Origin of the sequence: Winslowiella arboricola, from assembly GCF_025527015.1 — a bacterium.
Lineage (GTDB): Bacteria > Pseudomonadota > Gammaproteobacteria > Enterobacterales > Enterobacteriaceae > Erwinia > Erwinia arboricola.
Map to the genome: position 1 here is coordinate 226453 of NZ_JAODIM010000039.1, position 115343 is coordinate 341795.

Below are 115343 nucleotides of genomic sequence, written 5' to 3' on the forward strand. Positions count from 1 at the left end.
CAGCTTCCAGCTGCTCCGGGTTAAACGACTGCAACATCGAGGCGATAATCGCGCGGATCCCGGCAATCATGCCGAGCTGGTGAGCCTGCAAGTCGATCAGTGCATCGCGCACTGACTGGCTCGGGGCCATAAAGCCCGGCATACGGCTGCCGTACATCTGCATCAATACTGATTTACCCGACGGCAGCAGCTTAAACGGGTTATTGGCTTCGTCGAGGATCACGGTCATTTCAGCTTTTACGCCGCGCTTCAGAATCGAACGCGAGGAGAGCAGCGCGACCGTACCCTGCGAGAACATGCTCAGCATCTGGCCTAACTGATACATCTGCGCTTTATCAAACTGCGGTACTGGCTGCAGATCGTTGAGGCCCATGCCGTCGATCAGTGACTGCAACAGTTCGCCTTCCAGCGACGTGCCGTTACCCGCTGGAGGTGGCGTGCTGGCCGCGCGTTTTGCCTGCGGCGCGCTGCGATAATCCACCGGATCGATACGTAAACGTCCTTTTGGCGGCGGCACCGGATTACGCGCAACCGCCTGCGGTGTCGGCAGCGTGATACCGCTGTAGACGACGTTAGAGGTTTCACTGATATCCTGGTTAGAAGGCAGCTCAGCAAACAGCGGCGAAGCTTCCAGATCCGCCAGTTCCGGTGATGTCTCTGCGCTGGCGGCTGGTGGCGGCGTCGTTTCCGCTGCATGGCTAACCATCGGTTCCGCATCAGGAATCGGTGACGGTTCCGGGGTATAAATCGTCGAGGGTTCCGGCGCAACCTCAGGTGCTTTCGCGGCAGGCGGGCTGCTTTCCGGCGCGGTTAACGGTTTAGCGCCGCTCATCATCAGACCCAATGGATCATCCTGGCTGATGGCGTTGCTGGCACCTGCTTCATGACCGCCGAATAACGCCAGCGGATCCTGCTGCGGATCGGCTTTATGCTGCTCCGGTTCCGGCATCAGTGGCTGCTTCGCCAGTGTCGACGGCGAGCGGTCATCAAGAATACTTTCACCATCGAACAGTCCGTCGCCGCCAAACAGATCGTTAGGATCGTTGCTTTGTCTGGCTTTCAGCGCGTCATCGCTGGCCAGCAGCTGCGCCAGCGGATCATCCGGATTGCGCTCCGGCGACGGCGAGGCCATCAGCGGATTGATATGATCAATGCTCTCTGGCGCCAGCGGATTTTTGCGCGTGGCGGAGAGGCTGTCGGAAATAGAAAACTCCTGCACCAGGCTGTCCCAGATTTCTGTCGGGATAGCGGCAGGTTTACCTTCAGCGGTGGCGGCTGGCGCGGTGGCCTGCTGCACGGGTGGCTGTGGCTGCGGCTGCGGCTGTGGCTGCACCGGCGGCGCGGTCTGTGGCTGCACCGGCGGCGGCGTCGGGCGTGGCGTAGCGACCGGTTGCGCCGGACGCGGCTGACTACCGATTTCATTGACTACCAGCTGGTAATCATCAATACCCAGCACATCGCCATCCTGTAACTCAACCTGACGGCCGCGCTCCAGCGGAATATCATTCAGGAGTACTAAGGTCACATTACCGCGATTGGTAATACGGCATTCGCCACTGGCGGCAATATGCACAATCGCCTGCAAGCGTGAGATGGTGCGGTTATCATCCGGCAATACCAGATTATTATCCGCTCCACGACCAATGGTGCCGCCTGGCGGTAAAAAATCACAGCTGGTTTGCGGCGGTTGATGGCCAGGTTTGTTCGTTATTATCGTAAATCGCATAACGGGTTCCTGCTTAGGTATATTCGGTGTCTGTATCGCGCGCGTCTTTCTTATATAAGGTATAAGGCGCGCGCGATACAGGCACTGAAAATAAATCATTATTAATAACAGGGGGTGCTGTGGCTAAATACAGTTCGAATTAATAATATAAAATTATATTCACCTGATCATGGCCTTATAATTGCTGAATTTATAAATTAACCATCATACGGAATCTGTTTTAGCTGCGCGGTGCGTTCCTCATCAAGACGAGCAATACAGTTATTAGTGAACACAATATAAGGATTAGAGCCTTTGTCGGCGATATGCGCCTCAAGCTTACATTGATTATCGCGATACTTTAGCCAGCCACGCTGTACCTCAGTAAAAACCGTCATATACTCTTTTTTAACCGTTTCCTCGGCAGAAAAAGCCACTGTGACTCTTTTTCTGGCGTTGAGATACTCGGTATTCAGTTCTTTTTCAGCAGTGACTTTATTGGTTTCGGCACAAATAAATACATCAGGATCACTGGCTTTCTTAGAGCAATCTTCCATCGCATTCACCACACCGCTAAATCCCAGACACAGGGCAACAACAGAGAAACAGGTGATTTTCATAGTAATATTATATTGGCGCTTAAATCTGAGTCGTTAATAAGCTGACGACAATAAAGCTGCTTACTGTCGTCATGCATTGCAGCGTGTTATCACTGATAAGGGATCTGCTTTAACTGCTCAACACGCTGCTGGTTGATCTCGCTGATACAATTGCTGGTCAGTGTGTCGTAAGCAGCGGTGCCCTCTTCGGCGAGGAAAGCCTGCATCTTGCACTGATTGTCACGGTACTTCAGCCAGCCACGCTGCGAATCGAGCAGGTTCTGCTGATAGGTCTTTTGCAGTTTATCATCCGCCTTATAAGCCGTAGTGATACGGCCTTTGGCTTCAGTCCAGGCTTTATTCAACGCCTGCTCTGCCGCTTCTTTGCCCTGCTTTGCACAACTGTCGATTTGCGCGCTGACGTCAGGATTGGAACAATCAGCAGCCCAAAGCGAAGTACTGATACTCATGCCGGCCAGCATTGCGGCAGCGATTAAAATTTTCTTCATAACACGCCCTGTTAACGGTTTTTCTTCAAGTAACCAGCCCGGTTACGACCAGCTTCATAACTCATCATGGTAGCACTGTGCTCTATATAATAAATCAGCGTATCCACATCGTTAGTCATACCTGCTTTCATCGGTGGCTCACCTTTGGTAAACCCCTGATAAACAAAGTCCACCAGAATATCGCGAATCACCGGCTTTAAACTATCCCATTGTGTACGCTCAGGATATTGCCCGGTCCAGTTATCGTAATTGCTGCGGGCGCGCTGAACATAATCCGGGTAGATAAGTTCAAACAGCCGAACCTGCTGCTGGTGGCTGATGGTGCCGGTGCTGTTACGGTTATGGATAACGAACTGGTTGGCCTGTTCGCCTTTTTTGCCTGCGCCTTTGGAGAGCAGTGTGGCCTGATGCGCCGGGATACCGGCCTGCACCAGCTGATTGTAAACACTGGCTTCGCTACGTTCGCCCATATCGTAGCCACGTCCGAGGGTAACGCCAGATTTCGCATTGCCCGGCCAGTGGATATAACGGCTAAAGAAGGCTTTGTTTGGTATATCTTTGCCTTCTGCATCAAAGGTCACTTGCCCGGCGCTGACGGTCAGCGTGCCTGAGGAAGGGTGATTATCGACCGGCGCAGCTGGCGCCGCACTGGCTGGCGGCCGGCCCGGCGCCGTACCACGGAACAGGTGAGTATAAGTTTTGCCATTGACATCTACGATGCCATCAGCGCGCATAAAGCGCCCCTGAAAGTCTTTAATCGCCTGGATAGTTTTCGGGCCGATTCGCCCGTCATCACGAATTTGCGGGAAGCCATTACGCTGTAATAGCTGCTGAACTTTTTTCACATCACCGTATTGGTTTTTACCACCCAACCCCACTGAACCTAAGATACTCATTTTATTTCCTCATTTATTATCAGTATTTTGGTAAATCCTTGTGAAACAGATGCGATTAAATAGCGTTCAGCCCTGGCTTATCTATACCCGAACCTTTACCTGAAGTTATTCGCGCGATTGTGATTCTTTGCGGTTATTTCTTTTAAAAAAAACAACGGCAAAAAAACTGTCCATTCTCCGCAGAGAATGGACAGTGAGTATTACGCTTCTTTGTTGCCTTTGATGTCCCAGCCAGCGCTGGTTTCTGCGCCTTTGCCACCGGAAGCGCTCTGCTCCCAGTACTGCTGTTTCACTTTAGCTGCCTGGAAAGCATAGGTTGTGCCCAGGGTGTCGTCGTGTTCTGAACCAACGAACTGCACAGAAGTCACCAGCACGTCTTCCAGGGTAATGCGGGTATATTCAACCTGCGTACCGCCAGCTTTAGCCACTGAAACTTCAACTTTGGCCACGTGTTTGCCGCTTGCACAGTTTTTCAGAATTGCAGTCACTGCTTTATCGATTTTGGCGTTAACGCTCAGATCGTTAAAGTTTACTTTACCCGCACCGCCGCCGCCGCCGGTTGCCATATTACCTGGCTGTGAAGCACCCCAGGAGAAAGAACTGATATCAATCCATCCGGTGTGATTAGAGTCTTTAGACTCACCAGTAATACCGTCAACCTTCAAATACATATCAATAGCCATAGTTATCTACTCTTGTTTAGTTAACATTGTTGCTTTCGGAGAAAAGCATCCATATGGCAAACAGGAAAGCATGGGGCTAAATAAAACCATCCATATTTTACCTCTGCCTCAACCTGATCATCTTAAATAAGCTAATCAGGATCACTGGCGCGTTAATAAGACCAACCCGCCAGCTTGCCTCAATATCTGAAATATCCAAATCAGATGAGGCGAATAAACACAAGGCCAGTGAATGGCCGGGCTTTATTTGTGAAAATTCGAAACATCTGACGCTACAGGAGACTCAATTGAGGAAAAAGATTACACGGGCGGCGAGAACGCCGCCCCTACATAAGTCTGTATTTTCCAGTAGGGGCGGCGTTCTCGCCGCCCGTACCAGGTATTACACTTCGCTGGATTTCAGCGATGGCAGTTTGGAAACCAGACGCAGGGAAACGGTCAGGCCTTCCAGCTGATAGTGCGGACGCAGGAAGAACTTAGCGGTGTAGTAACCCGGGTTGTCCTCAATCTCTTCGACCTGCACTTCGGCAGCTGCCAGCGGCTTACGCGATTTGGTCTCTTGTGAGGAGTTGGCCGGATCGCCATCGACATAGTTCATCACCCAGTCATTCAGCCAGCGCTCCATCTCATCGCGCTCACGGAAAGAACCGATTTTGTCACGCACAATACACTTCAGGTAATGCGCGAAACGACAACAGGCGAACAGGTATGGCAGACGCGCCGCCAGACGGGCATTGGCCGTCGCATCGGCATCATAGTACTCGGCAGGTTTCTGCAGTGACTGAGCGCCAATAAAGGCGGCAAAGTCAGAGTTTTTACGATGCACCAGCGGCATAAAGCCGTTCTGCGCCAGTTCGGCCTCGCGGCGGTCACTGATAGCGATTTCGGTAGGACATTTCATATCCACACCGCCATCGTCGCTCGGGAAGGTGTGGCATGGCAGGTTCTCTACCGCACCGCCGGATTCAACACCGCGAATCGAAGTACACCAGCCATACTCTTTAAATGAGCGGTTGATGTTGGTTGCCATCGCATAAGCAGCGTTGGTCCAGGTATAGTTGCTATGGTTAGCGCCATCGGTCTCTTCTTCAAAATCAAAGCTGTCGACCGGATTGGTGCGGATACCGTAGGGCAGACGCGACAGGAAACGCGGCATCACCAGCCCCAGATAGCGGGCATCTTCCGATTCGCGCAGACTACGCCATGCAGCATATTCGGAGTTCTGGAAGATTTTGGTCAGATCACGTGGATTAGCCAGCTCCTGCCAGGATTCCATCTGCATTACGCTCGGTGCGGTACCGGCGATAAATGGACAGTGGGCAGCCGCGCCGATGCGCGCCAGCTCGGCCAGCATCTCCACGTCCTGCGGGCTATGGTCGAAGTAGTAATCGCCTACCAGGCAGCCAAACGGTTCGCCACCAAACTGGCCGTACTCTTCTTCATAGATTTTCTTAAACAGCGGGCTCTGGTCCCAGCCGACGCCTTTATAGCGCTTCAGCGTGCGGCCCAGCTCCTGCTTGGAGATGCTCATAAAGCGGATTTTCAGCATCTCGTCAGTTTCAGTGTTATTCACCAGGTGATGCAGACCACGCCATGCACCTTCCAGCTTCTGAAACTCTTCATGGTGAATAATCTGGTTCACCTGTTTTGACAGTTTCTCGTCAATTTCACCGATCAGCGCCTGAATGGTGCGGTAAGCATCATCAGAGACAGTAACGGTATTTTCCAGCGCCTGCTGCGCCAGGGTTTTCACCGCGCTTTCGACCGCAGTACGCGCCTGATCGGTTTTTGGCCGGAACTCTTTATTCAGCAGTGCACTGAATTCATCTTCGGTATAAGCCGGTGCATTCTGTGGTTGCTGCTGTTGAGAAGATTGGCTCATTGCTTACTCCTCGTCAGATTTGGTTGGCTGCTCATCGCCTTTCGGCAGATGGGACAGCGATTTCAGCAGGGTCGGATCCTGCAGAATTTTATTAATCAGCTCTTCCGCGCCGTTTTTACCGTCCATATAGGTCAGCAGGTTAGCCAGCTGGGTACGCGCTTCCAGCAGGTTGCGCAGTGGCTCCACATTGCGGGCAACCGCATCCGGCGAGAAATCTTCAATGCTGTTAAATGTCAGATCGACATTCAGACGGCCTTCCCCGGTCAGGGTATTTTCAGCATTGAACGCCACGCGTGGTTTCAGTGATTTCATTCTTTCGTCGAAATTGTCGATATCAATTTCGAGGAACTTGCGCTCATCCACGGCAGGCTGGTTTTCTACCGGCTTACCGACCAGATCGGCCATCACGCCCATAACAAAAGGAAGCTGAATTTTGCGTTCGGCGCCATAGACTTCGACGTCGTATTCAATCTGCACGCGGGGTGCGCGATTGCGGGCGATAAATTTCTGCCCGCTGCGGGATTTATTTCCTGCCATGGTATTCTCCAGGGGATTACACGGTGAAAAATTAGCTGTGGCGGAATCGCTCCAGACAGCCTGATTTCAGGGATTAGTTGTCACGACGGCCGAAAATAGTTTCCAGTTGATGGACTCCATCCGGGGCCAGATCACGAATTATTTCCATAAAGTCCATTGCAACCATGCGCTGGACACGTTCAATCATCAGCGGCGCCGGATGGCTGGGTTCATGCTGAACAAAGTACTGTTTAACCTTTTCCAGCATCAGCTGGGCATCATCGCGCGAGGCGAGATTTACGCTGCGCCAGTCCTGCTGCGGCTGACGGCTTTTACTGCTGGCAGCCGGAGCGGCACTCGGTTCGGGCTGACTGTCCGCACCTTCTGACAAGGTCGGGAGCAGCGCGGTCACATCGGTGGTCTGACTGACCTGTGTCACCAGTTGCAGGGTGCGCAGTAGCTGCGTCATCTCCGGCACGCCGCTGCCACTCAGTTTTTCTGTCAGGAAGCTGCGCAATGTTTCCAGTGACGCCACAATCTGCGGCACCGCCTCAACGCCAGGCATGCCGCCTTGCGCCAGCTCATCCATCAGCCGGGTACGGCCACCAGGATACTCGCTCAGGCCCGCTTTACTGCCATCCAGCAGCGCCGCGGCATCACGCAGGGTAATGGCATCGGCCGCGCTGCGTAACAGCGCCGACTGGCGTACCGCGGCGGTCAGGCTGGAGTTGTCGCCAAGCTCCGCCAGCGCATTAATGCGGAAAAAGGGGTCGGCTTCACCGTCATACCACAGCTCAGGAAACAGTCCGTCCCAGTAGTTCTGCAACGACTGATTAATCAGGTGCAGGCCGCTGGCGTAACCCGGCAGCCCTTTCAGCTGAGTCCAGGCTCGCGTCAGCGCCAGCATTACGCGTAAATCTTTGGTGCGCGTCAGCAGGCCAGTAGCGAGCTTCTCCACTTTGTTCCAGTCAGCAGGTTCAGCCGGGATAATCGTGTCACCGAATTGCTGTTCCGCTTTGCCCTGACTGGCCTGATCCATCGCCATAAAGTCAGCGTCATATTCCAGATTCTCCCCGCAGGGTGAATCGCTGCTTACCGGCTCCAGTAAGGTATCTGTATTCATCGGATTACCTGTGCATCAGACAATTTAGTTAAACATCGGCGGGTAGAGACCGTTACGACCCGGTCGCGCGCCCCCGGCGGGGTCAAACAGCAGTGAAAACAGCTGGCCGGTAAAGTTGCCGCTATGCACATGGGTGTACAGCGGGTAACCGTCACTCTGATTGGTCCACCAGAAACTGGTGTAGTGCTGCGGCGAGAAGCAGTCTGAAACCTGCTGCCAGCTCAGGGTGCACTGCTGCTCGTCATGACCAATGATATCCAGAATATCTGACGACGTTTCTGCTGCGGGTTCCGCCAGCGGCGGCAGCCCCAACAGCACGCTGTCCAGTTGTTCGGCCGAGTAACCGTTGCGCACGGCATGATGCAGAGTGCCGCCCAGCTGGCGATACCACTCGCCTGACGCGGGTAAAATTTTGTCGGACCAGTGCTGCGGCGAGAAAAAACGTTGCGCGCAGAGAGGATATTGTCGCCCGACGCTGTCGCGCCCTGGCATCAGACAGCCCATCTGCACCAGCTGACTCCCCAGCATCGGCGGCACAACAAAATTCCAGACGGGTGCATGACCGAACGGGCGACTGACTTCCTGCCGCTCCGTCGCGTTCTGCCAGTTAAGCAGTCCTACCTGGAACCAGTGTCCCCATTGATTCTTCAGCACCTCCGGAAAGCGGCGCTGCAAAAAATCGCCGGCACTGGGCAACTTCCCGTACCAGCCAATTGCAGGGTAGTGACTCATCGTGATGTCCTTTAAGGGCAAGAGAACCCGGGAAGCTGAAACGGGTTGCGAATACTGTTGGGAGTAAACTCCAGTGTGACCTGATGGCCATCCAGCGAGAAGGTGGCCTGACGACTCAGGCTACCGCTGCCTGCGGCCTGTCGCGCCTGATCAAACAGGCGGTTCAGCGCCCAGGGACCGTTGGTCACCAGCGTCGAAGTGGTGCCATTCGCCAGTCCCAGTGACAGGCGTACCTGACTGGTGCCGCCACTGCCTGGCCAGCTCATCAGTTGCTGAGCCTGCGGGCCGTGGCTGTAGCGCAGCAACTGACCATCCACATCCAGCGTCATCGACAGAATATCGTTATCCATCCGCACAGTGCGGATGGTGACGCGGAATGACGGCGTGGTGGCGCCATTGGCAAAGAAAGCATCACGAATGCTTTGTGCCTGCTGGAACGGGCGTAACACGCTCTCGCCGCCTGGCAGGGTTTTACCGTCAATGCCCGGCGCAATGCGCCAGCGCGCCTGAGTGGTGTCGACTTTTCCGGCCAGATTGTCACGGAAGAAAGTGTCCATCAGCCCGCTACCCGGCGCAAACATGCGCGCCAGATCGTCTGGCGTGACTTCGGTACGCGCACTGCGCACCAGCGGATAGCGTCCGGCAATCGCCTGGCGGCAGAAACCGCCAACTTCCACATCAACCCGCTTGCGCATATTGTCCAGCTGGCGACGCTGCGTATCGGCGCTGGCGCCCACGGCAAGATTAGAGAACATGCCCTGCAGCGAACCTGGCAGGCGACCCGCGCTGGCCTGCAGACGACTAATCGCTTCGCCGTTTGGCGCAGGCATCCCGCTGTTCGCGGCATCCTGTACGGCGGTCAGGTAACGATAGAGGTCGTCAACCTGTTTAATAAAGTCATCAAACACAATGGCTTTCCCGCCTTCCTGCAACGGCTGCGCCAGTTCCAGCAGCGATGCATAGTGTTGTGTCACCTTCTGTTCCGGCGTTTGCGGTTCAGCAGCGCTGTTGCTGTCGCGCGCACCAAACAGTGAGCGCAGCGTTCGGGTGGCGCTGTTATCGGTGTCAGCTTTTTTGCCCTGATCCTGCGGCACCTCACTCTTTTCCAGCACCAGATAGCGACTGATGCCGGTGACCAGCTGACGCAGCGGTGAGTTGCTGGCGGAGAGCAGACGCGCACTGTTGATACGCTGTGACAAATTGGCAATGTTGTTCAGTTCGAGATCCTGCAACAAACCATCCCACTGGCGGATATAGTCATCCATATACAGCTGACGCACGACATTGTCGGTCTGGGCTTTATCACCATCTCTGGTGGCGCTGCCCAGCACCCAGACATCATCGGCATACAGCGCCGCGGTGACGTTGTCGATCTGCTTGTCAAAACTGTTCCAGTAGCCGTCGGGGGTATATAAACCGGGGATACCTTCACTCAGCGGCTTGCCGCTTTTGCGGGTAAAAACCAGCTCACTCTGCGGCCCTCCCAGCGCCGCCAGAGAAACCGGTTTCAGGTTGTCATCATGCTCCAGCAGACGCTTCAGGCGACCGTAAACCCGGTCGGATAACGGCATGCGGGCAATCAGCGCCTGTTCGCGGGCAATCAGTCCGTCATCTTTCGCATAAGGCGATGACTGGATCTGCGTTTCCAGTAGCTGGGACAGATGCCATTCCAGCTGGCGCAGCTGCTCGCGGGTGACGTTCTGCGGCAGGGTGCGTTGCAGATTCAGCATCACCCAGGTATGGATAAACTTACCGTCATAGTGTTTTGGCTGATACAGCATCTGATAGGCTTTCAGCGCTTCATAACTGAAATCGGCGTCACTGCCGTCATCACTGCGCAACCAGCCAGTAATTTGCTGCGCCACCTGCGGCAACAGCAGTTGCTTCAGCGCTTTCTGATACAGCGCGCTGGTGGCATCACTGACTTCGCCACCGCGATACAGCCCCATACGTCGGGTCAGCGGTGGGTTATTGATATCGAACTGTTCACTTTCCGGCAGATGCAGCAGGCTGTTCAGGTAAGGCAACAACGCAAACAGATCGCTGAGGTTGCCGGCCTGTAATGACTGTCCCTGCTGGTTCACGGTCGGCACTTTGCCGGAGACTTCCTGCAGATAGTTACGGTTATGGTTGTAGCTGATAAACCAGAGGATAGCGGCAATCATCAGCGCCAGGCTCAGCAGCAGATAACCTGACCACAACACCGCGCGGTTCCGCAGTTCCCACCAGCGGTTACTGCCTGCCAGACCCGACTCCGGGAACACCACATTTTCCAGCACATCGCGCAGGAAGAAGCTTTGTCCTTTTACCGGCGGCACCGGCCCACTCTGCTGATGTTGTGGCCCGGCGCCCCACTCAGTGGCTTTATTGCCGCTGTCACTGCTGGGCAGATTCAGCGCACGATTAAGCTCACCCATCACTTTGTCAAACGGCTGGCCCTCCTGAGTACCGCTGGCGAAGTAAATACCGCGCGCGGACAGCGAGGTCTCAAAACCGGAGTGGGCGAAGATTTGCGTCAGATAGTCACTGAGCAGCGGACGCAGCGCAGAGAACTCCTGCGGGAACAGATAGCTTTCGGCACGCGCCTTGCCATCACGCTCCATCAGCATCACATCGGCAAGGCCGGCATCAAGACGCTGCTGCAGTAAGCTATATTCATGCTCAAACGCTACCTGCAGATCGAAATTGCCGCTTTTCAGCTCCGCCCACGGGAAAGTGAATCCCCAGACCTGATCGCGTTTAGCTTTATCGAAGCTGTCGAAATAGGCGGTAAAGCCTTGCAGTAGATCGGTTTTCGTCACCAGCACATACACCGGGAAGCGAATGCCCAGCTGTTCGTGCAGCTCCAGCAAACGCTGACGCAGTGCGCTGGCCTGCTGGCGACGCTGTTCCGCGCTCAGGGTAAGCAGGTCCGAGACGCTGATGGTGATAATCGCGCCGTTAACTGGCTGGCGGGCACGATATTTTTTTAGCAGTGAGACAAACTTGTTCCACTCGCTGGCGTCCTGTTCACGCTGACTTTCCTGGGTGGTGTAACGTCCGGCGGTATCCAGCAGCACCGCTTCATTGGTAAACCACCAGTCACAGTTTCGCGTGCCGCCAATGCCGCGTAACGCGGTCTTGCCAAAGCGATCCGCCAGCGGAAAATGCAGGCCGGAGTTCACCAGTGCGGTGGTTTTACCGGCGCCGGGTGCGCCAATAATCACATACCACGGCAGCTGATAAAGATACTGGCGGCTGAAGCGACGCATCCACGAGGGTTTTTTACGCCCGGAGGTACCGCTGAAGTGGGCTTTTCTCAGCAGCTGCGAGGCTTCGCTGAAACGCTGCGCCAGCGCCTGCTCTTCATCATTCAGCAGCGGCGTATCGCCGTCGGCGCTCTCCTGCTTGCTCAGGCTGCTGACCAGTTTGCGGTTCAGCCAGGCATTGTGCAGGCGCGGGATCACCTGTCCGAAGCCCCAGACCAGATACAGCAACCCGATACTGATCTGACGGTTCATCTCCGGTTCTAACGGGCTGGAGCCATTAATGGCAAATAACGGCCCCACCACCCAGATAATAAATGACAGCGCAGTGATGCCGAGGAAACCCCAAAGCAAACGGCTGGAGAGTATGGAAAAAAGCGTATTCATCATCCTTAATTTCCTTGCTGCAGACCGTTTAGCTGCGCCTGAGTATTAGAGGGCGCAACCAGCAGAGTGATTTCAACGCGACGATTGCGGGCGCGGTTTTCGGCCGAATTATTTGGCGCGATGGCATTTGAGTCGCCCCGCCCTTCAGCCTTAACGCGACCCGGTTGACGCAGATGCTGTTGCAGCAGTTTCTGCACCGATTCTGCGCGCTCCAGTGACAGTTCGTAGTTCGAAGCGAAACGCGCGCTGCGAATCGGCAGGTTATCGGAGTAACCGGCCACCAGGATTTTGCCGCTGACGCCATCCATTGCTTTGGCGATACGCTCGATCACCGGCTGGTAATTACCGCGCACTGTGGTGGAAGCGGACGGGAACAGGCCATCACCTTTCAGTATCACCACGCTCTGATCTGCCTCATCGCGCACCGAGACCAGTCCCTGCTCAATTTCCGGACGCAGGAAGCTTTTCAAATCAAGGATTGCCGGGGGTCGCGGCGCCGGATTCTGGATAGTGACTTCCGGCAGCGAACTCTGGTAAACCGACGCCAGCACCGGCGTAGTGGCCGAGCCTAAGCGCCAGCTAAGGCCGATATAGATCAGGCAGGCCATAAAGCCTACCACGGCGGTCCAGGCCCATAACGGGATCACCGGACGCCACAGTTTCTTCTGTGTCGGCTGGTCGTAAGGATGGGGAGAGAGCGGCGGCGCATAAGCGCCGCGTACCGAATTAATCATCTGCAGCAGGCGCTGACGGATGGTTTCCAGCTGTGAGCGACCGTTATCCAGTACGCGGTAGCGCCCTTCAAACCCCAGCATCAGGCAGAAATAGATCAATTCCAGCAGAAACAGATGATCGCGCGGTTTCTGCGACAGCTTGGCCAGCAGCTGAAAAAACTTCTCGCCGCCCCAGGTTTCATTATGAAAGGTGACCAGCAGACCGCTGCTGGGCCAGACGCTGTTGCCGCCCCAGGGCGTCAGGGCGGCCGCTTCATCCAGCGCCGTACAGAGGCAGTAACGTGCGCCGACGATCGCCTCATAAGGTAAACCCGCGCTCTGGCTGCGCACTTCAAAGCGCTGAATCTCTTCAATTAAACGCTGACGCAGGCCAGCAGGATCAGAATGGCTGACCGAATGGCGAATTTGGGGGATGGCATTCAGCAACGGGTTGGCAGCAGCGACCAGTGCATTATCGCGCCATGACCCCGTCACTCCGGCTTCTCTGCCGCCAGATTGTAATTCCTGCATAATTTTCACTCACCAGTTCAGTCAGACAGAGGCGTCACGAACTGCCCAGAACGCCATATCCAGGCCGGGGAATTCCCCTGCCAGATGCAGGGCAAAGGCACCAGATTTATCCATTTCCTTCCACAGCTCGCCGCCTTTTTCCAGCTGGAAGTAGCTGTAACCCGCATGCCATGGGATTTGCGGCGGTGCGGAAGGCATGGCGCGCAGCACCATACCTGGCAGCTGTAGCTGCACTAAATCACGGATCCGCGTCACCGGTGCCACCTTCATCTGCGCCGGGAAGTGCGTGTTCAGCATCTCACCAGGCACATTGGCTTTTACCGCCAGCACAAAACCAAACTCGCGGATCATATTGGCATCCGGCACCGTCGCCACATTCAGCCCGTGTGAGCGCTCGATCAGCGGCAGCTGAATTGCGTTCTCTTCCATCACGATAGAGAGTCGCTGACGCAGCATCAGCACCAGCTCGTTAAAGCAGCGCGCCAGATCATCATGGTCATACACCGGCAGCCCGCCACCATCGCAGGAGCGCTGCGGTGTGTAGGTACTCAGCTCGGTGGCCAGCGCCAGCCACTGGCTGAACAGCTGTTCCGGATGCAGTTGCGGCAGACTGTGCAGGTGATTGACCACGCCAATATGCTGGTTCATCAGCGCCAGCAGCATAAAGTCGACCATATCGGAGTTATTAAAGCGTCCCGGCTGCTGTAAACGCTGGCCGATTTGCTGGCTACGCTGTTCCAGTAATCCCTGAATGTCATTGATAAAACTAAAAAGCAGCGGATGCGCGATGCTGTTCAGCATTGGCGGGATGTAGGTGTTATCGAGCCGTAACTGGCTGTCGCTGCGCTTCTCTACCACCAGCGCCACGCCAATCGCCGTCCACTCCGCCGTCAGATCGCTTTCCAGCATCAGACGCAAACGCAGCTGACCGAACTGCATCACCGCCGGACCAATCGACATCGCATTGCAATCGTCAGCTTCCGCTTCAAAACTGATATGGCGGGCGAGCGAGTCGGCGGCTTCGCTAAAGATCACCTCTTCACGGCCATCGCGGCGCGCAGGCAGCGCCAGCACCACTTTCTGCCCGGTCTGATTGTCATCAATCGCCAGCGGCGGTGGCGCGAGGCGGCTGTCGCTGAACGCAAACTGGGTGCCATCCGGTAAAATACCGCTGGCGCTGCTCAGGGCAACATTGCCATGGCGCAGCATCGCTTCATCAAACTCAAGATGAAAAAAACCCCACATATAAGGACGCTGTGCGGTTCCCCAGTCTCGCACCTGACTTAACAGGTAGCTTTCAGATTGCTGGAAATGGTGGGGACGCAGGAACATGCCTTCGGTCCACACCACTTTTGCTGCTTTAGTCATAATCGCTTCCGTTTCAGGGCGTTAGTGGTTCTCTTTAACCATCCGAATTCCGCTGACATCCGCAATAATCTCGGCGTTCAGCTGATCGGAGGACCATTGCCACACTTTCCAGGCACTGCTTTCAGAGGGATCAGGTAATGGCAGCGAGAGTCGCCATTTTTTGCCATCCAGCGACTGATACTCCGCCATAATGCCGATATAACGCGCCTCCGCGGTGCTTTGTCCGGCGATCTTTTTGCCAAGCTGACCTGGCATCAGGAAGAACTGCTCGGTATTCAGCAAATTGCCGCCCAGTACCGCCTGAGGATTGTTCTGCAGTGAGTAGAAATCCGCTGACATAAAATCCGCATCCGATTTCAGCAACATTACGCGCACTTTAAGCGGCGCAGAGTCGTTGATTTGCGGATGAGCCTGAAACTGTAAGCCGTAGCGAGAAGGGACGCTGTGTGAAGAGGAGATACAACCTGTCAGCAACACCAGCGCTGACAGGAACAGCGCCCGGAGTGCCGGGCGCTGGAAAAAACGTAAAGTTATCATAGGTTATCCGCCGACGCGGTTTAGTTGATAATCCAGGTGCCACTGCTGCTGTTACGGCAGGCCTGGCCTTCGCCATTGACCGCTACACAGGTTTTTTTGGCAGGCGCGGCACGACGCACACGACGGGCATCCGCCTTGATAGTTTTGTCGTACAACTCACTTTTGACCCCGGCGCGCAGTGGCACATAACCAATCATTTGCTCCTGACCGGTTTCCGCAATGGCGAACCAGTTGTTCTCCACAGAACCCAGTACGGTAAAGGTCTGGCCATTCTCCAGCTGGCGCACCAGCTTGCCGCCGAAGCCTGGGGTGCTCATCACCGAAGCTTTATACAGCGCACGATACTCTTCGTTAGCCGGGGTAAAGCTGGTCGGTGGCGTAATAGCGTGACGATAAGTCAGGGTGACGCCATCGACGGTGCTGGAAACGACGGTGTCATCGGTTACAGGCGGTGGTGGCGCCTTACAGCCTGAAACCATTGCAACTAAAAGCAGGGAGAGCGCGATTTGAATTTTCACCATAATCCTCATGATTTGGCAGTTGATTGAAAATACAGCTTTTTTAGAAAATGTTAATCCGGACGCCATCATGCACAAATTCTGTACCCTCAGGTATCAAACAGATAACTCGGACAAAATGCCCTGAAAAAGCGCAGGGAGTAGGGAAAATCAGGGTTTAAAGGGTATTTAAGGGGGTTAAAGCAGTTTCAGACAATAAATGGGGAGATAGCAGGACCAGCGGAAATAAGATTGAAGAAAACATCCACTTTAAATTATCCAAAATCATCTTATAAAATTGGACAAAACACTGCTATCCGTAGGCCTTTCAGGGGGAAAGTTACCCATTTCCTCATCATAAAAATAATTTGATCAGCGTGGCTAATCTTTAACCACATAACATTACAATCAGATGACGCCAATATGAAATGTAACCGTTCAGTGTTAGTTTTGATAATTAGGTTACAAATCATTGCATTGATCTTAAAATCAGGAACGCTACCGCCCTTGGGAAGCAGATTAATCCCAATAGTGTGAATCAATAACCGGGGTTATTGTTCAATATTGTCGATCAGTTTACTGACTCTTTACACATTTACAACGGCCAGGTAGCAGAGAATCTCAATTAAGAAAAATTTATATTATCTATTAATGCCAAATTTGGCTGTTTTGACCGCTTTTTTTTGAGGATAATCCTAGAAAACTGATTTGAAACCAGTTGTTTTATTTCCCTATGGAATAAAAACGCATTTTTTTGCGCCTAAATTTTATTAAGGTAAATAAACACTCTGTTATGGCTAAAGTGATGGCAGGGGTGATAGCGGAGTTTTGCGAGAGAATTGCGGCGATGATCACAAAATCTGGTCGGGTAATAATCAAATTTGATTTAAAAAAACCAGCTGACGCCAGCCAAAAACTGCAGTAAACAGTGGCTCTGCAACGGTAGTTAAACGTTATGAATGTAAGGTTGCACACCCTTTATTACAGTTAAGGTTGCGGCAAGAGAGATCTGGCACCCTTTTTCCACACTGGCGACTTGCATTTAAAAGCGATGCGTCGCTAATCGCGAGGTAGTAAACCGGGGAAACCCTGTCACACCTTACAGCGCATCGGGCCGCAGAAATAACCGCTGGTCTGATGCGATGACGGATAGGTTTTCTGCGTATATTGCCGCCCTGGCGAAGGGTAATGTCACCGCTTAAGGCGATAATCGTTGTCGCCAGAGAAGCACAACGCCGCTATTTATGCAGGGACAATCCTTTAATCACTTTATCCACGACTTTTTTCGGCGCGCGCATGGCCAGCCCAACCAGATTCATATTTTCGGCATCTTCGGCAAGAAAGACTTCCCGGTTGGCTTCGTCGTGGCCGGTGGAAAACATGGCATGAACATAAGGAATAAGGGTAATTTCACGCTCAATCCCTTTGCGGTGAGCGGCCTGTAAACCGGCAAGATCGGCTGCAAAAATAAGCATCGGCTGACCAGAAATATTACCGTAATGACGCCCTTTCGCATCGATATAGGGCTGCCCCATGATTTCCGGAGCCGCTGCAGCAATGCCGGTTGCCAGAAATGCGACAACGTTCAGCTTCTGCCAGGCAGGCAGGTCATCTCTGATAATAAAAGCGATCTTGGTGTCAAACATCAGTAAAGTCTCTCGTCTGTTGCGATGAAAAGACCATGTTAGATGACTTCAGGGATCGCAGTCTGGAACGTTTGTGCAGCACAGCTTTCGTCGCTAAATACGTTAAACCGCCTGCCCACAAGCCCATGCCGAGCTCCACGCCCACTGGAAGTTATACCCGCCCAGCCAGCCGGTAACGTCGGCCACTTCACCGATAAAGTACAAACCAGGCACATCACGCGCTTCCATGGTTTTTGATGACAGCTGAGTGGTGTCAACGCCGCCCAGCGTCACTTCGGCGGTGCGATAACCTTCAGTGCCGTTTGGCTGCACCCGCCACTGATGCAGCGTGGTCACCAGCTCGCTCTGCTGACGGCTGTTCAGCTGTTTCAGCGTGACATCCGGCACCGTTTGCAGGGTTTGCAGCACTTCGATTAAGCGCTTCGGCAGCACTTTTGCCAGACTGTTTTTCAGGCTGAGATTGGGGTGCTCGCTACGCTCATAATTAATAAAGCTATCAAGATCCTGGCCCGGCGAAAGGTCGACCGTGATAAATTCACCCGGCAGCCAGTAGCTGGAGAGCTGTAATACCGCTGGTCCCGACAGGCCGCGATGGGTAAACAACATCGCTTCTTTAAATACAGTGCCATCTTCAGCGGTCATTACCGTCGGCAGCGACACGCCGGATAGTGTCTGCAAATGGTCCAGTAACGGTTTATGCAGGGTAAAAGGCACCAGTGCGGCGCGGGTCGGGAAGACGCGCAGGCCAAACTGTTCCGCCAGCTTATAGCCGAACGGCGTGGCACCGAGTCCCGGCATCGACAGGCCGCCACTGGCGATCACCAGTTTCTCCGCCTGCACCGCCGCGCCATTCAGTTGCAGGGTATAGCCGCTGTCATCGCGTTCAACGCTGATCACTTCGCTGCGCAAACGCAGCGTCACATTGCCCTGCTCGCACTCTTTCAGCAGCAGCTCAACAATCTGCTGCGCCGAGTCATCACAAAACAGCTGACCCAGGGTTTTTTCGTGCCAGGCGATGCCATGACGATTGACCAGATCGATAAAATCCCACTGGGTATAGCGCGCCAGCGCCGATTTGCAGAAGTGCGGATTGTTCGACAGATAAGCCGCCGGTTCGGTATACAGATTGGTAAAGTTGCAGCGTCCGCCGCCGGACATCAGGATTTTACGCCCGGCCTTTTTGCCGTTATCCAGCAACAGCACGCGGCGACCACGCTGGCCTGCCTGTGCGGCGCAGAACATGCCTGCAGCCCCTGCGCCAATGATGATAACGTCAAACTTTTCCACAACTCACTCCTGCCTGCTGGCAAAAAACGCTGATTGTAGAGAGTTGCTGCCAGTGATGCCAGCGTAACAAAAGTGTAGCGAAAGTAACATAATGTAACTGTTTAATTTACAGGCTTTTTTTAGCCAAAAATCTGGCTTTATTACGCTTTAATATCAAAAAAGTCTATATTTCCCTTTCCCCCGGCGCGGTTTGTCGCTGATAATGCGCCGCGTTCATGTCCTCCAAAATGGCGTAACGCTTATGCTACATCTGTTTGCTGGTCTTGATTACCATACCGGCCTGTTATTAGTACTCGCTCTGATGTTTGTGCTGTTCTATGAAGCCATTAACGGTTTCCATGATACGGCCAATGCAGTGGCGACTGTCATCTATACCCGTGCAATGCGATCGCAGCTAGCGGTAGTTATGGCCGGTGTATTTAACTTCTTTGGTGTGTTACTGGGTGGTTTAAGCGTTGCTTACGCAATTGTCCACTTGCTCCCTACCGACCTGCTGCTCAATGTAGGATCGGCTCACGGGCTGGCTATGGTCTTTTCCATGCTGCTCGCTGCAATTATCTGGAACTTAGGCACCTGGTATTTCGGTCTGCCTGCGTCCAGCTCCCATACCCTGATCGGCGCCATTATTGGTATCGGTCTGACCAACGCGCTGCTGACTGGCACCTCGGTGGTTGATGCGCTTAATATTCCTAAAATGATCGGCATTTTTATGTCGTTAATTTTATCGCCGATTATCGGTCTGATTGTGGCAGGCGGCTTGATTTTCCTGCTGCGTCGTTACTGGAGCGGCACCAAAAAACGTAGTCGTATCCATATGACGCCAGCCGATCGCGAAAAAATTGACGGCAAGAAAAAGCCGCCATTCTGGACGCGTATTGCACTGATCGTTTCTGCTATCGGCGTCAGCTACTCACACGGCGCTAATGATGGTCAGAAAGGCATTGGCCTGATTATGCTGGTGCTGATTGGCGTCGCGCCGGCTGGCTTTGTGGTAAATATGAATTCATCTGGTTACGACATCACGCGGACTCGCGATGCGGTCAACCATCTGGAGCAGTATTACCAGCAGCATAGCGCCACGCTGACGCATATCATTCAGATGACGCCACCGGCGCTGCCGACACCAGAACAGGTGCCGTCTGGCCCGCAGGCATTCCATTGCGACAGCGCACGTGCACTGGGGGCGATTCAACGTGCACAGGGCCTGCTGAACAATCTGCAGAGCTATGATGCACTGAATGTCGACCAGCGCGCACAGATGCGCCGCCTGCTGATGTGTATTTCCGATACTGCGGATAAAGCTGCGAAACTGCCGGAAACCAATGCCGATGACAAACGCTTCCTCAATAAGCTGAAAGGCGATCTGCTGAATACCGTGGAGTACGCGCCAGTCTGGATTATTGTTGCGGTGGCACTGGCGTTGTCACTGGGCACTATGGTCGGCTGGCGTCGTGTGGCAACCACTATCGGTGAAAAAATCGGTAAGAAGGGGATGACCTACGCGCAGGGCATGTCAGCCCAGCTGACGGCGGCGGTATCGATTGGTGTGGCCAGCTATACCGGCATGCCGGTATCCACCACTCATATCCTCTCCTCTTCCGTGGCCGGCACCATGCTGGTTGATGGCGGCGGCGTGCAGAGTCGCACCATTAAGAATATCGCGCTGGCGTGGGTATTAACCCTGCCGATCTCGATACTGCTTTCCGGCGGGTTGTACTGGATTGCCTTGCAATTGATTTAATTCAACTCAGTCTGAACAGGGGCGGCAGCGATGTCGCCCTTTTTTTATTCCCCACCCGCTTCAGTGCCATATCGCTAATGCCAGCAGGCTAATCACCACCAGGCCACAGAGCGCACTGGTCAACATAAATTGCCCACGCACACGCTCACAGCGACGGATAAACTCGTCGTCATGATGATCGCGATAGCGCTGCGCCCAGATATAACGCACCAGGCGAACCTGTTTGCTCGGCTGACCATGAGATGTGAAAAAGCCCGCGCCATCAACATATTGATAAAGCAATGGATCGCACCCGCGAAGCACCACCAGTAATGCGCGCAGAGAAGAGTAATAACGCGCCATATTCACTAAACAAACCACACATAGTGCCCAAAACAGTGCGATGGTGCTGATCATGATCCCCTCCCGGCGATACCACAGGAAAGTTTTCAGCAGGCTGCGCTGAACACACCCAACAGTATCTTGCCAAACCACTATTGAACCGGACCGAATGTTTTTAAACGAGAATGGCGACCACAGATGCATTTGAGACCGTCATAATCCAGTGTAGGAGATCTGTTCAAATATTTTCCAGCGATGTTTTATCTGTCAGGCGAAAGTGGAAAAAAATTCATTTTGATCGGGGTCGCAAAGGGTGCGCCGCTGTACAACATCTGTTAACAATTAACGCTATACTGATGACATAATAAAGTGTCGCAGGCAGCATAACGCGTCACGCCAGTAACAGAATGAAATCTGCGGCGACCATCGCGCGCATTCTTCGCAATGGATTTCAGCAACTTGTGACAGGACAGAAAAGCCCTCTGTCTGGCAGATCGCACATCTAATGGAAGGAGTTTGATTATGGCTTATAAACACATCCTGATTGCAGTAGACCTCTCCCCGGAAAGTAAACTGCTGGTCGAGAAAGCAGTCTCGCTGGCACGCCCGTATGACGCTAAAGTGTCGCTGATTCATGTTGATGTGAACTATTCCGATCTCTACACCGGCCTGATTGACGTTAATCTTGGCGATATGCAGAAACGTATCTCTGAAGAGACACACAATGCGCTGACCGAGCTGTCGCAGAACGCTGGCTATACCGTGAGCGAAACCCTCAGTGGCAGCGGCGATTTAGGTCAGGTGCTGGTTGATGCTATTAAGAAATATGACGTGGATTTGGTGGTTTGCGGCCATCACCAGGACTTCTGGAGCAAGCTGATGTCATCTGCGCGTCAGCTCATCAATACCGTACATATTGATATGCTGATCGTTCCGTTGCGCGATGAGGACGAGGACGAGTAGAAATAGATCTTAGTCGCTGCTACCCATCCCGGCCTTCCCCCACTTAGTGGGGGAAGGAGGGTTAACTGAGCGGTGGGTAGATATCAAAGCGATGACTTTTGGTGGTCACCGCAGACTGCGTGGCCACATCGGCCAGCGGCGGCGCGTAGTCAGGCCGTTTTACCACTACACGCTTCTTCGCCAGCTGCCGCGCTGGTGCCAGCAGACCATCGGCATCATCATCGGCACCGACCAGTGTCTGAAACACCCGCATCTCTTTCTTCACCAGCGCACTTTTCTGCTTATGTGGATACATCGGATCGAGATAGACCACATCCGGGCGCGGCGTAATCTCGCTTAGCGCCGTCAGGCTGGAGACATGCAACAGCGTCAGGCGCTCGCGCAACCAGCCGCCAATCTCCGCATCCTGATAGCCACGTTGCAGACCATCATCCAGCAGCGCGGCAACTACCGGATTACGCTCCAGCATACGCACATGACAGCCGACTGATGCCAGCACAAAGGCATCGCGCCCCAGCCCGGCGGTGGCATCCACCACATCCGGCAGATAGCCGCTCTTGATACCGACCGCTTTCGCCACTGCTTCACCGCGGCCGCCGCCAAATTTGCGGCGATGCGCCATCGCGCCACCGACGAAATCGACAAATATACCGCCGAGCTTTGGCTCGTCGCGCTTACGCAGCTCCAGATGCCCGGGCGTCATCACCAGCGCCATTGGCGCATCGTCATCATGCTCCAGCTGCCAGCGCTGCGCTAAAACAGATAAGGCGCCACTATCGGCGCCTGCTTCATTGAGTAAACAGATCTTCACGCGAAGCGTTATCCTTTAATGCCGTAATGATCCAGCATCGCATCCAGCTGCGGCTCGCGGCCACGGAAGCGGCGGAACAGCTCCATAGGTTCTTCAGAACCACCACGCGTCAGGATGTTATCGAGGAACGACTGACCGGTTTCACGGTTGAAAATGCCCTCTTCTTCAAAGCGCGAGTAAGCATCAGCCGCCAGCACGTCTGCCCACAGATAGCTGTAGTAACCTGCCGCATAGCCGCCGGCAAAGATATGGCTAAACGCATGCGGGAAACGGCCCCATGACGGACTCGGCACCACCGCCACCAGTTGCTTAATCTCCGCCAGCATCTGCAGAATTTGCGCGCCTTTCGCCGGGTCGAATTCAGCATGCAGACGGAAATCAAACAGACCGAACTCCAGCTGACGCAGGATAAATAGCGCCGCCTGGTAGTTTTTCGCCGCCAGCATCTTATCCAGCAATTCCTGCGGCAGCGGTTCGCCGCTTTCGTAATGGCCGGAGATAAACGCCAGCGCTTCCGGCTCCCAGCACCAGTTTTCCATAAACTGGCTTGGCAGCTCGACCGCATCCCATGGCACACCGCTGATACCGGAAACGCCCGGGGTTTCGATGCGCGTCAGCATATGGTGCAGACCATGACCAAATTCATGGAACAGAGTGGTCACTTCATCATGGGTAAACAGCGCCGGTTTACCGCTGACCGGACGGTTAAAGTTACAGGTCAGATAGGCGACCGGCTTTTGCAGTGAACCGTCAGCTTTACGCATCATGCCCACACAATCATCCATCCACGCGCCGCCACGTTTGTGTTCGCGGGCGTAGAGATCAAGATAGAAGCTGCCGCGCAGCTCGCCGCTCTCATCGAACAGATCGAAGAAGCGCACATCGTTATGCCAGACATCGACATCTTTACGCTCTTTCGCGGTGATGCCGTAGATGCGTTTGACCACTTCAAACAGGCCATTTAGCGCGCGCTGTTCCGGGAAGTACGGGCGCAGTTGCTCATCGCTGATGGCATACAGATGCTGTTTCTGCTTCTCACCGTAGTAAGTCAGATCCCATGGCTGCAGCTCGCTGATGCCGTGCTCTTTTTCGGCAAAGGCGCGCAGTTGCGCCAGCTCCTGTTCGGCCTGCGGACGGGCGCGGTGCGCCAGATCGGTCAGGAAGTCGGTAACCTGCGCCGGGTTTTCCGCCATTTTGGTCGCCAGCGATTTATCGGCATACGAGTCAAAGCCCAGCAGCTGAGCCAGTTCATGACGCAGCGCCAGCTCTTCCGCCATGATTTCACTGTTATCCCACTTACCGGCATTCGGTCCCTGATCGGAAGCACGGGTGGCGTAAGCGCGATATATCTCTTCACGCAGCGCCTGGTTATCGCAGTAGGTCATCACCGGCAGATAGCTCGGGATATCCAGCGTCAGCAGCCAGCCCTGCTGCTCTTTGGCTTCCGCCTGGGCTTTTGCCGCGGCCAGCGCGCTTTCCGGCATCCCGGAGAGTTCAGCTTCATCGCTGATTAGCTTGCTCCAGCCCATGGTGGCATCCAGCACATTGTTGCTGTAGGTCGAACCCAGCTCAGAGAGGCGCGCGGCGATTTCGCCATAGCGTTTCTGCTTCTCTTTCGACAGGCCGATACCAGACAGCTCAAAGTCACGCAGGGCATTATCGACAGCTTTTTTCTGCGGCAGACTCAGCGCAGCATAGTTGTCGCCCTCTTTCAGATTGCGATACGCCTGATACAAGCCTTCATGCTGGCCCACCCAGGTGCTGTACTCTGACAGCAGCGGCAGCGTCTGCTCATAGGCTTCGCGCAGCTCCGGGCTATTTTTTACCGAGTTCAAATGGCTGACCGGCGAGAACAGACGACCAAGACGGTCATCCACTTCTGCCAGCGGCTGACACAGGTTATCCCAGCTATAAGGCGCGCCCCGGGCAACGGTTTTCTCTACCGCCGCGCGGCAATCATCAAGGGCGGCCTGCACCGCAGGTACAACGTGTTCTGGTTTAATGGCGGCAAAAGGAGGAAGCGTAAAAGAAGAGAGTAACGGATTGGTCATAGCGCAGTCCTTGTGGTTGTCGGTGGCGCGTGGTCGCGCGCAATCTGAATAACATGAGGTTAAGTGTAGCGAATTTCAATGGCCGCCTGCCGCTTACGGAAAAAAGCCGGTGCGACTGTTCGGCATTTTGTCGCGCTTCCTGGTATACTGTGCTCATACATGCGCCCGCCCCATCTGCGCAGCGACCGCACTTCTCCTGCTTCGTCAGGAACGCACCGGATATCATCAAAGTTATGCTTAGTTATCGCCACAGTTTTCATGCCGGCAACCACGCCGACGTTCTTAAGCACACCGTGCAAAGCCTGATCATCGAAGCGCTAAAAGAGAAAGAGAAACCTTTCCTTTATCTCGACACCCATGCGGGCGCCGGACGCTATCAGCTGAGCGGTGAACATGCAGAGCGCACTGGCGAATATCTGGAAGGCATCGCCCGTATCTGGCAGCAGGATGACTTGCCGGAAGCGTTACTGCCCTATATCAGTGCAGTTAAAGATCTGAATAAGAATGGTAAACTGCGCTTCTATCCTGGCTCGCCGCTGATTGCGCGCCATCTGCTGCGCGAAGATGATAAGTTGCAGATGACGGAACTGCACTCCAGTGATTACCCGATGCTGCGCACGGAGTTTGCCAAAGACAGCCGCGCCCGCACCGAAAAAGCCGATGGGTATCAGCAGCTGAAATCCAAGCTGCCGCCGCATTCGCGCCGTGGCCTGATTCTGATCGATCCGCCTTACGAACTGAAAACGGACTATCAGGATGTGGTAAAAGGCATTCATGAAGGCCACAAACGCTTTGGCACCGGCGTATTTGCGCTGTGGTATCCGGTCGTTTTGCGCCAGCAAATTAAACGTATGTGTAAAGAGCTGGAAGCAACCGGCATCCGTAATATTCTGCAGATTGAGCTGGCGGTGCGCCCGGATAGCGATCAGCGTGGCATGACCGCCTCCGGTATGATTGTAATTAACCCACCGTGGAAGCTGGAACAGCAGATGCGCGACCTGCTGCCGTGGCTGCATAAAATCCTTGTGCCAGCCGGTACCGGTCATACCAGCGTGAATATGATTGTGCCTGAGTAAAATCCTCTAGACGGTAAATACCGCAAAATCCCGCGCCAGTTCTGTCGCGGGAAAGATTTCCCGGCACTCCGCCAGTAATTTTTCGCAGTCGGCATAGCCATAGCGCGCGCTAAAATGGGTGGCAATCAGCCGTCTGGCGCCAGCCTCTCTGGCCGCCGTTGCCGCCTGCACGGTAGTGGAATGGCCGCGGCCATTAGCTTTCTCCGCCATTGCTGCTTCGAGTGTGGTCTCATGCACCATCACATCTACATTGGCCGCCAGTTCGCTGGCCAGCGGCGTTGGCGCGGTATCGCCAAATATTGCCAGCGATTTGCCTTTAATCGAGGGGCCAAGATAGTCGCGGCCGCACACCTCGCGCCCGTCCTGCAACATCACGGTTTCCCCGCGTTTTAACTGCTGAAACCAGCTTCCGGCCGGAATACCATCGGCTTTCAGCCGCTCCGCATCCAGCGGCCCCGGTTTATCGTGCTGCTCGATGCGAAAGCCATAGCACTCAATCACATGCGACATGGGCCACGCGGTAACCCGCATCTGCCCGTCATCACACACCTCACCAGCTGCGATCTCAATAATTTCCAGCGGAAAAGTGACATAAGAGGCGCTCAGCGTCAGGGTGGTTTCAACAAAGGCTTTGATTCCCGGCGGGCCATAGAGAGTTAACGGACTGCTGACACCGCCCATTGAGCGGCTGGTCAGCAGTCCGGGCAGGCCAAAGATATGGTCGCCATGCAGATGGGTGATAAAGATTTTTTCCAGCTTTCCCGGCTTTAGCGGGCTGCGCATCATCTGATGCTGGGTGCCTTCGCCGCAGTCAAACAGCCAGTATCCACCGCTGTTATTATCGCTCAGCGTCAGCGCGATAGCGGTGACATTGCGCTCCCGACTGGGAGCACCGGCACAGGTGCCAAGGAAAAGAAGTTCCATGATGCTTAATTCCAGGTTTTACTTATTACCCTTACCCTATCACAACCATAGACGCAAACTTTGCGGCAATACGCCGAGTGGCGTTACACTCTATGCCAATTTCCTACACAACTTATGGAACAGGTTTAATGACCAGACATTATGACTATCTTGCAATCGGTGGCGGCAGCGGCGGCATCGCATCCATTAACCGCGCAGCCATGTATGGCCAGAAATGTGCGCTGATCGAAGCAAAAGATCTTGGTGGCACCTGTGTCAACGTGGGTTGCGTACCGAAGAAAGTGATGTGGCATGCCGCGCAGATCGCTGAAGCAATCCATCTGTATGGACCGGATTATGGCTTCGATACCACGGTAAACCACTTTAACTGGGATACCCTGATTAAAAACCGTAGCGCCTATATTGATCGCATCCATACCTCATACGACAACGTATTAGGTAAGAATAAAGTCGATGTTATCAAAGGCTACGCGCGCTTTGTTGATGCGCACACCGTGGAAGTTAACGGTGAGAAAATCACTGCCGATCATATACTGATCGCCACCGGTGGACGTCCGAGCCATCCTTCGATCCCTGGCGCGGAGTACGGTATCGACTCCGACGGCTTCTTTGAGCTGGACGCGCTGCCAAAACGTACTGCCGTTATCGGTGCGGGCTATATCGCAGTGGAACTGGCTGGCGTGCTGAATGCACTGGGTTCTGAGACGCATCTGTTTGTACGTAAGCATGCGCCACTGCGTACTTTCGATCCGCTGATCGTGGATACGCTGGTTGAAGTGATGAACACTGAAGGCCCGGCGCTGCATACTGATTCCATCCCGCAGGCGATTGTCAAAAACGCTGACGGCAGCCTGACGCTGAAGCTGGAAAACGGCAAAGAGCAGACCGTCGATTGTCTGGTATGGGCGATTGGCCGTGAACCGGCGACAGATAACCTGAACCTCGAGGTCACTGGCGTCGCGCTGAATGATAAAGGCTACATCAACGTCGATAAGTATCAGAATACCAACGTCAAAGGTATTTTTGCCGTCGGCGATAACACCGGCGCGGTGGAACTGACGCCAGTCGCGGTTGCCGCAGGTCGCCGTCTCTCTGAACGCCTGTTTAACAACAAGCCGGACGAGCATCTGGACTACAGCAATGTACCGACCGTGGTATTCAGCCATCCGCCAATTGGCACTGTGGGTCTGACCGAGCCGCAAGCGCGTGAGCAGTATGGCGACGATGAGGTCAAAGTGTATAAATCGGCGTTTACCGCCATGTATACCGCCGTTACTCAGCATCGTCAGCCTTGCCGTATGAAGCTGGTTTGCGTCGGTAAAGATGAGAAAATCGTCGGCATTCACGGTATCGGCTACGGGATGGATGAGATGTTGCAGGGCTTCGCCGTGGCGCTGAAAATGGGCGCAACCAAGAAAGACTTCGATAATACGGTTGCCATCCATCCGACCGGTGCGGAAGAATTTGTGACCATGCGTTAATCATGGCGCAGAATTCAATTTCACCAGCAAGAAGCCCATAACCGGGCTTCTTTTTTTTATATCCGCAATACAAATGTTAAATGCTAAAACCGGGTATCGATGGCACTGGCACTCTCTTCTCTGTCACTTGCTTCAGAGGGCGGCGGCGATTCCTGATTATAGATAAACTGGAAACTACTGTTTATAACCTCCATCGCCACCTTCAGACTCGCATCGTCTTCACCGTTAATGCCTTCATCCACCACGGTATAAAGTGCGGCAATAACCTGATCACTCACCTCGTTAATTTTTTGCTGCACTGGCGGGGTAATAATGCCCTGATTTACTTTTTCCCGTAGTTCCTGACTAAGGATGCCACGTGCTTTTAAGGCATCGCTGACATACTGGATGGTACTTTTATAATAGTGGCCAAACAGTAATTTTATTATCGGCGGGACGATGACATCCCTGGTGTGCAGGTCTAAGGTCATCGCCTGCATATGGCGGCTATAAAATGCGGTGATTAAATTAACGCCATTTTTGTCGTTATCAAATTTATTGATATCGGGTATTAGCGTCTGATTAAGATCGGCATAGCCCAGGCAAAAACCAAACCACAGGCTACTGTCACGCTCATGGGTTCCGGGCAATGCGCTGTCAATCAGGCCATCCAGAATGGCCGATGTCCCCAGTAAACCGATTAGTGGCCCAATAATTCCGGCCTGATTGTAAGCCTGCGCCAGCAGAATAGCTTTCGCCGGGGCAATGGTGGTTAAATCCTGGATGGCATGTTGTAGCGATCGCCCCAGCGTAGTGGTTTTGTTGGTGGTGCCAACTTCCAGCGCCAGGGTAAGTTGCAGCGGCTTATAGAGCCCGGCGAAAAGAGCCGGTATATCGCATTCAACTCTCGCCAGCTGCTGTCGGTTATAGCTGAAAGAGGCGCTGTTAAAATTATACTCAATGCCAAACTGCTTAACCACCAGTGCGTAACCTTTGGCCCAGGAAGAGCCGATATCGAAGGCCAAACCAACCTCAGTATGAACGGGATAGAACGAGAGTGAATCGGGCAACAATACCAGGGTAGGCGTAAATTTAAGATCAACGTCCCCCACTTTTATCTGCGGACCCAGTTGCAGGATGAACTGATTAAGCCCCCAGCACTGAATAAAGTTGCGAACCGTCACCAGTTTTTTCCAGATCCGCAGACGGAAAGCAGGAATGGATTCGGTAGCGGTGGGGGAATCAATGGTTATCGCTGTTTCTTTCCTTTGCAAGCTGGCGGATTGATTTCCGGTATGGGTAATATTGCCGGTAACCTGAGTTTTAGCACTATTAACAGTTGCTTGCTCAGATATCGAAACGTTATTGACTGTCTGGTTCTGAAAAATCTTCATACATAGTCCTTCTCCATACTACCAGCGATTTATCGGCAGGGAGTATTGGTTTATTGACAATCAATAACTGCAACTCAAATGATTTATTGATCTAATTAATAAATTATCAATATCAGATATTGTAATTATTAGTTAATATATAATTTATAAATCATAAAATAACTATCACGATTAGCTTAAAGTTGAATAAATTCTGATGGCGAGGGGCGAAAAAAAAACCTGTATGTTAACTATTAACCGGAATAGTAGACATACAGGGATCGGGGGATGATATCCGTCAGATATCCATGGTGACGTTGTCAGCGGGCTCAATCAAAAAGTGGCATCCAGTAGACCGATTTTTTTGGCAATGAAATTTGCGGCATATTTTGCAGTCGTTTTAATTTCTTCATCGCTTCCCCTCCCTGCAGGCTGGTTACCGCTTCATAGCAACAACCGACAAAAGCACAGGAATCGCGATAATGCTTTACCTCATGCAGGCAGTCTGTCGCCTTATCCATTTGGTTGGTTCTGGCAAACAAAATAGCCAGCAAGCAATTGATAATAATATCACATGAGCTGTCGCAGCCTTTCATTCCGCTTGCATAGGCGATAGCCGCTGCCGTATCGCCGACCAGAGTCAGGATAACGGCGTGCAAAATTTTTGCGGCGAAAAAATCAGCATTAAGCGACAGGGCAACCCCGGTCATAATTTGCGCCTTGTCGTACTGCTGGTTCTGTACCAGATAACAGGCATAATAGTAGTAAACTTCGGCACTTAACGGAGAAAGGATAATCGCCAGTTGAAAATCAGATTCCTTCTGCCGGGTGTACATATCGCGGCACATTAGCGTCTTCATTGAAATAGCCAGCGCGTTACAAGGCTCATCAACCAGCACTTTATCGGTAATCAGGGTAATAATTTCTTCTGCTTTTTCATACTTCATCAAACCCAGGCTGGCGAGAGAAAAATAGCACCCTGCAAGATGGCATAAGGTGACAGAATCATAATTACCCAGCAGCAACGAGTGCGAATCAATGTTTTTATAATACTCAAAAAGAAAAAAAGAGTAGTTATTATAATGACTTTTTATCTGGCATAACTTGTTGTTTGCAGAAACCAGCGCTTTGGCAAATTCTTTGTTTTCACGGTGCGATATTTTATGCAGCAACAACGAAATGATATTATTAAACCTTACCAGGTTAATTGAATTATCATCAGACAGCACTACCGAATCACGAAAAACCACGGTTAACAGCGTGCTGTCGATAAGCTCAACTTTAATCACAGTATCAGAACCTGTTTTCAGTTCGATACCGGTCAGAAAATAACGTACACCCGTCGCACGCAGATTATTGAAGCTTTCGGTTAAGTTATGGCTGTTCACCGTTAATACTGATGGCAGAAAACGAAAGCCTTTTTCCTCAAAAATCGCGCTATGGTTAATAATAAAATCAAATATCATCATCGACAACGTTTTATCTTGCATGACAAACGGGAAAATGGCCAGCGTGTCCTTTTTATCCAGTTTTTCTTCCCCGGACAATCGCGCAACCCGGGTAACGTTCATGACAAAAAGATAACCTTTGCCATATACCGTATTAATATAACGATATGACGAACTCTCGCCCAGTAATTTTCTCAGCACATATATGCAACGGGAGAGTGACTCGTCAGAAACTTCACCGCCTTTCCACACTTCTCTGATGATATGATCTTTGGTTATCACCTCACCTGCATTTTTTACCAATAACAACAACACCGCCATTTCCTTTGGTGGAACAGTAACAATCCTGTCATTGTGATACAGGACCTGATCACCACAAAGGGTAAAGTCACTGAAACGATAATTTTCCATGTCAATTTATCCATTTATTGTTAAACAAGGCTTTCTAACAAATGTTATCAGCTGCAGCGCCATCTCAAAAACTAAAACATGACAAGCCAGGCAGATGTGCGACTATAAAAAAGATAACATAACGGGGTCAATTTAAATGTGAAATCATACGATAATTATCGATTTATAAGCGCCTTACCAGCCATCCGCTAACATGATATTAGCAAATAGTATAAAGCAGTAACTTTATAGTAATTGAAAAATACGGCGAAGTAATTTCCTGTTTTCATCCTGAAATAGAGATAAATACCTTAGAACATTATTTCTTTTTCGCAATGCAAATAACCTGTTTTTGCCTTATCAAAAAGAATTTTCGAACGTTTATTACTTTCAGATATCTCAATCATAGAACAAAGTTCATACAAACGTTTTTCATCCCGTAAAACCATATTAAGCTCGTCCCAGAAAAGTCGCTTTTGCTGCTCACTAAGCCTGGTAAGCTGCTTACGAAGCTCCGATTGATGTCGTTCTTTGCTGACTAACCCCGGACTGGCCAGATAGTCATGCCAGGTTTTCACTCCCGCGATGGCATAATGAAACGACGCCTTGTTAAACTGTTGGTTTTTAATACAACTAATCATATCTTCATAGTGCCTCTCGGCAGTCAGTGCGCCCATATCCACTGCGGTGATATCCACACATGGTGGTAACGTTATCTCTGCCACTGCCGGCCTGTCGGTTGCGTTACATCCTGTCAGCAACAGCGCAAGCAGAAAACAGATAACAAAAGAGTGCAGGTTGCTTACCACTCGATTTTACTCTCTTCCGACCAGCCACCTGCTGACAACATTATTTCCCGGCGCCAGCTGCTGATCATCTCTTTCATCATCAACTCAATATTACTTTCTTCGGCGGGACGGGTAACTGATCTCTCTTGACCCTCAAAGACGGAAACATTATTGACCTGCGATCCGACTATATAATAATCCATATAAACCCTCCTTAAATCGATTAAATATCAAAACAGTGAATGAATTTTTTGCAATGCATCAGCGCTTATTTTCCCGAGTCGCTCGCCAATTTCCTCATTATTATCGACCAGCCGATAAATCATCCCGGCAGTAAATTCATCGGCATCAAACTGCAGCAGCTGATCGCCTCTCTTTACCTGATAATAACTGTGCGGATGAAAGACAATCCCGGGTTCAGAAAGCAGATAAGTACGTAGCTTTGCGCAAAGTTTCTCAGCCAGCGATTTCTGATGCTGTGGCAGTGAAATGATAACTTCAACACCACTGTCAACGTTATTCCTCTTATACCAGTCAATGACGACATGCAGAAACAAGGTATTGTCGCGGAAACTTTCCCCCATTACGTCGAGAATTTCTTGCTGTAAAATAGCCTGTAGCCTTGCATGCTCTTTATCAACCGCGTTGAAATAGTTTACGATATGCTCGATACAGTAAATTAAACCTGTTTCAAAACCATCATTAAACGCTTTCCGCTTAATTTCCTCCGCTTGTAGCCAGGCATTATTGATGATTTGTCGTGCGCCATATTTCACCGCATCATCAATATTTCTCACACGCTTTTTCTTTGCCAGATAATCTCGGGTCAGTAGCGTATCTTCAATCGCGTTCAGTTCAAATCCTGTCAGGATATTTTCGTGCATGCTGAATCGCCATTATAAATAACAGCGGGTCAAACTCACTGCTATTAGCGGAAGAGGAATCAATGACCTGTTGCGGAAACAGCAACGGTATGCGTTTAACCACCCCAGCAGGCAGTAATATCAGCAGGGGGCAAAGCTCGGCATAAGCCCGTTGCCATAATTGTTGCGAATCAACGCTTTCATTGCCCCAGCTACAGGCAGGCACGATATTGATCATCATAAAGCTGCGCGTCTTAGCGCTCAGCAGGACCGGATCCTGAGTCAGCTGCAGCTGTGTCCGGTAACGCTGGCAAGCCATATACCATGCCACCTCGCTTAACCGATACCAGTTATCAATAACTGTCTGCGTTAAGTTATCCCCCCCGGTCAAAGAGATAGCATCATCAAGCGAAAACTGTTTCACCAGGATGGCGTTGATAATCCCCCGGGGCACTCCGCTGCAGCAGATATCCGGCACGCCTGACCTTAAGGGATGAATCCACAAGATGGGATCGGTTATAATCTTCTCTGTATTGGTAAAATACACGGCGACGCTCTACTTTTTCAGGTTATTTTTTATTTATCAACCGTCGTTTATCGGCAAAGAAAAAAACAGTGATAAGCAGTAATATTGCGACAGTAATGGCAATCAGTACGCCATATTGAGAATTATATTGTTGCACCTGCACCGGTGGTAACTGCCAGACTTCAGGCGCCGGGGTCATTACCACCGAAATATTGTCATATTCAACATTAGAGAAGCTGTTTTTTACTAACCTTGTCGCATCGAAAATTAGATTCTCCGAGGCGATGTAAGCTGAATCGTAACGTAACAGCACCGAAATATGGACCGGTCGTCCCTTTTTTTCTGCATCGACATTACTGATGTCATAGCTGACATGTACCCGTGATGACACGATGCCTTTGATCTGATTCAATGTCTGTTCCAGACGCTGCTCGATGGCTGAATATATTCTTGCCACTTCGGCACGTGGTGAAGAGATTAACGCATCGGCCGGGAACATTTCCGCGATTTCAACCCGCGGTTTTGATGGAAAATTATAGATAGTGATCAGATCTACTGCAGTTGAAAAATCTCGCCTGGCGACATAAACGCTGTAACCCGATTTATCTATGTTTATTTTACTGGCATCAATATTATTTTTCAGCAGCAATGCAACCACTTCGTTTGCCTGGTTTTGATTAAGGCCATTGAGCAATGCATCCTCTTTACAGCCGGTGATAATAAATATCAAAGTAAGCAAAACACCTTTTATCATTCTCATTATTAAGCACGTATTAGCGTATCAACAGCAGTTACTGCCTTTCGCGTCAGTGTTGAATAAAGCGATAACTTTAAATTATATTCAGACGTTTTTAACTGATATTGATAAATTGTCTCGATATCGGTGGCATTAACCGGATCGCTGGCGCTTTGTAGTACTTCCAGTTTCTCTTGATATTCCGCGGCGACATGTCGGGTATAGGCCTCACGCAGTAAGCCCTCCAGAGTGTGGTTATTGATATCATTATCCGCCGATGATGACACGGTAATCATTTCTGGTGAAACTGGCAGCATTTTTTACCTCATAGGGTTATCACTGTTTATCTGAAGTTAGCAATAATGGCGGTGGCCACATCTTTGTAACTTTTCACCACACTTGATTGCGTCTGACGATAAACCTGATAGTCAGCGGAAAGGGACTGATACTTAGCCAGAAGCGTGGGATCTGATGAGTCCCCTTGTAAATCCAGTAACGCTGCCTGCAATTCGGTATTTAACTCGACAACACGACTGTCAAACTTACCGGACATATCCGTCAGAAAACCGTCCCATAAATTACTTCCGATAAACGCCATATCACTTCTCCTTTAATTCTGTGGCGAAAAAACCCATTGATCTGCGGATGTTTTTATATATCCATCAGCACCATATCGCCAGGACTTTCCTTTTAACCGGTTATCTTCAAGTTTAATATCAAACTGAACATAACCCCCTTGCCATTTTGACCTGAATTCGCGGATAAATATCTTCAGCGCATTCAGCTCACTGTCATTAAGTTCTCTGGTTATCGAAAATGTAACGCTATCTTTATTTTTTCTGGTATCAAAATCCGGCACAATACTTAACAATGCTTGCCCGGCATTATCAGCAATGCTTTTATCACTGATATAACTAAAAATAAAATCATTGGCCCACTGGAAAAGTGAAATAAGTTTTTTGGCAATATGATCCAACTCCTCCTGATTAAGCATTTCCGTCCGTTCCAGGCTAAGAATAATTTCGGGTCTGGAAGGGTCGTCAAAGCGTACGCCATGAAACTTTACCTGAGGCCAGCGCGCATTGATTTCGCGGGTAATTTTGTCTTCTTCTGCTCTGGCGGAAAGAACGGTGAACTGGTTAGCGATATTATTTTTTATCAGTGATTGCAAGGCCCAGACACTGCTCATCGGCTCAGGCGCCAGCACATAAACAGCGGCATCACCTCCTGTAAAGGTCTTATACTGGTGCGGTTTACCTCCTGGTATCAGCGCCAGCGCGCTATTTTGACGCCAATTCTGCTTTTGTAACAGGTAATATCCCGCCAGAGCGGTTAACAGCAACAACAATGCCGAAATAATGATCTTTTTAAAACCCGACGCTGATGCGACCTGTGGCGGCGCGACGCCTGAAACTGAAGCCGTTATCTCCTCAGGCGGTTCAGGTTGCGGCTCTTCAGCGCTCTCCTGCCATTCACTTCCTTCAGGCCGCAACATAAAACTGACGCCATCAACCTCGATAACCTGATGAAAGTTGATCGTTTCACTGGTGCGCGGGTGATCGTTGTTTATCTCCAGTCGCGGCAACAGCATTGCGGAACCATAGATGATGTCAAAACTGGTAGTGATATTGTCGTCCAGCACATAAATGGTGGCTGGATCCTGTGATTGCTGCTGGATAGCGGCCAGAGTAGAGCGATCAGCGACCACGAAGGAGGTTCTCTCCTCACGGATGATATATTCGCACCCCGCCAGGCGGGTATTTATGAAACGTATCTCGTAATGACGTTTCATATCCTCAGTACTCATTGTCATCATCCGTTGATTACAACCCGTCCTGCAAATTGAGGTTCCAAGCTATCATGGTAACTCCATGAGTACTTGACAGAATACTGATGAATTTCAATCTAATTTTTCGTCGCGAATTTTGTCGTAGCTGCGGTGACTAAAAGCTCTGCAAGAGCAATTTCAGCATTTAAGCCGGCAGCGCAGTTCAGCTATTTTTCCTGCTCTGCCGTAAGATAATCAGGAAGGGGATGCGTCGGTAATTAACGCCTGGCCAGTTTATTTGCCACCAGAAGATAATAATCTGCGACCTGATTAATACCTGTCATCTCACTTTCATGGATGCTAATAGCAAAAGCAGCCTCAGTTTCGTAAACAATTTCTGTCAGGATCAGTGAATCGATATAGAGGTCGATAGCCAGCCAGCTTGAGTCGTCAATTGCAGCGCTATCCAGCGCAGCACAACGTGCAATAATCTGTCTAATCCTCTCCCGTAACTCACGCTGATCCACACCAGCATCAGTGTCCATATGTGCTCCCGCTAGAATAAGGCGCGTAAAATTGCCATCCGGGTTTCAGTTTCCTGCTGATAAAAACGGCTTAAAATTTCCACCCGCTGATTGAATACCGAACTGGCATGGGTGGTGTTTTGCGTCAGCATACGCACCGCCAGCTGTAGCTGTTCCGTTTGCGAGTCGAAACCGGCTTGCCAGGCGCCATATTGCGCGGAGTTAAGGTTGACACTGCTGCCCGAGCCTAATCTGGCCAGCGAGCCAATCATATTCACTACCGGCGATAAATCGATCTTCACCCGATAACTGGTCGGCCCTCCCCACAGACAGTCTGCTGATAATCCCATCTGTTTAATCCACTTTTCCGCCTCTTCTTTCGTGGTATCAGGATAAGTGCCATCGGCATTCGCCGGAGGAAATAGCTGGCTATTCTTCTCTTTGACAAATTCATGGTATAGCGTGTCGAGCTGCGCCATAAAAGCCTGGTTACGGAAGTTAACCTCACCTTCTTTGGAACCGGGTGACAGGAAGTTGGACAGCGACGCTTTAATCTCATTAAAGGCCTTAAAGAAGGCATCCATCTTTTCAGCCGCCGCCAAAAACACGCCCATATAGTGGATTTTCATCTGCTCAATCACTTCCCAGTGCAGTTCCTCCAGACTTTTATTCGGCGTGCCGGTAGTGAGTTCTTCGAAGCACAGACCGGTAAGGTAAAATTTCAACCGATCCATTTCCGTTTTCGCCGACTCTGCAGACGCCTTTGCCGCCACACTTTTTGCGGCGCTTTTAAGATCGTCCAGCTCGACTATTTTTATGGTTATCCCTTCCTGTTTCGCTTCCTCAAGCCACTTCTTTGCGCTCTCCCGGCTTAACTGACCTTCTGTCACGGCTTTTTCAAGCCGCGCCTTAAGCTCCTCTGTATCTGTTTTGATATGCTCAAGCCCTGGCACCTTTTTCTTTTTAATTATTAACTCTTCCTCGGATATCGGCAGGCAATAGCTACTGTCGCTGGCAAGCCGATCCGCCAATGTCAGATTAAAGTGGGTAAATTTGCTGGCCAGTATGCTTTCTTTGACAACTACAGATTTAATATTGAGGTTAGTTTGTGATTCGCTGACAGCCGCGGGAAGATGTTCATCCTCTGCTAACCGGTCATTTTTAATCAGTTGTTGCTGAGGATTTGTCGCAAATACAGAGACATATATTCTTTCTGGATAGATTCCTGTTGGCATAATTCCCTCACTTAACGTTTAGTCCTGGTCGTTACGCAGGCGCGGGGTTAGCCGCGTACCATATTTGATATAATCGTTTTCTGAGTAGCAATATTTGCCGCCATCAGATCCGCCAGCGATCGAATCATCATGTCGCGTTGCCCTTCAATCTTGCGCTTATTTTCTTCTATTGCCGCGGCGATATTTCGGTACTGATCTGCTTTGACATCAGACTGTTTCGCATTGGCCTGTTCAGTGGTGTTTTTCAGTTGCCAGTTAGCTTCTGCCGTCATCGACATCGGGCGGCTTAGCTGCATCAGCAACTGCGCAACCGCCAGCAGTTTATCCAGTTCTCTGCGCGCCAGATCAAGCAGATGATTATTTTTACCCAGCTCCACGTTCAGTTTATTGTTATCCAGCGTCAGCTGATTGATCTCCTGTTTCAGCGCTTTTATACGTGCTTCACGTTCGGCAGCAGAAGCAGGAAGAGCTGTTCGCTCATCGCTTTTTTGGATGATCTCGGTTTCAGCGGCACGTAATTTATCGGTTATTTCTTTCTGACGTTTTAACCATGGTGCCGGGTCATTATCCAGCGCACGCTGCAGCTCGAGTTGTTTATCAATCTTTACACGTTGCTCAGTCAGGGCATTTTTTTCGGCATGCAAATCATTCAGATCTTTATCCAGTTGGTTGACCTTTTTTTGATAATTTTTCGGCTGCAGCTCCTGCAATGTATCCTGTTTTTTGCGCATAATTTGTTGATTGGCTGATATATCTGTTTGCAACGCCGCATTCTTATTACCTAACGACGTTACCTCCTTCGTATATTTTACCGTATCTCGCCAGGTCTTTATCGTGCCGTAACCGGCGACAACAACACCTGTTGCCATACTCGCTATTGCCCCGCTGAGCCCTGCCTTCGCACCTTTAACCATTTCTCCGGCGCTGTTAACGGTTTGTGTAAACTGCCGGTTGCTATTCTCTACCCGCAGTTCGCTCTCGATCCGTGACAACAGCTGAAACTGCTCCACCAGCATACCGACGATGGCAATAATTTTGCCGGCCCAGCCACTGACATTGGAGAAATTATAGTCAGGTCGCTCCGTGGTGCGACTGGTATTATCGGCACTCTGCTCGTTATCTGACTGCTCAAGCAGCTGATAATAAATAACCTCAGGGGTGACGAGATGGTCTTTTTTTGGCGGCGGTAGCGCAGGAACATTTGCCGGATTAAGAGCATTTTCTTCTGGTACGAATTTAATAATCTCGTCTGCCGAATTCAGGGATGGCTCTGTCTTAATATTAGGTACTTTAATGTTGCTAATATTCTGGGTACTGACGCCTTGTAGGGAAAAATGAATTGCAGTGGCCATATCTGTGCTCCTAAGCTTTCCGCATTCTGATAATAGACAGCGCCGTATCGTTTCTGGCTTGCAATAATGTGCTGATGTGATCGCCCATCTCTTTCATGAATGCATTATGGCTCTCCAGTAATTCCGCCATCCGTTCGATGGCTTTATTCAGTTGATCCATCACCATTTTGCAGATCTGCACATCAGCCAGATATTCATGCGCCTTCACGTTCAGATCGGCGATTATCACGCCGGAACTCAGGCGCTGCGCAGTGTCGACAAAGCCAATGGTTTCACCGGCCAGGCCAAGTATGCGGGCGCTCTGGCTTTTGCTGAGATGCATTTTTTTCAGAATGTTATTGGCAAGGTCATCCATCATTTTGCTGAGCTGGGTATTTAAATTTTTCACCGAGCCGCCAAATTTTTTCAGCAGTTTCGGCATCTGCTTTATGGCCTGATTTATCGTGCCTTTGACATTCTCCACCACCGCCTGCGCCAGCGCCTTGCCGAACCGCTTATAGAGCATTTTCCCGGCGCTTTTCAGCACCATCGCGGCGGCGACAATCATCGCCACCGTCGCGGCGGCCGCTACGGCGGTGTGGATACTGCTCATCATATTGGCGCCGGTCGCTTTATCGATCTCGCGCAGAATCAGGCCGAGCGGTGTTTTATCAAAAATATCCGTGACCACATTGCTGATCGCGTCCATTAGCGGCATAAAAATATGATCCATCAGCGGGCTCATCATCTTCTCGGTCAGCGAAAAACCAAATGCCGCTTCCGTAACGTGATCGGCCACCAGCAGGCCAATACCGATCACCATCAGGGTCGCGCCAGCGCCACCAAACACCACACTTAGCGCACCTAGTGCCGTCAGCGCCCCACCAAATACCTTCGCGATAATGCCGCATTTTTCGCTGGTTTCCCGCGCCTTGCGTTCCTGGTCGGCAAATTCTTTGGCTTTCTCGGCCATGCTGTTACGCGTAGCTTCCATCAGCGCGTCATTGAGCGCCTTGTCGCTTTGCAGCCTGGCCAGATTTGCGTCACTGAACATATTCATCATCTGCGCCATTAACAGGGCGACCTTCGCCGCCATCGACAGCTGTTTCTTATCCGCCTCCTCCAGCTGCGGACGATTCATCACCACATATCCTGCAGAGTTAGTGCTGATGGTTGTCATCTGCTTAATCAGCTCGCGATGAACGGTTAACAGCTCCTGCGCCAGCGTCAGCTGTTGCAGTACCCCGGCTTCAGCACCGAGCACCGCGGCATGTGCCGTATTCAGCGCATTTTTCGCCGCGACAATTTTGTCAGTCAGCGCGCTATAACGCGGGTCATCCGCCGTCACGCCCTGTTGCTCCAGCGCCGCCAGCGCATTCTGCAGTGCTGCCAGCCGCTGTTCGCACGCTTCCTGCGCGCTTTTTTCTTTCCCCAGCCGGGCCGATGCGCCTTCCAGCGTCTGAAGGACGGTTTGTAACTGTGCAGTCGCGCGCTCCAGCGCTGCGGAAAGTTCGGATGTCTGTTTCAGCCGGCTATCGGCGCCTGCAACCACCACCGAAAGCAGGCTGTTTAGCGTGCAAGGTTCATCCTGCGCTGTGGGCTGCTTAAGTAACCCCAGACGATAAAGCGTTTCCCCCTCTCTGCTTTTATTCTTGCTGGCATTTTCTCCCACCTCACGCAGCGCGGGCATCTCGTTTATCTCTTCACCTTCGCTGGCCCGCGCATAAATTTCCAGCGCCTGACCCGGCGTAAGGCGAAATTTGTCAGTAAATCGATTATGAATCTCAGGCTTAAAGCCTGGCGGCATTGCCGTAATAATATTCGACCCTATACCTCTGACTGCTTCCATGCTCAGGTCTCCTTAAGTCCCTGGTTTGTTGCATTATCTTTACTTAATAACGAACGATTTTTTTTGATGGTTTCGAAATAGACTCGTGCTTTTTTTACCAGCTCCTGATCCGGGCATTTTTTTATCACCACTTCGAATAGCTGTAATGCTTTAATCACATCGCCCATTAATAGCTGACACTGCCCGCCGTAAAATATAGGACTGTAATCTTCTTTCGCCAGTATATAAGCCAGCGAATAGAGATCGCAGGCTTTCTGGTACTTCTTCTTCAATTGATTAACGGCGCCAAGGCCAATAAAATAGTCGGGGTTTTTTAAGTCATACATGCACAATAAGCTAAAATAGTGCTCGGCCTCATCGAGACGTCCCTGATAATAAAAATGATGGGCATGGGCATAAATATCTTCCATGGTATCATCAGGAATTCCCTGCAGATCTTTGAGTAACACACCTTGCTGGACATATTCCAGCAGCATGGAACACATTTCAGCTTCATGGATTGTCTCGCTTTCCTGAGTCATGTCTCTTCCTTAGGTTAAATCATCCATGGCGAATGGGGTTATTGAAGCAAATTTGTTGATTTCCTGCTCACAAAGAACGCTCATCACCATCAGTATGACTGCCGGAGGGTTGCTCTGGCATTCGTGCTGTTTCGTTGCTTACGCTATTTTCCGCGGGCCACTTTCTCTCGACCTGGCGTAACCAGACGAGAATTTCCATCACCTCAGAAAACATCCCGAGACTGATAAAAGTGTATTTTTGGTGAGTATGGTAAATTTCACGCGCCAGACGCACATTTTCCACCACCGGCACGCCGACTTTTTCGGCATAGCGACGTACCGCCAAAGCACGCTGGTTTTTTTCCAGAATCGAGATAAATGGAATCGGTGCAATTTCCGTATTAAGATAGATGCCCACGGCAATATGCTGCGGGTTGGCAATAATCACATTGGATTTTTTGATATCATTTTTGGTTTCTTCTGATAACAGTTCCTGATGCAGTGACTTTCTTTTCTTTTTAATTTCCGGATTACCATTAATCTCTTTTGACTCCCTGTCGACCTCTTTCTTATCCATTTTTAGCTCTTTGATATACAGCAGATACTCAGCGACACAATCAATCAGAATAATAGTGAGAATACAGGCGATAAATATCAACAGCAGCGAATGCATCAGCTCGCCCCAGACTTTAAACAGCCTGTCGGGCTCGGCATAAACCAGACTGATAATCAGCGCGCGGTTCTCCTGCCAGAAAATCAGCGTGGCGAAAACAAAGCAGGCCAGATACAGCATCACTTTAATTAAATCTTTCAGGTTGCGCAGATTAAAGATTTTTTTGAAGCCTTTAATCGGATTCAGCGCCGAAAAGTTAAGCTTAAATATTTTGGTCGCCAGCCGCATGCCGGTCTGTAAAACACCCGGTAAAAAAGCCGCAGCGATGCAGAGCGCCAGCACTGGCAACAATATTTTCAGGCCATACCAGACGCACTGCAAAATATAGCCATGCAGCGTGAAGTGATACTGTCGCTCAACCACCATCTGCAACAGGTCGGAAAATGCCCGCAACGAGGTAAAATTGAGTACCACTTCAATTCCCACCAGGGTCAGGCAGGTAATAATCAGATCCTTACCTTTAAAGGTCTGCCCTTTCTTTGCTGCGTCGCGCTTCTTTTTTTCCGTCGGTTTTTCGGTTTTGCTGGTAGACATAAATGTTGTCACCTGACGTCAGCGTCAGTGAAGTGGAAAGAAAATCGTTTCCAGCCTGAGTACCTCGGAAGGCAGCACCGGGGAAAAGTAGAGCAGCAGCACCATAAAACCGATCAGCGTTTTCAGGGTTAATGCCAGCGAAAAAGCATTCATCTGCGGCGTATAACGGGCGAGCAGCCCGAGAAAAAATTCACTTATCAGAAAAATAGTCAGTACCGGAGCCGAGAGTCGCAACGCCTGCTTCATCAACTCGCCAATATAGCGGGCCATCTGTTCTGTTCCCGGTATCGCGCTGGATAGCGGGGGCCATAACTGATAGCTCTGTTTCAGCACCTCCAGCAACGTCAGCACGCCGCCCGCTTCAAGGACAATCACCACCGCCAGCAGATTGAATAAATTAGCCAGTTCCGAAGTGTCGATACCACTTAGCGGATTTAACGTACTACTGAGTGTGGCGCCGCGCTGGTTATCGATCAGGCTGCCTACCGCATGCATGGTCCAGAATGGCAGACAAAGCAGAATGGCAATCAGCAGTCCAATCACCACCTCCTTGATCATCAGGCCGGTGAACGCCATTAATTCCAGCTGAGCCACCAGCACGCCGGGCGCATGCCATAGTGAAGCGCCGAGCAGGAAGGCGAGAGGAAATTTAAATAATCCGGTCAGGGTCGACTGGCTTAACCACGGCAGCAGAATAAACAGCGGCAACAGGCGGGCAGAGCCAAGCATTACCATATAAAAACCGTTGTTCAGCTCAAAATAGAGGTTGGTCTGCATCGTTTGCCATTACCCTTTCAGGGCGAACCAGATAACTTCCCTGCCATACGCCAGTAATGTTTCGCCATACCATCCGGATAATAAAAACAGGCAAACACAGACACCGAGCAGCTTAATGCCAAAAGGCAGGGTCTGTTCCTGCAGTTGCGTTACCGTCTGGAATAGCCCGACCAGCAGGCCAATAATCGTCGCCACTATTACCGGCGCCGCAGAGAGGATCAGCACCAGCCAGATAGCTTTATTTCCGGCCAGAATCACTTCATTCATCAGTTAATCACCCCGACCGCGCCAATATCGAGATACTGTTGCAGCAGGCCTTTAGAGATCAGCGTCCATCCGTCCATTACTACAAACAGCAGCAGCTTTATTGGCACCGAGATGGTGACCGGACTCATCATCATCATGCCGAGGGTCAGCAAAATACTGGAGATCAGCAGGTCGATAACCACAAAGGGTAAATAGATATAGAAACCGATTTTGAATGCTTCTTTTATTTCCGTTAAGGCATAGGCCGGTAGCAAAGCAAACAATGAAAGGGTCGGGGTCTCATCTTCATCGCCGAAATCACCATCACGCTGGCGCTGCGCTTGTTCAAAAAAAAGAGCTAAATCGCGGTCGCTGTATTTCTGCAAATAGTGCTTATAGCCATCAAAGCCACTATCAAGCCAGGATTCAATGGTTTCGGCGCTGCTGAGATCGATGGGCTGATTTTTAAAGTGGTTATATCCCTCTTTCATCACCGGTGTCATCACAAATACCGACAGCACAAAAGCAACGCTGTTCAGGGTGATATTCGACGGGATCTGCTGTAAACCAATGGCGTTTCTTACCATAACAAAGACGATAGAAAATTTGATATAGCAGGTGCCGCAGGCAATCAGAAACGGCGCCAGCGACGCCAGCGTCAACACCGCAATCAGCGAGATATCATTTTCCATACCGGGCCTCATGGCACAGGGTCTGAATCTCCACCCCCAGCCGCTCATCGACCATCACCAGCTCACCCTTCGCCAGTAACGCTCCATTGGCGTAAATAATAATGCTGTTCTCGCCCCCTTCACCGGCGGGCAACACATCGCCAATATGCAGCGCCGATAATTCATCCAGCGTCAGCGTCAGTTGATTAATCACAAAGGTAAGCTGTAGCGGAATATTATTGATCCCCATGCGCTGCTGCTGTATCGCGTTATGGTCGTGCTGCCCGGGGAAATAATCCTGTTCATCCATGTCGTTATAGATATCTTCCAGCATAAAATAGTCATCCTGTTGTCGATATTTTGCCAGGCTCCTGCCGCCAGTCATGACCCGTTCAGTGAGCTGATTGACCAGCAGTACATCACCGGTTTCAAGCTTGCGTACATAACGCAGGCTCAACATGCTGCAGCCGACAACAAAATCCAGTCGCAGTGGGATCGCCTCATGCAGCAGGGATGGCAAATGCTGACCGAGCTGGCGGCGATAGCCTTCCGCCGCCTGAATCAGCCAGCCATCACCACAGCTGGTGCTGACCACTGGCAGAGAACCAGTGCAATAGTCAGCCGATGCCACCAGAGAGGAGATCGATAAGGATTCTGTTGCTTCCCCGGGCAGGTTAAGGTGCAGTAATGCGCCGCTGTAGTGAAACAGATCTCTGATTTCATCGGCCGAGATAAGATCGGCACGTAACCCGCTTTTTTCCGGCAGGCTGTGGCCAAACCAGGCGCGCAGATCGACCAGTAATTGGCTACCGCCCGCGCTGGCCGCCTGCGCCAGTACGGCGCCTGGTGGCGGGCAGCCCATTCGTACAGGCATTCCCAACGCCTGCCAGTGATGACAGACCGATCGCAACCCTGAGCTGGCCGCATCGTAATGGCGAAGCGGCAGCGTTTTCATTCGTCATCCTCGACAAATGGCAGTTCAGGTTTATTGCGTCGCTGGTCATCAGCTGTTTCATCACCAAGAATCACCTGTGAAGCGGGCGCAGAACTGACTATGGCCTCCTGCAAACGGCGGCTGACCAGCGGGTCAGAAGGGTTCATCACCACCACCAACGGTTGATTGCCGTCACGCACTGCCGTTAGCTGTACCCGGTGTTCACTGCCCCATTGGGTAAAGGCGTAGCTAATACGATGTTGTCCATCCTCACTGGCCGCAGGCTTCGCCACCGGCAACGCCGGCAGTGGCGCTTTGTGCCGGGCGACTGGCATCGGTAGCAGATCACTCCTCAGCCACGGCTGCGGGGCAGCTTTATCCGACCATGCGGCGGGAATCGGCACAATGCGGCGCTCGTCGGACCGGGGCTTATCCGCGATGTCCACTTCATGCCGTTCGGGGCTTAATGGCAGATCGCTGCTGCGGGAAGCCAGGGGCGGCAGCGGGCGCTCCGTTACCACGGGCTGCGCACTGATCTCCGGCGGCGGCGATATGCTGGCTATCGCGGGCGCATGCCGCCGCGTCAGTGGCAACGGTTGCTGCACCGGCTGCTGGCTGATCGGCGGCATACCGGGGGTTAACGCCGTTTTGATCTCAGCATCGCGCTTTAACAGCGACAGATTTAGTGCCACAGGCGGTTTCTCTGCTGCAGGTATCGGTTGTGGTAGCGCCCATCCCATCGGTGGCAAATCTTCAGGCTGCTGCTGCCAGGCTTTTTCCAGCTGCTTATCCAGTTCACCTGCATTGCACTCGTCAGACTTAGCCACCGGCAACAGAGGCCGTGCCACAGGGGCGACAATTACATTTGCCAATTTAACTGCTCCTCTGTTTCCGCCTCATACTGACGCTGCCTGCCCTGCTGCTGCTGTTTTCGCCGACGCTGCAGCTGGCTGGTGATTTTGTCCACTTTGCGCTGCAATATATTGCGCTGGACTTCGAGGTCGCTGTGTTGCTTTGTCAGCTCCTCCAGCTGCTGGTGTCTGTCGGCCAGCAGCAGATCAATATCCGCCAGCCTGCGCTGGAGCGTGCCCTGGTGCGCTTTGTTTTCCAGAATAGCGTGGAGGGTGGTTTCACCGGCAATCGTCAGCGATGCCAGATGCTGCTGCAGCAGCTGGCGTTGCTGCTGCGCGTCAGCAATCTCCGCCCCGGTGTTTTCGGCGCTAATCTGCACTTTTTGCCGCGCATGCTCCTTACCCAGCACCCGCTGCTCACAGCGACGAATAATGATATTGATATTATTTAACAATATGTTGCATCCTTATCAGCGTATCCTGGATGTCCTCTTTCCCTTGCAGCGGCTGGCAGAGAAAGCGGCGAATCGCCGCAATGGCGTTAAATGCCTTATCGTTGGCAGGGCTGAGCCCCGGCTGATATTCGCCGAAATCAATCAGCACCTGTATCTCTTCAATCCTGGCCAGCAGATCGCGCAGATCGGTGGCGATCGTCTGATGCTGATCGCTGGTGACACGCTGGCTAACACGGCTCAGGCTGTGCAGCACATCAATGGCGGGATAGTGGTTTTTACTGGCAAGCTTGCGGCTCAGCACAATATGACCGTCAATGATCGAGCGGACCTCCTCGGCGACCGGGTCGGACTCCTCTTCGTTTTCCAGCAAAATAGTGAAAAAGGCCGTGATACTGCCATCCCGCGTACGCCCCGGTCTTTCCAGCAGCGCGGGCAGTTTTTCAAATACCGAGGCCGGATAGCCGCGCCGCGCTGGCGGCTCGCCGGCAGCCAGCGCAACATCACGCAATGCGCGTGCATAACGCGTAATCGAATCAATAAACAGCAGGACGTTAATGCCACGATCGCGGAAGTACTCGGCGATGGTCATCGCTGACGCCGCGGCATTCACCCGATCCAGCGCCGGGTAGTCGGAGGTGGCATACACCAGCACGCAGCGCGATTTGCGCTCCATCTCGCGCAGCGCCTCAACAAACTCGGTGACTTCCCGCCCGCGCTCGCCAATCAGCGCCACAACCACAATCCCGGCCTCGGCATTATTTATCAGCATCTGCATCAGCGTGGTTTTGCCGCATCCGGCGGCAGAAAAAATGCCCATACGCTGACCCACGCCGCAGGTGATCAGACCGTCAATGGCGCGAACACCGGTGGTCAGCAACTCGCTTATGCCACGTCGCTGATCCCAACAGGGTGGCGCGGCATACACCAGCCGGCGCTCAACCTGCGTGCTGACGCCCGCTGGAGAGAGACGCTCAATCACTTCACCGGATGGGGTAAGCACCGTGCCGGCAAGATTTTCCGACACCTCGATCATCAGGCTATGGCCGGTTGGACTGATCACCATGTCACGCGACAACCCTTCTGCCGAGCCAATCAGGCTCAGCAGCGTAGAATCACGCTCAAAGCCCAGTACCTGCGCCCTGGCAACCACCGTGTTGTCACTGTCACTGCGATGGACATGACAGACTTCACCAATTTTGACGCCGCTAAGGCGAGCTTCCACTATCGGCCCGGTAACGCGCAGCGGGTGTGCCTGATAGCGCACCAGCATTAACGCAGCACCTCACAATATTTATGCAGGCTCAGATAAAAGGTTTCCAGCGCATCACCAAACATCGCTTCATTCAGGCAATCCTGTTCCAGTACGCACTTCAGCACCGTCACATTCTCTTCCCTGGCAATCTGCAACTGCCCCGTCACCGAATACTTAACAGGCTCCATTAACAGCTCCAGCACTCTGTCCGCCACCTGGGAGAGCACATGGCTGTTGTATTCACAAAGCTGGGACCACAGCACTACCTGTTTATCAACCACACTGATCAAAATTCCGGACAGACCGTCAAAATCCAGCAAAATAGTGGAATGGCCATCAAAGTTGTTAAGCAGCGAGGCGTCGCATCCGCCAGCACGAAGCGATTCACGAACCAGTGTGGCAATATCAATATCCATTTGCGGGTCCTTTATTATTGAATTGATTTGATGACATCAATTGAAATGCCTTCGGAAATTTCGCCAAACGAAAGCACTTCAAGATTTTTGAATTTATTTTCCAGAAAACGTTTCACAAAGCGCCTGATATCGACTGACGCCAGAATGACGTAGTCCTTCTGTGACATCAGAATATCGCTGATCCCAAGGGTAAAAGTGTCCATCATTTTTTCGGAAACCGCTGGCTCCAGATTGAGAAAGGAGCCGGTCGCGGTAGTGCGGATCCCCTGACGCAGGGTCTCTTCCATTTCGGCGGAAATTAACACCGCCTTAAGTGAATCGCCGACGGCAAATTTATGGCTGATATAACGGGAAAGCGCGGTGCGCACATGTTCAACCAGCGTAATGACATCTTTCTCGCGCGGCGCCCAGACCGCCAGTGACTCCATAATCAGTTTGGTATTACGCACGGAGATTTTCTCTCCCAGCAGCCGCTGCATGACTTCTGAGGCGCGCTGCACCGTAATATGGCGCATCACCTCTTTAATCAGGTCGGGATAATCTTTTTCCAGCTTATCAATATGACTTTTGGTCTCCTGCACGCCAAAATACTCACTGACATTGCGTACCAACGTGTTGGCGATGCAGTAGTAGAGTTCATCCACCGGCGTACGGGTGTGGTAACCCAGCTCGCTTAACATCTGGCGTTGATCCGGCGCCACCCATACCGCACCAGAGGTCGTGACGCTGTCGATGCCCAGCTGAGCCAGCTCATCGGTGACATTTACCACCGTGACCTGATCAAACAGAATGTCGAACTGCTCTGCCTGAATTTCATTAATCAGCAACGCCACTTTATCCTGCTGCTGATTTTCTGCCGCCCGGATAACAATCGCGGGCAGATGGATGCCGTAGTCGACAAAAAACTGACTGCGAAAACGCCCGGCGGCATCAAGCTGGTTAAGGTATTCACACCCCTCAGGGCTGGCGCGCACAATAAACGGGATGGTCAGCGGGGTAACCTGATCAAGATCGTCAATCAGCCCCAGCTGGGTGGCGGCATCAGCGGCAGGCTTCTCCTCACCGCCCGCTTCCATCCCCTGCTTCTGACGGGGTGTTTTATGACCACGATCTTTTTCCCGCCCTTCGCGCCATTTGACGAAAAACAGACCGCCAGGGATCAGCGCCAGCAGCATAAAAATCAACAACGGGAACCCCGGCAGAAAACCGATCGCCATGGCGATAATCGCTGCAATCGCCAGCACAAAGGGGTTATTCACCAGCTGCGACATCATGGTGATCCCCATGTTGTCGCCTTCGCCGCCCACCCGGGTCACAATAAAACCCGCGCTGATGGCAATCAGCAGCGAAGGAATTTGCGCCACCAGACCATCACCTATCGTCAGCATGGTGTAGGTGGAGAGCGCCGTCGACATATCCATGCCATGCTGGTTAACCCCCACGCTGATGCCGCCAATAAAGTTAACGAAAATCACCAGAATCCCGGCGATGGCGTCCCCTTTGATAAACTTCATCGCGCCATCAAAAGAGCCATATAACTGGCTCTCTTTTTCCAGAATACTGCGACGCTGCATCGCCTCATCAGCATCAATCGTATTCGCGCGCAGGTCGGCATCGATACTCATCTGCTTACCCGGCATACCATCCAGCGAGAAGCGGGCGGCCACTTCCGCCACGCGCTCCGCCCCTTTGGTAATCACCATAAACTGCACAATGGTGACAATGGCGAAAATCACAAATCCCACCACCAGATTGTCGCCAATCACAAACAAGCCAAAGGTGGCGATTATCTCTCCGGCATCGGCATCATTCAGAATTAGCCTGCTGGTGCTTATCGACAGCGCAAGGCGAAATAGCGTGGTGATCAGTAACACTGCCGGAAATGATGAAAAACTCAGAATTCGGTCAATATAAAAAGAAGAGAGAAATACCAGCGCTGAGATAACAATATTTAAGCCAATCAGAAAATCGATCAGATAGGTAGGTAATGGAATAACCAGCATGGCAATAATAACGACTACCAATAACAGAATAAATAATTCCGGATGCTTTCTCAGCTGGATGATGAAATCATTAACCATGTCAGTAATCTGGCCTCTCCATTGAATAACAGTTAATAACCCCGATTTTCCACCATTTCCTGGCTGTAGCCATGATCAATTAACGTAATAAAATGCTGGTGTAATATCTCCTGCTGGTCACAGCAGTCATAAATCTGCGCCGGAAATGCAGCGATAAGCTTAAAGATCTTCTGCACAAAACTGACTTTCCTGCGGGTTGGCTGCCGCATTATCACTCCGCCCGCCAGCTGTTCCAGTTGCTGGTACAGCAAGTCGCCCGCTTTTAACAGCGGTAACAGAAACAGCAGCCACTGGTCTTCACTAATCGCAAACTGACCAATAAATTGGTCATTACTGGCGCACTTAATAAATAAGTGATCGCTAGATCGAATAATCTTTATTTGCGTCAGGCGTCCTAAAAGATCGCCAAATTCCGCGGCGCTGCATCCCGGGTCACTGGCATTCATATCGGCCAGCACCGCACTTTCCATAAAATTGATCACCATATGGCGGCGGCTGCCACCAAACATCAGCACCCAATGCAGATAGATTTCACGTTCAGTTTCATCGCTTTCAATAAAATGGCGATAGCTCTCTCTGATTATCGCCGGTGAGAGGTTCAGCGCTTTACCAAACAGACGCGCTTTAAGCGCCACATTAATCCCGGACTTCAGATGTTTTGGGTTTTCGCTCTCAATCAGCGTGGCTATCGCCTGCTCAATCAGCTCGCGTTCTGTTTCAGCCAGATTGCGCTGCCTGAGCATCTGCCGCAACGCCACCAGGCGATCGCTGACATCCGGGAACAGCGCTTTTAGCTGCTGCAACAGCAGCGCAATATTGTTTATCCCCGACACTCTTAAAATTCGCCATAACGCGTCGAGCCTGGCGCCCGGATCGTCCTCCAGCAGTTCGTATACTTCTGCCGTGGCGTAAAAATCGTTGCTTCTCTCTCTGCTGCGCCGGTTATTCAGCCCCGCCACCAGCGCGCTCAGTTCATCAACAGATGCAAGAAATTTTTCTGCTGTGACGATGGTGCCGTCATCATCCGCTGTCCGTGCCGGTATGCTGCTGTCATTGGCGAGCGGTTTATGCAGATTAGCGCTCAGTATACTTTTATGACCGGTATTACCTGGCGCCCGGCCCGGCCTGACGCTATCCACTGGCGTGCTGGAGGATGTGATAGCCTCAGTCACCGCTGCGCGTCCAGAAAATTATTCATCCAGTCAAACAGCTGATCCTGAGCCGGTTTGTTGCGCAGCTCTCTGATCAGCCGGTTACCGTCGGGAGCGTTAAGCGCATCAATCTCTTTAGGCTGGATCAAAAATACCCGTACCATATTTGCACTGCGCTGCTGGCGATAACTGAATAAGCGGCCAACAACCGGGATATCTTTTAGTCCGGGAACACCCTGATGCAGATGACTGTTTTCATCGCGCGTGTAGCCACCAATCAGCAGACTTTTACCTTTTGGCACCCGCGCGACAGTGCTGATATTAGTGCGCCCCACCTCCGGTAAACTATTCTCACTGCTACCTTCCCGACGGTATTCATTGCCATCTTCGACGTTAAGCATCATTTCAATCTCCTCACCGTCGGAAAAACGCGGCAGCACACTGAGTGAGGTGCCATAGGTGACATGCTCCAGGCTGGTCGAGCGCTCGCCAATCAACCGCGTATAAAAGGTGCGGCTGTTGTCGAAAATGGCCGGAACATTCTCCTGAGTCAGCAGCATCGGGCGCGACACGATATTGGCGCGATTCTGCTGTGACAACGCCATAACCCCAGCCATAAAGCTGGCGCCATCAACCGTACTGGAGATGCCGCCGTTCAGCGATACGCCAAACTGACCGGCTAAATTAACCGAACCGCGCCATGAGACGCCGAGTTGCTCCAGCTCATCTTTATGCAGATCAACAATCCAGACCGACATTTCAATATGTCGTTTCGGTACATCCAGCATACTGACCAGCCGCTTGATATTATTCAGCTCTTCCGGCTCACCCCGCACCAGCAGGCTGTTATTATCCGGGTTGGCGATCACCAAAATCCCGCTGCCAGCAGGCATGCTGGCAGACCCGCGCTTCTTTACCGTTTGTACCGCAGCAGCTTCCCTGGCATTGGCGTTGTGTTCTTCTTCTTCTTCTTCTTCTTCCTGCTCATCTGTGGCCTGCGCCTGCCATGCGGCCATCTTCATTCCGTTAGCGGTCAGAGAACGAATCACTGACGCCACACCGGGAATGGTAATAGTTTCATCGCGATAGCGATATTTTCGGTCTTCGACAAAGCTGTTATACAACGGGATCGCCATCAGGCTGCTGGTATCCGCCTCCTGCACCGCCAGCTGATCAAGATTGGCGGCGGTTTTTAATACCAGATCGAAATAGACCGGTGGAGCGGAGAGATAAAAAGTCTGACTACCCACTTCGCTGCGCAACGGATAGCGCTCATCGTACAATTCTGCCGAGACCAGAAAATTTTTCACTTCCGCCACTGAGCTATTTTTCAGTCTTACCACGCTATTTTTCAGCTCACTGGCATCAAAAATATAGAGCGTATGACCATCGTAATACCACACCAGACCCATATTGCTGGTGATGGTCTCCAGCAGGCGCTGCGGGGCAGAAAAATCAAAATTACCGCTAATTTTCTTTTTTGCGGCGAGGTTACTGACAATCACCGGTTTTTTCATTCGGGCGGAAAGGGCTTCAAAAAACTGCTTCACGCTATCTTTTGCCGCCACATAACCCTGAGCACTCTCGTCACTGTCTGCTGCCAGCGGCAACGCAAATGTCAGGCCGCAATACATCAGTGAAAGGGCCATTAATGGCCCCAGCCAGCAGGCACGCGTCATTTAAGCAGCTCGCAGTGGATCATCTTTTTTAGATCGCGTGGCGGTATACCAAAGCGGTTTTTCACATCCCCGGAAAAATGCGATAACGAAGCGTAACCGTGCTTCATGGCGATTGCGGTCAGATTTTGTTCGTCCCCCATAATATCGAGGATGGCGCGAATCAGACGCCAGTCACACATTTCGACCTTAGCCGTATTGCCTAATGCAGACTTACTTAAGCGGCGAAAATGCGATACGGACAGCCCATAGCGCCCGCCAATTTCACGCAGAGATTTATACTCATCCGAGTGGGTCAGCAGATAATTCACAATCCAGTAGCACTCATTGTCGCGAATCAGCTGAACAATATTATCCATTCCCGGGCATTTCTTGACGCTCTGGCTAATCAGCCAGTATTCAAATTTTTTCCATGAAAGTTGCTGAGGACGCTTACAGTGACTGAAGCCAAACAGCGTCTCACGTTTTCTGGTCTGGCCGACCGCGCGGCTTCCGGCGTCAATAAAAGCCTGTAACTTCGCCATGGCAATCACGTTGGCTTCCACACCGCTGACATGGCCCGATTTAATCAGCATTTTTTTACTTTTTACCGCAAACATTCCCGCTTCGCCGCCGGTTAAATTAAAGCTGATATCTTCGTCTTGCTGGCCAATGATTATTTCGCATCCTTGCTCTGCTCCGGCTTCAAACCAGAAGAGACGCGTAGTGCCCGCAGACAGTTCATCGCCTGCTGACCAGGTTACCGGAGACAAAAAATCGTCCGCACACATCGCATCTAAGTCCTTTTCATCTGACATCCGCTAAAAAACAGTCCACTGGCGGTGTTGCTGTCCGCCCGTTTTATTCTGCTATTAATTTTCCTGGATTAGAGAAAACCAAGCATGATGAATATTTGATTAAATATCCTTTGGCACGATAAATGGTTTTTTAGTGCAACAGATGTCGATTTTCAGCTGGCGCAGGAAGGGAGGATAGCGACTGGCGGGAAGTGAAGTTTATATAAAACGACTATTAAGATGGCGTGGAATAGTCGTCACGATATCCTCAGGGGAAGATCGTGACGACCAGCGGTAGCTGACGGTTATTTCCTGCGCATACGCACAATCAACAACAGTAAGATGAAGGCAACAATCACACCTGCGGCGATCAGATAATTGATATAGCGCACGATAAACGGCGCGTCACCGCCGTTGCGCAGCGTGTTTACCCGTTCGGCGCTGATATTCTGATCAATACCGGCAAATTGATAGCGGACATAGTGAGTAACGGCGGCGATTTGCGCATCATTTAACTGCTGACCGAAGGCCGGCATACCAACATCGCTGTCACTGCCTTTGCGATGGATACCCTCGACAATGGTCATCACCAGATTCTGCGCCGTAGCAGCCGATACCGCGCGATTGTGCGTCAGCGATGGGTAGAAATTATCGCGCGTCCCCTGACCTTCCAGCCCGTGACAGCTGGCGCAAGCGCCATTATACAGTTCCGCGCCATTGGTTGAGCGGCTGTCAGCCAGCGATGGCTGGTCGCCCTGTCCCTTCACCACCTCGTTAATATCCACCGCTGGCGGCGCTGCCGACTGACTTGCCTGTGGTGTGCTGATTGCGGGGATATGCTTCATCCATGCCGCGATGGCATTCAGATCGTCATCACCCAGATAGCGGAAACTGTGCTCCACCGCCTCACCCATCGGGCCTGCCGCCTGTGCTTTGCCTGCCAGGTGGCCGGTCTGCAGATAGGTGGCGATATCATTCTGGCTCCAGTCGCCAATACCGCTGTTATCGGGTGTGATATTGGGCGCATACCAGCCACCTAACGGGCTGCCGGACAGATAGCGGCTGCTGTCTTCCGCCATCATCAGGTTGCGCGGCGTATGGCAGGTGCTGCAATGCGCCAGCACATCGACCAGATATTTACCGCGATTAAGTTGATCGCTTAAATCCGCCTGCCTGACAAACGGCTTATCGTCGCGATAGAGCAGGTTCCAGCCCCACATAATCTGGCGAATATTAAACGGGAAGCTTAACTCGGTACGGGCGGAGGGTGCGCTGTCGACCGGTTTTACGCCATGCATAAAGTAGTTATACAGAGCATGCACATCTTCATCGGTGATCGCCTGATAAGCGGTATAGGGCATTGCCGGGTAGAGATTACTGCCGTCGGCAGCGACGCCTTTACGCAGCGCATCAGCAAACTGCTGCTCACTGTAATTGCCGATGCCATACTGCTTTGATGGGGTAATATTGCTGGCAATAATACGACCCATTGGCGAATCGATGGCATAACCGCCAGCGAAAGGCGCGCCATCTTCGCTGGTCTGGCGATGACAGGCACCGCAGTCTGCCGCTACCGCCAGGTATTCACCACGCTTGATTAGCGCCTGTTGATCAGCGCTTTCGGCAGCGGCAGCGCCCCAGCTGAACAGCAGCAGTGTAGTAAGCAGAATTTTGCGCGAGATTTTCATGGTTAAATCTCCCGATCAATAATTTCTGCCGCACGAATACTCAGCGCAACACCCGTCAGGGTTGGGTTAATCACGCCGGATGCAGGAATAACACCGGTAGTGGCCAGAAACAGATTGCTGTGATCCCAGCTGCGGCATTCGTGATTAACCACTGAGTCCTGCGCCTTATCACCCATAATCACCGTTCCCATTAAATGGTCGCGGTTTTGCCAGCCGGTATTATCTTCGATAACCGTGCCGCCCATCAGGCTGACAAACTTTTTGTAATCATTATCAACCACCCGTTTGGCCGCTTTCACGTAATCATCGACTTCGTAATTAACGGTCAGCATCGGGATGCCCAGCGCATCTTTGCGCGTGGTGCTGGGGCGCACGGTATTACTGGCATGAGGCAGGATTTCAAATACCGTGGAGATATCCACCCAGCGTGCTGCCTGATGGCGAAGCTGTTTATCGAGTTCACTGCCCAGCACGCCGTTAGCAATCAGACGCTGAGCGATAGTCATATTGGGAACGTTATTGGAAATCGCATGCTTGATCGCCGCATGCCGCTGGCGGAATCCGCCATCGCGATAGTTAAAAATTCCGCCCTGCTGCACGGCGCCGCGGCCCGGCCATACTGGCTCATCAGCGATAAACTGCAGTCCCATACCGGTGTGATCCATCAGATTGCGGCCTACCTGATCGGAACTGTTGGCCACATCTGAAATCAACAACAGCTTAGGTGTCTCCAGACCATGTGCCGCCACAATAAAATACTTCGCCGTCAGGCGCTGATCTTCACCTTTTGAACTGCGAATATGGACAGCGACAATTTTATTGTCAGCCCCTTTCTCCAGTTTCCATGCGGTGGCATCGGTCATTAACCGGGCGCCTGCATCCTCGGCGTGCTGGGCATGTTTATCACCGCTATACATCGATCCAATCGGACAGACCGGCATACAGTTATTGTTGCCGCTGCAGGCCGGACGACCATCATATGGTCGGGTGGCGCGGGCATTCGGTTCATGGATAAAGTTGTAGCCAGCCGGGCTGATACGGCTTTTCAGACGCTGAAACAGATAGGTTTCGCCTTCGGGTTCCATCGGATAGGGCTGCGAACGCGGCGGAAAAGCGCTGCCGCCCTGGCCACTCTGGTCATCGGTATCGCTGCCGCACACGCCCAGTGCCTCTTCCGCTTTGACATACCAGGGTTCCAGCTCGCTGTATTCCATTGGCCAGTCACGGCCAACACCATACAGCGATTTCAATTTCATATCGTTTGGCAGATAACGCCAGCAGGCTGATGCCCAGTGCCAGGTGGTGCCGCCCACCAGTTTTAACATACCAGGGCGGAACTCAAACGAACCGGTATTTTCAATATATTGCTCGTCGTAAGAGTGATGCGCCCAGGGCTGGTTCGGATAAGGCGAATTATAATTGGCCTTTTTTGACGAGTTGCGGAAGTTTTCAACAATTTTCCAGCGCGGTATTTTCTCTCCCGCTTCCAGAATAATCACCGATTTCCCCTTACGGGCAAGAGTGGTGGCGGCATTACTGCCCAGCGCACCTGAACCGATAACAATCACATCGGCATCATATTGTTTGCTCATGGCGTTGCTCACATAAGAATAAAATAATTAATCGTTTTTTATTGTGGCTGGCGGCTGCGTCCAGTAATTGGTGTGTCCGCGCGAATACGTTGGAATAACGGTGGCATCAATGGTGGGGCCATACATCAGCGCATCGGTATAGGTCACAAAACGAGTGTTATCGACAGCGCGCATGGATACTGGCGTACCGGTAAAACCGAGATACCAGGCCGATACGATTTTCTTAATCGCTTCACTGGCCAGACGGTTTTGCATAATCGGATGGTTATTTAACTGATCAACATCAGTGATGCCGGCGCGGTGCAGCGCATCGGTCAGCGTATGCATTTTCACAAGAAAATCAGTATCTTCTGCCGTGAGGCAGTGTAGCGCGCGTGCGGATACGACCTGGCTGAGCGCGGTGCGGCGGGTTAATAATTTTGACAGGCTGCTAAACACACTCAGGTCAGAATTGGCTGCAGGAAGTGATGCCCATGACAGCGCTGGCTTCAGTGCGGCGAATCCACACATTGCTGCGCCAGAAATAAGAAGCTGTCTGCGAGTTATCATATGAACCTGTGGAACTGAAACAATAAAAGGTGATTTATCTCACATTGTTTATAAAGTTCTGTAAAGATTATTTAACTTTTAAAATGTTGCAAAGAGTAAGGGTATTTTCCGCTAAGCAATTAATTGTAAAGATAATTTAATTGATACCCGCAACTAACCGCCGGGTTTTAGCATATTTTCCCACGCTCAGCCGTGCGGCATTCATCATGATGAGTAACGGGCCGGACAGAAAGGCAGCTCGCGAAATGGCAGGGGATCATATCGTAATTTCGGGGCTGAACAGATTAGCGTGGGCAGTGAAAAGTGTTAAACGATCGGAGGGATAAAAGTGACAGCGGGCATAGCAGAGCAGACTCGCGATGCCCGATTGTTGCGTTATCCGGGTGCAAGCTGCCCGCTGACGGGGCAGCTACGCCGACATCCAGGGATTGCGCCGCCGCTGGTGCTCCAGCCAGATGGCATAGACTTCATCCCACAGCGCCGCTGGCGTCCCCGCCCGCCCAAGGCCAAAACCGTGGCCGCCCTGGGTGATGGTCACCAGTTCGACCGGCACGCCGGCGCGGCGACAGGTCTCTTTCATTATCATCGCATTATGTGGATTTGCCGTGCGGTCGTCCTCGGCATGCGCCATAAACAGCGGCGGAAAGGATTTGGTCACATAGTTCTGCACTGACCAGCTGGCTTCAGCTGCCGCACTGGCCTGATGCCCGACCAGCTCCAGATGCGTGACGGTCTGATTATACGGCGCTTCCAGCGTGATCACCGGATAGATCAGCCCAACGCTGTCGACAGCCGGCACGATATTATCCAGCTCATCCTGCGGCGCATACGAGGCGAAGTCGGGCCGCGCCGCAGCCATGCCAAACAGATGGCCACCGGCTGAAAAGCCCAGTAAATGAACCTGTTTTTCCATCGCCCGCACCATGCGAATCGCGCGCTGCGCATCCTGTAATGCCACCATTTTACCGTCATGCCAGCCTTCGCCGGGCAGGCGATAGCTGAGCACATAGGCGGTAAAACCGCGCTGATTCAGCCAGCGCGCCACCGGCCAGGCTTCACGCGCCATGCCAATCCAGCGATAACCGCCGCCGGCCGCGATCAGTACCGCTGCACCGTTGGGATTTTCCGGTTTAAAGCGCTGAATGGTCGGGCTGACAATATTAAACCACGAGCCATTCTGGGTAATGCGCATATCCCCGGAGGGTCCGCCACCACCCGGGGGATCGTCAGGCCATAGCGGAATAAGATCTTCTCTGGCAAAAATTTTTCCGGTGCTCATAGACAGCAAAGTGGCGCCGGTAGCCAACAAAAACCGACGACGACTAATCATGTTGCATTTCCATCATTCTCTGTAGCGATTACACCAACGAGCAAAAGCCCTGGCCATTACTGAGACAGGAGCAAAGTTATTGTAAGGTGCAAAGAAAATGCCAGAATTAATTCCGGCAGATATCTGACGTTATTGTTACGGGAAAGCGTCTCTGTACCGGGCACACTTCTGTCAATGGCAGCGCCATTGCGGTGTGTTACGGAGAAAGAATGAGAGGATTAACGTCCGCCCTATATCACCATATTTTTGGCAATTTCTATAGACCAAAGCGGAAATAGTTATGTTAATTATACGTGAATAATTTAAGTCACATTTAATTGTGCGTCAGACCATAGCGCAACAGGCTTTCTGTTTACAGCAATGGCAGCTCAGTGGTCTGCTTATAACACTGCATTGGGATATCGGTTTTAAGACTGGATACGCCGCGAATGCGCGTCAGATGGTTGATTTGCAGCTGACGGTAATCATCAAGACTGGCGGTGATCACCCGCAACAGATAATCACAATCCCCCGCCATCAGGTGACATTCAACCACTTGCGGTAATTTCATAATTTCCGCAGCAAAATGATCGACGGTCTCTGCATCCTGTTTTGATAACCAGACACGGGTGAATACCGTGACATTACGCTGCACTTTGGCACCATCAATCAGTGCGACATAGCCTTTAATGACGCCGCTCTGTTCCAGCTGTTTTACCCGGCGTAAACAGGGGGAGGGAGAGAGACCTACCTCGCGCGCCAGATCAATATTCTGCATACGGCCATCGCGCTGCAAGGCATTAAGAATTTTACGATCGGTGGCATCTAACGTCATGGGCGATAAATTCCAATTATTGCCTGATTATGGCATTAAGATGCCAATTGTTAACCCATAACTGGCATATTAGCAACCCAATTTCACGTAAAAACACATATAATGCACCTTCATCAGGAGGTGATATGAGTTTAACAGGATCGGCCTGGCGCGAGACCAGTAATTTAACTATGAAATCAGAGATTTGGCGTGGTGTGCGTGCCAGTTTGCCGATGCTGCTGGGCGTGGTGCCGCTGGCGCTGGTACTGGGCGCTCAGGCGGCAAAAAAAGGGTTTAGCGCCCTTGAGTTACCGCTAATGACCGGCCTGAATTTTGCCGGCGGCTCAGAGCTGGCGGCGATTGAACTCTGGACGCATCCGCCGCAGATTCTGGTGATTATGATGGTCACCTTCCTGATTAACAGCCGCCATATTTTGATGGGCGCTGCTATTGAGCCGCATCTGCGCCATCTGCCACCGCACAAAGCTTTTGCTGCACTGTTTTTTATGACCGATGAGAGCTGGGCGATGGGAATGGCCGATGCGGCTAAACGACGTCAGGAAGGGCTGAATTCATCTTTTAGCATGCCCTATTACGCTGGTGTCTGCGCCTCGTTATATCTCGTCTGGGTGCTGTTTACCACGTCAGGCGTGCTGCTTGGCCCGCTGATTGGCGATATCAGCCAGTGGGGCTTTGATATGGCGTTTCCGGCGATTTTCCTTGTGCTGTTGCGCGGTATGTGGCGCGGATTCCATGCTGCCCGCCCGTGGATGGTGAGCCTGGTGATGGCTGCGGGTACCTGGCATCTGTTTCCTGGCGCGTGGTATGTGCCGGTCGGGGCGCTGTCAGGCGTGATTACCGCCATACTGTTAGCGGGGAGAAATCATGATTAGCGGCATCACTGTCTTAACTATACTGCTGATGGCCAGTGTGACCTGGCTGACGCGGGTAATTGGCTATATCGGTCTGCGCAATCGTGAGCTGGGGCCGCGCGCCCGTGCAGTGATGGAAGCGGCGCCGGGTTGTGTATTGATCTCGGTTATTGCGCCCTATTTTGCCACCGACAAACCGGCCGATCTGCTGGCGATTGTCATTACGCTGCTGGCTGCCAGCCGCTTCTCATTGCTTCCCACTGTGGTGACTGGCATTACCTCCGCCGCCCTGTTGCGTCATCTGCTCTAAGTCGCTGTAATACGCCAGAGGGTGATTTTCCCGGTACTGACCCGGCGTAATCCCATACTGCCGTTTAAATGCCTTATGAAAGGTTTCATGGGACGGAAAGCCATGGGATAACGCCACCGCGAGGATCGGGCCGGACTGGGTGCGCAGCATAGTGGCTGCCGCCTGCAACCTTTTCTGCCGGCAATAAGCCGCTAATGGCTGGCCGGTGGTCTCGCGGAACATACGCTGCACATGCCATTTTGAATAGCCAGATTTTTCGACAAAATCATCAATTTTCAGTCGGTTATCGATATTCTCATTAATCCAGACAATCAAGTCAGACACGATATTATCCCTGAACATTGTGCACTCCGGTTTTTAAAGTATCTGTGAAACCCAGGCAATTAATCGCCCAAAGTCATGGAAAGTAGCTTTGATTCGGCATGACAAAACTTTTTAGCCCGATGGACTAACGAAGCCAGCCACACACCGTCAGCGGCGAGTCTGATCACTTCCAGCCGCGCATCACTGTCAGTTTGCTGATGTTTTTCCAGCCGCTTTGCCAGCCAGTCGTCCCATTTCACTGTCAGATCGATATCAGCCAGCATCGTAAAACTCAGCGCTGCCCAGCCTCGTTCCTGCTGATTATCGAGAAACGCCACTTTGACATACGCGCGGGTAAAACTGCCGTACGGCAGTGGATCTTCAGCGATAAACTGGTCGATATCGGTATCCAGCTGCTGCAACATGTCATCAAACAGCCCTTCGATAAGCGCCTGTTTACTGGGGAAATGATGGAAGAACCCCCCTTTAGTGACCCCTGCAGCCTGCGCCACCGCACTTACGGTGACGGCGCTGACACCCTGTTCCGTCGCCAGACGCGCTGCGCTTTGCAGCAGTTGCTGACGCACCAGTTCAGGCTGTCTTTTACGAACTTGTGGTTTATCACTCATTTCCAGGTCATTATTGCGGAAAAAACATGCGTTATACTACATACCTACCGGTTGGTATGTAAAATAAGAATTACTGTCAGAGCACATTGTGGCAAACAGGCGGGGACGTGAAGGCTGCGGCCTCTGTTTAACCCAGGCCGCAGCGCATCAACTCAGGCATACATAATAAAACTCGACGGTGGATAATTGAGTTCGGGAAGATTTTGCGTAACCACAATTACCAGGCCACGCAAAATCCATTTTGTATAACGTAGCAAAGGCATAAATCCGTCCTGTTAAATCATTACTGGTATTGATTGCACGGCAGACGAACGCCTGCACAGCATTAAAAGTGAGCCGCCACTGCCAGGGATAAAAAAATCCGCTCCGGACAGGGAAGCGGACCGAAATACAGGCAAAATCATAAAGAAGGAATGACTTTCATGCAGGGCATGCGTGCAGGCCACTACATGAATGTTGCTTAAATTTAGTCGCAAAATGCCGATACGCCAGTATCGGGGCGCAATTTCAGATTTATTTTTAGTGCGGATGACTATTGAGAAGCGGGCGGCGACCTTAACCTGGCACGGTGAAACACTTTGCTCCCGGGCCAGCGAGAAATACATAAAATCCGCTGGCCAGCCAGTCGTCATAGCGTTGCCGCTGCGTAACGGTCAGCATGCGTTCACTCCAGATCATAATATGCTCCGCCTCTACCCGGCTTAGCTCCGGGTCAGCGACCGCGCCGCTCAATACTTCGACGCGAAAACCATCGCCAGCGTAACGTATCGCCTCCAGCCACAGCTCCAGGGGATCCCGCAGGTCAAATGCCATTATCAGCAGCGTTGCCGCGGGTCGCTTACGCACGCTGTTCAGCAGAAAAGTCGCGTATTCAATCAGCGCGGTATCCAGTAATACCCGCGACATATCGGGCGCGGGCTGCTCACCAGCATCAAACCAGCGCCGCAGCGGGCGGAGCACCTCATCAACCAGGATAGCCGGGGGTATTTCACGGCCAAAACGCCAGATTAGCGCGCGTAACTTTTGCGGTTTGAAAGATTCACAATGCGCCAGCAGTTGCTGCTGGCAGCTGCTCCAGCCCGCATGTTGACTAATCCGTTCACCGTTGAATAACGCCAGCATATCGCTTAACGCCACGCCCTGGTGCAGCCAGCCGACAATCGCGGCGATACGCGCAATATGGCTGTGATCAAAAAATCGGTGTCCTTTTTCATCGCGGTGCGGCTTTAATAATCCATATCGCTGCCAGCTGCGGATATTAGCGGGCGTTACGCCACACTGGTCGGCAAGCACATCAATCGTGAAGTGAGGCATGAGCAGTCCTGAACATGCGGCAATCCGCCACTCGCTAGAGGTTTAAAAGCCTGAAGATGCGCATTCAACCGGCAACCAGACTTTCACGGTTTTCGAACCTTCGCTGGGAAAGCGGAACAAGATGTGGCGACAATTTTGCGAGACGCAAATAAAAAATAAAACATGCTATTTGCCTGCAAAAATAATACGGATGGGGTTATTGCGCACGCATTATTGCTGATTGCGTGCAAAGGAAGACGCGCGAGGCAGTTAACACGCTGGCTGTTGCAGCCAGCGTGTGGGGTATACGACGGTTAATCGCCGCGATGATGGGGATCCTTATCATCACGCCGCCGGTGAGTTTGCCAGCGTTGGCCGTCATCATCGTTATCCGCATTATTCCAGCGCGCCTGATGAGAAGGCAGGGTGGCCCCGGTGACCGAAGCTCTGATATAACCAAGTCGTTTACGGGCGTTCCAGTAAAGTAACACTCGCCGGTCGTCAGACTCGGTTTCACCCAGCAACTGGAGTTTCGCCATAATGGCGTTTTTGCTCAGTATTTGCCGCTCATCAGTCAGCAGAATGGTCGCTTCACCAATTGCGCGCTGAATACTGCGTAATTCAGTTTCACTATGCAAATCAGTTCCTCCCTCAACGTGGATAAGGTCTGATACTGCCTTATATTACAAGGTGCCGGTACCGCCATCAGAGCACCATACCTGACCCGAGGTGTAGCTGCTTTCAGCCGAAGCCAGCGTCACATACAGCGGCGCTATTTCAGCCGGCTGACCGGGACGTCCCAGCGGCGCGGTGGCGCCAAACTCTTTCACTTTTTCCTGTGGCTGTCCGCCGCTCGACTGTAGCGGTGTCCAGTACGGTCCTGGTGCCACTGCATTGACGCGGATACCTTCACCACCCAGCTGTTTGGCCAGCGATTTGGTAAATGCCACAATGCTGGCTTTCGTCTGGGCATAGTCGAGCAAAATATCGCTCGGTTTAAATGCCTGCACTGAGGAAGTGTTAATAATCGATGCCCCACGCGGCAGATGATCCAGCGCCGCTTTAGTGATCCAGAACAACGCATAAACATTGGTTTTGAAGGTAGCGTCAAAAGATTCAGTGGTCAGATCGCGAATCGATTCGGCGAACTGCTGGCGTCCGGCGTTATTTACCAGTATATCAATCCCGCCCAGCTGTTCGGCAGCCTGATGCACCAGCTGTTTGCAGAAACTTTCCGAGGTGATATCGCCGGGGATGGCAATCGCTTTACGCCCTTCGGCACGAATCAGCGCAATTACTTCCGCCGCATCGGACTCTTCTTCCGGCAGATAGTTAATCGCGACATCAGCACCTTCACGGGCATAGGCAATCGCCACCGCACGGCCAATACCAGAATCGCCACCAGTAATCAGCGCTTTTCTGCCCGCCAGACGTCCAGAGCCGCGATAGCTTTTTTCACCGTGATCCGGCACCGGGATCATCTTACTGGCGAGTCCCGGCACGGGTTGCGGCTGTTCAACAAATGGAGGCGTGGGATACTCTTTTTCCAGTAACGGATTCGCTAAACCAGAGGATTTTTGCTGTTGATCGCTCATGCTGTTCTCCTTGGTGATTTTTGCTTCAGTGCTAATAAGCGTAGCAGATGTGATCGCTATCACAGGGAGAATGGGTGGAATTAATCGGGGGGATACCGTTAAAAATCGCTATTTTTTAACGGTATAGAGGATGACTGCAGTGTTTAAATCTCTATTTCTGATTATTACAACGGCCTGAACCGGCAGGCTGTTTCGTCAGGCCAAAAAAAAGGGTTATGCGCAATTTGCCGCATAACCCGGTTATTTTTTTGTCGATTTTACAGCTTACTACCGGCGTCTTTTTTCGACATATTTTCCAGATAACCCATCACAAATGCCGAAAGTACAAAGGTCAGATGGATAATCACGTACCACATCAGTTTGTTGTCCGCGATGTTTCTGGCATCCATAAACACCCGCAGTAAATGAATCGAAGAGATCGCCACAATCGACGCAGCAACTTTATTCTTCAGAGAGCTGGAATCCATTTTCCCCAGCCAGCTTAACTTCTCTTTACTCTCATCGATATCCAGCTTTGAGACGAAGTTTTCATAGCCTGACAGCATCACCATCACCAGCAAGCCGCCCACCAGCGTCATATCGATCAGTGACAGCAGCACCAGCACCAGATCATTTTCGCCAATGCTCAGCACATGCGGTAACAGGTGGAAGACTTCCTGAAAAAACTTGATCGCCAGCGCCAGCAAACCCAGGGATAAACCGATATAGACCGGTGCCAGCAGCCAGCGTGAGGCGTACATAAGATTTTCTGCGAAACGTTCCATTAGCATCCACTTCAAAGTTAAACAGCCGACAGTATAACTGATGCTTTCTGACCTTTTTCAAGACAAACAGCTCGTTGGCGGCGGAAATTTACCTCCCTTTACCCGTGTAGCAGCAGAACTGACAATTTCTGCCCGTTCAGCAGCCATTATCCAGGAAGCGTTGCGGGTGATCGGCTTGTGGTCGTTGCAGACTGTCGTAGCGACCAAACAGGCGATAACGATTGATCGCGATGCGATCGTAGCAGTAGTTGCTCAGCTTAACGGGCAGCCAGCGTAGTAGCGCAAGGGCGCGCCACGGCCATGGCAGATACGCCATCACGCGGAAAATCGCAGTTGCGCGCAGATAAGTCTGCGCTCCTTCAATCAGTACAATGGTCTTCACATTGTCCTGCGGCAATCCCGCCCAGTGCAGCAGCGCCTGCCCCGCCGGTGACTGCACCGTGGCAAGCCGTACCCGGTGCTGGCGATCATGGCGAATCAAAAAATTTGCCCAGCCGTTGCACAATTTGCAGAGTCCGTCATAGAGCACCACGCGATCGGCTGGCAGGCGGCTGTTGGTCTGACGTGGCAACATCTTCAACTCCTTCGCCGGGGGGAAAACTGAGCCTAATGCATCCTGCGGATTTCCTCCACTGTTGCGACAAATTGCCCGGCAATATGCCAGGCTTAGAGGTTGATGCAGGTCAGTTAAGAGAAATACAGTTGAAAGTGGCCGTTTACGGGCGGCGTGAACGCCGCCCCTGGAAAGCCTGTGAATTAAGGAAACCCTGTTTATGGATTTTATTGGCTGGACTGCTGCTGCTGGCGGTCTGCTACTGTTAATGTCATTAGCCTCTGGCTGGATTCATCGTGGCCCGGTGACCTCTTTTGGTCTCTACCTGGTAGCAGGGATTATTTGCGGCCCCTGGGTACTGGATCTGCTGCGAATTGATATCGTCAAACATGCCACCGTGGCCGCGCATATTACCGAAATTGCCATGGCGGCCTCGCTGTTTATTACCGGGCTGAAACTGCGCTTGCCGTTAAAAGCGCCCGACTGGCGCATTGGCCTGCGGCTGGCTTTTCCGGCGATGTTGCTGACGGTCGCCGGTGTCGCCGTTGCCGCGCACTTTCTCGCGCAGCTGTCCTGGCCCCTGTCGCTGGCTTTTGGTGCGATTGTCGCCCCTACCGATCCGGTACTTGCCAGCCTGATTTCCGTTAACGATGCCCGCGACGATGACTCGCTGCGCGTGGCGCTTTCCAGTGAAGCGGGGATGAATGACGGTTCGGCACTGCCGCTGTTAATGCTGGCGGTAATGCTGATTGTCAGCGAACAGCCGGTTTCGCTGGAAATGTTCGCACACTGGGCAGCGGTGGATGTGCTCTGGGCGTTAATCGGCGGTATTGCGATTGGTTTTACGCTTGGCCGGCTTATCGGCGTGCTGGCGACCCATTTGCGCAGCGCTAATCAGGATATTGCCCCTAACGACTTTCTCGCACTGGCGTTAATTGCCTTAAGTTATGCCGCAGCCCAGGCGGCAGATGCCTCCGGATTTCTCGCGACCTTTGCCGCCGGTGTCGGTTTGCGGCGCGCTGAACTGCGCGTGGTCACCCGTAACCCGCCGGAAAACCAGCCAGAGGACGATCAGTTGCCGCCAGCCGAAAGCCTGGTCAATATTCATCAGCGCCATCTCTATTCGGGTCCCGGTCTGACCAAATCGGTCGGTCTGGTAGTCGGTGACGCCCTCTCCTTCGGCGATACCATTGAGCGTTTACTGGCGGCCGCGATGGTACTGATGCTGGGTGCCACGCTGGCGCTGCACTGGAATGCCAGCGGTTTACTGCTGGCCGCGATCCTGTTTCTGTTGATTCGCCCGGCGGCGGTCTGGCTGACAACCATTGGCACTGGCATGCCACGGGTAAGACGCATATTAATCGGCTGGCTGGGGATCCGCGGTATTGGCAGTATTAACTATATTGCTTTCGCCGCGATGCATGGGCTGTCGGGCAGCGAAGCGAGCCGCATGATGGATATGGCTTTTACGCTGGTAGTAGCGAGTATTGTGGTGCATGGCATTACGGTTACGCCGCTGGAAAACCGGCGTCAGAGCCGCAAGCAGGCGCAAGCGGAGCGACAGCAACGGCAGCAATAGTTTGCGACCACCGGCCGGTGGTCGCCATTGATCATCAGGACTCAATAAACGCCAGCAGATCGGCATTGATCTGATCTTTGTGGGTTGTGCAGATACCGTGCGATCCGCCGGCATAGACTTTTAACTGTCCATCCGGCAGCAGGGCGGCAGTGGCCTGGCCACAGGTGGCAAACGGGACAATCTGGTCGTCATCGCCATGGATCACCAGCGTCGGAATGGTCATTCTGGCGACATCTTCACGCAGGTCGGTTTCTGAAAAGGCTTTAATACAGTCATAAAGCGCCTTAATCGAACCCTGCATCCCCTGCAGCCAGAAGCTGTTGCGCACCTCTTCCGATACCACGGCATCAGGGCGGTTATAGCCATAAAATGCCAGGGTTAGCTCCTTAAAAAACGCCGCACGGTCATTTTTGACCCCGGCGCGAATACCGTCAAACACCTCCAGCGGGACGCCATCAGGATTGAAGTCGGTTTTGACCATAATTGGCGTGATGGCGCTAATTAATACCGCTTTCGCTACCCGCGTGGTGCCGTGCCGGCCAATATAGCGCGCCACTTCGCCACCGCCGGTAGAGTGACCCACATGCACCGCATCCTGCAAATCAAGCGCCGAAGTCAGGGCGGCCAGATCGTCAGCATATTGATCGAGGTTATGTCCTTCCCATGGCTGGGAAGATCGTCCGTGCCCGCGACGATCAAGGGCGATCGCGCGATAGCCCTGCGAGGCGAGGAAAAACATCTGATCTTCAAAAGCATCGGCCGTCAGCGGCCAGCCGTGGCTGAATACCACCGGCTGCCCTGTGCCCCAGTCTTTGTAATAGAGTTCGGTGCCATCATCGAGGATAAGTTTCTGAGCAGCGTGCATAGCATCTCCTTAACATCAAAAAGGTCGCGAGGAAGAAACATTGGCATACCAGAATCAGCGTAGACAACAATCGCGCGTTACTGACGAAAAAACGGCTGCGGAAAGTCTTAATTCAACCCGGCTTGCCCGCCGGTTAAACAGCGAAGCGGCATAATCATTGAGACCGAGAGTGATTTTTATTATCATTTGCTTTTCTTTTAATGATAATCATCATGCGTGCCTTCCTTTTACTGTTGCTGATTTTCAGCAACGGCGTTCTCGCCAGACAAATCACCGACATCGATGGCCGACAGGTTGAGATTCCTGATAACCCACAGCGTATCGTGCTGGGCGAAAGCCGCATGCTGTATACCCTCGCGTTGCTGGAACCGGGTTATCCGGCGGCAAAAATCATCGGCTGGCCGGCGGATATGGCTAAATATGATGCGCAAACCTGGTCGCTGTATCAGCAAAAATTCCCGCAAATCAAGCAGATTACCCAGCTGGGTTCCGGCAGTGTGCGCGAGCTGAATGCCGAAAGCGTGCTGAAACTGGCACCGGACCTGGTGATCCTGCCGCGGCTGGCGAAAACCGGTCGTGAAGAGGCCGATTTCAGACAACTGATGCAGCAGGCGGACATTCCGGTGATCACTGTCGATCTGCGCGTTGACCTGCTTAATAACACCGTTCCCAGCATTAAGATCTTAGGCGAGGTGCTTAATCAGCAGCAGCGCGCGCGTGATTTTATCGCCTTCTATCAGCAACATATGGACCGTATCCGCCAGCGTATTGCCGCTTATCAGGGGCCGAAAACCCGGGTGATGCTGCATCTGCATTTAGGTCGTCGCGATACCTGCTGCACTACCGCGGTGAATGGCAATCTTGGTCAGCTGCTGGCGTTTGCCGGTGGCGACAATATTGCCGCGCCGGTGGTCAAAGGGGTGTTCGGCGAATTAAATCAGGAAGCGGTGCTGGCGGCCAATCCGCAGGTGTATATCGCCACCGGTATGGCTGGCCCCTCTGCCAGAGCGAAAACCCTGCAGCTTGGCCCGCAGGTCAGCGCGCAGCAGGCACAACAGAGTTTCCGTCAGGTAATGCAGGCGCAACCGATTATCAGCCAGCTGTCGGCGGTAAAACAGGGACGCGGCTGGGATCTGTGGCATAACTTCTACCTCAATCCTTACCATGTTGTCGCCACCGAATTTTTTGCCAAAGCCCTCTATCCACAACTGTTTGCCGATATCGATCCGCAGCAGACCATGCAGCAACTTTACCAGCAGTTTTTACCGCTGGATTTCTCAGGGACTTTCTGGAGTCAGTTACCACAATGAAAAGAATCACCGGCTGCCTGCTTGGCAGTTTGTTATTACCTCTAAGCAGCCAGGCTGAAGAGTCAACGCTGGTCGTTAGTCAGGACGCCAGCAATCAAAGTGAACAGGGTTATCAGCCACATACCAGCACCACCGCGATGCGCGCGCCGGGTAAGATTATCGACACACCGCAAAATATCACCGTGGTACCACACCAGTTGCTGGAAGATCAGGATGTCGGCAATTTTGACCAGGCGCTGTATTACGTCAGTGGCATCACCCAATCCAATACCCTTGGCGGCACGCAGGATGCGGTAATCAAACGAGGTTTTGGCGATAACCGTGACGGTTCCATTCTGCGCGACGGCATTCGCTCAATTCAGGCGCGCAACTTCACGCCAACCAGCGAACGCGTTGAAGTGCTGAAAGGCCCTTCGTCGATGCTGTATGGCATGAATGAGCCAGGTGGACTGGTGAATATCATCAGTAAAAAACCGCAGCTGACACCGCATGTGCATCTGGAAGGGCGCACCAGCAGCTTCGGCGGCGGCGGCGGTCAGTTAGATGTTACCGGCCCGCTCGGCACTTCCGGCTTCGCCGGACGGCTGATTGTCGATCACGATGAAACCGACTACTGGCGCAACTTTGGCCGGACGCGTCAGACGGTGGTGGCTCCCTCGCTGATGTGGTACGGCGAAACCACCACCGTACGTATCGCATGGGAACATATGGAGTATCTGACTCCTTTTGATCGCGGCACCATTATCGATCCGAATACCGGCAAGCCAGTTAATACGCCACGCGAACGCCGTTTTGATGAGCGCTATAACGCCACCCGCGGCGATCAGGATACGCTGAGCTTGCAGGTTGATCAGGAGCTTAGCGACGACTGGACCTCACACCTGACCTATGCGTTTAACCGCAATCGCTATAGCGATAACCAGGCGCGCGCCACCAAATATGATGCGAATACCGGCCTGTTGACACGTCAGGCCGATTCCACCGCCGACGCGCAAAGCCGCTCGCAGATGGTTCAGCTGACCTTTAATGGCGATCTTAACTGGGGCAGTGTTAACCATCAGCTGCTGACCGGTTTTGACTACGAAGCCGATCGCACCTTCCGTGGCGATATGATCCGCGGCACTAAAACGGTCGACAGCAGTTTTAATATCTATGATCCGGTTTACGACCAGATGCCGTCTTCCACCGCCGTCAGCGCCAAAGATAGCGATCAGCGGGAAAATATCGACAGTCGCGGTCTGTTTATGCAGGACGCCATGCGCCTGAATGAGCACTGGCTGTTTATTGCCGGTTTGCGCTACGACAGCTTTGATGTGATGTCCGGTAAAGGGCGCCCGTTTGTCACCAATACGCAAAGCTCTGACAGCCGTCTGGTGCCTCGTGCCGGGGTGGTTTACAACATCAATAGCTGGTCCAGCCTGTATGCCAGTTACACCGAGTCGTTTAAGCCAAACACCTCAATTGCCACCCAGATCGATGCATTACCACCAGAAACCGGCAAAGCGTATGAAGTGGGGGCAAAAATCGATCTGCCGCAGGGCATTACCGGCACGCTGGCGCTGTTTGATATCAACAAGCGGAATGTGATGGTCAGTGAACTGGTTGATGGTGAAAGCGTCACGCGCACCGCCGGTAAAGTGCGTTCACAGGGGATTGAACTGGATGCCGCCGGTAAGCTCACCGATTCACTAAGCCTGGTGGGTAGCTACGCGTACACCAATGCGCGCGTCACCGCCGATCCGGATAACAATGGCAATCAGCTGACTAATGTGGCGCGTCATACTGCGGCGCTGTTCCTGACGCAGGATTTCGGCCATACCGGCTTGCTGGCGACTGACGATCTGCGCGCCGGCATCGGCGCACGGTATGTTGGCAGCCGCCCGGGCGATGCTGCCAACAGTTTCACCCTCAGTGACTACACCGTGGCTGATGCTTTTGTCGGCTGGACCACGCCGATCAACAGTTATCAGGTGAAGTGGCAGGTCAACGTGAAAAACCTGTTTGATAAAACCTACTACCCCTCCAGCGGCGGTAATCTGCGCGTCGCGATTGGCGATCCGCGTGAAGTGGTGCTTAAAGCCAGCGTCGACTTCTGACCCTCTGCTCTGCGCCCGGTCAGATAACGCTCTGACCGGGCAATCCCGCCTGAAAATGCAGAATTTTCCCCCCTGCCGTTACGTCTTGCAGCGCCTACACTTAAAGCAAATTAAGGAGGAAGGTTGCATGTTCCGTTTGTTCACATCCCTGTTTTCCAGCCCGGAAACCCTGCTGCAGGTTCTTAGCCGTAGTGATATTGAAGAGTCCATCGCCGATGGCGAACGTATTATCATTGATGAAGATGGCAATGCGGCGGTCAATGTCCTCAGTGATGAGGCGCAAGTTGATTTTGATAATCACGTTAATGCACTGAAGAGGACTTAGCATGGGAACCGCGATTTTTATGGTACTGATGGTTTGCGGCTACTGGTATACCAGCCGTGACCTCTCAACCCGCTTTAAAATCAAACGCAGTTTCGGCTGGGATGTCTACTTCCTCGTGGCGTTATATGGCTGCATCTTTGTGTTACAAGGGGTCTTCGCGACTGGCCTGGTCTGGCTGATCCTGTTAGCAATCTCTGCCAGTTTAAATACGCTGCCGCAGTTAGTGGGTATGCAGCACCATGATTACCAGATGGAGTTTATGAACTGGAGTTTCCTGGGTATTCAGGCGCCGGTGGTGGTGATGCTGTCGTTTGCCATACTATTCTGCCTCTATCGCTCTAACTGGGCGGGCAGCGCACGTCTCAGCAGTAGCGGCCGTCAGAGATTGTATAAACGTCTGACCCGCGCTAACGGCGTCGAAGGAATACTTTATCAGTGTATGGAAGAGGGAGAGCTGGCATGGATTACCCTGAAGTCACGGCGCATCTATATCGGTATGATTCATACCGCCTCGATTGACAGCACTACAGTGAATAATGTGGTGCTCATTCCGATGCTCAGTGGTTACCGTGACAGCAAGTCATTCGAGTTCTGTGTCGAACATAATTACAGTGCCTGGTATGCGGAACATGGTATTACGCTGAATTCGCAGCCGAAATCGGCATTAGCGTTTCGTAAAGTGATTTTGCTCGATCAAATTGAGAGTTTGTCACTGTTCGATGGCGCCAGCGCCAGAGCTTTACGCCTGTCCGACAAAGCAGCGCCAGCCGTGGCTACACCATCCACACCTGGTTGAAGTTGATATGCTTCCAGTGCGCCATATCTTCCGGTGAAATAATGCTGTCGCAGCTGAACCCGTCAGCCAGATCGAGGGGTTCAACCGGCAGCGGCTGCCCGGTTTGCAATGACCAGAACACATGGACTTTAGGGTGCAACAGCGATTTATTCCCCGCCTCAACCACCATCGCCACCCGGCCGGAAGAGAGACGTACCAGCGAGCCTACCGGATAGATCCCTACCGACTTCACAAAGGCGTAGAACATCGCCTTATCAAAATGGCCGCCCCAGTTGGCCATGCGATGCATCGCATCCGCCGGATTCCAGCCATCACGATACGGGCGGTTAGAGGTAACCGCATCGTAGACATCGCATACTGCCGCCATCCGCGCAAAATCACTGATCTGATTGCCTTTCAGGCCATAAGGGTAGCCAGAACCATCCACTTTTTCATGATGATGCAACGCGATATCGATCACCTCATCTGACGCACCGGCTTTAAACAGCATCTCGGCGCCCATCAGCGGATGCCGTTTCATCGCGCTAAACTCTTCGTCGGTCAGTTTGCCGGGCTTATTTAATATTTCCAGCGCCACATGGGCTTTACCTAAATCATGCAGCAGCCCGCCCAGTCCGGCCAGACGTACGCCATGGTCATCCAGCTGCAACCGACGGCCCAGTCCAATCATCAGCGCGCATACCGCGACGGAGTGCAGATAGGTGTAGTCATCATGATCCTTCAGGCGGGCGACATTGATCAGCGCCGAAGGGTGGCGATCAACGGAACCGGTGATCTCCTCAACCAGCGATAGCGTGCTCTGCACATCAACGGTTTTGCCCAGCCGCGCTTCGCCAAACATCGCTTTAATCTGTGAGGTTCCCTGCTGGCAGATACGCTGCGCATGCGCCACTTCACTCAGAAACGAACCGGGTGGCGGCACTGCTGGCGCTGCCGCCGGGTCTGTAACGGCTGCAGCCTGTTTTGGCACCACGCTTTTGGCCATATCGACCCATACCTGGCCGATACCGCATTCGGCTATCGCCGTTATCTGGCGCGAGTCGGTCAGCAGCATGCGGTTCGAAATCAGAGGATGCTTTATCCAAAATACGCCCAGCTTATGGATATACATCCCCAGCTGCAGTTCTTGCGTAGGGATAAGCTTGATCACTCTCTTGCTCCTTTAGCATCCGGGTGAATCATATGGGGATACTATCGGCGGCCGCATAAAGTTTCTTCAGCAGGAAATCAGTAAAATTAGTGTAAAGCCCTGGAGACTGCCGCCTGAAGCGTGGGAAGTGGCTGTTAAATCGCATACTTTTGCCCGATTCCTGCGGGGTTATCCGCTACGCTTGCGCAGATAATCGCAAACAACGCGCGCAAACTTGCTTTACACTCGACTTTTAACGCCAGCGGAGTCTGTTGATGTCTTTAACTCGCCTGTCATCGTTGTCAGCACTACCCGCCGATCAGTGGGACGCGTTACTGCCGGATGACAATCCGTTTCTGCGCCACGCTTTCCTCGTTACGCTGGAGCAGAGTGGTAGCCTGGGCGCGCACAGCGGCTGGCAGCCGGAACATCTGCTTTGGCAGCAGCAGGGAAAACTGCGCGCAGCGATCCCCGGCTACCGTAAAAGTCACTCGCGTGGAGAATACGTTTTCGATCACGCCTGGGCCGATGCCTGCCAGCGTGCGGGTATTGCTTATTACCCAAAATGGCTGGGCGCGATTCCGTTCAGCCCGGTGACCGGCGCACGTCTGTTGGGTGATGCCGAAGCCAGCGCGAAGCTGCTGGAACAGTTGCCGGAATGTCTGCAGCAGCAGGAGCTGTCAGGCGCGCATATCAACTTTACCGATACGCAGGCAAACAGTCTGCTGGCCGTACAACCTGACTGGCTGGAGCGCCACGGCTGCCAGTATCACTGGCATAATCGCGGCTATCGCGATTTTCAGGACTTTCTCGATAGCCTGATGTCGCGTAAACGTAAGCAGCTGCGCAAAGAGCGCGAACAGGTTGCCGCATCCGGGATTGAATTTAGCTGGCTGCAAGGCGCGCAGGTGACGGAAAGCCAGTGGGATTTTGTCTATAGCTGCTACGCCAACACCTATGCGGTACGCGGACAACGCCCCTATCTGACGCGCGAGTTCTTCAGCCTGCTGGCGGAGCGGATGCCGGAAAATATTCGCGTCGTGCTGGCTCTGCTACGCGGACACCCGGTGGCGATGGCCTTTAGCCTGGTCAGCGGCAGCACCTTCTATGGACGCTATTGGGGCGCCATCGCCGAATTTGATCGCCTGCACTTCGAAACCTGCTTTTATCAGGGCATGGATTATGCCATCGCCAACGGCCTAAGTGAGTTTGATGCCGGTGCGCAAGGGGAGCATAAACTGATTCGCGGTTTCGAGCCGCAGCTCACCCACTCATGGCACTATCTGTGCCACCCGGGTCTGCGCGCGGCGGTCGGCGATTTTCTGCAACAGGAACGCGCAGGGGTCAGCGGCTGGATAGATGACGCCCGCGATGCCCTGCCGTACCGTAAAGGGGATTAGTCGATATTGATGCGGGTGGCGAGAACGCCGCCCCTACATAAGTCTATGAATTTTTTTGTAGGGGCGGCGTTTTCGCCGCCCGAAATTTTACAAATCAGTCGATACCGACAAAGCCACCGGTTTGATGCTGCCATAAACGCGCATACAGGCCGTTTTTCGCCAGCAGTTCGCGGTGACTGCCCATTTCGACAATCGCGCCCTTCTCCAGCACCACCAGCCGATCCATTTTCGCAATCGTCGACAGGCGGTGAGCAATGGCGATAACCGTTTTGCCCTGCATCAGCGTTTCCAGACTCTCCTGAATCGCCGCTTCGACTTCCGAATCCAGCGCCGAGGTCGCCTCGTCCATCACCAGGATCGGCGCATCTTTCAGTAATACGCGCGCAATCGCAATACGCTGGCGCTGACCGCCGGAAAGCTTCACGCCGCGTTCACCAACGTGCGCATCCAGCCCGGTACGCCCCTGAGGATCGGAAAGCAGCGGAATAAATTCGTCAGCGCGCGCACGATGGATCGCCGCCAGCAACGCTTCCTCACTGGCTTCTGGTTTGCCATACAATAAGTTATCGCGAATCGAGCGGTGCAGCAGTGAGGTATCCTGAGTAATCATACCAATCTGCGCGCGCAGACTGTGCTGGCTGACCTGCGCGATATCCTGACCGTCAATCAGAATGCGACCACCATTAATGTCATACAGTCGCATCAGCAGATTGACCAGCGTTGATTTACCGGCGCCGGAAGGACCAATCAGGCCAATCTTTTCGCCCGGCTTAATTTGCAGATCCAGCCCATTAATCACCTGGCGACTACCGCCATAGTCAAAGTTCACCCGATCAAAATGAATCGCGCCACTGTGCACCTGCAGCGCCTCAGCTTCTGGCTCATCTGCCACGCTAATCGGCTGCGAGATAGTTTTCAGGCCATCCTGCACCATACCGATATTTTCAAAAATGCCGTTCACTACCCACATAATCCAGCCGGACATATTTACAATGCGGATCACCAGTCCGGTCGCCAGCGCAATCGCGCCGACGCTAATCAGCGATTGCGTCCACAGCCACAACGCCATACCGCTGGTCGCCACAATCAGCAGGCCATTTAGCGTGGAAATAGTCACATCCATACTGGTGGCCATCCGCGTAGCCAGCTGCATTTTCTCGGTCTGTTCCTGCATGGCTTCACGCGCATAGCGCTGCTCAAGATCGGTGTGAGCAAACAGCTTCAATGTGGTGATATTGGTATAACCATCGACGATACAGCCCATCAATTTTGAGCGCGCATCGGATGACTCTACCGAGCGCGCTTTGATGCGCGGCACGAAGTAGCGCATGGCAGTGACATAGCCAACAATCCAGATAATTAATGGCACCATTAAGCGCCAGTCGGCTTGTGCAAACAGCACAAGCGAAGTGACGGCATAGATCAGCACATGCCACAGCGCATCCACCGTCTGCACCGCAGAATCACGCAGCGCGTTACCGGTTTGCATGATGCGTTGCGCGATGCGTCCGGCAAAGTCATTCTGGAAAAAATTCAGGCTCTGCCGCAGCACATAGTTATGATTTTGCCAGCGGATCATACTGGTCATTCCGGGGTTAATGCTCTGATTAACCAGCAGATCGTGCAGGCCAATAAACACCGGGCGCAGGATCAGCGCGACAAACGCCATCCACAGCAGGGTTGGCCAGTGATCGCTAAACAGCGTGGCAGGTGACGAGCTGTTGGCCAGATCGATAATCCGGCTCAGATAACTGAACAGCGCCACCTCAATCAGCGAGCCAACCAGCCCTACCGCCAGCAGTGCGGCAAAGCTGCGCCATACCTGACGCAGGTAGTAAAAATAGAACGGCCAGACCTGGTCTGGCGGGGCCTCGCTCGGGGCATCCTGGAAGATATTGATCAATCTTTCGAAGCGGCGGAACAGCATATACACACTCACTTTCAACGCATTACGAACCACCCAGCTTAGTCCTATTCCCGGCAGGCTTCAGCTTTTAGTGCCGAATAAAAGCACAAATTTCGCCTTTAATGTCTGCGGGGAAAGGGCGAAAAAGTAGCCAGCCAGCAGTAAGCAGGTTATGCTATGTAAGAACATATCTTACATAAAGCGGGAAAATGCTAATGGCCAGAACAATAACTGTTGATCTCGGAGATGAGCTGCGTCGCTTTGTTGAGTCTCTTATTTTCTCCGGTGACTATCACACGCAAAGTGAAGTAATACGTGAATCACTGCGGCTGCTACAAGAAAAGCGAGCTGAGTCCAGTCTGCAAAAAATGCGCATGCTTATCGCTGAAGGAGTAGCCAGTGGAGAGCCTGAGGAATGGAATCGTGCGGCTTTTCTCTTAAGGATGAGAGAGAACAATGATGGTAAAAAGCAAAAAGATTAAGCTGACGCCAAAGGCAGAACAGGATTTAGCGGATATCTGGTATTACGGTATGTCTCATTTTGGTGATGAAGCGGCTGAGCGCTATTTAGACAAAATTGATCATGCCTTTCGCGCTATCGCCCAGCATGAAATTGGCACGGCGCGTCCTGAATTAGCGACGGGTGTCTTTTCTTACCCCCTGGCAAAGCATATGCTCTTCTTCTTTAATGAATCAGATGCGGTGATAATTATTCGCATACTGCATCAAACTCAGGATGCGCTCAGACACCTCAAATGGTTTTGAACGCGCAAATATTCAGGAATTGTTATGGCAAAAAGTTTAGTCATTATGCTGCATGGCGTCGGCAGCAACGGCGACGATTTAGCCGGCCTCGGTAGCCACTGGTCACCCGCGTTGCCCGGCACCGCTTTTGCCTCACCCGATGCGCCTTATCCTTTTCCACATGGGGCGGGTTATCAGTGGTTTAGTCTTGATGGGATTACTGAGCAAAATCGCCCGGCACGTGTGGTGGCCGCGCGTGAAGCCTTTGACCAGCTGCTGCATGACATTCTCGACGCTCATCAGATGAGCGGCCAGCTGGATCGCGTGGTGCTGGTTGGTTTTTCGCAGGGGTCAATCATGGCGCTGGACGCGCTGGTTTCCGGGCGCTGGCCGGTCGCAGGCGTAGTGGCGTTCTCCGGGCGGCTCTCTTCACCGCAGCCCTTTACCCCGGCAACCCACACCCCGGCGTTACTGATCCACGGCCATGCCGACGCGGTGATTCCGTGGGCGGAAAGTGAAGCGGCCGCGCTGCGCTTGATCGCCGCGGGCGTTGAGGTGAAAACCCAGTTTGAACCCGCCACGGGTCATACTATCTCCGGCCAGGGCGCGAGCACCGCCGCGACCTTTATTGCCGGCTGTCTGGCATAACAATATGGGGGCCGGATGCCCCCGCTGCGTTACCCCAGCGCATTGATCAAAGCAAAACCGGCGAACGTCATCAGCAGGGAGCCGATAACGTGGGTCATAATGCTCAGCATCGCCCAGAGGTAGTTACCGCTTTGCAGCAGCAGCATAATTTCTGCCGAGAAACTGGAGAAGGTGGTCATACCGCCGCATAAACCAGTAACAATCAGCAGTTTCCAGATTGGATCAAGCTGTGGGTTTTTCAGGAAATAAGCCAGCGCCATGCCAATAATAAACCCGCCTACCAGATTCACAATCAGCGTGCCCGGCGGCAGATTGGGAAACAGCGCATTGAAACGAACCGAAATTAACCAGCGCAGCACACATCCTAGCGAACCGCCAACGATCACCGCGAGCATCGATTTAACCATAAGTAAAAACCCTTAAATTTCACTGTTGCTTATTGCTCAGGGAAGCTGGAATGCAGGAAACAATACAGAGTGCTGACTTCCTGACATACACCACACTCCCGCGAGGAGGATAAGTATGCCAGGCGTCATCAGCCGCTGAGGAGCCAGCAGGCGGTTGGATAAGGTGGAATGCCATCACCTTGAAGTGAAAATAATATCCCTTTGCAGCGCAGCAGACAATCCATGCGGCTAAAGTTGTGTAAATCCAGTGGCCTGGCGGCCAGTGCGTTTCTCAGAAGCCAATCTCAGCGGTTTTCGCCACATTAACAAAGGGACCTGACAGCAATTTATTGTGATGGGCAATAATTTGTTCTGCGCTCAGCACACCGTTGCTGAAGGTGGTATGGGCATCGCTGGCCAGCACCATCTCAATGCCGAGATCGCGGCCGCCACGACAGGTAGTATCGACGCAATAATCGGTTTGCATCCCCGCTACCGCCAGCCGTTTAATGCCTTTGTCATGCAACAGGCTCAGTAAGGAGGTCTGGAAAAAGCAGCTGGGGCGGGTTTTGGTCAGGTAAATATCATTCTCGTCGCGCTTAAGTTCCGCCGCGATCTGCCACATTTCACTGCCCTGCGCCAGAGGTGTGCCCTCAGGTCCGGTATGCTGGACAAAAATAACTGGCCGTTGTTGCGCGCGGGCAGCGTCGATAAGCTGATTAATATTTTCAAGTACCGACTCGATAGCAAATGGCGCCTGCGCGGCATGCACCAGTCCGTTTTGCATATCAATAATCAGCAGGGCAGAAGCATTTTGGCTCATGATATTCTCCGGTAATACCGTTCGGACGGAGAACGCTAACCCCGTCAGAATCAGCGGGACGATGGGAAGTTTGCTATTTATGCTGCATGCAAACGCGCCACAGTCCGCCAGATGCGGTTGTGGTGGTATGCGTAGTGAGGACGAGCAGAGAAATCAGCATGCTTAAAGCATTGCCTGAAAAGGATAAAATTGCAATCGAAACGAGCAGGGGGAGAGAGCGGTGTTGTTACAGCAAAGTTTGATAACCATCGGTCGATCCCTAACCGCGGTTATCGAGGGTATTTTGCTACTGGTGTACTAAAAATCAGTTCAATGCGCCTGGCGGTACGTGTTTGTAAGTTTCAACGTAAGCGCGGAATACATATTTAAAAAACTTTTTCATCAGACTATCCGGTTCAATTTTTGTTGAATAACGCAAAAAATTATACAATCCGGATGTTTTTCAGGCAAATTTTTTTTGATGTAGATCACATTATTTAGCTAAAGTATGCAAACCATAACTTAAACAAAAGTTAAACAAGACGGGATTGTTAAAAGAAGTTAGCTCAGCAGCCCAAGATGTTCGACCAGAATGCTGCCGCCGATGCCAATCAGCACGACGCCGCCAACCACTTCTGCCCACTTGCCCATCACCGGTCCGATAAAACGTCCCAGCAGAATACCGGAAGCCGCCATTACCGTGGTCGCAGCGCCAATCGTCAACGCCGTTAATACAATATTAACCTGCAGGAAAGCCAGTCCGACCCCCACCGCCATCGCATCAAGGCTGGTGGCAATCGCCGTGGTGGCCAGTAGCAGGAAACCGTGACGCTGTGGCTGCTGTTGTTCTGCCTGTTGCGGGCGGCGGAAACCTTCGACAATCATGCGCGCCCCCAGCACAAACAGCAGCGTGAAAGCCACCCAGTGATCCCACGACATAATAAACTGGCTGGCCGCGAGGCCGATAGCCCAGCCGATTAACGGCGTCAGCGCTTCAATCGTGCCGAAAATCAGGCCGGTACGAATGGCTTCTTTCAGCGTCGGGCGATGCAGTGCGGCGCCTTTACCGACTGCGGCGGCAAAAGCATCCATCGACATAGCAAAAGCGAGAATCAGTGTTGCGTAAAGGCTCATTATTTTTATACCGACTGGCGTATGACGAGAAACAGCATCAGGCTTCGTCAAAAATTGCGCGACATATGCAAAAGAGTGCGCATGCTACCACGCGTTTGTCAGGATAAAAAGACAATAAAATCATGGATTTGAGTATAGCCTCGGCTATACATTTTAACGCTGGCTAACTTGCTGGCGATGAAATCAGCGATTTCCGGCTACGGCTTATACAGCGGTACAGGCGATTTCAATACCTTAACGTGCAAAGGGGTCAGATTGAATATGGCGGCATATTGTCTGACAATACCAACACTCTTTATTTAATAAGCTGAATGCATGAAAAGTACCTTTGAAACCTTTCTGATCCCGATGGGCATCCTGTTGCTCGGTTTTCTCTCTGCGCTGTTGCTACCAGCGCCGTGGTTTGGCATCCAGCTGACCAAATCATTGATGGTAAGCTTTCATCTGCAGGATATCGGCCAGCTGTATACTTTAGTGTTCTGCCTGTGGTTTCTGCTGTTAGGCGCCATTGAGTACTTTGTGATCCGCTTTATTTATCGACGTTACTTTAAAATTTAACCGTCAGAAGGCCCGCATCACCATGCTACGACAGACAAAAACCTGGCTAAAACGCGCAACGATTTTGTTTGTTCTGCTGGCCATCGCACTATTGGCAATCCGAATTACCGTTACCGAACGCGGCCCGGCACTGGCGCTCTGGCATACCTGGGTGCCAGACGAATTCAGTGAAACTGAGATCGATAAAGCAGACTGGGCCAGCTGGATAAGCCACGAAAACCTCGTCTTTGCCGAAGTTAAGGCGAATGTCACCGACAAGCTGAGCGATCAGCAGCCGGAAACCCTCAATCGCTATGCAGCGAAAAGTCCGGTGTACCCGGAAAGTTTCGCGCATAACTGGAACCACTCCTATATCTTGCTGCCGCAGGGCAAACCGCGTGGTGCGGTGGTGTTATTGCATGGTCTGACGGACTCCCCTTACAGCCTGCGCCACTTTGCGCGTAATTATCAGCAGCAGGGCTTTGTCGCGGTCGCGATTCGCCTGCCGGGGCATGGCACCGTACCGGGGGCGCTGACGCGTATTGACTGGGAAGAGTGGATGGCGGCCACACGGCTGGCAGTACGCGAAGCGCGTAAACTTATTCCGGCGGATGCTCCGCTGCATATGATGGGATTTTCCAATGGTGGTGCGCTGGCAATGAAATACGCGCTGGATGCGCTGGATAATCCTCAGTTGCCCGCACCACAGCGGCTGGTATTGATTTCGCCTATGATTGGCGTCAGCGGTTATGCCCGTTATGCCGGACTGGCTGGCTTACCTTCACTGCTACCGGCGTTTGCCCGCACCGCCTGGCTGAGTATTTTGCCGGAGTTTAATCCGTTTAAATATAACTCGTTCCCGGTAAAAGCAGCGCGTCAGTCTTATCTGCTGACCAGGGCGCTGCAGAAAGAGATCATCGATGATTCACACGATAATAAGTTAAGTCGCCTCGCGCCGGTGCTCACTTTCCAGTCCGTCGCTGACGCCACTGTCAGCACCCCCGCGGTGGTCAATGCCTTGTATAACCAGCTGCCGGATAATGGCAGCGAGCTGGTGCTGTTTGACGTTAACCAGTCGATACAGCTGTCACCGATGATCAGCAGCAGTGCGCAGCATGCCAGTGAACATCTGCTGCCCGCCGCACCGCGTCACTACACTACTACCCTGGTTACCAGCAGTTCACCGCTGAACCGTGCGGCCGTCGCCAGACGTACCCCGGCAAACGCCACAGCGACCGAAGTGCAGCCGTTAGGAATCGATTATCCGGCGGATATCTATTCACTGTCACATGTCGCTTTGCCGTTTCCGTTTAGTGACTCGCTGTATGGCCGCACGCCGGAAAAACCGAATGAGTATGGCGTCAGTCTCGGCAGCTTAACGCCGCGTGGCGAACGCTCAGTGCTGATAGTCAGCCTCGATATGCTGATGCGCATCTCGTCCAACCCGTTTTATCCGTGGATGTTGCAGCGGGTTAATCAAACCCTTAATTAATCGCAGGTATGTGCATCCACTAACTGGCGTAACTTGCGGGCATAGTGCGCAAAACCTTCGCGCGGCATATTGGTTGCGCCTAATACCAGTCCGTACTGGCGCAGTTCATCACGCTGATACCACGCCGATAATGGCGATGGCGCCATCCCCCATGCCAGCGCTTCACGGGCAATCGCCCGATCGGCGGTTCCCGGCGGCAGCACCACCACCACCGACAGCGCGCCGCGTCGCAGATCGGGAAACAGGGGAGCCAGCGCCTGGGTCATTTTTTCCAGACGATCGGCGTAGATACGCTTCATACGCCGCAGATGGCGTAAAAAATGCCCGTCACGCAGAAATTCCGCTACCGCATTATGCAGTACGAACGAGGAGGCCGGCGCCACCACGGCAGCGATATCGGCAAAACGCGCGGCCTGCGCCGCTGGCACCACTACAAAGCCAAGACGTAACGAAGGACTGAGGGTTTTGCTGAAAGTACCGATATGCATTACCCGCCCGTCAGTATCGAGCGATGCCAGTGCCGGCGCGGCGCGACTGCCCAGTTGTAATTCACCCAGATAATCATCTTCGACAATCCAGCGATCGTTCTCTGCTGCCCATTTCAGCAATTCACTGCGGCGCGCCAGCGACAATGTCATCCCCAGCGGCGCCTGCTGACCCGCCGTCACCAGCGCAAAACTTGCCTGTGGAGCGCAGGCAATACCTTCGCTGACCCTAATGCCCTGCTCATCCACGCTCACCGCCACCGGTTCAATCCCCACCAGTCCGAGCGCTTTACACGCCAGCAGATAGCCCGGCTCTTCAATCCACGCCGGCGTACCACGGAAATTCATCGCCAGACAGATCAGCCCTAAGGCTCCGGCATAACCATTGGTGATAATGATCTGTTCCGCCTGACAATTAACGCCACGCGCCATCGCCAGATAAGCCACCAGCTCCTGGCGCAGCGCCAGACTACCGCGCGGATCAGGGTAACTGAGCGGCCGACTGACCATGGTACGCGCGTGCCGCTGCACAATGCGGGACCAGACCTTAACCGGGAAAGCATCATCAGCCGGTATCCCCATCTGAAAAGTCAGCGGCGGTGCGTCAAAGTCATAGGCGATATCAGATGACGGAATGATTACCGCGTAGCTGTCCGTCAGGTTGACCGCTATCGGCGGATATTGCGCAACAAAAGTGCCGGCGGCGCCTTTCGCGACCAGCAGCTGGCTATCGGCCAGCATATCGTAAGCGGCACGCACCGTACCGCGCGCGACACCAAGCTGTACCGCCAGATCGCGACAGGAGGGCATTCTCGCGCCGGGTTTCAACCGCCCTTCGCGAATCGCCTGGGTAATTTCACTGCGAATCTGTTCGGTTAATCCACTCCGCGCCTCGCGATTGAGGGTCAGACTGAATGGACCACTGTTTTTATCAATTCCTGGCACTTTTGCTATTCCATCACGGAGAAGAGAATACTCACAGGCTATCTCAACATTGATTATGGCAGGAGAAAGAAAATGAGCGAACGTATTGATTTTTCTAAGGTTGCCCCTGCGGGTATGAAAGCCCTCGGCGGTGTTTATAGTTATGTCTCGCAAAGCGGTTTGCCACACGAACTGGTCGAGCTGGTTTTTCTGCGCGTATCACAAATCAACGGCTGCGCTTACTGTATCGATATGCACACTAAAGCGCTGCACACTGCGGGCCTTGGCTGGGAAAAAATCGTGCTCACTCAGGTCTGGCATGAGTCGGGCACGCTGTTTAGCGCCAGAGAAAAAGCCGCGCTGGCGTGGGCGGAAAATCTGACGCTGATCGCCGAAAAAGGCGCGCCAGACAGCTTGTTTGATACCGTTGCCAATCAGTTCAGCGAAAAAGAGATCACTGACCTGACCATTACCATTGGTCTGATGAATACGTATAACCGCCTGGCAATCAGTTCAGGTAAATTGCCGGACAGCGCGCCGCGCGACTAATGGTTATCAGTACCGATCTGCATCAACTGCTTAGCCATCCTTTCCGGCTAAGCAGTTTTGTCATCCATACCACGACAAAACCGCTACGTACTGCGCAAATTGCGCCCCCCCGCCCCCACCCGCCTTTCCCACAGCAAAAACGTTGCTAATTACTGAACAGACTTTGTTAATTTTGTTAATAACGGGCCAAATGTAGTTGTCGGACTGATCGCTTCAGCAGACAATAAAGTCCACAGCCTTTTTAATCCTTAAACAAAATGTTCAAATTATCGACTGAAATGTTATATTTGCAGTCGTATGCATAACATTTTGTTAACCTGCATCATCAGAAATATTGATTTTAAGTGAGTACCCTCTTTATCGTTATGGCAATAGATTAACCGCTCGTTCAGAAGCAGGAGCTATTCCACCAGAAAAAATGTTGAGATATCAACAGTCGGAGATGTCGCATTATGCGTAAGCCAGCAGAGGAAAAGAGCGTCGACGTACTACTGATCGGCGTGGGTGTGATGAGTGCCACCCTCGGTACTTACCTGCATGAACTGGAACCGAATTGGTCCATTGAGATGGTCGAACGTCTTGATGGCTTAGCACAAGAGAGCTCGAACGGCTGGAATAACGCCGGAACCGGCCACTCAGCGCTGGCTGAGATGAACTACACCCCGGAAAATGAACAGGGGGGGATTGATATCGCTAAGGCGGTAGAGATTAACGAATCCTTCCAGGTTTCCCGTCAGTTCTGGGCTTATCAGGTGCAGAAAGGCGTGCTGCACAATCCGCGCAGCTTTATTAACAGCACCCCGCATATGAGCTTTGTCTGGGGTGATGACAACGTCAACTACCTGCGCAAACGCTATCAGGCGCTGCAACAAAGCACGCTGTTCCGCGGCATGGAATACTCGGAAGATAAACAGCAGATTGAGCAGTGGATCCCGCTGGTGATGGAAGGGCGTGATCCTGAGCAGAAAGTGGCGGCGACCCGTATTCCAATTGGCACCGATGTTAACTTTGGTGAAATCACCCGCCAGCTGGTGGCATCGCTATGCAAAAGCGACAGGTTCAATCTGCAAACCGGTCAGGAAGTGCGCCATATTCAGCGCAATGATGACGGCAGCTGGAATGTCACTCTGGCTGACCTGAAACATGGCGGCGCGGAACAAGTGGTGAAGGCGAAGTTTGTCTTTATCGGTGCCGGTGGCGCGGCATTGCCGCTGTTGCAGAAATCCGGGATCCCGGAAGCGAGAAACTACGCCGGCTTCCCGGTGGGCGGCGAATTCCTTGTCAGCGACAATCAGGAACTGGTGAAGCGCCATCAGGCAAAAGTGTACGGTAAAGCTTCGGTTGGCGCACCGCCGATGTCCGTTCCGCATCTGGATACCCGTGTGCTGGATGGCAAGCAGGTACTGCTGTTTGGACCTTTCGCCACCTTTTCCACCAAGTATCTGAAAAACGGCTCACTGTGGGATATGTTTGGTTCGATCACCACCTCTAACGTGATGCCAATGATGCACGTGGGTCTGAAGAATTTTGATCTGGTTAAATACCTGGTCGGCCAGGTGATGCTGTCGGACGACGATCGTCACGCCGCATTGCAGGAGTACTTCCCGGAAGCGAAGCAGGAAGACTGGCATTTAGTGATTGCCGGGCAACGTGTGCAGATTATTCAGAAAGATGCCGAGAAGGGCGGCGTGCTGCGTCTGGGTACCGAAGTGGTCACGTCGCAGGATGGTACGATCTCCGCACTGCTGGGCGCTTCACCTGGCGCATCCACTGCGGCGCCGATTATGCTGGAGCTGATGAAAAAAGTGTTTAAACAGCAGATCGCCACGCCAGAGTGGCAGGCGAAGCTGAAGGAGATTATCCCTTCTTACGGCCAGAAACTAAATGGCAATGTGGCGGCGACAGAAAAAGCGCTGGCGGATACCAGCCGTATTCTGCAGCTGGATTACATACCGATGACCGTCGCGGCAAATGATGACGCGCGCGCCAGCAGAGCTAAGGCAGCTTCTGCTGAGGCGGCTGCGACCTGCTAGTGTCTGAGATAACGGCGACAGATTTTGCCGCCGTTATCCCTGCAAAAAATTATCAGGTAAAAAGTATTATTTTTGATGCAGTAACTCACGCATCATTGCTTCTCGTAAGATCGCATTTAACCGTGTCTGATAGCCCTTACCCGGCGCCTTCAGCCATGCCAGCACATCAGCATCAATTCTGACTGAGGCATGAGCTTTTACCGGGCGATAGAACTGCCCACTGACTGCGCCTTTCCACAAAGCCTCATCAAGAGGTGGAATATCGCTGTAATCGATCTCGCTATCAGGCTTACTGGCCAGAACGTTAAGTTCCGACTCGCGTTTTGCACTCAGAGATGGCAGTTCATTGCGTTTATATCTAACCTTGCTCATAACGTTTCCTCTCTTTTCTGTCGGCCCTTCGTGCACTGATAATACGAATAATCTCTGTACCGTCCTCAAATCTTGTGGTGTGAGCCACCACCATCAGCATCAATCCTTGTACCATTCCTATGGTCTGCCACCGATACTCTCCATGTTCAATACGATCCTGTATTGACAGATGGAAGGGGTCATCAAAAACGAATACTGCCTCTTCAAAACGAAGTCCATGCTTAAGGTGATTTATTTCCGCTTTAACTGAATCCCATTCAAATTCCATAGCTCCGCCAACTCCATAGCTCAGCCAATTTCAATGCAAAATTGTATATACAATAAAGTATATACCAAATAAAAATCAGCCGCAATCTCCGCCCCGACTACACATACCCCAGCAGTTTAAACCACAGATAATCCAGTGGCAGCAGCACCAGCGCACTGACCAGCGCCACCAGCAGACAGAGCTTTAAGCCATCGCGGGCGGGCACATTGCCTAATCCCATTGCCACCACTATCGGCGATGCCTGATAAGGTAACAGCGGCGTGGCATAGGCAAACACCTGGATCATCACTACCGTCAGCAGCGAGAAGCCCGAGGCTTCGGCAAAACTCTGCGCCATCGGTGTAAACATCGCCGGTACGCCATTCGCCGTGACAACAAAATTTAGCGCGGTGGTCACCGCATTGAGCGAAAGGAAACTGAGGAACGGACGGTCATCATGCAGCGGAGTGATCGCCAGCAGCGCGCTGGCAATACGATTGCCAAGGTTTGATTCCACCACCACCGCCGTCACCCCGAGAATCGCTGCGACATAGATACAGGTGCGGAAATTAACCCCTTTACCAAATGCCTCGCTGGAGAGGAAGCCGATGCGCGGCAGCAGGCAGTAACAGGCGGCAGTCAGGCCGATCCAGGCCGGAGAGATACCGTGCAGGCTATCGGTCATCCACAGTAATAGCGTCAGCAACAGCACCGCTATCAGTCGCCGCTCTTCGCCACTTAGCGGCGGCATGTTTTGCTGTTCAGTAATGCGTGACGGCATCGCCGGAAACAGTTTGCAGATACAGAGCGTCAGCAGTGCCCCTTTCAGCAATCCCACCACGGGCGTATGCAGGAACATCCATGGCATATAGCCAGGGTGCAGGCCAAAGGAGTTTTCCGCCGCGCCAGTCAGCACCAGGTTTGGCACATTAGCCGGTAAGATACTGGCTGATAGCTGGAAAGTACCAAACCCCACCGCCAGCGCAAGGCCAATCCAGCCACGACTTCCCTCATTAAGTCCGGCCTGTTTTGCCAGCGCGCCAACGATCGGCATCAGCAACGCAATACGGCCCATATTTGATGGCATCACAAACGCCAGCAGATAGCTGATCACAATCACGCCACCCACCATGCGTGGCCATGATGCGGTTAACGGCGCGGCCAGACTGCGCGCCAGCCGATCGGCAAGCCCGACTTTACGGATCGCCAGCCCCAGCACAAAACCGCTTAATACCAGCCAGAAAGCAGATGAGGCGAAACCACTAAAGACTGTTGCCGCCGGGGCGATATGCAGCAACATCGCGGCAGCAAAAAACAGTAAGGCGGTAATAAATTCCGGTAGCAGCGCCGTGGCCCATAGCAGAATAGTGACAGTCACCACCAGCGCCGTTAGCCATATTTCTGGGGAGAGAGAGGTCAAAACAGCAGGCTCCTTTGCATAATCGGGCAGCGAGAACGCCGCTCCTACAATGAATAGCCCTGCAATAATGCTCCCTATCCCGTTATTACGCCATCTTCACCGCCTCAATAAACATCCACAGCGTGGTTATCACCAGCGAAATAGCCATCACGCCATTAAACAGTTTCAACTTCCACGGCACCTGCAGATGATGACGTAACCGGTCGCCCATCACCGCCCAGATCAGGATGCACGGCAGGTTCATCACCATAAAACCCAGCATTACCGCCAGCACACCACTGCTCGCGCTATACAGCAGCGCCACATTGGTTGCCATCAGCCAGGCTTTGGGATTGACCGCCTGAAACAGCGCGCCGCCGACCAGCGTCATCGGCCGCGCGTTTTCACGCATCTCCGGCGCCGAGGAGCGGAACAGTTTCCATGACAGCCACAGCAGATAGCCACAACCGAGCACGGTTAATGGCAGGCGGATCTGGCTCATCCAGTGCAGCAACACCTCCAGCATCACCCCCGCCAGCGCCGTTTGCAGCGCGCAGCCGACTAAAATGCCAAACACCATCGGTAGTGTGCGACGCAGACCGAAATTTACCCCGGAGGTGGCCAGCAGCAGATTATTCGGGCCGGGCGTAATCGACATTACGGTGACATAGCTGAAGAAGGATGGATCGAGCATGGTGCGTACCTGCGAAGTTGTTATCAGAGCACCAGTGTAAGAAATGCTTAGCGATGGTAACAGATACACAAAACGACTATTGTATTGAGTACAATCAGGTGAATATTGAAATTGTACCTGTCTGCTCAGGAGGCAATTGTGTCCATTATCGAACCGCAGGAAACCACGCTTTACCATCAACTGGCGGAGACCTTTGCTGCGGCGATTCATCATGGCACCTTGCCGCCGGGCAGCCGCTTACCGGCGATTCGTCGTGTCGCTGGCTCCCATCAGGTTAGCGTCAATACGGTGCTCAATGCCTGGCGTATTCTCGAAGATCGCGGCCTGATCGAAGCGCGGCCACAGTCTGGCTATTATGTGCGCGGCGTGCTGCCGTCAGTAATTAAAGCCAGTAAACATCAGGCGCAGGTCTCCTCGCCGAGCAGTGAAAAGCTCGATCTGATCGCCACCGTTTTTGCCGCGCAAAACCATCCTGACTACATCAATATTTCACTGGCCTGCCCGCAGAACAGCGATTTCTATCCGGCGGCCAAACTCAGCCGGATTATCGCTTCCCTGCTGCGCCGTCATCCGGAGATGATTGGTCGCTATGCCCTGCCACCGGGTAGCCAGCGCCTGCGCCGGGAAGTGGCCCGACGCGCGATGGATTCCGGTATGGCGCTGGTCGCCGGGGATATCACCCTGACCCATGGCTGCATGGAGGCGCTGCAACTGGCGCTGCGCGCGGTGACGAAACCCGGTGATTGTGTCGGGCTGGAAACCCCGACCTATTTTTATCTGTTCCCGCTGCTGGCCAGTCTGGGACTGAAATCAATCGAGATCCCCACCGACCCACAACGTGGATTATCGCTGGACGCGCTGGAAATGCTGTTAAGTGAAAAACGCATCAATGCGCTGATTGCCATGCCTAATGTGCAGAATCCACTGGGCTGCAGTATGGCGCTGGAAGATAAAAAGCGTCTGGCCCAGCTGATGACCCGCTATCAAACGCCGCTGATTGAGGACGGTTTATACGGTGAGTTACAGTTCTGCTGGCCGCTGGCGCCAGCGGTAAAAGCCTTTGACCGTGATGGCTGGGTGATTTACTGCTCCAGTTTTACCAAAACCCTGGCGCCGGATTTTCGCGTCGGCTGGATTGCCGCCGGTCGTTTTAACCATCAGATCGCCCATCTGAAAGCGGTGTCATCGATGTCGGAATCGGTGCTGCTTTCAGAAACCCTCGGTCAGTTTCTGGAATCGGGTGGCTACGATCACCATCTGCGTACCCTGCGTCGCCGCTATACCCGGCAGATGGATGAGGCGCGCGGCTTAATCGCCCGTTATTTCCCGGAGGGAACGCGCGCCACCCTGCCACAGGGCGGCTTTGTTTTTTGGGTTGAGCTGCCGGGAAATGTCGACAGCGTTGAGCTGTTTCATCGTCTGTTACAGGAGAAGATTTGCGTTACGCCCGGCGCGCTCTACACCCTGAGTGAACGCTGTAACCACGCGCTACGCCTCTCCTGCTGTTATCCGTTTGACGAACGTTATACCTATGCGCTGAAACGCGCGGGCGCGCTGGCCTGCGAAATGAGCGGCCTGCCACCCGGCATCAGTTAACCCTCAGGGCGTGCCGTTGCGTCCCCAGGTGGCGTAACCGCTACGCTCGGTCAGGCGCTCATAATAAGCACGCACCGCGGGCAGATTCGGATGATCCAGCGGCGTTTCATACCAGCGATTAACCGACAGCCCAATCGGGATATCGGCCAGCGTGAAGTTATTGCCGGCAACATAGCGGCCGTTTTTTTCCAGCTGGCGGTTAAGAATGCCCATAGTATGCGACCAGCCTTTACAGGCAGCGGCAAGCAGGCGTGGATCCTGATGCGCTGGCGAGTTACGCACCAGTGACATAAACGCGTAACGCCACGAGGTGTTCAGCTCAGTGGATTGCCAGTCAATCCACTGATCAACCGGCGCACGGGCGCGGGGGTTATCCGGGTAGAGCCACTCGCCGCCGTAAGCGTTCGCCAGATAGCGAATAATGGCGTTCGACTCCCACATCACAAAGTCGCCCTCCTGAATCACCGGAATCATCGCATTGGGGTTGAGCGCTAAAAATTCCGCCTGATGGGTGGATTTAAACCCTTCACCCCACTCTTCGCGGCGAAAAGCGATATCCAGTTCATCACATAACCACAAAACTTTTCGCACATTAATCGAGGATGCTCTTCCCAGAATTTTCAGCATAATTCCGCCACTTTTCTTCAGCTATATAACTCTCATTCATAAACTCATTAGTTGACGATGGCAAACTAATCGCAGTAGTAATAGTCCCACTCCCCTGGCTGATAACGAGAATTCTGTGACACAACTCATCCCCTTTAAGCAGGTCGACGTTTTTACCCGTTCCCCTTTTAAGGGTAATCCGCTGGCGGTGATTATGCAGGCCGATGGTTTAAGCGATCAGCAGATGGCGGCTGTCGCCCGCTGGACTAACCTGTCGGAGACCACCTTTGTCCTGCCAGCCACCGAGGCCGGCGCCGATTATCATGTACGTATTTTTACCCCGGATAGCGAACTGCCGTTTGCCGGGCATCCGACGCTGGGTACCGCCCATGCCTTACTCGAAGCGGGTATTACGCTCAAAACACCGGGTAAAATCGTGCAACAGTGCGGCGTCGGTCTGGTGACGGTACATATCGGCACGGATGGCAGCCTGGCTTTTGCGGCGCCGCCAGCCACTCTGACGTCTTATGATGATGCGCTGCTCAGCACGGCGTTAAACAGCGATGCTTTCGATACGCAGCAGCCGGTGATGGTGGCGGATATGGGCATTCGCTGGCTGCTGGTGCCGATGATCTCAGCAGAAGCGGTACTGGCGATTAAACCGAATGTGGTGGATTTCGCGCGACTCCAGCAGCACGCCAAAGTGAATGGCGTGGCGCCATTTGGCCCGCTCAGCGGTGCGGATGAACAGCTGGAGGTACGCGGTTTATTTATCGAAAATGGCTCATTGACCGAAGATCCGGTAACCGGCAGCGCTAACGCCTGTGTTGCGCGCTATCGTCTGGCACAGGGTAAGACAGAAGATTACCGCGTGCGTCAGGGCACCGCCATGCAGCGTCGTGGGCGTTTGCAGGTCAGCTTCCGCGCTGATGGCATCTGGATTGGCGGCCAGACGGTGACGGTGATTGACGGTACTATTCGGCTGTAATGTCTGCGGGCGGCGAGAACGCCGCCCCTGCATCACACAGGCACAGGGACGGCGTTCTCGCTGCCCCTGTCAATGATTTGCACCTTAAATCAGATAAACATACCACCCGAAACTTCAATCCGTTGCGCCGTCATCCAGCCACTGCCGTCGCTGAGTATCAGTGCAATCGCATCACCGATATCATCCGGTAAACCGGCGCGACCCAGCGCGGTTTGTGCAGCGACAAACGCATTCACCTCAGCATTATCACGCACCATGCCGCCACTGAAATCCGTTTCTATCGCCCCCGGCGCAATAATATTCACCGTAATTCCGCGTGTACCCAGCTCTTTCGCCTGATAGCGCGTCAGCACTTCCATCGCCCCCTTTACCGCGGCATAGGCGCTGGATCCCGGCAGACTAAAGCGCGCCAGTCCGCTGGAGACATTCAGAATACGTCCGCCATCCACCAGCAGCGGCAACAGCTTTTGCGTCAGGAAAAAGGGACCTTTAAAGTGAATATTAACCAGCTGATCAAATTGCTGTTCGGTGGTCTCCGTAAACGCAGCGTGCAGTCCCGTACCAGCGTTGTTTAATAAATAATCAAAACTATCACGCTGCCACCGGGTTTGGAGCTGACTCTTCACCTCAATAACAAACGCATCGAAACTGCTGCTGTCAGCAACATCGAGCGGAAGTGCCAGCGCACGGGCGCCGAGCGCCTCAATTTCCCGCACCACCGCCTCAGCTTCCTGCTGCTGCGTGCGGTAAGTCAAAATGATATCACGGTGGTTTTTTGCCAGCTTAATTGCTGCATTCTTACCTAAACCGCGGCTACCACCGGTGATCAATGCAATTTTACGCGTCATTTTCTGTTCCTCAGGATTAGTTGGGACGAAAATAAGGATATTCCTCGCGTTTTGATCTATAAACGGCTGTACCACCATTTCACTGTTTCAATGCAGACAACAATCGGGTGATAAATGGATAAAATTCACGCAATGCAGGTTTTTGTCAGAGTCGCTGAAATGCAGAGTTTTACCCGTGCGGCAGAAAGCCTTGGCCTGCCCAAAGGCAGTGTCTCGCGGCAGTTGCAGGCGCTGGAAAATCAGATGGGCGTCCGCCTGTTGCATCGCACCACCCGACGCGTGCAGCTGACGCAGGATGGCATGATCTATTACGAACGCTGTCGCGACCTGCTGGCGACGCTGGAGGAGATGGACTCTCTGTTTCAGAATGATCCCGCCACCCTTAGCGGGCGACTGCGCGTCGATATGCCGGTCAGTCTGGCCAGCAACTTTGTCATTCCGTTGCTGCCCGAATTTTTACAGCACTATCCGGGAATTGAGCTGGAACTGAGCAGCAGCGACCGCCTGGTCGATGTGATTCGCGAAGGCTTTGATTGCGTGGTACGCGTCGGCACCCTGAAAGATTCCGGACTGATTGCCCGCCCGCTGGGCCATTTGCCGATGATTAATTGCGCCAGCCCGGGCTACCTGGCGCGTTTCGGTACACCCCAAACTCTCGATGACTTATCGCAGCATGCGATGGTGCACTACAGTTTGCAATTGGGCAGCCCGGCGGAAGGATTTGAATTCTTTGATGGTCAGCGTTGTCATACCATTCAGACTGGCGGCGTGGTCACGGTTAACAGCACGGAAACCTATCGTGCGGCCTGCATTGCCGGACTGGGGATTATCCAGGTGCCGCGCGCGGGCGCTCAGGAAGCGCTGAAAGCGCGCACTCTGGTAGAGATATTGCCTGCATTTCGCGCCCAGCCGATGCCCGTTTCACTGATTTATCCCCACCGGCGCAACCTCGCGCGCCGTGTTCAGGTGTTTATGGAGTGGCTGACGCAGGCAATGAAACGCTACGCCAGCTGACAGCCGGACTATAATTGTCATTCAGACAGATTATGCCAAGAGGATAAAAGCGGTTAATGACGGATAAGCAGAACCCACAGCAGCAAGTCAACGAGGTGGCTGAAGAGAAGCCACTGATTTCGATTAAAACCGGTAATAAGACCGTCGATCACTCGATCACCCGTCTGTCGCGGCTGGTCAGCTGGTTTCAGGCGATCCCCGCAGTCGCGCATTTTATTCGTGCCGGTGAACGTTTTAATGACCGGCTTGGCAGTCAGTTTGGCGCCGCCATCACCTATTTCTCATTTCTGTCGCTGATCCCGATTTTAATGGTCTCATTCGCCGCCGTCGGTTTTATTCTCGCTTCGCATCCCGATCTGTTAACTGAGCTGATCAATAAGATCGTCAGTAATATCAGCGATCCGACGCTGGCGACCACGCTGAAAAATACGGTGAATACCGCCATCCAGCAACGTACCACCGTCGGGCTGACCGGTTTACTGATTGCGCTTTATTCGGGTATTAGCTGGATGGGCAATCTGCGTGAAGCGATTCGCGCCCAGTCGCGTGACGTCTGGGAGCGCAATCCCACCGACAAAGAGAAGATCTATTTCAAATACAGCCGCGACTTTATTTCACTGACCGGCTTAGTACTGGCGCTGATTATCACTCTGTCGCTGACTTCGGTAGCTGGTGCCGCGCAGGCGCTCATTGTCAGCGCATTGGGTCTTGATCATATTGAATGGTTACGACCGGCAATGACTGTTATTGCGCTGTCGATCTCGATTTTTGCCAACTACCTGCTGTTTTTATGGATTTTCTGGATCCTGCCACGCCATAAGCCGCGTAAAAAGGCGCTGTTTCGCGGCACCCTGCTGGCCGCCATCGGTTTTGAGATCATTAAATTTATTATGACCTTGACCCTGCCAAAGCTGGCATCTTCTCCTTCGGGTGCGGCTTTCGGTTCGGTGCTCGGTCTGATGGCGTTTTTCTACTTCTTCGCCCGTCTGACGCTGTTCTGCGCCGCCTGGATTGCGACCGCGCAATATCCCGACGATAAGAAAATGCCAGAGCCTGGCAACCATTCGCCGCATTGATTACCGGTCATGCTGATGCTTTGCGTGGCGCCACATCATCAGCATGCCGTAACGGCTTAAAACCAGTTAAAAATCTCGCCTGCTGTGCAAATATCAGCCAACAGTCAGCATTTATCGCTGACAGCTAACTTTTATTCAGCCATTTTTTAGTGATTCACGCTAAAAAAGTGGCTGATTGCCTTGCCATCCGCCAGCAAACATCCAATGACAGAAATTATCCACTTTTACCCCCTTCAGGCCAGCGCCGACGCGGGTTTTCACCATTGAATGCGGCTTTTTCTATGCGTAAGATTCATCTCTCGTTTTATAAATAAGAATTAACTATGCAAGCCACCATCGCACCAACTCTCGACGCAGAGCCAGACGCCACACCAGTGAATTCACGCGGAAAAGTGGTGGTCGCTTCGCTAGTCGGCACTGCTATCGAATTTTTCGATTTCTATATTTATGCCACAGCAGCGGTTATTGTTTTCCCGCACATTTTCTTCCCGCAGGGCGATGCGACGGTTGCCACGCTACAGTCGCTGGCCACCTTTGCTATCGCCTTTGTCGCACGTCCGATTGGTTCAGCGCTGTTTGGTCACTTCGGCGACCGCGTAGGCCGTAAAGTGACACTGGTCGCCTCACTGCTGACCATGGGTATTTCTACCGTGGTAATTGGCCTGTTACCAGGCTATGAAACAATTGGTGTCTTCGCGCCAATGCTGCTGGCGCTGGCGCGCTTTGGCCAGGGTCTGGGACTTGGCGGCGAATGGGGTGGTGCTGCGCTGCTGGCAACCGAAAATGCTCCGCCAAAAAAACGTGCGCTGTATGGCTCTTTCCCACAGCTGGGCGCGCCAATTGGCTTCTTCTTTGCCAACGGCACCTTCCTGCTGCTCTCATGGCTACTGACCGATGAGCAGTTTATGGAGTGGGGCTGGCGTGTGCCGTTTATTCTCTCCGCCGTGCTGGTGCTGATTGGCCTGTATGTGCGCGTATCACTGCATGAATCGCCGGTGTTCGCTAAAGTACAGCAGGCAAAAGCGCAGGTTAAAGTGCCGATCGGCACCCTGTTCAGCAAACATATGACCGCCACCATCCTTGGCACCTTTATTATGCTGGCGACCTATACGCTGTTCTATATTATGACTGTTTACTCAATGAGTTACGGCACCGCCGCCCAGCCGGTTGGCCTTGGCTACTCGCGTAACAGTTTCCTGTGGATGCTGATGGTAGCGGTGATTGGTTTTGGCATTATGGTGCCGATTGCCGGCATGCTGGCAGACCGCTTTGGCCGCCGCAAAACGATGATCACCATTACGCTGCTGATTATCGCTTTCGCCCTGCTGTTCCCGGTGATGCTGGGTTCAGGTCAGCAATGGCTGGTGATGTCGTTCCTGGTGCTCGGTCTGAGCATTATGGGCCTGACCTTTGGCCCGATGGGTGCGCTGCTGCCGGAACTGTTCCCGACTGAAGTGCGTTATACCGGTGCTTCGTTCTCCTACAATATGTCGTCAATTCTTGGCGCTTCGGTGGCCCCGTATATCGCCACCTGGCTGACCGCCAATTATGGCCTGTACGCTGTCGGCCTCTATCTGGCTTCCATGGCCTGCCTGACGCTGCTGGCGTTGTTTGCCATCAGGGAAACACGCCACCAGTCGCTGTGATAGTGAGATAGCCTCCAGGGTATTGAAAAGCCGGACAGTGTTCCGGCTTTTTTTATGCGCCGCCCGTATACGCTATTTCTTCGACTTCATCTGTTGCAGCACTTTAGTACACTGATTTTCATCGTTATCGCTGGGGGAAACCAGCGCCAGCAGCGCGGCGGCCGGTGCGGCGACCACACCTAAGGCGACGGCGGCGGCGCCACGCGCGATTAACGGCCCGGCTTTTACCCCGGCATCCGGGCTTTTAAAGGTGCCACGCACATATAGCGGCGAACGCAGGGTAATAATACGAATCCCCTTACTCTCTGGATCGATCGATAAATCGAGCCGCTCATTAGCAAAATTGGTGGTGCCGGAAATATTGATAATCGCGTTTTCGGTATCAAAGACAAACAGACGCGTCGAAGCCAGACCATTACGCACATTAAGATCGGCAGCAGCGCAGTTGATGCGAACCTCATCGTCGCCAAACAGTTTGCTTACCACATAGTTACCGACGTTAAGTCCGACAATTTCCATCAGACCACGGCTAATCAGACCGTCGTTCATTAACAGCTTCAGATCGCCATTACTGGTAGCCAGCAAATCCGCCACTGAATTACCGGTGCCGCTTAAGGTCGCATCGCCATTCAGCTGACCAAGGCTGCTCTGCATCGCCTCAACCCCTTTAAACAGCTCACGCAATCTCAGTTTACGGGCGTGGATATCAGCACGTCCACGCAATGGCGTTTTGTCGCCTTCTAAATGAATGGTGGAATTGAGGTTGCCGCCCGCCATTGCAAAACGCAGCGGATCTAACAGTAAATCACCGTTTTTTAATACGACATGCGTATAGAGATCGCTAATTGGCAGTGAGTTACTGTGTTCAATGCGTTTGCCGCTAAATTTCACATCGGCGTCCATCACATTCCAGCTTTTACTGTCGAATTTATCATGCGGTAATACCCGATCCGCAGGCTGCCTTGAGGCTTCGCCGCGTTTCGCCTTCGCCTGTTCAGTTTTAGCGCTGTCTTTGCCAGAATCGACGCCAATAAGCGGCCCCAGATCGGCCATGCGCAGCTGGCGCGACTCCAGTGTACCTTCCAGTTTTGGCCGCGGTTTAATCTGGCTGTAGGTCAGCGAGCCATGAATATCACTGTCACCAATATGACCATTAAAGCCCTGGTAGCGGAACACCGGGCCTCCCGGTTCACTGAAGCGCGCCTGCAGATGGCCATCGGTTTCGTACGGAGGGGTATCCGGCAACAGTACCCCGGTTAAGCCATACAAATTAGCCAGCGTATCGCCGGAAAAACGCAGACGCAGGTCGAGACCACCAAGATTCATGGGATCCTGCAGGCTGCCCGCCACCCGCACCCGAGTGGTGCCATTGCGTACATCAGCCTGAATCGGAAATGGCGTGGTTTTGCTGCGTAACGACAGCATTCCACCGATTTTGCCATTGCCGTTAAGCTGTTCATTATTGTATTTACCCTGCGCTTTCCAGCCGAAAACGAAATCAGCCGCATGTTGCTGTTTATCGTCGCCGCCCGCCAGCTGCGCATAAGGCACCGGTTTACCTAGCGGATCCACCATCACCTGCACATCGGCTTTATTAATTGCGTCGCGATAATTAATCCGCCCCTGGTCAAACACAATATTGTCGAGGCGGAATGACCATGCCGAAGGCTGCTGACTGGCATCCGCGTTATCGCTACTGGCCAGATTAAACGTCCAGTTATTTTTGGCGTCAGCGGTCTGCACCAGCCGGGCAACCGGCTGCTGTAATTTGATCCACGGGATCCAGACTTGCTTAGCCAGTAACGACAATGGCGCCAGCGTGGCGTCAACACGCTGCAGATGCACCATGCTAACTTCAGGAATTTCAGGAGGATTACCGAGCATAATATCTTCGGCATGCACATGCGGCCAGGGAACCCAGCTGCGCCAGCCGGGTTCATCGCGATTGCGTTCCCAGCTGACGCCCAGATCGCCACGAATGGCAAAAGGTCGGTTTAATTCCGTCGAGACTTTCTGGTTGATGGTTGGTTTGAGGCGATTCCAGTCAAAAAAGAGTATAACCAGTACCACGACCACAACCAGCAGCAAAAAAATCCCGCCAATCCAGCTTATTACTTTCCCCGTACGCGACATCTCCTACCCCTTGCTAATCCCATGTCTCTATTAAAGATAGTCGAGACCATGGAGATCGGCATCAGGCAAGCTGGAGAGGAAGATCGGTTAGCTGTTCAAAGGGAACGGGGCGCGAAAAAAAGTAGCCTTGTGCAGCAAATGCTGACGATCCCTGTACCTGAGCCCACTCCTCTGCCGTTTCCACACCTTCCACAATCACGCCTTTACAGTAACGATTAATCAGCGCCAGCAGCATCGCGAACAGATTACGTCCTTCTTCAGTTTTACGCAGCAAAATAAACAACTCACGCGCCAGCTTAATATAGTCATACTTTAATTCTGTCAGGGCAGAAAAGTTAGCCATCCCCGAGCCAAAATCATCCAGCCATAGCGGACCCAGCTCCGGCATCTGCGCCACAGCTTCTTCTTGCGGTAAAATATGATGTTCAACCAGCTCAAAACGCACCCACGGCAGGCGGGCGATCAGCGTCCGAATTTGCAGATTATGTTGCAGGGCGAGCAGCGAAGGACCATCGATATTGACGGATGCGACCATGCCGCCATCAACAAACTTGTCTTCCCATTGGCTCAACAGCTCAAGCTGTTCTTCGACGATATGTAACCGCTGTGAGATATCAAGCGCGGCAAAGTAGTCTTCTGGCGATAACCTTTGACTCGGCGCGGCAGGGTGAAAGACCGCGGTAAGTAACTCAATTGCCATCAAGCGACCGGATACTTCATAGATCGGCTGGAAAGTGTATAGTCGCTGGCACTGCTTCCAGTACTGACGCTTTTCCTGATGTTTTTTTTCCACAATTGAGGAGGGAAGCCGATGACTGATATGTTTCAGCATCATGGTTTACATCCTGATTAGGGAGTCTGCCTTCAAATGGCATCCTGTGCAGCAAGTATCGGCATGCGCAGCAATAACTTTATCTGTGTCTAAAGCCACTTTTATACACTCCACTATATCAGCCACTTAAACCAGCAATACGGAGTATAACGGCCAGAAATGCAGGTAATTACCCTGTTTAATCAATACCCTTTTTCGTCAAATTAAATTAAAACACTGTTTTAAATCATTGACTGACGTCAGCGGCAAAGCGAGACTAAAGGCCGAATTTCCTCGAGGCTGAGTACCATGACGCATAAAAAAATTGCCGTGATTGGCGAATGCATGATTGAGCTGTCGCAGAAGGGCGCAGATTTAAACCGTGGCTTTGGCGGCGATACCCTGAACACCGCCATCTATCTGGCGCGTCAGCTGCCAGCAGAGTCATTAAGCGTGGAGTATGTCACCGCGCTGGGAACCGATACTTTTAGTAATGAGATGGTCGCCGCCTGGCAGCAGGAGAAAGTGAAGACCACGCTAATCCAGCGCATGGAGAACAAACTCCCTGGCCTGTATTTTATCGAAACCGACCCGCAAGGTGAGCGTACCTTCTTCTACTGGCGTAATGAAGCCGCAGCCCGTTACTGGCTGGAGAGTGAGCACGCTGATGAAATTTGTGAACAGCTGGCGTTGTTTGACTACATCTATCTGAGCGGTATCAGCCTGGCGATACTAAATGCCAGCAGCCGGGAAAAATTACTCGCTTTGCTGGCTAAATGTCGTAGCAACGGCGGCAAAGTGATTTTTGATAACAATTATCGCCCACGCCTGTGGCAGAGCCGCGAAGAGGCGCAGCAGGCCTATGCCGACATGTTAGCCTGCACTGATATTGCCTTCCTGACGCTGGATGATGAAACGCTGCTGTGGGGCGAAGCCAGTGTTGATGATGTGGTCAGCCGCACACGCGCCGCGGGAGTGGCAGAAATTGTGATTAAACGTGGTGCGGAATCCTGCCTGGTGGCCAGCGGCGATGCGCCATTAATTGACGTGCCGGCGGTAAAGCTACCGAAAGAGAAGATTGTCGATACCACCGCGGCAGGCGATTCATTCAGTGCGGGCTATCTCGCCGTACGCCTGACCGGTGGCAGCCCCGCCGACGCGGCCGCGCGTGGTCATCTGACCGCCAGCACGGTGATTCAGTATCGCGGCGCAGTGATCCCGAAAAGCGCGATGCCGCAGTGAACCCTCCTTCTCGCATGACCAAAGCCGGTCGATCCCGGCTTTGATCTGATCATTACGATCCTTCTGGTAATACAATTAAATCCATTTATGTGACTGAAGGCAATAAACAGGCCTGCAATTCTTTTAGCCTCTCCTTTTACCGGCTAGTATTTGTATTACTATATATCTAACAACCCGGTAATAAGGAAAAGCTGATGTTCTCTGATCTTAAAAACAAACGTGTACTGATCACCGGTTCGACGGCCGGTGTCGGCCTGGCAGCTGCACAGGCATTTGCCCGCCAGGGCGCCAAAGTGGGGCTGAATGGTTCACGCCCGGAATCCGCCGTCAGTGCAACGCTGGCAGAGCTGCGCGCAGAGGGTTTTGACGTTGCGTATTTTCAGGCCGATCTGGCGCAGTCTGCCGCCTGCCAGCAGTTGATTGAAGCTTTTGTTAGCCACTTTGGCGGCATCGACGTGCTGGTGAATAATGCCGGTGGCTTAGGTGGACGTAAAGGACTGGAAAGCATCGATGATGATTTTTACGACCATGTTATGAATTTAAATGCACGTTCAGCGCTGATGACCACGAAGTTTGCCATTCCGCATTTACGGGCAGCGGCCAAAAGCAGCGGCGCCACCAGTGCGGTAATCAGTACCGGTTCGATTGCCGCCCGTGAAGGCGGTGGCCCTGGCGCCGGCATTTACGCGGCATCAAAAGCCTGGCTGCATGATATTCACCGTAACTGGGTGAAAGAGTTTACCGCTGACCATATCCGCTTCAATATCGTCTCACCGGGCACCATTGATACCGCTTTTCATGAAGATAAACCGCAGGAAGTGCGCGATCGCATTGCCAGTACTATCGCCATGGGCCGCTTTGGCCGCAGTGAAGAAGTGGCACCCAGCTTTCTGTTCCTCGCATCACACGCCTGTAGTGGTTATATCACCGGTCAGATTATCGATGTTAATGGCGGCCAGATGGCACCCTGAAACAAATTTTGGAAGGGAGCGCCAAAGAAACCATGCCCGGCGTAGGCGTTCCCAACCTGATGTTGTATCATCGGCCCCATGTGAAACTTCAGGTATGACAAAAGCCTATGCAGTTTGAAATGATAGCCAATGCCCAGCGTGGACTGGACCTGCTGATTGCCAGCGACATCGCGCGCAAAATCATGACTGGCACCCTGAATGCCGGTGATATTTTGCCCAGCGAAGTGGAATTATGTAGCCGGTTTGGCGTCAGCCGTACTGCGCTGCGTGAAGCATTAAAGCTGTTATCCTCAAAAGGCCTGCTGGAATCACGTCCTAAAATCGGCACACGCGTACGCGATCGCTCTCACTGGAATATCCTTGACGTTCAGCTACTTGAGTGGATGACCGGCATGGAAGCAACGGAAGAGATGTACCATCAGTTTCTGGAATTTCGCCGGGTGATTGAGCCACATGCCACCAGCCTCGCCGCCATCAATGCCACTAAAGAGCAGCGCATTGAGCTGTCGCGAATTTATCGCGAAATGTGCGAAGTCGACGCCGGCACGTTTGAGCCAGAAACCTGGGTGAATATCGACACTCAATTCCATCGGATGATTTTTCTCTCCTCCGGCAACTGCTTCTATATTCCCTTTGGCAACGTGCTGACCACGGTGTTTAAGTGGTTTATCAGCTACTCCTCCAAAGAGGGCGGCACCTGCATGAGTGACCATCGTAAAATCTATGAAGCAATTATGATGGGCGATGCCGAAGCAGCACGTCAGGCGTCGCTGAATCTGATGGAATCCAGTAAACATCGTCTGTAGCGGCGGCGTTTTCGTCGTCCGTGCCAAAGATTTCTATCGTCATCTGGAGTACAAAGCGATGCTTAAAGTATGGGGCAGAAAAACCTCTTCCAATGTTCAGGCGCTGATGTGGTGCATCGGTGAACTCGGGCTTCCTTTCGAGCGTTACGATATCGGCCATAAGTATGGCGGCAACGATACCCCTGAGTTTCTGGCAATGAATCCTAATGGTCTGGTTCCGGTATTGAAGGATAATGACGGCCCGGCGCTGTTTGAGACCGGCGCCATCCTGCGCTATTTGTCTGAGCAGTACGCTACAGCGCCGTTCTGGCCAGATGACATTGTGCAGCGCAGCCAGGTGGATATGTGGGCGGAGTGGGCCAAGCTGAACATCTCACTGAGCTTTACCGGGCCAATCTTCTGGAAAATAGTGCGAACGGCGGAGAAAGATCGTGATCCAGTGGCGATTACGGCGGCAATCAGACATCTGACCAGGCTATTACAAATCGCTGAAACCCGGCTGGCGCAGCACGACTACCTGGTGGGTAATGCCTTTACGCTGGCGGATATTCAGCTCGGTTATATGCTGTATCGTTACTATGATATTGATATTGAGCGCGCCGATTTACCGGCGCTGCAACGCTATTATCAGCGTCTGACGCAGCGTCCCGCTTATCGTGAGCATGTGATGATCTCATATGAAGAGCTGCGGGTAGTCTGACCGGCCGCAAGCTCAGCACGGCGACCCTGCGGTCGCCGTTCGCCAGTCAGGCGGTTTGCCAGCTAACGTCAAAAGCATCACGGGTAACAACCACCGACATCTCTCGCCCGTCAACGAAGTGAACACTAACTTCAGAATAGTCAGGCAGATGCTTTTTGACCTTTACCTGCCGCACTTTTCCGCGCGCATCAAGCGAGGTTTCCGTCGCTTCATCAAAGTAACCATGGGTTTCAATCGCGCAGGCAAACAGCACATTGTCGCCGTGGGTACGCCAGATCCAGGCGGGTTCGCTGCGCAGGTTAAAATTCGGGTCGCTGGCGCCACTGCGCGCAATAATCGCTTCACCCCCTTCAGGTAAAGCGCAGCAGGCGCTGTAAAAACTGTCGCCATCCAGCCAGCTAATCAACGCAGAATCGCCCGCCGCGATTTCGCCCTGAGCACAGCGCCATAAGTGTTGATAGCCGTCACTGTCCCCTAAAGGGTTCCAGCTTTTCCCGGTGCTGTACTGAAAGTTAGTATTCACTAACTGACCATCAGTATGCAGGCAGTAATCATACTGATGCTGCTGCTGACTTTGCAGGCTATAGAGATCCAGCAGCAGCGGTTTTACGCTGCCGGTAACCTGTAGCATCAGCACCGTACGACGCATGGTGACACCGGCGTAATATTCCTGCAGCTGAGCGCTAATCCCCTGACCGTCAGGATGGTCGGTGATAAAGAAGCAGGTTTCACCGTGACGCTGTTCGGCCAGCGAGCTTGTGCCCTGATTCTGGCTACGCTGATCGACGACTACAGTGTTATGCGCCACCGTCTGCTTACAATAGCTATTGTTTTCAGGAATATAGCGTCCGCCAAATTTCGGTTCAACGTTGACCCAGCGACCAAAACCATAATCTTTCAATACCTCGCGCCCGCGATTAAACCAGCTGAGATGCAGACCATCAAAGTGACCGTGATTTAACGCTGAGTGCAGTCGGGGGATACTGCCGTGCTGGCCATACCACAGCAGCGCCATATGAGTATCCTGCTGTTCATCGCGCTGACGTAATACGGCAATAGCACCACACTCTCCCTGCTCGCCATCCCTGACCAGCAGGCTGGGCCAGATATCATCCTGCACGCCAGCGGCCACCGCACGACTCAGTTCTGCGGCGCCCCCTCCCAGCCATAGTACTCCCTGACGCTGCGCCAGTGCGGCAAGACGTGCATCAGCACCATAACGGCGCCAGCAGACGCTGACGGCAATCAGAGCGCCTTCATCTTGCAGACTCATGCTTCTGGAAGCATCATTCAGCGCCGGTAAGCTGTCGTCAGGGAAGGCCAGCGCAAATAGCGTGTAACAGGTACGATAAATCAGCTGCTGACGGTAGTGCCAGATATCCAGTTCAGGCTGCCGCTGCGCAATAGCTTCCGCCAGCAGCAGCAAAGGACGCAACCCAAAGCGATGGTAATAGGGGCCTTCGATATAGTAACCATCCGGCGAAAACAGCCCGTCCAGCTGGGCAAAAAATCCGCCGCTCTGGCTGTCACCCGCCAGGCCATACAGGGATTTATCGACCAGTTGCTGATCATTCAGCACATAGCCACAAAGCGCCACCGCCGCCACTGACCACAGGCCATGGTTGTGCACAATATCGAAGGTTTCCGCATGCAGCGTCATCGCTTCCACCGCCATCAGTCGCAACAGATTTTCTTCGATATGGTGGCGATCGTCGGCGTTAAGGGAGGAAATAATGCAATGATAGCCTTCAGCGGCATACAGCAGAAACATATGCTCATTCAGCGTCTGATGGAACAGACGCCCTGGCGGATTGGTATCGCGGCTGGTGGCGCTGCCCAGTTGCGGGTAGCAGTCTGCATAGCCTTTTAACAGCGTCAGCGCCGTGTCGCGATAGCGTTGATCGTCGGTAATCAGCCACAGCCGTCCGGCCTGATTAATTATCTGATAGTTCAGTTTATGCCGGGCATGCTCTGGGCCACCTGCTTCACCGTGTCCGGGAATTTCCAGCGGTAGTTGTAGCCAGCGGTTAAGCTGCGCAATCTGCTGATTGAGGCTTCGCCCCAAAAGTGAGTTAGTGCCCACTTCACTCCTGAAGCGCTCTATATCGGCATAATCAATTAATAATGGTTGCCATCTCATCCTTTGTTCTCCTGTTGCCAGTGCGGTTGCGATAGCAGCCAGGTTTCACGCTGCGCCTGAATGACCGCACCACGTTCAACGTCCTGCTCGTAACCTTCTCCTTTGTTGCCGGTATCAAATTGCGCCTGCTGAATCAGTTGCTGATAACGAGTGTCGTGCCGGCGATTGTCGGCCAGTGACAACAAGGGAATTAAGCGTACGCTAACGCGATCAAGAGATTTGTATGGCCAGGCGCGCGCATCGCTGGTGTAAGGCGCCATAAAGTCCAGCGCGCGGATAATGCCCGCCTGCTGCGCATTCTGGTAATGCCATAAATTTCCGGCATCGGCCTTCGTCGCCAGTTCCGCCAGCGCGGTCAGCGCCTGCAGATTAAAGTAGCTGTAGTGGAAAGAGCGGGTACGCGCCAGCTCTTCCGGCTGTGAGCCATCGGCCGCCAGCTGATACGCCAGCTTGCTTTCCGCCAGCGTCACCATCTGTTTGATCAGCGCCGGTTGTTGCAGATACCAGGCAATGCCCGCCACCTGTACGGCATACCAGTTACCATGGTTGTTTTTGGCCTGCGCCTCTTTTTTTGCCAGTTTGCTGGTCTGCAACCAGTGCAGATACTCTTGCATCCACTGCTGCATTGCCTGCTCGTCACTGGCTTTCCAGCCTGGCGCCTGACGCAGCATAATCAGCGAATCAACAATACGCGTCGCGAAGTAGCGGCCATCCAGCACTCCAGATGAACGTCCGTCAGCCACACCGGGCACGCCCTGCGCAAAATTAAGGTTGGGATTCATCCGCGTTTGCGGCGCAATAAACCAGTGGTGCAGCTGAGCAATAGCTTTGTCGGCATAACGTTGCTCACCGGAGAAATACCAGGCCAAAGTCAGCGCCTGTACGTCAGCGGTAAATGCCGCCAGCCGCACGCCGTCCGACTGCTGATTTTTACTGGCCGGGTTAACCTCACCATCCCGGCGCACCCATGGCAGACCATCGCTTTTACTGTCATCTGGCCACCAGTAGGCACTGAGACTCAGATAGTCATGCTTTGAACCACTGGCTGGCGTCATACCTTTATCGGTGACGCTCATCAGCGGGTGTTGCAGGGCTTTGTCAGCCTGGCGCTGTAACGCCTGCCAGGCTGCGGTGGTCTGTGCCGGCGCCTGATGCTGCGTCAGCTGTTGCCTGACCGCGGCAATCTGTGTATCCACCAGAAAGGCCAGCGCATCTGCACGCACCGGTAAGCTGGCGCCGAGCATCAGCCACAGTAAGCAGAGTAAACCGCGGCTTATCCTGTTTCTCATCACTCTTCTCCTGAGAATGTAGGTTTCCTGAACATCGCTTGTCTTATTAGTAATACAAATAAAACTTTTCGCTGGAAAATCTGCCATAGCATTTTCAGAAATGCCACGCAGAACACGCAGTAAATCCGGTGTTATTGAAGCCGGTCACAAATTACGCAGATTCTTTTTGTTTTACTCTGGTAATACTTTTACAAATTATCCGTACGCAAAATCTGGTCATACAAAAACATTACTGACCCTACAAAGAGAAGAACGCTATGGATCTCAATACAATCGTGATGATCGGCTACTTCATACTGATGATCATCATAAGCTATGCATTCAAAAAGATGGGCACCGGATCCTCCAGCCACTACTTCCGTGGTGGTGGCCGTATGCTGTGGTGGATGGTTGGCGCCACCGCCTTTATGGTGCAGTTTAGTGCCTGGACCTTTACCGGCGCCGCGGGTCAGGCCTATCGCTACGGTTTTAACGTCATAACCGTATTCCTCGGCAATGTGTTTGGCTACATCATGGCATGGTACTGGTTTGCTACCCGCTTTCGCCAGATGCGTGTCGATACCCCGACTGAGGCGATTAGCCATCGTTTTGGCCGGGTCAACGAGCAGTTTTTTACCTGGATGCTGATTCCGCTTAGTATCCTCAGCGCTGGCGTCTGGCTTAACAGCCTGGCGGTATTTGCCAGTGCGGTATTTAAGTATGACGTGACGCTGACATTGTGGATCACCGGTATTGTTGTGCTGCTGATTTCCCTGCTCAGCGGCGCCTGGGGGGTGGTCGCCAGTGACTTTGTCCAGACGCTGGTGGTGGCACTGATTTCCGTAGTCTGTGCGGTGGTGGCGCTGATCAAAGTCGGTGGTCCGATCAACCTGGTCACACAATTTCCGTCCGGCTTTATCACCGGCCCGGACGTTGGCCCTCACTATATTTCGCTGCTGTTTGTCTGCTTTATTTTTTTCTTTATTAAGCAGGTACAGAGCATTAACAATATGCAGGATTGTTATCGCTTTTTAACCGCCAAAGACAGCTTAAATGCTAAAAAAGCGGCGCTGTTTGCCCTGATACTGATGTTTTTCGGCACGCTGATCTGGTTTATCCCGCCGTGGGCAGTGGCAATACTCTATCCTGATGCCGCCAGTGCGCACCCGGAGCTGGGCAAAAATGCCACCGATGCGGTCTATCTGATCTTTGCTGAACGCGCGATGCCGGTGGGGACTGTTGGCTTGCTGATGGCTGGTCTGTTCTCCGCCACCATGTCATCGATGGATGCGGCGTTAAACCGTAACTCAGGCATCTTCGTGCGTAGCTTCTGGACGCCGATCATCAACCGCAACCAGCCACGCAGTGAAAACTATCAGCTGCGGGTCGGACAAATGGTCTGCATAGTGAATGGCATTCTGGTGATCCTGGTTGCTCAGTATATGCATACCATGCAGACCTTTAGCCTGTTCGACCTGATGATCAAAGTTGGCACCCTGCTACAGGCGCCGATTATTGTGCCGCTGTTCTTTGGTATGTTTATCCGCCGCGTGCCCGACTGGTCAGCCTGGGTCACCGTACTGTTTGGTCTGTTTGTTTCATGGGTGATCAGCCACTGGTTTACCGCTACGGATGTCGCGGCACTGCTGGGGATGACGCCTACCGCGCGTGAAATTAACGATATCTCGGCGATGTGGAACATCTTCTCGCATCTGGTGTTTACCGGCGGCTTCTTCTGCCTGACAACCCTGTTTTATCGTCCCGAAGCCAGTCCTGCGCGCCAGAAAGAGGTGTCCAGCTTCTTCGCGACCATGGAACAACCGGTCTTTGCGGAAGAGGATCAGGATGAGTTCGATCGTATGCAGCGCGATAAGATCGGTAAGATCTCGATGATGATGGGCGCTGGTCTGATGCTGTTGATTCTGGTGCCGAATCCGCTGTGGGGACGCCTGCTGTTCCTCGCCTGTGCGCTGACTATCCTGCTGTTTGGCTGGGTGCTGTATCGCAGTGCCAGCAAAAAACCGCAACCAGCCGATGCGGCTTCGCTGGCTGAACATCGCCGTTAATGCTGTTAAGTCTTAACCAGCAGCCGGGGAGATATCCTCTCCGGCTGTTATCCGCTGAAAAACAGGAAATAACCTTTATCCAACCGATTTATGCCGACGAAAATAAGGATAATTTCAGCTAAAGCGGCACGCTTAATTGTACAATGTGATTAACTTTAAAATATTTACTGGCAGAGAGGCTTAATAACCACCAGCATCAGTGAATGATTTTATAGCAATAAAATCCTGGCGGTGAATATGCGCTGCTTATTGCTATCCCCTCCCTCTACCCGCTTGTGACGGGGTCTGCCACGGTAATCGCTGCCCACAGCTAAAATAAAAAAACAGATTATAATTATCACTATAATCGCCGAAAAAAAATTTGGCTTAATAATAAAAAAGCCCATTGGGGCATAATCTGAAACTGACGAAAACCGCTGGCAAAAACTGGACGGATTAGTTCAAACCAGGCAATGCTTTACTCAGCCGCGACAACGAACAGCGATAATCCCGTTTTCGTTTGCAGCTCACCTGTGCTCACTAAATAAAACTCTTCAGGACTGCCTATGAAAACTGAAATATTCAACATCTGGCCATTCGGTGATGCGCCAGGCGCCAGTGATTCGCGCGCGCAGCCACAGATTGTCGATCTGGCCAAATTGTATGAACCACACGATCGCGCGGCAACTGGCGTTCGCTGTCCTGAAATCGCGCTGTGGCATCCTGAAGAGTCGAATGGCATTACCCTGCTGGTTGCGCCCGGTGGCGGCTATCAGCGCATTATGATCGACAAAGAAGGCAGCGCGCTGGCGACCTTTTTCACGGCGATGGGCTATACGCTGGCGGTGATGACCTACCGTCTGCCCGGCGATGGCCATCACGAAGGCGCCGACGCGCCGCTGGCCGATGCACAGCGTGCGGTTCGGGTGCTGCGCGATCGTGCTCAGCTGGGCTTAAATGGCAAACGCATTGTGATGATGGGCTTCTCTGCCGGAGGGCATGTTGCCGCCAGCCTGGGCACCCGCTTTGGTGAAAAAATCTATCCGACGCAGGATGCCGCTGATAGCCGCTCGCCGCGTCCGGATGCGCTGGTGCTGGTCTATCCGGTGATCAGTATGCGTGACGGCCTGGCCCATGCAGGCTCCCGTGAACGGTTGCTGGGCGCTGCCCCGGATAAAGAACGGGTGGAGGACTATTCGCTGGAGACGCGGGTGAAAGGCGATACTCCGCAAACTCTGCTGATCCATGCGGTTGATGATCCTTCGGTATCAGTGAATAACAGCATGGTGTTTTTCACTGCCCTGCGTCAGTGCGAGGTGCCGGTTGAACTGCACTTTTATGAAAAAGGGGGGCACGGATTTGGTATTCGCGGCGTTGCCGATCTGCCACTGGCCAGCTGGCCGATGCTGGTCACTGAGTGGTTACGCTCAAGGGTGTGGGCATAGCAGAAGGCAGGATCAGGGGCGATGTAATTCACCGCCCCTGAGAAGAACAATCAGGACTGTGGTGCCGGAATATCGGATACTTCAGGCTTAATATCCTCCGCCTGCACCGGCGTGGTTTTCACTTCTGGCGGCGTCATAATCCGCTGCCAGCTATCCTGCAGAGATTTGATATTGGTTTCGGCTTCACCCTGCGGCTGCATCAGCACCATTGTCAGTTCCTGCGTCAGTTGCTGGCGCAATTCCTGATTCATCATCGGCAAGGTTAACTCTGATAAAAACGCCTGGCGCAGCTTCTGATACTGCTCGGGAGCAATATCCACCACGCCATTTTGCTGTGAACGCAGACGCTGGCTCATCAGCACATCAGTATTGGTGCGTGCATAGGTAGCAAACAGCTTATTCAGTTCCGACGTTTTCTGCGCCATCAGCGCGTCAAACTCCTCCTGCGGCAAGCCGTTATCACGAATGTTCGCCAGCTCACGCGCAATCAGGTTCATATTGTTCTGCAGCGTGGCATTGCTGGAATCCATATTAATGCCACACTGCGCGCGCTGATACAGCACGCGGCAATCGAACCCCACCTGAACGCCCTGCGCTTTACTGTCGCTCAGCACGCGCTGGACATGCCAGAACAGTGCTTCACGCGCCAAATCGCTCTGCCAGTAACGCGACAGGTTTTGTGAATCGCGAATCGGCTGCCATGGGGTGTCCCATACCAGCGACAGGCGATCCTGGCTGACATTGTTATTTACCAGATTCACCGGCTGATGCGGTAACGGTGAAAGCGTCGGCATTGGCGCTGGCGTTTCGCGCTTCCCTTCCAGCGAGGAGAAGGTTTTGTTGATCTGCTCAGACAGGCTACGGCTGTCAACATTGCCGACCACAAACAGCGTCATCGCATCCGGGGTATACCACTGTTTATAAAAGCTGTTTAGCTGCGTGATATCGATCGGCGCTTTGGCCGGTTCGGCCGGATCATGAGCCAGCATCAGCGAGCCTTGCAGACGATAGCGCCACCAGACATCCTGCGGATTGCCCGGATGGGTAGCGATAGGATCATCGGCACCGATCGCCGTATTGACCACCTGATCGTTGATGGTCATTTTACCGGCGGTGGCGGCCAGCCAGCTCAGCGCTTCTTTTACTACTTCCGGGCGATTGTTGGGCAGGCTGAGGTTATAAATGGTGAAGTCGTATGAAGTCAGCGCAGGCGGAAGCGGGCGGCTGGGATCAATGCCCTGTTGCCACAGGGCGCGCTGCTGAGCGGTATCCAGCGCGGTATTATGCACCAGCGCCAGACGAGGTAATAAATGGCTGAATCCAACCTGCTGGGCATTCTCCACCAGCGATCCGGTATTCACCAATAATCGGATTTCAATTCTGTCGCTGGGGCGCTGCGGAGTGGTGAGCACCTGCCAGGTCAATCCGTTGTTTAATTTTCCCTGCTGCCAGGCAGGATCGGGTTGTAGTGTTTCAGCCTGCACCGTACTACTGACAGCTGCCAGCAACACCCCACCAACCAAAAGACGCATTATGGTGCCCTGCATGTGAACCCCTACTCAATCACAAACCAATAATAATCACTGGCGCTCCGCGCTTGCCGTTATCATTCCGTTGAATAATAAGGGAGAAGCCGCTGCGTTTAAGAGAATAAATTCTTAGACCACGCATTGGCGGAGTTGTCGCGCAACGAAGTGAAATATCATAAAAAAAATGCTTACCCTAAAGATTTCGAGTCGCAGGAAGGCGGCAAGCCCGCGAATCCCCGGGAACATAGATAACTATGTGACTGGGGTGAACGGGCGCAGCTAACGCACCTGCAACTTGAAAGATAACGGGTAAGTTGGGGATTATTATGCAAATACCCGCAGCAAGGGCAAGCTACTGCGGGCATTTGAGGGACTTTTTAGATGAATTAGTCGCTAAGTGCACTATTTCAGGCCGTTTTTTCCTGTTTCGCAGAGGATGACAGCGTCTCCTTCATCTTGTTTTCGTCCAGCTGACCGACCCATTTTGAGACAAACACCGTGGCCACACCATTGCCTACCAGGTTGGTTAACGCGCGAGCTTCTGACATAAAACGGTCAATACCGAGAATTAATGCCAGTCCCGCAACCGGCAGATGTCCTACCGCCGAGAGTGTCGCCGCCAGCACTATAAATCCGCTACCCGTGACGCCTGCGGCACCTTTGGATGACAGCAGCAGCACCACCAGTAAAGTGATCTGGTGGACAATATCCATATGACTGTTGGTGGCCTGTGCGATAAATACCGCAGCCATGGTCAGATAGATCGAGGTGCCATCGAGGTTAAACGAGTAACCGGTTGGGATAACCAGGCCAACCACGGACTTCTTACAGCCCAGACGCTCCATCTTCTCCAGCATACGCGGCAGCGCGGACTCGGAAGAGGATGTCCCCAGCACGATCAGCAGCTCTTCTTTGATATAACCGATAAATTTAAAGATATTAAAGCCGACATAGCGCGAAATCAGCCCCAGTACCACCACCACAAACAGCACACAGGTAATGTAGAAGCAGATAATCAGCTGGCCAAGCTGCACCAGTGAACCGACGCCATATTTACCGATAGTAAAGGCCATCGCCCCGAACGCACCGATTGGCGCCAGGCGCATAATCATATTGATAATGCCGAAGATCACCCGTGAGAAGTTTTCGATAAAGTTGAAGATCATCGTGCCTTTATCGCCGAGGCGATGCAGGGCAAAACCAAACATAATGGCGAACAGCAGCACCTGCAGAATATTACCGCTGGCGAAAGCGCCAATTACGCTGGCAGGAATAATATCCAGCAGGAAGGGGATCACCCCTTGCGACTCAGCCTGCTGGGCATACACCGCCACCGCCTTGGCATCGAGCGTGGCCGGATCGACATTCATGCCGACTCCCGGCTGCACCACATTGACCACCACCAGACCGATAATTAATGCGATGGTACTGACGATTTCAAAATAGAGCAGCGCCACGGCGCCCGTGCGCCCGACTGCCTTCATGCTTTCCATGCCCGCGATGCCGGTGACGACGGTACAGAAAATAACCGGCGCGATAATCATCTTAATTAATTTAACAAAGGCGTCACCGAGTGGTTTCATTTGCGCGCCCAGCTCCGGATAGAAGTGGCCGAGCAATATACCCACTGCGATTGCAGTTAATACTTGAAAATAAAGGCTTTTGAACAGGGATAGTTTCATAAAGGCGTTTCCGTTAACGGCTGTTTATGCGATTCACATCGCTATCATTAGAATTGTACGACAGCGCGGAAAGTAACATCGGGTTAACAGTATTAATATGTCCCGTCTCACGTTGTGGAAATCATCATCCATTAATATGAACTGAAACGCTTCAGCTAAGGGTTTTGTAACTTTTGATAGCGCTAAATGCTGCTTAAAGGGAGGGGAAAAAACACCTAATCGACCGGCGGTAGCCAGCTTTCAAATGCCGCCAGCGGCAGCGCCTCAGAGTAGAGATAGCCCTGACCGATATGAATACCACGCGCCAGCAGCCAGTCGCGCTGTTCCGGGGTTTCGACCCCTTCAGCCACCACATCGATAGCAATAATGTCGGCAATCGCGGCGACGATTTTCACCATCGCATCATCATCCGGCAACGCCGAAACAAAGCTGCGATCCATCTTCAGCTTGCTGATTGGCAATGATTTAAACTGATGTAAGAAATTAAGGTTAGAGTACCCCATGCCAAAGTCGTCGAGCGCCACCGCAATGCCGACGCGCTGCAGCTCGCTTAATAAAGCGATAGCCTGCTCAGGATCGCCAACCTGCGCGGTTTCGGTAATTTCCAGCACCAGACTTCCCGGCAGAATACGATGACGCGCCAGTAA

General features: G+C 52.6%; 111 protein-coding genes and 1 riboswitch (2 of these 112 only partly in view). Of the genes, 30 read left to right on the forward strand and 81 right to left on the reverse strand.

The window, feature by feature from the left end; genetic code table 11:
* From tagH to N5923_RS09075, 16 genes are all read right to left on the reverse strand, one after another.
* On the reverse strand, positions 1-1726 hold the 5' portion of the coding sequence (gene tagH / locus N5923_RS09000) for a type VI secretion system-associated FHA domain protein TagH (RefSeq protein ID WP_267140599.1). 206 nt of this gene lie to the left of the window's left edge; 1726 of the gene's 1932 nt are visible here — the first part of the coding sequence; its start codon is at positions 1724-1726; the stop codon falls past the left edge of the window.
* 197 nt (positions 1727-1923) lie between these two features.
* On the reverse strand, positions 1924-2325 hold the full coding sequence (locus tag N5923_RS09005; protein ID WP_267140600.1) for a lysozyme inhibitor LprI family protein: 402 nt from the start codon (positions 2323-2325) through the stop codon (positions 1924-1926).
* Between the two features lie 89 nt (positions 2326-2414).
* Positions 2415-2813 carry a lysozyme inhibitor LprI family protein gene (locus tag N5923_RS09010; protein ID WP_267140601.1) on the reverse strand — a complete coding sequence of 133 codons (399 nt, stop codon included), beginning with the start codon at positions 2811-2813 and terminating at the stop codon, positions 2415-2417.
* An 11-nt stretch (positions 2814-2824) separates the two neighbouring features.
* Positions 2825-3709, reverse strand: a complete 885-nt coding sequence (locus tag N5923_RS09015; RefSeq protein WP_267140602.1) for a peptidoglycan-binding protein — start codon at positions 3707-3709, stop codon at positions 2825-2827.
* Between the two features lie 200 nt (positions 3710-3909).
* Positions 3910-4392: an Hcp family type VI secretion system effector gene (locus N5923_RS09020; RefSeq protein WP_267140603.1), complete on the reverse strand. Its 483-nt coding sequence runs from the start codon at positions 4390-4392 to the stop codon at positions 3910-3912.
* 382 nt (positions 4393-4774) lie between these two features.
* On the reverse strand, positions 4775-6274 hold the full coding sequence (gene tssC / locus N5923_RS09025) for a type VI secretion system contractile sheath large subunit (RefSeq protein WP_267143043.1): 1500 nt from the start codon (positions 6272-6274) through the stop codon (positions 4775-4777).
* 3 nt (positions 6275-6277) lie between these two features.
* Positions 6278-6811, reverse strand: a complete 534-nt coding sequence (tssB, locus tag N5923_RS09030) for a type VI secretion system contractile sheath small subunit (protein WP_017799571.1) — start codon at positions 6809-6811, stop codon at positions 6278-6280.
* 73 nt (positions 6812-6884) lie between these two features.
* Positions 6885-7913: a type VI secretion system protein TssA gene (gene tssA, locus N5923_RS09035; RefSeq protein WP_267143044.1), complete on the reverse strand. Its 1029-nt coding sequence runs from the start codon at positions 7911-7913 to the stop codon at positions 6885-6887.
* A 24-nt stretch (positions 7914-7937) separates the two neighbouring features.
* Positions 7938-8645, reverse strand: a complete 708-nt coding sequence (gene tagF, locus N5923_RS09040) for a type VI secretion system-associated protein TagF (RefSeq protein WP_267143045.1) — start codon at positions 8643-8645, stop codon at positions 7938-7940.
* A gap of 11 nt (positions 8646-8656) precedes the next feature.
* Positions 8657-12280, reverse strand: a complete 3624-nt coding sequence (tssM, locus tag N5923_RS09045) for a type VI secretion system membrane subunit TssM (protein ID WP_267143046.1) — start codon at positions 12278-12280, stop codon at positions 8657-8659.
* 2 nt (positions 12281-12282) lie between these two features.
* Complete coding sequence (locus tag N5923_RS09050; protein ID WP_267143047.1) at positions 12283-13521, reverse strand: DotU family type VI secretion system protein; 1239 nt, start codon at positions 13519-13521, stop codon at positions 12283-12285.
* A gap of 21 nt (positions 13522-13542) precedes the next feature.
* Positions 13543-14889 carry a type VI secretion system baseplate subunit TssK gene (gene tssK, locus N5923_RS09055; RefSeq protein WP_267143048.1) on the reverse strand — a complete coding sequence of 449 codons (1347 nt, stop codon included), beginning with the start codon at positions 14887-14889 and terminating at the stop codon, positions 13543-13545.
* Positions 14890-14910: 21 nt separating this feature from the next.
* Positions 14911-15426 carry a type VI secretion system lipoprotein TssJ gene (gene tssJ, locus N5923_RS09060; protein ID WP_267143049.1) on the reverse strand — a complete coding sequence of 172 codons (516 nt, stop codon included), beginning with the start codon at positions 15424-15426 and terminating at the stop codon, positions 14911-14913.
* A gap of 20 nt (positions 15427-15446) precedes the next feature.
* Positions 15447-15944: an SH3 domain-containing protein gene (locus N5923_RS09065; RefSeq protein ID WP_267143186.1), complete on the reverse strand. Its 498-nt coding sequence runs from the start codon at positions 15942-15944 to the stop codon at positions 15447-15449.
* 1217 nt (positions 15945-17161) lie between these two features.
* Positions 17162-17569: a DUF2000 family protein gene (locus N5923_RS09070; RefSeq protein ID WP_267143050.1), complete on the reverse strand. Its 408-nt coding sequence runs from the start codon at positions 17567-17569 to the stop codon at positions 17162-17164.
* A gap of 102 nt (positions 17570-17671) precedes the next feature.
* Positions 17672-18856: a BaiN/RdsA family NAD(P)/FAD-dependent oxidoreductase gene (locus N5923_RS09075; RefSeq protein ID WP_267143051.1), complete on the reverse strand. Its 1185-nt coding sequence runs from the start codon at positions 18854-18856 to the stop codon at positions 17672-17674.
* Between the two features lie 241 nt (positions 18857-19097).
* On the opposite strand from N5923_RS09075, the gene pitA reads away from it, so the two are divergent.
* Positions 19098-20597 (forward strand): inorganic phosphate transporter PitA, encoded by a 1500-nt coding sequence (gene pitA, locus N5923_RS09080; RefSeq protein WP_267143052.1) that lies wholly within the window; start codon positions 19098-19100, stop codon positions 20595-20597.
* A gap of 60 nt (positions 20598-20657) precedes the next feature.
* On the opposite strand, the gene uspB is transcribed toward pitA, so the two are convergent.
* Entirely contained in the window at positions 20658-20993 is a 336-nt protein-coding gene (uspB, locus tag N5923_RS09085) for a universal stress protein UspB (RefSeq protein ID WP_267143053.1), read from the reverse strand.
* A gap of 447 nt (positions 20994-21440) precedes the next feature.
* Between uspB and uspA the strand changes: the two genes are divergently transcribed.
* A complete protein-coding gene (uspA, locus tag N5923_RS09090) occupies positions 21441-21881 on the forward strand; it encodes a universal stress protein UspA (protein WP_017799589.1) in 441 nt (146 codons plus the stop codon).
* 61 nt (positions 21882-21942) lie between these two features.
* Here the strand turns inward: uspA and rsmJ are convergent, their stop codons facing one another.
* Both rsmJ and prlC read right to left on the reverse strand, forming a co-directional pair.
* The gene (gene rsmJ, locus N5923_RS09095) at positions 21943-22692 is read right to left on the reverse strand and encodes a 16S rRNA (guanine(1516)-N(2))-methyltransferase RsmJ (RefSeq protein WP_267143054.1); all 750 of its coding nucleotides are present in this window, start codon (positions 22690-22692) and stop codon (positions 21943-21945) included.
* A gap of 8 nt (positions 22693-22700) precedes the next feature.
* Positions 22701-24743 carry an oligopeptidase A gene (gene prlC, locus N5923_RS09100; protein ID WP_267143055.1) on the reverse strand — a complete coding sequence of 681 codons (2043 nt, stop codon included), beginning with the start codon at positions 24741-24743 and terminating at the stop codon, positions 22701-22703.
* Between the two features lie 233 nt (positions 24744-24976).
* Here prlC and N5923_RS09105 point away from each other — a divergent pair, with 233 nt between their 5' ends.
* Positions 24977-25819 (forward strand): 23S rRNA (adenine(2030)-N(6))-methyltransferase RlmJ, encoded by an 843-nt coding sequence (locus tag N5923_RS09105; RefSeq protein ID WP_267143056.1) that lies wholly within the window; start codon positions 24977-24979, stop codon positions 25817-25819.
* 6 nt (positions 25820-25825) lie between these two features.
* On the opposite strand, the gene rnz is transcribed toward N5923_RS09105, so the two are convergent.
* Complete coding sequence (rnz, locus tag N5923_RS09110) at positions 25826-26743, reverse strand: ribonuclease Z (RefSeq protein ID WP_267143057.1); 918 nt, start codon at positions 26741-26743, stop codon at positions 25826-25828.
* 128 nt (positions 26744-26871) lie between these two features.
* Between rnz and gorA the strand changes: the two genes are divergently transcribed.
* Entirely contained in the window at positions 26872-28224 is a 1353-nt protein-coding gene (gorA, locus tag N5923_RS09115) for a glutathione-disulfide reductase (protein ID WP_267143058.1), read from the forward strand.
* Positions 28225-28307: 83 nt separating this feature from the next.
* Here gorA and N5923_RS09120 read toward each other — a convergent pair whose 3' ends face one another.
* From N5923_RS09120 to N5923_RS09280, 33 genes are all read right to left on the reverse strand, one after another.
* Positions 28308-29597 (reverse strand): hypothetical protein, encoded by a 1290-nt coding sequence (locus N5923_RS09120; protein ID WP_267143059.1) that lies wholly within the window; start codon positions 29595-29597, stop codon positions 28308-28310.
* A 308-nt stretch (positions 29598-29905) separates the two neighbouring features.
* Positions 29906-31435 carry a winged helix-turn-helix domain-containing protein gene (locus tag N5923_RS09125; RefSeq protein ID WP_267143060.1) on the reverse strand — a complete coding sequence of 510 codons (1530 nt, stop codon included), beginning with the start codon at positions 31433-31435 and terminating at the stop codon, positions 29906-29908.
* Positions 31436-31725: 290 nt separating this feature from the next.
* Complete coding sequence (locus N5923_RS09130) at positions 31726-32223, reverse strand: hypothetical protein (protein WP_267143061.1); 498 nt, start codon at positions 32221-32223, stop codon at positions 31726-31728.
* Positions 32217-32405, reverse strand: a complete 189-nt coding sequence (locus tag N5923_RS09135) for a hypothetical protein (protein WP_267143062.1) — start codon at positions 32403-32405, stop codon at positions 32217-32219. Before N5923_RS09135 ends, N5923_RS09130 begins: the two co-directional genes overlap by 7 nt.
* Positions 32406-32432: 27 nt before the next feature.
* Entirely contained in the window at positions 32433-33086 is a 654-nt protein-coding gene (locus N5923_RS09140; RefSeq protein ID WP_267143063.1) for a hypothetical protein, read from the reverse strand.
* Positions 33058-33612 (reverse strand): hypothetical protein, encoded by a 555-nt coding sequence (locus N5923_RS09145; RefSeq protein WP_323372726.1) that lies wholly within the window; start codon positions 33610-33612, stop codon positions 33058-33060. Before N5923_RS09145 ends, N5923_RS09140 begins: the two co-directional genes overlap by 29 nt.
* Before the next feature lie 22 nt (positions 33613-33634).
* Positions 33635-34351: a type III secretion system inner membrane ring lipoprotein SctJ gene (gene sctJ / locus N5923_RS09150; RefSeq protein ID WP_267143065.1), complete on the reverse strand. Its 717-nt coding sequence runs from the start codon at positions 34349-34351 to the stop codon at positions 33635-33637.
* 2 nt (positions 34352-34353) lie between these two features.
* Complete coding sequence (gene sctI / locus N5923_RS09155; RefSeq protein WP_267143066.1) at positions 34354-34644, reverse strand: type III secretion system inner rod subunit SctI; 291 nt, start codon at positions 34642-34644, stop codon at positions 34354-34356.
* A gap of 26 nt (positions 34645-34670) precedes the next feature.
* Positions 34671-34925, reverse strand: coding sequence for a type III secretion system needle filament subunit SctF (gene sctF, locus N5923_RS09160; RefSeq protein WP_267143067.1), 255 nt, complete (start codon positions 34923-34925; stop codon positions 34671-34673).
* A 12-nt stretch (positions 34926-34937) separates the two neighbouring features.
* The gene (locus N5923_RS09165; RefSeq protein ID WP_267143068.1) at positions 34938-36134 is read right to left on the reverse strand and encodes a PrgH/EprH family type III secretion apparatus protein; all 1197 of its coding nucleotides are present in this window, start codon (positions 36132-36134) and stop codon (positions 34938-34940) included.
* Between the two features lie 239 nt (positions 36135-36373).
* Complete coding sequence (locus N5923_RS09170; protein ID WP_267143069.1) at positions 36374-36640, reverse strand: phosphopantetheine-binding protein; 267 nt, start codon at positions 36638-36640, stop codon at positions 36374-36376.
* Between the two features lie 11 nt (positions 36641-36651).
* The gene (locus N5923_RS09175; RefSeq protein WP_267143070.1) at positions 36652-37854 is read right to left on the reverse strand and encodes an IpaD/SipD/SspD family type III secretion system needle tip protein; all 1203 of its coding nucleotides are present in this window, start codon (positions 37852-37854) and stop codon (positions 36652-36654) included.
* Positions 37855-37901: 47 nt separating this feature from the next.
* Entirely contained in the window at positions 37902-39206 is a 1305-nt protein-coding gene (locus N5923_RS09180) for a hypothetical protein (protein ID WP_267143071.1), read from the reverse strand.
* Positions 39207-39216: 10 nt separating this feature from the next.
* Positions 39217-41034, reverse strand: a complete 1818-nt coding sequence (gene sctE / locus N5923_RS09185) for a type III secretion system translocon subunit SctE (protein ID WP_267143072.1) — start codon at positions 41032-41034, stop codon at positions 39217-39219.
* 2 nt (positions 41035-41036) lie between these two features.
* Positions 41037-41555, reverse strand: coding sequence for a type III secretion system translocator chaperone SicA (gene sicA, locus N5923_RS09190; protein WP_267143073.1), 519 nt, complete (start codon positions 41553-41555; stop codon positions 41037-41039).
* Positions 41556-41622: 67 nt separating this feature from the next.
* A complete protein-coding gene (locus N5923_RS09195) occupies positions 41623-42741 on the reverse strand; it encodes an EscU/YscU/HrcU family type III secretion system export apparatus switch protein (RefSeq protein ID WP_267143074.1) in 1119 nt (372 codons plus the stop codon).
* A gap of 24 nt (positions 42742-42765) precedes the next feature.
* A complete protein-coding gene (sctT, locus tag N5923_RS09200; RefSeq protein WP_267143075.1) occupies positions 42766-43518 on the reverse strand; it encodes a type III secretion system export apparatus subunit SctT in 753 nt (250 codons plus the stop codon).
* 9 nt (positions 43519-43527) lie between these two features.
* Positions 43528-43785, reverse strand: coding sequence for an EscS/YscS/HrcS family type III secretion system export apparatus protein (locus N5923_RS09205; protein WP_267143076.1), 258 nt, complete (start codon positions 43783-43785; stop codon positions 43528-43530).
* On the reverse strand, positions 43785-44456 hold the full coding sequence (locus tag N5923_RS09210) for an EscR/YscR/HrcR family type III secretion system export apparatus protein (RefSeq protein WP_267143077.1): 672 nt from the start codon (positions 44454-44456) through the stop codon (positions 43785-43787). Before N5923_RS09210 ends, N5923_RS09205 begins: the two co-directional genes overlap by 1 nt.
* Positions 44446-45390: a type III secretion system cytoplasmic ring protein SctQ gene (sctQ, locus tag N5923_RS09215; protein ID WP_267143078.1), complete on the reverse strand. Its 945-nt coding sequence runs from the start codon at positions 45388-45390 to the stop codon at positions 44446-44448. The genes N5923_RS09210 and sctQ overlap by 11 nt, the downstream gene beginning before the upstream one ends.
* Positions 45387-46241, reverse strand: coding sequence for a SpaN/EivJ family type III secretion system needle length determinant (locus tag N5923_RS09220; protein ID WP_267143079.1), 855 nt, complete (start codon positions 46239-46241; stop codon positions 45387-45389). Before N5923_RS09220 ends, sctQ begins: the two co-directional genes overlap by 4 nt.
* The gene (locus N5923_RS09225; protein ID WP_267143080.1) at positions 46229-46675 is read right to left on the reverse strand and encodes a hypothetical protein; all 447 of its coding nucleotides are present in this window, start codon (positions 46673-46675) and stop codon (positions 46229-46231) included. The genes N5923_RS09220 and N5923_RS09225 overlap by 13 nt, the downstream gene beginning before the upstream one ends.
* Positions 46665-47945: a type III secretion system ATPase SctN gene (gene sctN / locus N5923_RS09230; protein ID WP_267143081.1), complete on the reverse strand. Its 1281-nt coding sequence runs from the start codon at positions 47943-47945 to the stop codon at positions 46665-46667. The genes N5923_RS09225 and sctN overlap by 11 nt, the downstream gene beginning before the upstream one ends.
* A complete protein-coding gene (locus N5923_RS09235; protein ID WP_267143082.1) occupies positions 47945-48343 on the reverse strand; it encodes an InvB/SpaK family type III secretion system chaperone in 399 nt (132 codons plus the stop codon). Before N5923_RS09235 ends, sctN begins: the two co-directional genes overlap by 1 nt.
* A 14-nt stretch (positions 48344-48357) precedes the next feature.
* Entirely contained in the window at positions 48358-50424 is a 2067-nt protein-coding gene (locus N5923_RS09240; RefSeq protein ID WP_267143083.1) for an EscV/YscV/HrcV family type III secretion system export apparatus protein, read from the reverse strand.
* Positions 50425-50456: 32 nt separating this feature from the next.
* Positions 50457-51596, reverse strand: coding sequence for a type III secretion system gatekeeper subunit SctW (sctW, locus tag N5923_RS09245; protein WP_267143084.1), 1140 nt, complete (start codon positions 51594-51596; stop codon positions 50457-50459).
* Positions 51593-53224, reverse strand: a complete 1632-nt coding sequence (gene sctC / locus N5923_RS09250) for a type III secretion system outer membrane ring subunit SctC (RefSeq protein WP_267143085.1) — start codon at positions 53222-53224, stop codon at positions 51593-51595. The genes sctW and sctC overlap by 4 nt, the downstream gene beginning before the upstream one ends.
* A gap of 26 nt (positions 53225-53250) precedes the next feature.
* Positions 53251-54003, reverse strand: a complete 753-nt coding sequence (locus tag N5923_RS09255; protein ID WP_267143086.1) for a helix-turn-helix domain-containing protein — start codon at positions 54001-54003, stop codon at positions 53251-53253.
* Between the two features lie 329 nt (positions 54004-54332).
* Positions 54333-55715 (reverse strand): c-type cytochrome, encoded by a 1383-nt coding sequence (locus tag N5923_RS09260; protein ID WP_267143087.1) that lies wholly within the window; start codon positions 55713-55715, stop codon positions 54333-54335.
* Positions 55716-55717: 2 nt separating this feature from the next.
* Positions 55718-57307, reverse strand: coding sequence for a GMC family oxidoreductase (locus N5923_RS09265; protein WP_267143088.1), 1590 nt, complete (start codon positions 57305-57307; stop codon positions 55718-55720).
* Between the two features lie 27 nt (positions 57308-57334).
* Positions 57335-57856, reverse strand: coding sequence for a sugar dehydrogenase complex small subunit (locus tag N5923_RS09270; RefSeq protein ID WP_267143089.1), 522 nt, complete (start codon positions 57854-57856; stop codon positions 57335-57337).
* Positions 57857-58265: 409 nt separating this feature from the next.
* Positions 58266-59186 carry an alpha/beta hydrolase gene (locus N5923_RS09275; protein WP_267143090.1) on the reverse strand — a complete coding sequence of 307 codons (921 nt, stop codon included), beginning with the start codon at positions 59184-59186 and terminating at the stop codon, positions 58266-58268.
* Positions 59187-59538: 352 nt separating this feature from the next.
* Positions 59539-60000 (reverse strand): Lrp/AsnC family transcriptional regulator, encoded by a 462-nt coding sequence (locus N5923_RS09280; RefSeq protein WP_267143091.1) that lies wholly within the window; start codon positions 59998-60000, stop codon positions 59539-59541.
* 125 nt (positions 60001-60125) lie between these two features.
* Between N5923_RS09280 and N5923_RS09285 the strand changes: the two genes are divergently transcribed.
* Both N5923_RS09285 and N5923_RS09290 read left to right on the forward strand, forming a co-directional pair.
* Positions 60126-60872 carry an AzlC family ABC transporter permease gene (locus N5923_RS09285; RefSeq protein ID WP_267143092.1) on the forward strand — a complete coding sequence of 249 codons (747 nt, stop codon included), beginning with the start codon at positions 60126-60128 and terminating at the stop codon, positions 60870-60872.
* Entirely contained in the window at positions 60865-61161 is a 297-nt protein-coding gene (locus tag N5923_RS09290; RefSeq protein WP_267143093.1) for an AzlD family protein, read from the forward strand. The genes N5923_RS09285 and N5923_RS09290 overlap by 8 nt, the downstream gene beginning before the upstream one ends.
* Here the strand turns inward: N5923_RS09290 and N5923_RS09295 are convergent.
* The 7 genes from N5923_RS09295 to N5923_RS09325 form a co-directional block, all read right to left on the reverse strand.
* Positions 61099-61485 (reverse strand): helix-turn-helix domain-containing protein, encoded by a 387-nt coding sequence (locus tag N5923_RS09295; protein ID WP_323372727.1) that lies wholly within the window; start codon positions 61483-61485, stop codon positions 61099-61101. The two genes, N5923_RS09290 and N5923_RS09295, sit on opposite strands and share 63 nt — an antisense overlap.
* A gap of 59 nt (positions 61486-61544) precedes the next feature.
* The gene (locus tag N5923_RS09300) at positions 61545-62093 is read right to left on the reverse strand and encodes a TetR/AcrR family transcriptional regulator (RefSeq protein ID WP_267143094.1); all 549 of its coding nucleotides are present in this window, start codon (positions 62091-62093) and stop codon (positions 61545-61547) included.
* A 555-nt stretch (positions 62094-62648) separates the two neighbouring features.
* Positions 62649-63407: a MerR family transcriptional regulator gene (locus N5923_RS09305; RefSeq protein ID WP_267143095.1), complete on the reverse strand. Its 759-nt coding sequence runs from the start codon at positions 63405-63407 to the stop codon at positions 62649-62651.
* A gap of 293 nt (positions 63408-63700) precedes the next feature.
* On the reverse strand, positions 63701-64024 hold the full coding sequence (locus tag N5923_RS09310; protein WP_267143096.1) for a hypothetical protein: 324 nt from the start codon (positions 64022-64024) through the stop codon (positions 63701-63703).
* A gap of 45 nt (positions 64025-64069) precedes the next feature.
* Positions 64070-64981: an SDR family oxidoreductase gene (locus tag N5923_RS09315; protein ID WP_267143097.1), complete on the reverse strand. Its 912-nt coding sequence runs from the start codon at positions 64979-64981 to the stop codon at positions 64070-64072.
* Positions 64982-65238: 257 nt separating this feature from the next.
* Complete coding sequence (locus tag N5923_RS09320; protein ID WP_267143098.1) at positions 65239-65745, reverse strand: TIGR00645 family protein; 507 nt, start codon at positions 65743-65745, stop codon at positions 65239-65241.
* Between the two features lie 136 nt (positions 65746-65881).
* Positions 65882-66319 (reverse strand): thiol-disulfide oxidoreductase DCC family protein, encoded by a 438-nt coding sequence (locus N5923_RS09325; protein WP_267143099.1) that lies wholly within the window; start codon positions 66317-66319, stop codon positions 65882-65884.
* A 199-nt stretch (positions 66320-66518) separates the two neighbouring features.
* Here N5923_RS09325 and N5923_RS09330 point away from each other — a divergent pair, with 199 nt between their 5' ends.
* Positions 66519-67877, forward strand: a complete 1359-nt coding sequence (locus tag N5923_RS09330; protein WP_267143100.1) for a cation:proton antiporter — start codon at positions 66519-66521, stop codon at positions 67875-67877.
* A 34-nt stretch (positions 67878-67911) separates the two neighbouring features.
* Here the strand turns inward: N5923_RS09330 and N5923_RS09335 are convergent, their stop codons facing one another.
* Positions 67912-68742 (reverse strand): alpha/beta fold hydrolase, encoded by an 831-nt coding sequence (locus N5923_RS09335; protein WP_267143101.1) that lies wholly within the window; start codon positions 68740-68742, stop codon positions 67912-67914.
* Between the two features lie 212 nt (positions 68743-68954).
* Between N5923_RS09335 and N5923_RS09340 the strand changes: the two genes are divergently transcribed.
* The 4 genes from N5923_RS09340 (at position 68955) to N5923_RS09355 (ending at position 73269) form a co-directional block, all read left to right on the forward strand.
* Complete coding sequence (locus N5923_RS09340; protein WP_267143102.1) at positions 68955-70052, forward strand: ABC transporter substrate-binding protein; 1098 nt, start codon at positions 68955-68957, stop codon at positions 70050-70052.
* A 137-nt stretch (positions 70053-70189) separates the two neighbouring features.
* Positions 70190-72148 (forward strand): TonB-dependent siderophore receptor, encoded by a 1959-nt coding sequence (locus N5923_RS09345; RefSeq protein WP_267143187.1) that lies wholly within the window; start codon positions 70190-70192, stop codon positions 72146-72148.
* Between the two features lie 127 nt (positions 72149-72275).
* Positions 72276-72473 (forward strand): hypothetical protein, encoded by a 198-nt coding sequence (locus N5923_RS09350; RefSeq protein ID WP_267143103.1) that lies wholly within the window; start codon positions 72276-72278, stop codon positions 72471-72473.
* Position 72474: 1 nt separating this feature from the next.
* Positions 72475-73269, forward strand: coding sequence for a hypothetical protein (locus N5923_RS09355; RefSeq protein ID WP_267143104.1), 795 nt, complete (start codon positions 72475-72477; stop codon positions 73267-73269).
* Here N5923_RS09355 and N5923_RS09360 read toward each other — a convergent pair.
* Complete coding sequence (locus N5923_RS09360; protein ID WP_267143105.1) at positions 73247-74419, reverse strand: HD-GYP domain-containing protein; 1173 nt, start codon at positions 74417-74419, stop codon at positions 73247-73249. The two genes, N5923_RS09355 and N5923_RS09360, sit on opposite strands and share 23 nt — an antisense overlap.
* 254 nt (positions 74420-74673) lie before the next feature.
* Here N5923_RS09360 and N5923_RS09365 point away from each other — a divergent pair, with 254 nt between their 5' ends.
* Positions 74674-75798 (forward strand): GNAT family N-acetyltransferase, encoded by a 1125-nt coding sequence (locus tag N5923_RS09365; protein WP_267143106.1) that lies wholly within the window; start codon positions 74674-74676, stop codon positions 75796-75798.
* A 94-nt stretch (positions 75799-75892) separates the two neighbouring features.
* Here N5923_RS09365 and N5923_RS09370 read toward each other — a convergent pair whose 3' ends face one another.
* Positions 75893-77725 (reverse strand): ABC transporter ATP-binding protein, encoded by a 1833-nt coding sequence (locus N5923_RS09370; RefSeq protein ID WP_267143188.1) that lies wholly within the window; start codon positions 77723-77725, stop codon positions 75893-75895.
* Between the two features lie 194 nt (positions 77726-77919).
* Between N5923_RS09370 and N5923_RS09375 the strand changes: the two genes are divergently transcribed.
* From N5923_RS09375 to N5923_RS09385, 3 genes are read left to right on the forward strand one after another with little or no spacing between them, the layout of a single operon-like run.
* A complete protein-coding gene (locus N5923_RS09375) occupies positions 77920-78186 on the forward strand; it encodes a type II toxin-antitoxin system ParD family antitoxin (RefSeq protein ID WP_267143107.1) in 267 nt (88 codons plus the stop codon).
* Positions 78161-78469: a type II toxin-antitoxin system RelE/ParE family toxin gene (locus tag N5923_RS09380; protein ID WP_267143108.1), complete on the forward strand. Its 309-nt coding sequence runs from the start codon at positions 78161-78163 to the stop codon at positions 78467-78469. The genes N5923_RS09375 and N5923_RS09380 overlap by 26 nt, the downstream gene beginning before the upstream one ends.
* A gap of 24 nt (positions 78470-78493) precedes the next feature.
* Positions 78494-79096, forward strand: a complete 603-nt coding sequence (locus N5923_RS09385) for an alpha/beta hydrolase (protein ID WP_267143109.1) — start codon at positions 78494-78496, stop codon at positions 79094-79096.
* A gap of 29 nt (positions 79097-79125) precedes the next feature.
* On the opposite strand, the gene crcB is transcribed toward N5923_RS09385, so the two are convergent.
* The 4 genes from crcB to mntP form a co-directional block, all read right to left on the reverse strand.
* Entirely contained in the window at positions 79126-79503 is a 378-nt protein-coding gene (gene crcB, locus N5923_RS09390; protein WP_267143110.1) for a fluoride efflux transporter CrcB, read from the reverse strand.
* Positions 79504-79615: 112 nt separating this feature from the next.
* Positions 79616-79691: riboswitch (Fluoride riboswitch) on the reverse strand.
* An 83-nt stretch (positions 79692-79774) separates the two neighbouring features.
* Positions 79775-80305: a cysteine hydrolase family protein gene (locus N5923_RS09395; protein WP_267143111.1), complete on the reverse strand. Its 531-nt coding sequence runs from the start codon at positions 80303-80305 to the stop codon at positions 79775-79777.
* Positions 80306-80609: 304 nt separating this feature from the next.
* Entirely contained in the window at positions 80610-80687 is a 78-nt protein-coding gene (azuC, locus tag N5923_RS24780) for a stress response protein AzuC (protein ID WP_407704426.1), read from the reverse strand.
* 158 nt (positions 80688-80845) lie between these two features.
* Positions 80846-81418 carry a manganese efflux pump MntP gene (gene mntP / locus N5923_RS09400; protein WP_267143112.1) on the reverse strand — a complete coding sequence of 191 codons (573 nt, stop codon included), beginning with the start codon at positions 81416-81418 and terminating at the stop codon, positions 80846-80848.
* 315 nt (positions 81419-81733) lie between these two features.
* Here mntP and N5923_RS09405 point away from each other — a divergent pair, with 315 nt between their 5' ends.
* Positions 81734-81976, forward strand: coding sequence for a DUF1158 family protein (locus tag N5923_RS09405; protein WP_267143113.1), 243 nt, complete (start codon positions 81734-81736; stop codon positions 81974-81976).
* 22 nt (positions 81977-81998) lie between these two features.
* The gene (locus tag N5923_RS09410; protein ID WP_267143114.1) at positions 81999-83447 is read left to right on the forward strand and encodes an alpha/beta hydrolase; all 1449 of its coding nucleotides are present in this window, start codon (positions 81999-82001) and stop codon (positions 83445-83447) included.
* Here N5923_RS09410 and pdxR read toward each other — a convergent pair.
* Positions 83444-84877: a MocR-like pyridoxine biosynthesis transcription factor PdxR gene (gene pdxR, locus N5923_RS09415; protein WP_267143115.1), complete on the reverse strand. Its 1434-nt coding sequence runs from the start codon at positions 84875-84877 to the stop codon at positions 83444-83446. The two genes, N5923_RS09410 and pdxR, sit on opposite strands and share 4 nt — an antisense overlap.
* A gap of 72 nt (positions 84878-84949) precedes the next feature.
* Between pdxR and N5923_RS09420 the strand changes: the two genes are divergently transcribed.
* Entirely contained in the window at positions 84950-85405 is a 456-nt protein-coding gene (locus tag N5923_RS09420; protein ID WP_267143116.1) for a carboxymuconolactone decarboxylase family protein, read from the forward strand.
* A gap of 452 nt (positions 85406-85857) precedes the next feature.
* Positions 85858-87438 (forward strand): malate dehydrogenase (quinone), encoded by a 1581-nt coding sequence (gene mqo, locus N5923_RS09425; RefSeq protein WP_267143117.1) that lies wholly within the window; start codon positions 85858-85860, stop codon positions 87436-87438.
* 66 nt (positions 87439-87504) lie between these two features.
* On the opposite strand, the gene N5923_RS09430 is transcribed toward mqo, so the two are convergent.
* The 4 genes from N5923_RS09430 to N5923_RS09445 form a co-directional block, all read right to left on the reverse strand.
* Complete coding sequence (locus tag N5923_RS09430) at positions 87505-87810, reverse strand: BrnA antitoxin family protein (protein ID WP_267143118.1); 306 nt, start codon at positions 87808-87810, stop codon at positions 87505-87507.
* Entirely contained in the window at positions 87797-88078 is a 282-nt protein-coding gene (locus N5923_RS09435; protein ID WP_267143119.1) for a BrnT family toxin, read from the reverse strand. The genes N5923_RS09430 and N5923_RS09435 overlap by 14 nt, the downstream gene beginning before the upstream one ends.
* 97 nt (positions 88079-88175) lie before the next feature.
* A complete protein-coding gene (locus N5923_RS09440; RefSeq protein WP_267143120.1) occupies positions 88176-89477 on the reverse strand; it encodes an SLC13 family permease in 1302 nt (433 codons plus the stop codon).
* An 85-nt stretch (positions 89478-89562) separates the two neighbouring features.
* The gene (locus N5923_RS09445) at positions 89563-90150 is read right to left on the reverse strand and encodes a LysE family translocator (RefSeq protein WP_267143121.1); all 588 of its coding nucleotides are present in this window, start codon (positions 90148-90150) and stop codon (positions 89563-89565) included.
* 138 nt (positions 90151-90288) lie between these two features.
* Here N5923_RS09445 and N5923_RS09450 point away from each other — a divergent pair, with 138 nt between their 5' ends.
* Complete coding sequence (locus N5923_RS09450; RefSeq protein WP_323372728.1) at positions 90289-91746, forward strand: aminotransferase-like domain-containing protein; 1458 nt, start codon at positions 90289-90291, stop codon at positions 91744-91746.
* Positions 91747-91749: 3 nt separating this feature from the next.
* Here N5923_RS09450 and N5923_RS09455 read toward each other — a convergent pair whose 3' ends face one another.
* A complete protein-coding gene (locus N5923_RS09455) occupies positions 91750-92373 on the reverse strand; it encodes a glutathione S-transferase family protein (protein ID WP_267143122.1) in 624 nt (207 codons plus the stop codon).
* Positions 92374-92488: 115 nt separating this feature from the next.
* Between N5923_RS09455 and N5923_RS09460 the strand changes: the two genes are divergently transcribed.
* Positions 92489-93340 (forward strand): PhzF family phenazine biosynthesis protein, encoded by an 852-nt coding sequence (locus N5923_RS09460; RefSeq protein WP_267143123.1) that lies wholly within the window; start codon positions 92489-92491, stop codon positions 93338-93340.
* Positions 93341-93429: 89 nt separating this feature from the next.
* Here N5923_RS09460 and N5923_RS09465 read toward each other — a convergent pair whose 3' ends face one another.
* Positions 93430-94188 (reverse strand): SDR family NAD(P)-dependent oxidoreductase, encoded by a 759-nt coding sequence (locus N5923_RS09465; RefSeq protein WP_267143124.1) that lies wholly within the window; start codon positions 94186-94188, stop codon positions 93430-93432.
* Positions 94189-94302: 114 nt separating this feature from the next.
* On the opposite strand from N5923_RS09465, the gene N5923_RS09470 reads away from it, so the two are divergent.
* From N5923_RS09470 to N5923_RS09480, 3 genes are all read left to right on the forward strand, one after another.
* Positions 94303-95202, forward strand: coding sequence for a LysR family transcriptional regulator (locus N5923_RS09470; protein ID WP_267143125.1), 900 nt, complete (start codon positions 94303-94305; stop codon positions 95200-95202).
* Positions 95203-95258: 56 nt separating this feature from the next.
* On the forward strand, positions 95259-96278 hold the full coding sequence (yhjD, locus tag N5923_RS09475) for an inner membrane protein YhjD (RefSeq protein WP_267143126.1): 1020 nt from the start codon (positions 95259-95261) through the stop codon (positions 96276-96278).
* Between the two features lie 323 nt (positions 96279-96601).
* Entirely contained in the window at positions 96602-97924 is a 1323-nt protein-coding gene (locus tag N5923_RS09480; protein ID WP_267143127.1) for an MFS transporter, read from the forward strand.
* Positions 97925-97996: 72 nt separating this feature from the next.
* On the opposite strand, the gene N5923_RS09485 is transcribed toward N5923_RS09480, so the two are convergent.
* The gene (locus tag N5923_RS09485) at positions 97997-100057 is read right to left on the reverse strand and encodes an AsmA family protein (protein ID WP_267143128.1); all 2061 of its coding nucleotides are present in this window, start codon (positions 100055-100057) and stop codon (positions 97997-97999) included.
* Positions 100058-100118: 61 nt separating this feature from the next.
* Positions 100119-100892, reverse strand: a complete 774-nt coding sequence (gene pdeH, locus N5923_RS09490) for a cyclic-guanylate-specific phosphodiesterase (RefSeq protein ID WP_267143129.1) — start codon at positions 100890-100892, stop codon at positions 100119-100121.
* Between the two features lie 285 nt (positions 100893-101177).
* On the opposite strand from pdeH, the gene kdgK reads away from it, so the two are divergent.
* The 4 genes from kdgK (at position 101178) to N5923_RS09510 (ending at position 104587) form a co-directional block, all read left to right on the forward strand.
* Positions 101178-102110, forward strand: a complete 933-nt coding sequence (gene kdgK, locus N5923_RS09495; RefSeq protein ID WP_267143130.1) for a 2-dehydro-3-deoxygluconokinase — start codon at positions 101178-101180, stop codon at positions 102108-102110.
* Positions 102111-102304: 194 nt separating this feature from the next.
* Positions 102305-103081 carry an SDR family NAD(P)-dependent oxidoreductase gene (locus N5923_RS09500; RefSeq protein ID WP_267143131.1) on the forward strand — a complete coding sequence of 259 codons (777 nt, stop codon included), beginning with the start codon at positions 102305-102307 and terminating at the stop codon, positions 103079-103081.
* A 107-nt stretch (positions 103082-103188) separates the two neighbouring features.
* Complete coding sequence (locus tag N5923_RS09505) at positions 103189-103887, forward strand: FadR/GntR family transcriptional regulator (protein ID WP_267143132.1); 699 nt, start codon at positions 103189-103191, stop codon at positions 103885-103887.
* A gap of 58 nt (positions 103888-103945) precedes the next feature.
* A complete protein-coding gene (locus N5923_RS09510; protein WP_267143133.1) occupies positions 103946-104587 on the forward strand; it encodes a glutathione S-transferase family protein in 642 nt (213 codons plus the stop codon).
* 46 nt (positions 104588-104633) lie between these two features.
* On the opposite strand, the gene N5923_RS09515 is transcribed toward N5923_RS09510, so the two are convergent.
* Together N5923_RS09515 and N5923_RS09520 are read right to left on the reverse strand one after the other, a co-directional pair.
* Complete coding sequence (locus N5923_RS09515) at positions 104634-106727, reverse strand: heparinase II/III domain-containing protein (RefSeq protein WP_267143134.1); 2094 nt, start codon at positions 106725-106727, stop codon at positions 104634-104636.
* Entirely contained in the window at positions 106724-108016 is a 1293-nt protein-coding gene (locus N5923_RS09520; RefSeq protein ID WP_267143135.1) for an alginate lyase family protein, read from the reverse strand. Before N5923_RS09520 ends, N5923_RS09515 begins: the two co-directional genes overlap by 4 nt.
* A gap of 257 nt (positions 108017-108273) precedes the next feature.
* On the opposite strand from N5923_RS09520, the gene N5923_RS09525 reads away from it, so the two are divergent.
* Together N5923_RS09525 and N5923_RS09530 are read left to right on the forward strand one after the other, a co-directional pair.
* Positions 108274-110061 (forward strand): sodium:solute symporter family transporter, encoded by a 1788-nt coding sequence (locus N5923_RS09525; RefSeq protein ID WP_267143136.1) that lies wholly within the window; start codon positions 108274-108276, stop codon positions 110059-110061.
* Positions 110062-110606: 545 nt separating this feature from the next.
* Entirely contained in the window at positions 110607-111485 is an 879-nt protein-coding gene (locus N5923_RS09530; RefSeq protein ID WP_267143137.1) for an alpha/beta hydrolase, read from the forward strand.
* Positions 111486-111535: 50 nt separating this feature from the next.
* On the opposite strand, the gene N5923_RS09535 is transcribed toward N5923_RS09530, so the two are convergent.
* The 3 genes from N5923_RS09535 to hmsP all read right to left on the reverse strand — a co-directional run.
* Positions 111536-113032 (reverse strand): M16 family metallopeptidase, encoded by a 1497-nt coding sequence (locus N5923_RS09535; RefSeq protein ID WP_267143138.1) that lies wholly within the window; start codon positions 113030-113032, stop codon positions 111536-111538.
* A gap of 389 nt (positions 113033-113421) precedes the next feature.
* On the reverse strand, positions 113422-114696 hold the full coding sequence (locus N5923_RS09540) for a dicarboxylate/amino acid:cation symporter (protein WP_267143139.1): 1275 nt from the start codon (positions 114694-114696) through the stop codon (positions 113422-113424).
* 215 nt (positions 114697-114911) lie between these two features.
* A protein-coding gene (gene hmsP / locus N5923_RS09545; protein ID WP_267143140.1) for a biofilm formation regulator HmsP crosses the window boundary here: on the reverse strand, positions 114912-115343 show its final stretch. Its footprint extends 1569 nt past the window's final position; the window shows 432 of its 2001 coding nt (coding positions 1570-2001); its start codon lies off the right edge, out of view — the gene reads right to left on this strand; the stop codon is at positions 114912-114914.

Bases quoted from the DNA above. Each gene is read 5' to 3' on its own strand.
- N5923_RS09005 (WP_267140600.1), bottom strand. From the start codon at position 2,325: ATGAAAATCACCTGTTTCTCTGTTGTTGCCCTGTGTCTGGGATTTAGC.
- N5923_RS09010 (WP_267140601.1), bottom strand. From the start codon at position 2,813: ATGAAGAAAATTTTAATCGCTGCCGCAATGCTGGCCGGCATGAGTATC.
- N5923_RS09015 (WP_267140602.1), bottom strand. From the start codon at position 3,709: ATGAGTATCTTAGGTTCAGTGGGGTTGGGTGGTAAAAACCAATACGGT.
- N5923_RS09020 (WP_267140603.1), bottom strand. From the start codon at position 4,392: ATGGCTATTGATATGTATTTGAAGGTTGACGGTATTACTGGTGAGTCT.
- tssC (WP_267143043.1), bottom strand. From the start codon at position 6,274: ATGAGCCAATCTTCTCAACAGCAGCAACCACAGAATGCACCGGCTTAT.
- tssB (WP_017799571.1), bottom strand. From the start codon at position 6,811: ATGGCAGGAAATAAATCCCGCAGCGGGCAGAAATTTATCGCCCGCAAT.
- tssA (WP_267143044.1), bottom strand. From the start codon at position 7,913: ATGAATACAGATACCTTACTGGAGCCGGTAAGCAGCGATTCACCCTGC.
- tagF (WP_267143045.1), bottom strand. From the start codon at position 8,645: ATGAGTCACTACCCTGCAATTGGCTGGTACGGGAAGTTGCCCAGTGCC.
- tssM (WP_267143046.1), bottom strand. From the start codon at position 12,280: ATGATGAATACGCTTTTTTCCATACTCTCCAGCCGTTTGCTTTGGGGT.
- N5923_RS09050 (WP_267143047.1), bottom strand. From the start codon at position 13,521: ATGCAGGAATTACAATCTGGCGGCAGAGAAGCCGGAGTGACGGGGTCA.
- tssK (WP_267143048.1), bottom strand. From the start codon at position 14,889: ATGACTAAAGCAGCAAAAGTGGTGTGGACCGAAGGCATGTTCCTGCGT.
- tssJ (WP_267143049.1), bottom strand. From the start codon at position 15,426: ATGATAACTTTACGTTTTTTCCAGCGCCCGGCACTCCGGGCGCTGTTC.
- N5923_RS09070 (WP_267143050.1), bottom strand. From the start codon at position 17,569: ATGTTTGACACCAAGATCGCTTTTATTATCAGAGATGACCTGCCTGCC.
- pitA (WP_267143052.1), top strand. From the start codon at position 19,098: ATGCTACATCTGTTTGCTGGTCTTGATTACCATACCGGCCTGTTATTA.
- uspB (WP_267143053.1), bottom strand. From the start codon at position 20,993: ATGATCAGCACCATCGCACTGTTTTGGGCACTATGTGTGGTTTGTTTA.
- uspA (WP_017799589.1), top strand. From the start codon at position 21,441: ATGGCTTATAAACACATCCTGATTGCAGTAGACCTCTCCCCGGAAAGT.
- prlC (WP_267143055.1), bottom strand. From the start codon at position 24,743: ATGACCAATCCGTTACTCTCTTCTTTTACGCTTCCTCCTTTTGCCGCC.
- N5923_RS09105 (WP_267143056.1), top strand. From the start codon at position 24,977: ATGCTTAGTTATCGCCACAGTTTTCATGCCGGCAACCACGCCGACGTT.
- rnz (WP_267143057.1), bottom strand. From the start codon at position 26,743: ATGGAACTTCTTTTCCTTGGCACCTGTGCCGGTGCTCCCAGTCGGGAG.
- gorA (WP_267143058.1), top strand. From the start codon at position 26,872: ATGACCAGACATTATGACTATCTTGCAATCGGTGGCGGCAGCGGCGGC.
- N5923_RS09120 (WP_267143059.1), bottom strand. From the start codon at position 29,597: ATGAAGATTTTTCAGAACCAGACAGTCAATAACGTTTCGATATCTGAG.
- N5923_RS09125 (WP_267143060.1), bottom strand. From the start codon at position 31,435: ATGGAAAATTATCGTTTCAGTGACTTTACCCTTTGTGGTGATCAGGTC.
- N5923_RS09135 (WP_267143062.1), bottom strand. From the start codon at position 32,405: ATGGATTATTATATAGTCGGATCGCAGGTCAATAATGTTTCCGTCTTT.
- N5923_RS09140 (WP_267143063.1), bottom strand. From the start codon at position 33,086: ATGCACGAAAATATCCTGACAGGATTTGAACTGAACGCGATTGAAGAT.
- sctJ (WP_267143065.1), bottom strand. From the start codon at position 34,351: ATGAGAATGATAAAAGGTGTTTTGCTTACTTTGATATTTATTATCACC.
- sctI (WP_267143066.1), bottom strand. From the start codon at position 34,644: ATGCTGCCAGTTTCACCAGAAATGATTACCGTGTCATCATCGGCGGAT.
- sctF (WP_267143067.1), bottom strand. From the start codon at position 34,925: ATGGCGTTTATCGGAAGTAATTTATGGGACGGTTTTCTGACGGATATG.
- N5923_RS09165 (WP_267143068.1), bottom strand. From the start codon at position 36,134: ATGAGTACTGAGGATATGAAACGTCATTACGAGATACGTTTCATAAAT.
- N5923_RS09170 (WP_267143069.1), bottom strand. From the start codon at position 36,640: ATGGACACTGATGCTGGTGTGGATCAGCGTGAGTTACGGGAGAGGATT.
- N5923_RS09175 (WP_267143070.1), bottom strand. From the start codon at position 37,854: ATGCCAACAGGAATCTATCCAGAAAGAATATATGTCTCTGTATTTGCG.
- N5923_RS09180 (WP_267143071.1), bottom strand. From the start codon at position 39,206: ATGGCCACTGCAATTCATTTTTCCCTACAAGGCGTCAGTACCCAGAAT.
- sctE (WP_267143072.1), bottom strand. From the start codon at position 41,034: ATGGAAGCAGTCAGAGGTATAGGGTCGAATATTATTACGGCAATGCCG.
- sicA (WP_267143073.1), bottom strand. From the start codon at position 41,555: ATGACTCAGGAAAGCGAGACAATCCATGAAGCTGAAATGTGTTCCATG.
- N5923_RS09195 (WP_267143074.1), bottom strand. From the start codon at position 42,741: ATGTCTACCAGCAAAACCGAAAAACCGACGGAAAAAAAGAAGCGCGAC.
- sctT (WP_267143075.1), bottom strand. From the start codon at position 43,518: ATGCAGACCAACCTCTATTTTGAGCTGAACAACGGTTTTTATATGGTA.
- N5923_RS09205 (WP_267143076.1), bottom strand. From the start codon at position 43,785: ATGAATGAAGTGATTCTGGCCGGAAATAAAGCTATCTGGCTGGTGCTG.
- N5923_RS09210 (WP_267143077.1), bottom strand. From the start codon at position 44,456: ATGGAAAATGATATCTCGCTGATTGCGGTGTTGACGCTGGCGTCGCTG.
- sctQ (WP_267143078.1), bottom strand. From the start codon at position 45,390: ATGAAAACGCTGCCGCTTCGCCATTACGATGCGGCCAGCTCAGGGTTG.
- sctN (WP_267143081.1), bottom strand. From the start codon at position 47,945: ATGCTGGTGCGCTATCAGGCACACCCGCTGCGCGTTACCGGGCCGATA.
- N5923_RS09235 (WP_267143082.1), bottom strand. From the start codon at position 48,343: ATGGATATTGATATTGCCACACTGGTTCGTGAATCGCTTCGTGCTGGC.
- N5923_RS09240 (WP_267143083.1), bottom strand. From the start codon at position 50,424: ATGGTTAATGATTTCATCATCCAGCTGAGAAAGCATCCGGAATTATTT.
- sctC (WP_267143085.1), bottom strand. From the start codon at position 53,224: ATGGCCCTTTCACTGATGTATTGCGGCCTGACATTTGCGTTGCCGCTG.
- N5923_RS09260 (WP_267143087.1), bottom strand. From the start codon at position 55,715: ATGAAAATCTCGCGCAAAATTCTGCTTACTACACTGCTGCTGTTCAGC.
- N5923_RS09265 (WP_267143088.1), bottom strand. From the start codon at position 57,307: ATGAGCAAACAATATGATGCCGATGTGATTGTTATCGGTTCAGGTGCG.
- N5923_RS09270 (WP_267143089.1), bottom strand. From the start codon at position 57,856: ATGATAACTCGCAGACAGCTTCTTATTTCTGGCGCAGCAATGTGTGGA.
- N5923_RS09275 (WP_267143090.1), bottom strand. From the start codon at position 59,186: ATGATTAGTCGTCGTCGGTTTTTGTTGGCTACCGGCGCCACTTTGCTG.
- N5923_RS09280 (WP_267143091.1), bottom strand. From the start codon at position 60,000: ATGACGTTAGATGCCACCGATCGTAAAATTCTTAATGCCTTGCAGCGC.
- N5923_RS09285 (WP_267143092.1), top strand. From the start codon at position 60,126: ATGAGTTTAACAGGATCGGCCTGGCGCGAGACCAGTAATTTAACTATG.
- N5923_RS09290 (WP_267143093.1), top strand. From the start codon at position 60,865: ATGATTAGCGGCATCACTGTCTTAACTATACTGCTGATGGCCAGTGTG.
- N5923_RS09300 (WP_267143094.1), bottom strand. From the start codon at position 62,093: ATGAGTGATAAACCACAAGTTCGTAAAAGACAGCCTGAACTGGTGCGT.
- N5923_RS09305 (WP_267143095.1), bottom strand. From the start codon at position 63,407: ATGCCTCACTTCACGATTGATGTGCTTGCCGACCAGTGTGGCGTAACG.
- N5923_RS09315 (WP_267143097.1), bottom strand. From the start codon at position 64,981: ATGAGCGATCAACAGCAAAAATCCTCTGGTTTAGCGAATCCGTTACTG.
- N5923_RS09320 (WP_267143098.1), bottom strand. From the start codon at position 65,745: ATGGAACGTTTCGCAGAAAATCTTATGTACGCCTCACGCTGGCTGCTG.
- N5923_RS09325 (WP_267143099.1), bottom strand. From the start codon at position 66,319: ATGTTGCCACGTCAGACCAACAGCCGCCTGCCAGCCGATCGCGTGGTG.
- N5923_RS09330 (WP_267143100.1), top strand. From the start codon at position 66,519: ATGGATTTTATTGGCTGGACTGCTGCTGCTGGCGGTCTGCTACTGTTA.
- N5923_RS09335 (WP_267143101.1), bottom strand. From the start codon at position 68,742: ATGCACGCTGCTCAGAAACTTATCCTCGATGATGGCACCGAACTCTAT.
- N5923_RS09340 (WP_267143102.1), top strand. From the start codon at position 68,955: ATGCGTGCCTTCCTTTTACTGTTGCTGATTTTCAGCAACGGCGTTCTC.
- N5923_RS09345 (WP_267143187.1), top strand. From the start codon at position 70,190: ATGCGCGCGCCGGGTAAGATTATCGACACACCGCAAAATATCACCGTG.
- N5923_RS09350 (WP_267143103.1), top strand. From the start codon at position 72,276: ATGTTCCGTTTGTTCACATCCCTGTTTTCCAGCCCGGAAACCCTGCTG.
- N5923_RS09355 (WP_267143104.1), top strand. From the start codon at position 72,475: ATGGGAACCGCGATTTTTATGGTACTGATGGTTTGCGGCTACTGGTAT.
- N5923_RS09365 (WP_267143106.1), top strand. From the start codon at position 74,674: ATGTCTTTAACTCGCCTGTCATCGTTGTCAGCACTACCCGCCGATCAG.
- N5923_RS09370 (WP_267143188.1), bottom strand. From the start codon at position 77,725: ATGCTGTTCCGCCGCTTCGAAAGATTGATCAATATCTTCCAGGATGCC.
- N5923_RS09375 (WP_267143107.1), top strand. From the start codon at position 77,920: ATGGCCAGAACAATAACTGTTGATCTCGGAGATGAGCTGCGTCGCTTT.
- N5923_RS09380 (WP_267143108.1), top strand. From the start codon at position 78,161: ATGATGGTAAAAAGCAAAAAGATTAAGCTGACGCCAAAGGCAGAACAG.
- N5923_RS09385 (WP_267143109.1), top strand. From the start codon at position 78,494: ATGGCAAAAAGTTTAGTCATTATGCTGCATGGCGTCGGCAGCAACGGC.
- crcB (WP_267143110.1), bottom strand. From the start codon at position 79,503: ATGGTTAAATCGATGCTCGCGGTGATCGTTGGCGGTTCGCTAGGATGT.
- N5923_RS09395 (WP_267143111.1), bottom strand. From the start codon at position 80,305: ATGAGCCAAAATGCTTCTGCCCTGCTGATTATTGATATGCAAAACGGA.
- azuC (WP_407704426.1), bottom strand. From the start codon at position 80,687: ATGAAAAAGTTTTTTAAATATGTATTCCGCGCTTACGTTGAAACTTAC.
- mntP (WP_267143112.1), bottom strand. From the start codon at position 81,418: ATGAGCCTTTACGCAACACTGATTCTCGCTTTTGCTATGTCGATGGAT.
- N5923_RS09405 (WP_267143113.1), top strand. From the start codon at position 81,734: ATGAAAAGTACCTTTGAAACCTTTCTGATCCCGATGGGCATCCTGTTG.
- N5923_RS09410 (WP_267143114.1), top strand. From the start codon at position 81,999: ATGCTACGACAGACAAAAACCTGGCTAAAACGCGCAACGATTTTGTTT.
- N5923_RS09420 (WP_267143116.1), top strand. From the start codon at position 84,950: ATGAGCGAACGTATTGATTTTTCTAAGGTTGCCCCTGCGGGTATGAAA.
- mqo (WP_267143117.1), top strand. From the start codon at position 85,858: ATGCGTAAGCCAGCAGAGGAAAAGAGCGTCGACGTACTACTGATCGGC.
- N5923_RS09430 (WP_267143118.1), bottom strand. From the start codon at position 87,810: ATGAGCAAGGTTAGATATAAACGCAATGAACTGCCATCTCTGAGTGCA.
- N5923_RS09435 (WP_267143119.1), bottom strand. From the start codon at position 88,078: ATGGAATTTGAATGGGATTCAGTTAAAGCGGAAATAAATCACCTTAAG.
- N5923_RS09445 (WP_267143121.1), bottom strand. From the start codon at position 90,150: ATGCTCGATCCATCCTTCTTCAGCTATGTCACCGTAATGTCGATTACG.
- N5923_RS09455 (WP_267143122.1), bottom strand. From the start codon at position 92,373: ATGCTGAAAATTCTGGGAAGAGCATCCTCGATTAATGTGCGAAAAGTT.
- N5923_RS09465 (WP_267143124.1), bottom strand. From the start codon at position 94,188: ATGACGCGTAAAATTGCATTGATCACCGGTGGTAGCCGCGGTTTAGGT.
- N5923_RS09470 (WP_267143125.1), top strand. From the start codon at position 94,303: ATGGATAAAATTCACGCAATGCAGGTTTTTGTCAGAGTCGCTGAAATG.
- yhjD (WP_267143126.1), top strand. From the start codon at position 95,259: ATGACGGATAAGCAGAACCCACAGCAGCAAGTCAACGAGGTGGCTGAA.
- N5923_RS09480 (WP_267143127.1), top strand. From the start codon at position 96,602: ATGCAAGCCACCATCGCACCAACTCTCGACGCAGAGCCAGACGCCACA.
- N5923_RS09485 (WP_267143128.1), bottom strand. From the start codon at position 100,057: ATGTCGCGTACGGGGAAAGTAATAAGCTGGATTGGCGGGATTTTTTTG.
- pdeH (WP_267143129.1), bottom strand. From the start codon at position 100,892: ATGATGCTGAAACATATCAGTCATCGGCTTCCCTCCTCAATTGTGGAA.
- kdgK (WP_267143130.1), top strand. From the start codon at position 101,178: ATGACGCATAAAAAAATTGCCGTGATTGGCGAATGCATGATTGAGCTG.
- N5923_RS09500 (WP_267143131.1), top strand. From the start codon at position 102,305: ATGTTCTCTGATCTTAAAAACAAACGTGTACTGATCACCGGTTCGACG.
- N5923_RS09505 (WP_267143132.1), top strand. From the start codon at position 103,189: ATGCAGTTTGAAATGATAGCCAATGCCCAGCGTGGACTGGACCTGCTG.
- N5923_RS09510 (WP_267143133.1), top strand. From the start codon at position 103,946: ATGCTTAAAGTATGGGGCAGAAAAACCTCTTCCAATGTTCAGGCGCTG.
- N5923_RS09515 (WP_267143134.1), bottom strand. From the start codon at position 106,727: ATGAGATGGCAACCATTATTAATTGATTATGCCGATATAGAGCGCTTC.
- N5923_RS09520 (WP_267143135.1), bottom strand. From the start codon at position 108,016: ATGAGAAACAGGATAAGCCGCGGTTTACTCTGCTTACTGTGGCTGATG.
- N5923_RS09525 (WP_267143136.1), top strand. From the start codon at position 108,274: ATGGATCTCAATACAATCGTGATGATCGGCTACTTCATACTGATGATC.
- N5923_RS09530 (WP_267143137.1), top strand. From the start codon at position 110,607: ATGAAAACTGAAATATTCAACATCTGGCCATTCGGTGATGCGCCAGGC.
- N5923_RS09535 (WP_267143138.1), bottom strand. From the start codon at position 113,032: ATGCAGGGCACCATAATGCGTCTTTTGGTTGGTGGGGTGTTGCTGGCA.
- N5923_RS09540 (WP_267143139.1), bottom strand. From the start codon at position 114,696: ATGAAACTATCCCTGTTCAAAAGCCTTTATTTTCAAGTATTAACTGCA.